Annotated in this window: 99 protein-coding genes, 1 tRNA gene and 6 pseudogenes (2 of these 106 cut by a window edge); 68 read left to right on the top strand and 38 right to left on the bottom strand. The window is 70.8% G+C overall.

Going from position 1 to position 115,343, the window contains the following annotated elements; genetic code table 11:
- Positions 1-689, top strand: partial view of a hypothetical protein gene (locus FDF13_RS12845; protein ID WP_137319988.1) — the 3' portion only. Its footprint begins 664 nt before the window's first position; the window shows 689 of its 1,353 coding nt (coding positions 665-1,353); its start codon lies off the left edge, out of view; it ends in the stop codon at positions 687-689.
- 81 nt (positions 690-770) lie between these two features.
- Here FDF13_RS12845 and FDF13_RS12840 read toward each other — a convergent pair whose 3' ends face one another.
- Positions 771-2,087, bottom strand: coding sequence for a M1 family metallopeptidase (locus FDF13_RS12840; RefSeq protein WP_254668807.1), 1,317 nt, complete (start codon positions 2,085-2,087; stop codon positions 771-773).
- Positions 2,084-6,118, bottom strand: a complete 4,035-nt coding sequence (locus FDF13_RS12835) for a Pls/PosA family non-ribosomal peptide synthetase (protein WP_137319987.1) — start codon at positions 6,116-6,118, stop codon at positions 2,084-2,086. Before FDF13_RS12835 ends, FDF13_RS12840 begins: the two co-directional genes overlap by 4 nt.
- A 188-nt stretch (positions 6,119-6,306) precedes the next feature.
- Between FDF13_RS12835 and FDF13_RS12830 the strand changes: the two genes are divergently transcribed.
- Positions 6,307-6,912: a 4'-phosphopantetheinyl transferase superfamily protein gene (locus FDF13_RS12830; protein ID WP_175406976.1), complete on the top strand. Its 606-nt coding sequence runs from the start codon at positions 6,307-6,309 to the stop codon at positions 6,910-6,912.
- Between the two features lie 686 nt (positions 6,913-7,598).
- Positions 7,599-10,364, top strand: coding sequence for a cation-transporting P-type ATPase (locus FDF13_RS12825; protein WP_137319985.1), 2,766 nt, complete (start codon positions 7,599-7,601; stop codon positions 10,362-10,364).
- A gap of 200 nt (positions 10,365-10,564) precedes the next feature.
- On the opposite strand, the gene FDF13_RS12820 is transcribed toward FDF13_RS12825, so the two are convergent.
- Both FDF13_RS12820 and FDF13_RS12815 read right to left on the bottom strand, forming a co-directional pair.
- Entirely contained in the window at positions 10,565-10,969 is a 405-nt protein-coding gene (locus FDF13_RS12820; RefSeq protein WP_137319984.1) for a hypothetical protein, read from the bottom strand.
- A 233-nt stretch (positions 10,970-11,202) separates the two neighbouring features.
- On the bottom strand, positions 11,203-12,225 hold the full coding sequence (locus FDF13_RS12815) for an Rv2578c family radical SAM protein (RefSeq protein ID WP_137319983.1): 1,023 nt from the start codon (positions 12,223-12,225) through the stop codon (positions 11,203-11,205).
- Between the two features lie 449 nt (positions 12,226-12,674).
- Between FDF13_RS12815 and FDF13_RS12810 the strand changes: the two are divergent.
- Positions 12,675-13,790: pseudogene (locus FDF13_RS12810) on the top strand (IS3 family transposase); the annotation flags it as partial.
- A 33-nt stretch (positions 13,791-13,823) separates the two neighbouring features.
- Here the strand turns inward: FDF13_RS12810 and FDF13_RS12805 are convergent.
- Positions 13,824-14,504: pseudogene (locus FDF13_RS12805) on the bottom strand (transposase family protein); the annotation flags it as partial.
- A gap of 149 nt (positions 14,505-14,653) precedes the next feature.
- Here FDF13_RS12805 and FDF13_RS15025 point away from each other — a divergent pair.
- Both FDF13_RS15025 and FDF13_RS12800 read left to right on the top strand, forming a co-directional pair.
- Positions 14,654-14,806 (top strand): hypothetical protein, encoded by a 153-nt coding sequence (locus FDF13_RS15025; protein WP_217494862.1) that lies wholly within the window; start codon positions 14,654-14,656, stop codon positions 14,804-14,806.
- 28 nt (positions 14,807-14,834) lie between these two features.
- Positions 14,835-15,095 carry an MmcQ/YjbR family DNA-binding protein gene (locus tag FDF13_RS12800; RefSeq protein WP_137319982.1) on the top strand — a complete coding sequence of 87 codons (261 nt, stop codon included), beginning with the start codon at positions 14,835-14,837 and terminating at the stop codon, positions 15,093-15,095.
- 17 nt (positions 15,096-15,112) lie between these two features.
- Here the strand turns inward: FDF13_RS12800 and FDF13_RS12795 are convergent, their stop codons facing one another.
- From FDF13_RS12795 to FDF13_RS12780, 5 genes are all read right to left on the bottom strand, one after another.
- Entirely contained in the window at positions 15,113-16,153 is a 1,041-nt protein-coding gene (locus FDF13_RS12795; RefSeq protein ID WP_137319981.1) for a methionine synthase, read from the bottom strand.
- Positions 16,150-17,154 (bottom strand): putative oxygenase MesX, encoded by a 1,005-nt coding sequence (locus FDF13_RS12790; protein WP_137319980.1) that lies wholly within the window; start codon positions 17,152-17,154, stop codon positions 16,150-16,152. Before FDF13_RS12790 ends, FDF13_RS12795 begins: the two co-directional genes overlap by 4 nt.
- Positions 17,155-18,270: 1,116 nt before the next feature.
- Positions 18,271-19,089, bottom strand: a complete 819-nt coding sequence (locus tag FDF13_RS12785; RefSeq protein ID WP_254668806.1) for an IS3 family transposase — start codon at positions 19,087-19,089, stop codon at positions 18,271-18,273.
- 27 nt (positions 19,090-19,116) lie between these two features.
- On the bottom strand, positions 19,117-19,245 hold the full coding sequence (locus FDF13_RS15490; protein ID WP_302630559.1) for a hypothetical protein: 129 nt from the start codon (positions 19,243-19,245) through the stop codon (positions 19,117-19,119).
- Complete coding sequence (locus tag FDF13_RS12780) at positions 19,242-19,559, bottom strand: helix-turn-helix domain-containing protein (protein ID WP_010080477.1); 318 nt, start codon at positions 19,557-19,559, stop codon at positions 19,242-19,244. The genes FDF13_RS15490 and FDF13_RS12780 overlap by 4 nt, the downstream gene beginning before the upstream one ends.
- A gap of 62 nt (positions 19,560-19,621) precedes the next feature.
- On the opposite strand from FDF13_RS12780, the gene FDF13_RS12775 reads away from it, so the two are divergent.
- On the top strand, positions 19,622-20,371 hold the full coding sequence (locus FDF13_RS12775; protein WP_175406975.1) for a DDE-type integrase/transposase/recombinase: 750 nt from the start codon (positions 19,622-19,624) through the stop codon (positions 20,369-20,371).
- A 56-nt stretch (positions 20,372-20,427) separates the two neighbouring features.
- Here FDF13_RS12775 and FDF13_RS12770 read toward each other — a convergent pair.
- Positions 20,428-20,501: transfer RNA gene (locus FDF13_RS12770), tRNA-Pro, on the bottom strand.
- A gap of 439 nt (positions 20,502-20,940) precedes the next feature.
- Here FDF13_RS12770 and FDF13_RS12760 point away from each other — a divergent pair.
- The 8 genes and pseudogenes from FDF13_RS12760 (at position 20,941) to FDF13_RS12725 (ending at position 27,879) form a co-directional block, all read left to right on the top strand.
- Positions 20,941-21,945 (top strand): DUF881 domain-containing protein, encoded by a 1,005-nt coding sequence (locus tag FDF13_RS12760; RefSeq protein ID WP_137319978.1) that lies wholly within the window; start codon positions 20,941-20,943, stop codon positions 21,943-21,945.
- Positions 21,942-22,274: a small basic family protein gene (locus FDF13_RS12755; RefSeq protein WP_137319977.1), complete on the top strand. Its 333-nt coding sequence runs from the start codon at positions 21,942-21,944 to the stop codon at positions 22,272-22,274. The genes FDF13_RS12760 and FDF13_RS12755 overlap by 4 nt, the downstream gene beginning before the upstream one ends.
- Positions 22,271-23,083, top strand: a complete 813-nt coding sequence (locus tag FDF13_RS12750; protein WP_137319976.1) for a DUF881 domain-containing protein — start codon at positions 22,271-22,273, stop codon at positions 23,081-23,083. The genes FDF13_RS12755 and FDF13_RS12750 overlap by 4 nt, the downstream gene beginning before the upstream one ends.
- 250 nt (positions 23,084-23,333) lie before the next feature.
- A complete protein-coding gene (gcvH, locus tag FDF13_RS12745) occupies positions 23,334-23,738 on the top strand; it encodes a glycine cleavage system protein GcvH (protein WP_137319975.1) in 405 nt (134 codons plus the stop codon).
- Positions 23,739-24,493: 755 nt separating this feature from the next.
- Positions 24,494-24,790 (top strand): annotated as a pseudogene (locus tag FDF13_RS15380) (FHA domain-containing protein); the annotation flags it as partial.
- A 13-nt stretch (positions 24,791-24,803) separates the two neighbouring features.
- Positions 24,804-25,280 carry a bifunctional nuclease family protein gene (locus FDF13_RS12735; protein WP_137319973.1) on the top strand — a complete coding sequence of 159 codons (477 nt, stop codon included), beginning with the start codon at positions 24,804-24,806 and terminating at the stop codon, positions 25,278-25,280.
- A 66-nt stretch (positions 25,281-25,346) separates the two neighbouring features.
- Positions 25,347-26,747, top strand: a complete 1,401-nt coding sequence (locus FDF13_RS12730) for a class II 3-deoxy-7-phosphoheptulonate synthase (RefSeq protein WP_217494943.1) — start codon at positions 25,347-25,349, stop codon at positions 26,745-26,747.
- A 94-nt stretch (positions 26,748-26,841) separates the two neighbouring features.
- Entirely contained in the window at positions 26,842-27,879 is a 1,038-nt protein-coding gene (locus tag FDF13_RS12725) for a low specificity L-threonine aldolase (protein ID WP_137319971.1), read from the top strand.
- A 7-nt stretch (positions 27,880-27,886) separates the two neighbouring features.
- On the opposite strand, the gene FDF13_RS12720 is transcribed toward FDF13_RS12725, so the two are convergent.
- Both FDF13_RS12720 and FDF13_RS12715 read right to left on the bottom strand, forming a co-directional pair.
- Positions 27,887-29,821: a PASTA domain-containing protein gene (locus tag FDF13_RS12720; RefSeq protein ID WP_137319970.1), complete on the bottom strand. Its 1,935-nt coding sequence runs from the start codon at positions 29,819-29,821 to the stop codon at positions 27,887-27,889.
- Positions 29,818-30,984 carry a LysM peptidoglycan-binding domain-containing protein gene (locus FDF13_RS12715; RefSeq protein ID WP_254668805.1) on the bottom strand — a complete coding sequence of 389 codons (1,167 nt, stop codon included), beginning with the start codon at positions 30,982-30,984 and terminating at the stop codon, positions 29,818-29,820. The genes FDF13_RS12720 and FDF13_RS12715 overlap by 4 nt, the downstream gene beginning before the upstream one ends.
- A 124-nt stretch (positions 30,985-31,108) precedes the next feature.
- Here FDF13_RS12715 and FDF13_RS12710 point away from each other — a divergent pair, with 124 nt between their 5' ends.
- Complete coding sequence (locus FDF13_RS12710; RefSeq protein ID WP_137319969.1) at positions 31,109-31,462, top strand: Rv2175c family DNA-binding protein; 354 nt, start codon at positions 31,109-31,111, stop codon at positions 31,460-31,462.
- Between the two features lie 102 nt (positions 31,463-31,564).
- On the opposite strand, the gene FDF13_RS12705 is transcribed toward FDF13_RS12710, so the two are convergent.
- Both FDF13_RS12705 and FDF13_RS12700 read right to left on the bottom strand, forming a co-directional pair.
- Positions 31,565-32,644: a polyprenyl synthetase family protein gene (locus tag FDF13_RS12705; RefSeq protein WP_137319968.1), complete on the bottom strand. Its 1,080-nt coding sequence runs from the start codon at positions 32,642-32,644 to the stop codon at positions 31,565-31,567.
- Positions 32,641-33,213, bottom strand: a complete 573-nt coding sequence (locus tag FDF13_RS12700) for a hypothetical protein (protein ID WP_137319967.1) — start codon at positions 33,211-33,213, stop codon at positions 32,641-32,643. The genes FDF13_RS12705 and FDF13_RS12700 overlap by 4 nt, the downstream gene beginning before the upstream one ends.
- 28 nt (positions 33,214-33,241) lie before the next feature.
- Here FDF13_RS12700 and dinB point away from each other — a divergent pair, with 28 nt between their 5' ends.
- Complete coding sequence (gene dinB / locus FDF13_RS12695; protein ID WP_137319966.1) at positions 33,242-34,483, top strand: DNA polymerase IV; 1,242 nt, start codon at positions 33,242-33,244, stop codon at positions 34,481-34,483.
- 108 nt (positions 34,484-34,591) lie between these two features.
- Complete coding sequence (locus FDF13_RS12690; RefSeq protein WP_137319965.1) at positions 34,592-35,014, top strand: DUF3040 domain-containing protein; 423 nt, start codon at positions 34,592-34,594, stop codon at positions 35,012-35,014.
- Positions 35,015-35,291: 277 nt separating this feature from the next.
- On the opposite strand, the gene FDF13_RS12685 is transcribed toward FDF13_RS12690, so the two are convergent.
- The 3 genes from FDF13_RS12685 to FDF13_RS12675 form a co-directional block, all read right to left on the bottom strand.
- The gene (locus FDF13_RS12685; protein ID WP_137319964.1) at positions 35,292-37,505 is read right to left on the bottom strand and encodes a DUF3488 and transglutaminase-like domain-containing protein; all 2,214 of its coding nucleotides are present in this window, start codon (positions 37,503-37,505) and stop codon (positions 35,292-35,294) included.
- A 203-nt stretch (positions 37,506-37,708) separates the two neighbouring features.
- A complete protein-coding gene (locus FDF13_RS12680; RefSeq protein WP_137319963.1) occupies positions 37,709-38,650 on the bottom strand; it encodes a DUF58 domain-containing protein in 942 nt (313 codons plus the stop codon).
- Positions 38,650-39,618: a MoxR family ATPase gene (locus tag FDF13_RS12675; RefSeq protein ID WP_137320503.1), complete on the bottom strand. Its 969-nt coding sequence runs from the start codon at positions 39,616-39,618 to the stop codon at positions 38,650-38,652. Before FDF13_RS12675 ends, FDF13_RS12680 begins: the two co-directional genes overlap by 1 nt.
- Positions 39,619-40,192: 574 nt before the next feature.
- Between FDF13_RS12675 and mraZ the strand changes: the two genes are divergently transcribed.
- From mraZ to murD, 8 genes and pseudogenes are all read left to right on the top strand, one after another.
- Entirely contained in the window at positions 40,193-40,624 is a 432-nt protein-coding gene (gene mraZ, locus FDF13_RS12670) for a division/cell wall cluster transcriptional repressor MraZ (RefSeq protein ID WP_137319962.1), read from the top strand.
- A gap of 166 nt (positions 40,625-40,790) precedes the next feature.
- Complete coding sequence (rsmH, locus tag FDF13_RS12665) at positions 40,791-41,765, top strand: 16S rRNA (cytosine(1402)-N(4))-methyltransferase RsmH (RefSeq protein WP_137319961.1); 975 nt, start codon at positions 40,791-40,793, stop codon at positions 41,763-41,765.
- The gene (locus FDF13_RS12660; protein ID WP_137319960.1) at positions 41,762-42,316 is read left to right on the top strand and encodes a hypothetical protein; all 555 of its coding nucleotides are present in this window, start codon (positions 41,762-41,764) and stop codon (positions 42,314-42,316) included. The genes rsmH and FDF13_RS12660 overlap by 4 nt, the downstream gene beginning before the upstream one ends.
- 46 nt (positions 42,317-42,362) lie before the next feature.
- On the top strand, positions 42,363-44,240 hold the full coding sequence (locus tag FDF13_RS12655; RefSeq protein WP_254668804.1) for a penicillin-binding protein 2: 1,878 nt from the start codon (positions 42,363-42,365) through the stop codon (positions 44,238-44,240).
- Positions 44,240-45,781, top strand: coding sequence for a UDP-N-acetylmuramoyl-L-alanyl-D-glutamate--2,6-diaminopimelate ligase (locus FDF13_RS12650; protein ID WP_137319959.1), 1,542 nt, complete (start codon positions 44,240-44,242; stop codon positions 45,779-45,781). Before FDF13_RS12655 ends, FDF13_RS12650 begins: the two co-directional genes overlap by 1 nt.
- Position 45,782: 1 nt before the next feature.
- A complete protein-coding gene (murF, locus tag FDF13_RS12645) occupies positions 45,783-47,234 on the top strand; it encodes a UDP-N-acetylmuramoyl-tripeptide--D-alanyl-D-alanine ligase (protein WP_137319958.1) in 1,452 nt (483 codons plus the stop codon).
- Positions 47,231-48,319 carry a phospho-N-acetylmuramoyl-pentapeptide-transferase gene (gene mraY, locus FDF13_RS12640; RefSeq protein WP_137319957.1) on the top strand — a complete coding sequence of 363 codons (1,089 nt, stop codon included), beginning with the start codon at positions 47,231-47,233 and terminating at the stop codon, positions 48,317-48,319. The genes murF and mraY overlap by 4 nt, the downstream gene beginning before the upstream one ends.
- Positions 48,320-48,464: 145 nt before the next feature.
- Positions 48,465-48,671, top strand: a pseudogene (murD, locus tag FDF13_RS15665) (UDP-N-acetylmuramoyl-L-alanine--D-glutamate ligase); the annotation flags it as partial.
- A gap of 11 nt (positions 48,672-48,682) precedes the next feature.
- Here the strand turns inward: murD and FDF13_RS15660 are convergent.
- Positions 48,683-48,877 carry a hypothetical protein gene (locus tag FDF13_RS15660; protein ID WP_368074043.1) on the bottom strand — a complete coding sequence of 65 codons (195 nt, stop codon included), beginning with the start codon at positions 48,875-48,877 and terminating at the stop codon, positions 48,683-48,685.
- Between FDF13_RS15660 and FDF13_RS15655 the strand changes: the two are divergent.
- The 18 genes and pseudogenes from FDF13_RS15655 to nrdR all read left to right on the top strand — a co-directional run.
- A pseudogene (locus FDF13_RS15655) lies at positions 48,822-49,088 on the top strand (Mur ligase family protein); the annotation flags it as partial. The gene FDF13_RS15660 and the pseudogene FDF13_RS15655 sit on opposite strands and share 56 nt — an antisense overlap.
- 374 nt (positions 49,089-49,462) lie before the next feature.
- Complete coding sequence (locus FDF13_RS15650) at positions 49,463-49,903, top strand: glutamate ligase domain-containing protein (protein WP_368074042.1); 441 nt, start codon at positions 49,463-49,465, stop codon at positions 49,901-49,903.
- Positions 49,903-51,207 carry a putative lipid II flippase FtsW gene (ftsW, locus tag FDF13_RS12630; RefSeq protein ID WP_137319956.1) on the top strand — a complete coding sequence of 435 codons (1,305 nt, stop codon included), beginning with the start codon at positions 49,903-49,905 and terminating at the stop codon, positions 51,205-51,207. The genes FDF13_RS15650 and ftsW overlap by 1 nt, the downstream gene beginning before the upstream one ends.
- Positions 51,208-51,214: 7 nt before the next feature.
- Positions 51,215-52,423, top strand: a complete 1,209-nt coding sequence (locus FDF13_RS12625) for a glycosyltransferase (RefSeq protein ID WP_175406974.1) — start codon at positions 51,215-51,217, stop codon at positions 52,421-52,423.
- Positions 52,420-53,817, top strand: coding sequence for a UDP-N-acetylmuramate--L-alanine ligase (gene murC, locus FDF13_RS12620; RefSeq protein WP_137319955.1), 1,398 nt, complete (start codon positions 52,420-52,422; stop codon positions 53,815-53,817). Before FDF13_RS12625 ends, murC begins: the two co-directional genes overlap by 4 nt.
- Positions 53,814-54,536, top strand: a complete 723-nt coding sequence (locus FDF13_RS12615; RefSeq protein ID WP_137319954.1) for a cell division protein FtsQ — start codon at positions 53,814-53,816, stop codon at positions 54,534-54,536. The genes murC and FDF13_RS12615 overlap by 4 nt, the downstream gene beginning before the upstream one ends.
- 156 nt (positions 54,537-54,692) lie before the next feature.
- Entirely contained in the window at positions 54,693-55,880 is a 1,188-nt protein-coding gene (ftsZ, locus tag FDF13_RS12610) for a cell division protein FtsZ (RefSeq protein WP_137319953.1), read from the top strand.
- A gap of 23 nt (positions 55,881-55,903) precedes the next feature.
- Positions 55,904-56,656 carry a peptidoglycan editing factor PgeF gene (gene pgeF / locus FDF13_RS12605; protein ID WP_137319952.1) on the top strand — a complete coding sequence of 251 codons (753 nt, stop codon included), beginning with the start codon at positions 55,904-55,906 and terminating at the stop codon, positions 56,654-56,656.
- A gap of 151 nt (positions 56,657-56,807) precedes the next feature.
- Positions 56,808-57,305 (top strand): cell division protein SepF, encoded by a 498-nt coding sequence (locus FDF13_RS12600; protein WP_137319951.1) that lies wholly within the window; start codon positions 56,808-56,810, stop codon positions 57,303-57,305.
- 126 nt (positions 57,306-57,431) lie between these two features.
- Positions 57,432-57,731 (top strand): YggT family protein, encoded by a 300-nt coding sequence (locus FDF13_RS12595; protein WP_137319950.1) that lies wholly within the window; start codon positions 57,432-57,434, stop codon positions 57,729-57,731.
- Between the two features lie 194 nt (positions 57,732-57,925).
- Positions 57,926-58,774 (top strand): DivIVA domain-containing protein, encoded by an 849-nt coding sequence (locus tag FDF13_RS12590; RefSeq protein WP_137319949.1) that lies wholly within the window; start codon positions 57,926-57,928, stop codon positions 58,772-58,774.
- Positions 58,775-58,897: 123 nt separating this feature from the next.
- Positions 58,898-59,476, top strand: coding sequence for an O-methyltransferase (locus tag FDF13_RS12585; RefSeq protein WP_137319948.1), 579 nt, complete (start codon positions 58,898-58,900; stop codon positions 59,474-59,476).
- Between the two features lie 70 nt (positions 59,477-59,546).
- The gene (locus tag FDF13_RS12580) at positions 59,547-60,095 is read left to right on the top strand and encodes a signal peptidase II (protein ID WP_137319947.1); all 549 of its coding nucleotides are present in this window, start codon (positions 59,547-59,549) and stop codon (positions 60,093-60,095) included.
- Positions 60,092-61,021, top strand: coding sequence for an RluA family pseudouridine synthase (locus FDF13_RS12575; protein ID WP_217494861.1), 930 nt, complete (start codon positions 60,092-60,094; stop codon positions 61,019-61,021). The genes FDF13_RS12580 and FDF13_RS12575 overlap by 4 nt, the downstream gene beginning before the upstream one ends.
- Positions 61,022-61,031: 10 nt before the next feature.
- Complete coding sequence (locus tag FDF13_RS12570) at positions 61,032-61,400, top strand: hypothetical protein (RefSeq protein ID WP_137319946.1); 369 nt, start codon at positions 61,032-61,034, stop codon at positions 61,398-61,400.
- 139 nt (positions 61,401-61,539) lie between these two features.
- Positions 61,540-65,073: a DNA polymerase III subunit alpha gene (gene dnaE, locus FDF13_RS12565; protein ID WP_254668981.1), complete on the top strand. Its 3,534-nt coding sequence runs from the start codon at positions 61,540-61,542 to the stop codon at positions 65,071-65,073.
- A gap of 67 nt (positions 65,074-65,140) precedes the next feature.
- A complete protein-coding gene (gene hisD / locus FDF13_RS12560) occupies positions 65,141-66,469 on the top strand; it encodes a histidinol dehydrogenase (RefSeq protein WP_254668803.1) in 1,329 nt (442 codons plus the stop codon).
- Complete coding sequence (nrdR, locus tag FDF13_RS12555; RefSeq protein ID WP_137319944.1) at positions 66,469-66,978, top strand: transcriptional regulator NrdR; 510 nt, start codon at positions 66,469-66,471, stop codon at positions 66,976-66,978. The genes hisD and nrdR overlap by 1 nt, the downstream gene beginning before the upstream one ends.
- 258 nt (positions 66,979-67,236) lie before the next feature.
- Here nrdR and FDF13_RS12550 read toward each other — a convergent pair whose 3' ends face one another.
- Entirely contained in the window at positions 67,237-69,450 is a 2,214-nt protein-coding gene (locus tag FDF13_RS12550) for an ATP-binding domain-containing protein (protein ID WP_137319943.1), read from the bottom strand.
- A gap of 143 nt (positions 69,451-69,593) precedes the next feature.
- Positions 69,594-70,403 (bottom strand): spermidine synthase, encoded by an 810-nt coding sequence (locus tag FDF13_RS12545; protein WP_137319942.1) that lies wholly within the window; start codon positions 70,401-70,403, stop codon positions 69,594-69,596.
- A gap of 181 nt (positions 70,404-70,584) precedes the next feature.
- Between FDF13_RS12545 and FDF13_RS12540 the strand changes: the two genes are divergently transcribed.
- Together FDF13_RS12540 and FDF13_RS12535 are read left to right on the top strand one after the other, a co-directional pair.
- Positions 70,585-71,733, top strand: a complete 1,149-nt coding sequence (locus tag FDF13_RS12540; RefSeq protein ID WP_175406973.1) for a DUF4192 family protein — start codon at positions 70,585-70,587, stop codon at positions 71,731-71,733.
- 223 nt (positions 71,734-71,956) lie between these two features.
- Complete coding sequence (locus tag FDF13_RS12535) at positions 71,957-73,744, top strand: RNA polymerase sigma factor (RefSeq protein WP_137319940.1); 1,788 nt, start codon at positions 71,957-71,959, stop codon at positions 73,742-73,744.
- A gap of 198 nt (positions 73,745-73,942) precedes the next feature.
- On the opposite strand, the gene FDF13_RS12530 is transcribed toward FDF13_RS12535, so the two are convergent.
- Positions 73,943-74,707, bottom strand: coding sequence for a VOC family protein (locus FDF13_RS12530; RefSeq protein ID WP_137319939.1), 765 nt, complete (start codon positions 74,705-74,707; stop codon positions 73,943-73,945).
- 110 nt (positions 74,708-74,817) lie between these two features.
- On the opposite strand from FDF13_RS12530, the gene FDF13_RS15375 reads away from it, so the two are divergent.
- The 3 genes and pseudogenes from FDF13_RS15375 to FDF13_RS15365 all read left to right on the top strand — a co-directional run bounded on the left by FDF13_RS15375 (position 74,818) and on the right by FDF13_RS15365 (position 76,448).
- Entirely contained in the window at positions 74,818-75,543 is a 726-nt protein-coding gene (locus FDF13_RS15375; protein WP_254668802.1) for an amidohydrolase family protein, read from the top strand.
- Positions 75,544-75,576: 33 nt separating this feature from the next.
- Positions 75,577-75,966 (top strand): annotated as a pseudogene (locus tag FDF13_RS15370) (amidohydrolase family protein); the annotation flags it as partial.
- 74 nt (positions 75,967-76,040) lie between these two features.
- Entirely contained in the window at positions 76,041-76,448 is a 408-nt protein-coding gene (locus FDF13_RS15365; RefSeq protein ID WP_254668801.1) for an amidohydrolase family protein, read from the top strand.
- 16 nt (positions 76,449-76,464) lie between these two features.
- Here the strand turns inward: FDF13_RS15365 and FDF13_RS12520 are convergent, their stop codons facing one another.
- Positions 76,465-77,337, bottom strand: a complete 873-nt coding sequence (locus tag FDF13_RS12520; RefSeq protein ID WP_137319938.1) for an N-acetylmuramoyl-L-alanine amidase — start codon at positions 77,335-77,337, stop codon at positions 76,465-76,467.
- 131 nt (positions 77,338-77,468) lie between these two features.
- Between FDF13_RS12520 and FDF13_RS12515 the strand changes: the two genes are divergently transcribed.
- Complete coding sequence (locus FDF13_RS12515; protein ID WP_137319937.1) at positions 77,469-79,592, top strand: type IIA DNA topoisomerase subunit B; 2,124 nt, start codon at positions 77,469-77,471, stop codon at positions 79,590-79,592.
- Between the two features lie 67 nt (positions 79,593-79,659).
- On the opposite strand, the gene FDF13_RS12510 is transcribed toward FDF13_RS12515, so the two are convergent.
- Positions 79,660-80,553, bottom strand: coding sequence for a M56 family metallopeptidase (locus FDF13_RS12510; RefSeq protein ID WP_137319936.1), 894 nt, complete (start codon positions 80,551-80,553; stop codon positions 79,660-79,662).
- Positions 80,554-80,581: 28 nt separating this feature from the next.
- A complete protein-coding gene (locus tag FDF13_RS12505; protein WP_137319935.1) occupies positions 80,582-80,941 on the bottom strand; it encodes a BlaI/MecI/CopY family transcriptional regulator in 360 nt (119 codons plus the stop codon).
- A gap of 310 nt (positions 80,942-81,251) precedes the next feature.
- Here FDF13_RS12505 and FDF13_RS12500 point away from each other — a divergent pair, with 310 nt between their 5' ends.
- The 3 genes from FDF13_RS12500 to cydC are packed head-to-tail and all read left to right on the top strand — an operon-like array spanning position 81,252 to position 87,269.
- The gene (locus FDF13_RS12500) at positions 81,252-82,763 is read left to right on the top strand and encodes a cytochrome ubiquinol oxidase subunit I (protein ID WP_254668980.1); all 1,512 of its coding nucleotides are present in this window, start codon (positions 81,252-81,254) and stop codon (positions 82,761-82,763) included.
- A 16-nt stretch (positions 82,764-82,779) separates the two neighbouring features.
- A complete protein-coding gene (gene cydB / locus FDF13_RS12495) occupies positions 82,780-83,817 on the top strand; it encodes a cytochrome d ubiquinol oxidase subunit II (protein ID WP_137319933.1) in 1,038 nt (345 codons plus the stop codon).
- Complete coding sequence (gene cydC, locus FDF13_RS12490; RefSeq protein WP_254668800.1) at positions 83,814-87,269, top strand: thiol reductant ABC exporter subunit CydC; 3,456 nt, start codon at positions 83,814-83,816, stop codon at positions 87,267-87,269. Before cydB ends, cydC begins: the two co-directional genes overlap by 4 nt.
- A gap of 110 nt (positions 87,270-87,379) precedes the next feature.
- On the opposite strand, the gene sepH is transcribed toward cydC, so the two are convergent.
- Entirely contained in the window at positions 87,380-88,546 is a 1,167-nt protein-coding gene (gene sepH, locus FDF13_RS12485; protein WP_175406972.1) for a septation protein SepH, read from the bottom strand.
- Positions 88,547-88,731: 185 nt separating this feature from the next.
- On the opposite strand from sepH, the gene FDF13_RS12480 reads away from it, so the two are divergent.
- Positions 88,732-89,853 carry a ferrochelatase gene (locus FDF13_RS12480; protein ID WP_137319931.1) on the top strand — a complete coding sequence of 374 codons (1,122 nt, stop codon included), beginning with the start codon at positions 88,732-88,734 and terminating at the stop codon, positions 89,851-89,853.
- 63 nt (positions 89,854-89,916) lie between these two features.
- On the opposite strand, the gene FDF13_RS12475 is transcribed toward FDF13_RS12480, so the two are convergent.
- Complete coding sequence (locus tag FDF13_RS12475; RefSeq protein ID WP_137319930.1) at positions 89,917-90,147, bottom strand: hypothetical protein; 231 nt, start codon at positions 90,145-90,147, stop codon at positions 89,917-89,919.
- A gap of 266 nt (positions 90,148-90,413) precedes the next feature.
- Here FDF13_RS12475 and FDF13_RS12470 point away from each other — a divergent pair, with 266 nt between their 5' ends.
- A complete protein-coding gene (locus FDF13_RS12470; RefSeq protein ID WP_137319929.1) occupies positions 90,414-90,713 on the top strand; it encodes a DUF4193 domain-containing protein in 300 nt (99 codons plus the stop codon).
- A 138-nt stretch (positions 90,714-90,851) separates the two neighbouring features.
- Here FDF13_RS12470 and FDF13_RS12465 read toward each other — a convergent pair whose 3' ends face one another.
- Positions 90,852-91,313: a DUF3093 domain-containing protein gene (locus FDF13_RS12465; protein ID WP_137319928.1), complete on the bottom strand. Its 462-nt coding sequence runs from the start codon at positions 91,311-91,313 to the stop codon at positions 90,852-90,854.
- A gap of 62 nt (positions 91,314-91,375) precedes the next feature.
- Here FDF13_RS12465 and dut point away from each other — a divergent pair, with 62 nt between their 5' ends.
- From dut to FDF13_RS12450, 3 genes are all read left to right on the top strand, one after another.
- Positions 91,376-91,873, top strand: a complete 498-nt coding sequence (gene dut / locus FDF13_RS12460; protein WP_137319927.1) for a dUTP diphosphatase — start codon at positions 91,376-91,378, stop codon at positions 91,871-91,873.
- Between the two features lie 52 nt (positions 91,874-91,925).
- Positions 91,926-92,780 (top strand): DUF3710 domain-containing protein, encoded by an 855-nt coding sequence (locus tag FDF13_RS12455; protein WP_137319926.1) that lies wholly within the window; start codon positions 91,926-91,928, stop codon positions 92,778-92,780.
- A gap of 123 nt (positions 92,781-92,903) precedes the next feature.
- Entirely contained in the window at positions 92,904-93,188 is a 285-nt protein-coding gene (locus FDF13_RS12450; protein WP_137319925.1) for an OB-fold nucleic acid binding domain-containing protein, read from the top strand.
- Here FDF13_RS12450 and FDF13_RS12445 read toward each other — a convergent pair.
- Positions 93,174-93,926, bottom strand: coding sequence for a TrkA family potassium uptake protein (locus FDF13_RS12445; RefSeq protein ID WP_137319924.1), 753 nt, complete (start codon positions 93,924-93,926; stop codon positions 93,174-93,176). The two genes, FDF13_RS12450 and FDF13_RS12445, sit on opposite strands and share 15 nt — an antisense overlap.
- Positions 93,923-94,594: a TrkA family potassium uptake protein gene (locus tag FDF13_RS12440; protein WP_137319923.1), complete on the bottom strand. Its 672-nt coding sequence runs from the start codon at positions 94,592-94,594 to the stop codon at positions 93,923-93,925. Before FDF13_RS12440 ends, FDF13_RS12445 begins: the two co-directional genes overlap by 4 nt.
- Positions 94,595-94,633: 39 nt before the next feature.
- Here FDF13_RS12440 and FDF13_RS12435 point away from each other — a divergent pair, with 39 nt between their 5' ends.
- Complete coding sequence (locus FDF13_RS12435; RefSeq protein WP_368074041.1) at positions 94,634-96,658, top strand: APC family permease; 2,025 nt, start codon at positions 94,634-94,636, stop codon at positions 96,656-96,658.
- Entirely contained in the window at positions 96,658-97,959 is a 1,302-nt protein-coding gene (locus tag FDF13_RS12430; RefSeq protein WP_137319922.1) for a class I SAM-dependent RNA methyltransferase, read from the top strand. Before FDF13_RS12435 ends, FDF13_RS12430 begins: the two co-directional genes overlap by 1 nt.
- A 122-nt stretch (positions 97,960-98,081) precedes the next feature.
- Here FDF13_RS12430 and FDF13_RS12425 read toward each other — a convergent pair whose 3' ends face one another.
- On the bottom strand, positions 98,082-98,297 hold the full coding sequence (locus FDF13_RS12425; protein ID WP_137319921.1) for a hypothetical protein: 216 nt from the start codon (positions 98,295-98,297) through the stop codon (positions 98,082-98,084).
- A gap of 338 nt (positions 98,298-98,635) precedes the next feature.
- On the opposite strand from FDF13_RS12425, the gene acnA reads away from it, so the two are divergent.
- The 3 genes from acnA to FDF13_RS12410 all read left to right on the top strand — a co-directional run bounded on the left by acnA (position 98,636) and on the right by FDF13_RS12410 (position 102,827).
- Positions 98,636-101,320, top strand: coding sequence for an aconitate hydratase AcnA (gene acnA, locus FDF13_RS12420; protein ID WP_137319920.1), 2,685 nt, complete (start codon positions 98,636-98,638; stop codon positions 101,318-101,320).
- A 155-nt stretch (positions 101,321-101,475) separates the two neighbouring features.
- A complete protein-coding gene (locus FDF13_RS12415) occupies positions 101,476-102,021 on the top strand; it encodes a type IV toxin-antitoxin system AbiEi family antitoxin domain-containing protein (RefSeq protein ID WP_137319919.1) in 546 nt (181 codons plus the stop codon).
- Positions 102,018-102,827, top strand: a complete 810-nt coding sequence (locus FDF13_RS12410) for a hypothetical protein (RefSeq protein ID WP_254668799.1) — start codon at positions 102,018-102,020, stop codon at positions 102,825-102,827. The genes FDF13_RS12415 and FDF13_RS12410 overlap by 4 nt, the downstream gene beginning before the upstream one ends.
- A gap of 72 nt (positions 102,828-102,899) precedes the next feature.
- On the opposite strand, the gene FDF13_RS12405 is transcribed toward FDF13_RS12410, so the two are convergent.
- Positions 102,900-103,448, bottom strand: coding sequence for a dihydrofolate reductase family protein (locus tag FDF13_RS12405; RefSeq protein ID WP_137319918.1), 549 nt, complete (start codon positions 103,446-103,448; stop codon positions 102,900-102,902).
- A 220-nt stretch (positions 103,449-103,668) separates the two neighbouring features.
- Here FDF13_RS12405 and dxs point away from each other — a divergent pair, with 220 nt between their 5' ends.
- On the top strand, positions 103,669-105,609 hold the full coding sequence (gene dxs / locus FDF13_RS12400; protein WP_137319917.1) for a 1-deoxy-D-xylulose-5-phosphate synthase: 1,941 nt from the start codon (positions 103,669-103,671) through the stop codon (positions 105,607-105,609).
- A gap of 22 nt (positions 105,610-105,631) precedes the next feature.
- Here dxs and FDF13_RS12395 read toward each other — a convergent pair whose 3' ends face one another.
- Together FDF13_RS12395 and FDF13_RS12390 are read right to left on the bottom strand one after the other, a co-directional pair.
- The gene (locus FDF13_RS12395) at positions 105,632-106,837 is read right to left on the bottom strand and encodes an HRDC domain-containing protein (RefSeq protein WP_254668798.1); all 1,206 of its coding nucleotides are present in this window, start codon (positions 106,835-106,837) and stop codon (positions 105,632-105,634) included.
- Entirely contained in the window at positions 106,834-107,448 is a 615-nt protein-coding gene (locus FDF13_RS12390) for a DUF3000 domain-containing protein (protein WP_137319916.1), read from the bottom strand. The genes FDF13_RS12395 and FDF13_RS12390 overlap by 4 nt, the downstream gene beginning before the upstream one ends.
- A gap of 148 nt (positions 107,449-107,596) precedes the next feature.
- On the opposite strand from FDF13_RS12390, the gene FDF13_RS12385 reads away from it, so the two are divergent.
- The 4 genes from FDF13_RS12385 to hemQ all read left to right on the top strand — a co-directional run bounded on the left by FDF13_RS12385 (position 107,597) and on the right by hemQ (position 111,643).
- Positions 107,597-108,094, top strand: a complete 498-nt coding sequence (locus tag FDF13_RS12385; protein WP_137319915.1) for a flavin reductase family protein — start codon at positions 107,597-107,599, stop codon at positions 108,092-108,094.
- A 117-nt stretch (positions 108,095-108,211) separates the two neighbouring features.
- A complete protein-coding gene (hemE, locus tag FDF13_RS12380) occupies positions 108,212-109,321 on the top strand; it encodes a uroporphyrinogen decarboxylase (protein WP_137319914.1) in 1,110 nt (369 codons plus the stop codon).
- Entirely contained in the window at positions 109,318-110,754 is a 1,437-nt protein-coding gene (gene hemG / locus FDF13_RS12375) for a protoporphyrinogen oxidase (protein WP_137319913.1), read from the top strand. The genes hemE and hemG overlap by 4 nt, the downstream gene beginning before the upstream one ends.
- Positions 110,755-110,932: 178 nt before the next feature.
- Positions 110,933-111,643, top strand: a complete 711-nt coding sequence (gene hemQ / locus FDF13_RS12370) for a hydrogen peroxide-dependent heme synthase (RefSeq protein ID WP_137319912.1) — start codon at positions 110,933-110,935, stop codon at positions 111,641-111,643.
- A 133-nt stretch (positions 111,644-111,776) separates the two neighbouring features.
- On the opposite strand, the gene FDF13_RS12365 is transcribed toward hemQ, so the two are convergent.
- The 4 genes from FDF13_RS12365 to FDF13_RS12345 all read right to left on the bottom strand — a co-directional run.
- Entirely contained in the window at positions 111,777-112,367 is a 591-nt protein-coding gene (locus FDF13_RS12365) for a PKD domain-containing protein (RefSeq protein ID WP_137319911.1), read from the bottom strand.
- Positions 112,368-112,642: 275 nt separating this feature from the next.
- Complete coding sequence (locus tag FDF13_RS12355) at positions 112,643-113,329, bottom strand: hypothetical protein (RefSeq protein WP_137319910.1); 687 nt, start codon at positions 113,327-113,329, stop codon at positions 112,643-112,645.
- 185 nt (positions 113,330-113,514) lie between these two features.
- Entirely contained in the window at positions 113,515-114,714 is a 1,200-nt protein-coding gene (locus FDF13_RS12350; protein WP_175406971.1) for an FAD-binding oxidoreductase, read from the bottom strand.
- Positions 114,715-114,793: 79 nt separating this feature from the next.
- Positions 114,794-115,343 carry the 3' portion of a GNAT family N-acetyltransferase gene (locus tag FDF13_RS12345; RefSeq protein WP_137319908.1) on the bottom strand. It continues 17 nt past the right edge of the window, so the window shows 550 of its 567 coding nt (coding positions 18-567); the start codon falls outside the window, past its right edge — the gene reads right to left on this strand; its stop codon occupies positions 114,794-114,796.

The following is a 115,343-nucleotide window of genomic DNA, read 5'->3' as shown; positions in this document are numbered from 1 at the left end:
TACCTGGACGTGAGCCATTTATAGTACCTCCGGCCGCTGCAAAGTCTTCCTACTACCGGAATCCTCTAACTCGTCAGTTGTGGAAGGACGCGTCGGATGCCATTGGTTCGGCGGCTAATGTGGCGCTGGTCGGCTACAGCATTCCGGCGACGGACCTGGTTTCATCTGGAATGTTTGAAGAGCGACTGTCAAATACTGGTTCCATAGTGACAATTGTGAATCCGGATATCGACGGCCCTAAATTTGCTGTGCAAGAACTGGGGGTTTCGGAGGATCGAATAGTCTCCTACAGGTCCTGTGAGGAATATGTCAATGCTCTGGAATCAGAGATTCGATTGACGCCGGATGATCTAGCAAAAGCCTCTACCGATGAATCGTTGGACCACTCATTGGTCGTGGGTCGTTGGACGTATCCGGAATACGTCGTTGTAGATGGAGTGCCTAATGGAAATCTGAGCGAGGTGCTGCTAAAGCTTGTTCCTCAGAATCAAAGTATCGAGGGCAATGCGCGTGATTGCATTACCGTAGCGAACCTCTTGTCAAGATTTCCGAACTTTGAGCATCTGCGAGTTGAGTTTCCGGACGGTAAGTCGGCGCTTGTCGCGACTGCCGGGATCTGCAATTCGAATGCCGGCGATCAACGATCAATTCTCCTGAAAACGACAGCGATGCCATCCTTGCTCCGGTAGCGGTCGCACCGCCTCACCGCTGCACGACGCGTCCCCGTGGGGACGTCACAGCGGGGACGTCCCGGCAGGCACCGTTCACGCTCACCACTGCACGGGGAGCGGTGGGAGCGGCTTAGCGTAGAGCCAGTCGTGGATGAGCGGCTCGACCGGGCGGCCGCACACCTGTTCCGCAAGCGCGAGGAACGCCTCGGTGGTGACGTTCGCGCCCCGGTACTGCCCGGTCCAGCGGTGGAGGATCCGGAAGAAGTCTTCGTCCCCGATGTGGAGGCGCAGCGTGTGCAGCGTGAGCGCCCCGCGCTTGTACACCCGGTCGTCGAACATGTCGGCGGCTCCCGGGTCGGCGAGCACGAGGTTCTGCGGCAGGTCCGCCAGCCGCACGTGCTGCTCGCGGGCGCGCTGCTGGGCTGACTTCTGGCCCGACTCCTCGGACCAGATCCACTCCGCGTAGCAGGCGAAGCCCTCGTTGAGCCAGATGTCGGACCAGGACTTCGGCGTCACCGAGTTCCCGAACCACTGGTGAGCCATCTCGTGGGCGATGAGCCGTTCGGCGTTCCACGTCTGCGCCAGGTGGTTGCGCCCGAGGATCGACAGGGGCTGCGATTCGAGCGGGATCTCGAGCACGTCGTCGGTGACGACGATCCCGTAGTGCCCGAACGGGTACTCGCCGAACCGGCGCTCGAACACCGTCATCATCGCGTGCTGCTTGGCGAGGATCCGCTGCGCCTGCTGCCACAGGCCCGCACTGCACGCGAGCGCCATCGGCACCCGCGAGGGCACGTGCGAGCCGCTGTCGACGCTCCCGCGGCGGTACTGACCGATCTGCATCGTCGCGAGGTAGGTGGCGAGCGGTTCGGCGGACTCCCAGGTCCATGCGGTGCGCCCGGCCCGCCGGCGGGTGTCGACGAGCTCGCCGTTGGAGACCGCCGTGTACTCCGAGTCGACGAGGATCGTCACCCGGAACGTCGCCTTGCTGCTCGGGTGGTCGTTGCAGGGGAACCACGTCGCCGCGCCCGTGGGCTGGCCGGCCACGAGCACGCCGTCGGTGAGCTCCTCCCAGCCGACGTCGCCCCATGTGCCCATCGCCGGGCCGGGGGTGCCGGAGTACTGGATCTCGAGCTCGAGCTCCTCGTCGGCGAGGAACTTCTCCTGCGCTCGGATGACGAGCTTGTTCCGCGTCTGCTTGTAGCGGTGCCGACGGCCGTTGACGAGCACCCGACCGGCCGCGAGGCCGACGAGGTCGAGCTCGATCGTCCGGGCATCTGCGAGCATCGAGCCGCGCAGGGTCGCCTGCCCGGCGAGCCGGTTGGGCAGGATCTTGTAGTCGAGGTGCAGATCGTAGTGCACGATCCGCACCGCGGCCGTCCCCGAGTGCGGGGTGCAGCGGTCGAGCACCGTCACGTCGGACTCCCTTCAGCGGTGGTGGCCGGGGCGGGCGCCTCGGCGGCGAACGAGGACTCCGGCAGCGCGGGCGCATCGACCCACGGCACCACCGGGTTGCCCGTGAAGTAGGCGTCGGCGGGGACGAACTCTCCGCGCATGACGAGCGAGGTCGGGCCGACCGTCGACGACCGCCCGAGGGTCGCCGCCGGCAGGATCACGCTGTTGGGTCCCAGCGTCGCTCCGGCCTCGAGCTCCACGGTATCGAGTGCCATCACCCGGTCGTGGAACAGATGGGTCTGCACGACGCAGCCGCGGTTGACCGTCGAATTGTCAGCGAGGTCGACGAGGTCGGCCTCGGGCAGCCAGTAGGTCTCGCACCACACGCCGTGTCCGATCCGCGCCCCGAGCGCCCGCAGGTACCACACGAGCGCCGGCGTGCCGACGGCCGAGCGCGCGAACCACGGGGCGGCGACGAGCTCGACGAAGCAGTCGGCGACCTCGTTGCGCCAGATGAACGACGACCACAGCGGGTGCTCCCCGGCGCTGACCCGCCCGACGAACAGCCACTTGGTGACGACGGCGATCCCGGCGGTGACCGCACCGGCGAGCATCATCACGACACCGGACAGGGCGGTCATGACGATCGCCGGCCACACCCCGGCAGTCACCGGTCCCGTGCCCGAGGCGCCCGCTGCCGGGCCGGCGCCCGTCACCTCGGCAGCGGCGGTGAGCAGACCGGTGAGGGCGAGGAACACTCCGGCGACGACGACCCCGGCGGTGAGCACCGCGAGGATCCGCAGCGTCTCCCAGGTGCCGCGCAGCGCCTTGAGCCGCAGCGGCGGATCGTAGGTCAGGGATTCGTCGGCGGCGACCTCCGCGCGGCGGAGCTCGACGGGCGGAGAGCCGATCCACGAGCTGCCCTTCTTCGCCTTCTGCGGGGCGGCCGACAGCACCGCGACGAGCGAATTCGCGCGCACCCGGCGCCCGGCGGCGGCCATCCCGGAGTTGCCGAGGAAGGCGCGCTTGCCGACCTTGGCCCGGCCGATCCGCATCCACCCGTGGCCGAGCTCGTAGGAGGCGACCATGGTGTCGTCGGCGAGGAACGCCCCGGAGGCGATCTGCGTCATGCTCGGCACGAGCAGCACCGTCGAGGCCTCGACCCCGCGGCCCACGCGGGCGCCGAGGATCCGCAGCCACACGGGGGTCAGCAGGCTCGCGTAGAGGGGGAACAGGAGGTCGCGGGCCATGTCCATGATCCGCTCGGTGGCCCACACCCGGAAGCCCATCGCCGAGCGCACCGGGTAGGTGCCCTCGCGCAGGCCGAGCGCCAGTCCGCGCACGGCGAGGACGATGAGGACCGCGGTGCACACGAACCACACGGCGGCGAGCACCGGCGCCCAGGCGAGCAGCGCGAGCGGAGCCGCGAACACCTCGACCCCGGAGACGGCGACCATGAGCGCGAGCCCGGGCACGGCCGCGGCGTAGGGGATCGCGGCGTGGAAGATCGAGCCGACGGCGTAGAACCAGAACGGGGTGTGGCGGCGGCGCGAGGGCGGGTCCGGGAACGTGTTCTTCGCCTTGCCCACGCGCGCGGCGGGGGAGCCGGAGTACACCTGGTTCTTCCGCACCTTGCCGGTGACTGCGGAGCCCGGTTCGACGTGGGCGCCTGCCCCCACCCGGGCACCGGGCATGAGCGTGGAGCGGGCGCCGACGGTGGCGTTCGCGCCGACGTGGATCGGGCCGATCCGCAACAGGTCCCCATCGACCCACCAGCCCTTGAGGTCGACCTCGGGTTCGATCGCCGCGCCGTCCTCGAGCGTGAGCAGGCCGGTGATCGGCGGGACCGAGTGGAGGTCGGCGTCGCGGCCGATCCGGTTGCCGAGCAGGGTGGCGTAGCGGGTGACCCACGGCGCGGAGGCGACGGACACGGCCGCGGCCTGCTCGGCGATGTGCTCGGCGAGCCACAGCCGCAGGTGCACCCCACCGGAGCGGGGGTAGACGCCCGGGCCGACCCCGCGCAGGAGCAGGCGCGCGGCCGCCGCGGAGATGAGCATGCGGCCCCACGCGGTGACGAACACGAGGTAGAGCGCGATGACGAACCACCACGGGGTGGTGACGAGCGGCGCACCGAGGGCCCCGGCGACGTTGCACACGACGAGCGTGAGGACGACCCAGCGCATGCCGGAGAGGATCTGCACCGGGATCCCGAGGAGCGTCTGCAGGAGCTGCATCGTGCGGGCGGTGCGGCGCACCCGGCGCGGCCGGCGGTGGACGTTCTCCGGGGCGTCGGCGCCGGTGCACAGCTCGACGAGCGCCCCGAAGCGCGGGTGAGCGTAGATGTCGCCGACGGTGACCTGCGCGTGCTCGGTGCGCAGCCGGGACACGAGCTGGGCGGCGGCGAGCGAGCCGCCGCCGGCGTCGAAGAAGTCGGTGTCCATGCCGGGCGTGCCGCCCAGCACCGCCGCCCACTGCTGCCCGATCCACTCCGCGTGCGCGGGCAGGGGGCCGGCCGCCTCGTCCTCGGCGACCGCGGCGAGCGGCCACGGCAGCGCATTGCGGTCGACCTTGCCCGAGGTCTTCGTCGGCAGCTCGTCGACGATCGTCAGGCGGGGGACGAGCGCCGGCGGGAGCACCTGGCGGAGCTGCTCGGCGTAGGCGGCGAGCAGCGCGGGCTCGTCCGCGGCGGCCGGGCGCTGCGAGGGAGCGAGGTAGCCGATGAGCAGCTGGGTGCCGCTGGGCGTCGTCTTCACCGCGGCCGCACCGCCGGCGATCCCGGGCAGCGCCTGGAGAGCCGAGTCGACCTCGCCGAGCTCGATCCGCCGTCCGCCGAGCTTGACCTGTTCGTCGGCGCGGCCGACGAACAGCAGGCCGGCCGGGTCGTTGACGACGAGGTCGCCGGAGCGGTAGGCGCGGTCCCAGCCGAGGGTCGGCATCGGCGCGTACTTCTCCGCGTCCTTGACCGGGTCGAGGTAGCGGGCGAGGCCCACCCCGCCGATGATGAGCTCACCCGTCGCCCCCTCGGGCACGGGGACGCCCTGGGCGTCGACGACGGCGAGGTCCCAGCCGTCGAGCGGCAGCCCGATCCGCACCGGACCGGTGGCGCCGAGCGGGGCGGCGCACGCGACGACGGTCGCCTCGGTCGGGCCGTAGGTGTTCCACACCTCGCGGGTGCCGTCGGACAGGCGGGCGGCGAGCTCCGGCGGGCAGGCCTCGCCGCCGAAGATCAGCAGCCGCACGTTGTCGAGCGTCTCCGCCGGCCACAGCGCGGCGAGCGTGGGCACCGTGGAGACGACGGTGATGCGGCGGCTCGACAGCCACGGGCCGAGGTCCATGCCGGACTTGACGAGGGCGCGCGGGGCGGGCACCAGGCAGGCGCCGTGCCCCCAGGCGAGCCACATCTCCTCGCAGCTCGCGTCGAAGGCCACCGACAGGCCGGCGAGCACCCGGTCGCCGGGGCCCAGCGGTTCCGCGGTGCAGAAGATCCGGGCCTCGGCGTCGACGAACGCGGCGGCCGAGCGGTGGGTCACGGCCACGCCCTTGGGGGTGCCGGTGGACCCGGAGGTGAAGATCACCCAGCAGTCGTCTCCCGGCTCCGGGGCGCGCAGGGCAGGGGTGTCGGCGAGCGGCCGGTCCGTGGTGCGGGTGATCGTCGGGCGGATCTCCTCGCTCGGCGCCGCGGGGTCGGTGACGACCGCGGCGACACCGGCCTCGGAGAACACGGTGCGGGCGCGCTCGTCGGGATCGTCGACGTCGACGGGGACGTAGGCGGCGCCGATCATGAGCACGGAGAGGATCGAGACGTAGAGGTCGAGGGTGCCGCTGGAGACGCGGACGCCGACCTTGTCGCCGGGTCCCACGCCGGCCTCGTGGAGCGCGAAGCCCAGAGCGCGCATCTCGGACACGAGCTCCGTGTAGCTCAGGCTGCGGCGGCCGTCGTCGAGCGCGGGCGCCTCGGGATGGGTCGCGGCGACGGAGAGGATGATGTCGATGAGGGTGCGCGGCAGCGGGGTGCGGTGCGTGCCGGGGAACTGCGGGGGGTGGATGCTCACAGGCCTCGTTCTCGATCTCGTGCGAACGGCGATGTCTCACCCGGAGTCTACGTCGGGCAGGTGACGGGGCCCGGAACCCGCGCCGAGGCGTCGGCCACAGCGAGGAGGGGAGGGCGCCGGGTCGGCGATACTGGACCCGACCGCGCGGAGTCGGACCCCAGGGGCGCGCGGGTGGGAAGGAGGATGTCGTGGAGTGGACCATCGAGCAGGCGCCCGACGGCGTCGACCCCGCGCACGCCCTCCTCACCGGTCTCGTCGCCCGCGTGCACTCGGTGCCGGCCGAGGCGGTGCGCATCGAAGCGACCGTCCGCGGCCGGCGGGCCCGGGCCGGCGCCGCCCCGGTGGCAGTGTCGCTGTCCCGGACGGCCGGCTGGGTCGCCGCGGCGTGCAGCGGGCCGGGAGAGCCCGGCAGCGTGGGCATCGACGCCGAGGCGTGGGCCCCGTTCCGCGATTCCGGCACCCGCGCCGGCTCCTTCGCCGATGTCGCGCTCGCCGCGGAGGAGCGGATCTGGTTCCGCGCCGCCGCGGGTGGCAGCGAAGCCGACCGCCTCGCCGCACTGCTGCGCACCTGGGTGCGGAAGGAGGCGGTGCTCAAGGCGCTCGGCACCGGCTTCGACACCGCCCGCGGCGGTCTCGACCCCGCTGCGATCGTCCTCGGCCCGCCCTGGGACCCGCCGACCTGCACGAGTCATCCGGAGGTCGAACTCGCCGACCACCTCGCCGGCGGTGACGATCCGGTGCTCGTGAGCACCGCGCACCGTGCGAGCGGGCAGGCGAGCAGGCAGGCGGACTGACGGACCCGCGGGCCCGACGGCCACCCCTTCCCTCCCGACGTCCCGGCACCTAGCGTGTGAGGCGAGGGCCGGGACCGGGCCGGCCGGGAGAGGAGTTCCGCCATGACCTACGACGTCGCCGCCCTGCGCCACGCGTTCCCCGCGCAGTCGAGCAGGATCGCCCACTTCGACGGCCCCGGGGAACCCAGACCCCGCGGTCTCCTGCACACGGTCGGCGGCGACCCACGCGGCGACGGTGTCCGGCGGCAGAACGGGGGAGAGCGGAGCGGGATCAGGCGCCGCGTTCGCGGATCCCGTGGCGGGGCCGGGCTCGGTGGTGCGGCTGGTCGGATCGGTCATGGCGGTCCCTCTCTCCGGTATGCGGCCACGGTAGTCCACGGCCCGCCCCGCGTCACCCGCCCGGCGCGAGGTGCGGTGCACCGGGACCGAGGGGTGCTGTGCGACGGGACGGCGCGTCCCATTCCGGGACACCGGCGAGCAGGCGCACCGGAGTCGGGGCGTAGCATGGACGACAGAGCCGATCCGGACGGGGAAACCGCTGGTCACCACCTCGTGAGCGGTAAGGAACCCTGTCGCCGGGGGCGCCGGGTCGGATGCCGTCCGACCGGTCCCCGAACCGCCCGGTCGGACCCGTACCCGACGCATACCCGGAACCGGCCGGCAGGCCGACCGGGGCAGGAGACCTGATGACCGCAAGCCCGCAGCTGTTCTCCGCCGACCGCCCGCCGCACGCGCTGCCCGAGCAGGACGTGCTCTCCGCTCTCGACACCGACGACTCCGGACTCGATTCGACGCGCGCCGCCGAGATCCTCGCCGCGACCGGCCCGAACGCGCTGCCGCCGAGCGAGCAGGAGACGACGCTGCAGCGGCTGCTGCGCCAGTTCCACGACCCGATGATCTACGTGCTGCTCGCCGCCGCGGTCTTCACCGGCATCCTCGGCGAGGTCATCGACACGATCGTCATCCTCGCCGTCGTCCTCATCAACGCGCTCGTCGCTTTCTTCCAGGAGGGCAAGGCCGCCGATGCGCTCGAGAGCATCCGCTCGATGCTGTCCCTCGACAGCGAGGTGCTGCGCGACGGCGACTGGACCGAGGTCGACGCGGAGGAGCTCGTGCCCGGTGACATCGTGCGGCTGCGCGCCGGCGACAAGGTCCCTGCCGACCTCCGGCTGCTCCGCTCCGTGAACCTCCGCATCGAGGAGTCCGCGCTCACCGGGGAATCGGTGCCGGCGGAGAAGGCCGTCGACCCGGTCGCCGCGGACGCCGTGCTCGGGGACCGCTCGTCGATGGCCTACTCCGGCACCGTCGTCGCCGCGGGCTCCGGCACCGGCGTCGTCACCGCCACCGCCACCGGCACGGAGATCGGGCGCATCACCACGATGCTCAGCGAGGTCGAGTCGATGGACACCCCGCTCACCCGCTCGATGACCCGCTTCTCCTCGCTGCTCGCGATCGTCGCCGTGGTGCTCGCCGTCGGCATGGTGCTCCTGTCCTGGCTCCTCTACGACCACCCGTGGCCGCGCCTGCTCATGTCCGCGATCGGCTTCGCCGTCGCCGCAATCCCCGAGGGCCTGCCCGCCGTGCTCGCGATCACCCTGGCCCTCGGCGTGCAGGCGATGGCCTCGCGCAACGCGATCACCCGCCGCATGAACTCGGTGGAGACGCTCGGCTCGGTGACGACGATCTGCTCGGACAAGACCGGCACGCTCACCCGCAACGAGATGACCGTGCGCGAGGTCGTCACCACCGCCGGCCGGTTCGAGGTCACCGGCACCGGGTACGCGCCCGACGGCGAGATCCGCGCCGCGGATCCTGACACCGCGGGCGCCCCGGGTGCCGGCACCGAGGACGCCGCCGCAGGCGGGACGATCGAGCTCGCAGCGCACCCCGGGCTCGCCGCCATCGCCGAGGTGGCCGCGCTCGCCAACGACTCCCGTGTCGTCGAGCGCGACGGGGAATGGGTCCTCAACGGGGAGCCGACCGACGGCGGCATCCGCACCTTCGCCCTCAAGTCCGGCGCCCACCCGCAGGCCGAGCGGCTCGCCGAGGTGCCCTTCGACTCCGAGTACAAGTACATGGCCACCCTCGATGCCGGGGCGGACGGCACCCGGCTGGTCCACCTCAAGGGCGCACCCGACCGGCTCCTCGACCGCTGCGACCGGCAGGGGGACGGCCCCGATGCGGGCACCCCGCTCGACCGGGCCCACTGGGAGGCGGAGATCGACCGGCTCGGCGCCTCGGGCCTGCGCGTGCTGGCCGCCGCCAAACGGCGCGCCGACCCGGGCACCGATGAGCTCACCACGGACGACGTCGATGCGGGCGGCTTCGTGCTCCTCGGCCTGTTCGGGATCATCGATCCGCCGCGCGAGGAGGCGATCGAGGCGATCCGCACCGTGCAGCGCGCCGGCGTCCGGGTGCGGATGATCACCGGTGACCACGCCGGCACCGCGACCGCGATCGCCCGGGAGATGGGGATCGGTGATCGCGCGATCACCGGGGCGGAGCTCGAGGCGAGCACCGACGAGGAACTGCGGGAGATCGTCCGCGAGCACGACGTCTATGCGCGCACGAGCCCGGAGCACAAGCTGCGGCTCGTGCAGGCGCTCCAGGCCGACGGCGAGGTCGTGTCGATGACCGGCGACGGCGTCAACGACGCCCCCTCGCTCAAGCGCGCCGACGTCGGCGTGGCGATGGGCATCAAGGGCACGGAGGCGACCAAGGAGGCCGCCGACATCGTCCTCACCGACGACAACTTCGCCTCGATCGCGGCCGCCGTGGAGATGGGCCGGACGATCTACGACAACCTCCGCAAGGCGATCATCTTCATGCTCCCGACGAACGGCGCGCAGGGTCTCGTCATCCTCGTCGCGATGGTCGCCGGCATGACCCTGCCGATCACCCCGCTCCAGGTGCTGTGGGTCAACCTCATCACCGCGGTGACGCTGTCGCTCGCGCTGTCCTTCGAGCCCTCGGAGCCCGGCATCATGGAGCGGCCGCCCCGGGATCCGCGGGCCTCCCTGCTCGACTCCGAGGCGGTCGTGCGGATCGCCTACGTGTCCCTGCTGCTCGGCGGGGCGACGATCGGGGCGTTCCTGCTCGCGCAGTCCGGTGGGCTCGACCTCGAGACCTCGCGGACGATCGCGGTGCACACGCTCGTCGTCGGGCAGATCTTCTACCTGTTCGCCAGCCGGTTCACCACCGCGTCCAGCATGCGCCGTGAGCTGTTCACGACGAACGGCATCTCGTGGCTGTGCGTCGCGCTGTTGATCGGGTTGCAGCTCGCCTTCGGGTACCTTCCGTTCATGCAGGTCGCGTTCGCCACCACCGCCGTGCCGCTCAGCGGCTGGCTGCTTCCGGTGATCGTCGGGGTCGTCGTGTTCCTCACCGTCGAGGTCGACAAGGCCCTGCGGCGGCGCGCCCGGAAGGCCACGGTCGGGGTGAGCACAGCCTGACCCGCGGTTCCCGCCTCGGGACCGGCTCCGGATCGCAAGTCGGGGGCGGATCGGCCCGAGCCGGGACAGGTTCAGACGACACAGGCGGGGCACCCGGAATCCGGGTGCCCCGCCTGTATCGTGCTCAGGGTGCGCTCGTGAACTCGGGCCCGTCGTGCGGCCGCGCTCAGCGCTGCCGTGTCACGGCCGGAGGAGGCGCGTCACTTGCGGCCGAAGATCAGCGCGATCGCGATCGCGGCGAGCCAGGCGTCCTTGGCCAGCGCGGTGCCGTCCTGGCTGGGACGCACACCGTCCTCCTCGGTCATCGCCGGGTTGCGGAAGTACATCGCGAGCATCCCTGCGGCGAAGGTGCCCAGCGCGGCTCCGGCGATGCGCTTGGGGACCATGGGGGCGAGCAGCGCCGCGCCGACCGCGATCTCCCCGTAGCTCACGAACTTCGCGAACTGTTCCGGGGTGAGCTCGCCGAGCTTCGGCACGCCGGAGGCGGCCATGCCCTGGAGACCCTCGGCCATCTCGCGCGGCATGCCGAGCTTGCCGACGCCGGAGTTGAGGATGAAGGCGCCGGGGATGGCGCGGAGCGCGGTGGTGGCGATGCTGAAGCCCATGGGGGTCCCTTCGTCGAATGCGGTCGGTGTCCGTCGAGGCTGCAGAGGCCTTGGTGCGGCCGTGTCCATCAACCCCAACAGCACGCCCCGGCGGGGTATTCCGGGGTTCGAGCCCGCGTGGTCGCTGGGTGCTGGGGGAGTGCGATGGAAACCGCACCGGCGGGCGCAGCCTGCACAGTCTCCGCCCGCCGGTGCAGTTCCTGCTGCAGTCCGTGTTCCGGGTGCAGGCCTCGTCAGAAGAGCGTCGGTGTGAGCGCGGGGGCGGCGGCCGGAACTGCCTGCCGATCCCGGGAGCGTCCTCGCGCGTAGTCGTCGTCCGCCCGCGAACTGAGCCCGTACCGGTCGAGGAGCGGGCCGATCCGCCGGGACAGCTGGGCGCGGTAGGAACGCGGCGCGTGGGAGGAGTGCGCATAGAGGGCGCGGTAGCGGCGGCTCAGGTGCGGGTGCTCACGGTCGATCCAGGCGAGGAACCACTCGCGCGCACCCGGTCGCAGATGGAGGGCGCCGTGGACGACCCGGGTCGCACCGGATGCGGCGATGGCACGCACCGCGGTCTCGAGCTGTGCGGGGGAGTCGGTGAGGTAGGGGAGGACCGGCATGAGGAACACCGTGACCCGGAACCCGAGGTCTGCCGCGGCGCGCACGGTGGCGAGCCGGGCGGCCGTCGTCGGGGTACCGGGTTCCACCATCTGCTGGAGTGCGTCGTCGAACACCGCGATCGACATCGCGAGGTCGACCGGGACGTCCTCGGCGACACGGGCGAGCAGCGGCAGGTCGCGGCGCAGCAGGGTGCCCTTGGTGAGGATCGAGAACGGGGTGCCGTGCGCGGCGAGCGCGTCGATGATCCCGGGCATGAGCGCGTAGCGGCCCTCCGCCCGCTGATAGGGATCGGTGTTCGTGCCGAGCGCCACGTGCTCACCCACCCAGCGGGGCCGCGCGAGCTCGGCGGCGAGCACCTGAGCGATATTGACCTTGACGACGACCTGCGAATCGAAGTCCTCACCCGCGTCGAGGTCGAGGTAGCGGTGGGTATTGCGCGCGAAGCAGTAGACGCAGGCATGCGAGCAGCCGCGGTAGGGGTTGACCGTCCAGGGGAACGGCATGGCGCTGGCCGGCGGGACCTTGTTGAGCGCGGTCTTGGCGAGGACCTCGTGGAAGGTCATCCCGGCGAACTCCGGCGTGCTCACCGTGCGGAGCAGGCCGCGGACGTTGACCATCGCCATCGGATCGAGGACGCTCTGCTGGTTCCACCTCATGGTCGTCCTCCGTCCACCTGCCGCCGCCCTCCTGCTGCCGGGCGCTGTGCGCACCACCGGCGCCTGCATCGTCGGAGCGCGGGGCGCGCTCTGCGCCCGATACAACGATTCGAACACATGTTCTAACGCCGGTCAAGGGGTGAGGAAGGGGCGAGGAAGGAGGGGGCTGCGGTGACGCGGAGGGCGTCAGGTGCACTGAATGACGGAGGTCCGGAATCCCTGTGGATTCCGGACCTACGGTTCCGACACTGTGTCGGAAAAATCTGTCGGGCTAGCGGTGTTGAGTCTCAGTACATCGTCAACACCTGTCTCAATACATAGGGACTGCTGAGGGTTTAGTTGACTTCACGACTGGATAAGTTCCAGGAAGGATGGAAGTCATGCCAAAGATCTACACCGATGAGTTCAAGCAATCAGCTCTCGAGCTCCTGGGCGAGGGGATGACCCAGAAGCAGGTCTGCGCCGACCTCGGCATCTCGAAGTCAGCTCTCCAGGCCTGGGTGCGTGACTCACGCCTGCGTGAGCACGGACTCGAGCCCTCTCGTGATGTCGAGGAGTCTCGCGCCCAGGCAGCAGCACTGAAGCGGATCAGGGAACTCGAGCGGGAGAACAAGATCCTCCGCGAGGCTGCAGCGTATCTCTCGCAAGCGAACTTGAAGCTCGGTGGTCATCACCCAAAATGATGTACCCGCTGGTCCTCGACCTTGCTGCCGCCGGGGTGCCGGTGGCAGTGGCCTGCCGGGTACTCGGCTTTTACCAAGCAGGGTTTCTACAAGTGGTGCGCGAAACCTGTCTCTGACCGGGAACTCGAGGAGGCGCACTTGATCAATGCCGCCTACGACGTTCATACGGACGATCCTGAGTTCGGGCACCGGTTCATCGCTGATGAGCTCCAGGCGTGCGGATACAGCGCCTCTGAACGTCGTGTGTGGCGGCTGTGCTCGCAGCAGGAGCTGTTCTCCCACACGATCAAACGAGCCCGGAAGCACGGTAAGAAGCCCGGCCCGCCAGTGTGTGATGACCTCGTCGAACGCGACTTCACAGCAAAGGCAGTCAACGAGTTGTGGCTGACCGATATCACCGAGCATCACACCAGTGAGGGCAAGCTGTATATGTGCGCGGTCAAGGATGTGTTCAGCAACAGAATCGTCGGTTATGCCATCGATTCGAGGATGAAATCTCGTCTGGCTGTGGCGGCGATTGATGACGCTGTGGCTCGTCGTGGCGGACCGCGAGCCGTGGCAGGGTGTGTCGTTCACTCGGATCGCGGGTCGCAATTTCGCTCTCGTAAGTTCCAGCAGGTTCTACGGCGTTACGGGCTAGTCGGATCGATGGGTCGGGTCGGCGCTGCTGGTGATAATGCGGCGATGGAATCGTTCTTCGCTGTGTTGCAGAAGAACGTCCTCGACCGGGGCCGTTGGGACACGCGAGCGAGGTTGCGGACATCGATCGTCCACTGGGTCGAGCGGACCTACCACCGGAAGCGTCGGCAACGGCGTTTGGGTAAACTGACTCCGGTTGAATACGAGCTTGTTCACCACAAGGCCGTCGCTCTGGCGGCATAAACCCCGGAGTCAACTAAACCGTCAGCAGTCCCCCTCGATCCCCTCCCTGAACCCCTCGCTCTGAGCATCCAGCCAGGTCTTGAACACCTGCTTGGAACGACCCGGGACCATGTCCAGCAGCCGGGCAGGGCCGCGGCGTTCCTTCACCGGGGTCAGATCGATGACCACGGTGACATAGTGGGAGCCGCGCCCGGTGTGGCGCCAGCAATGCTCATCAACACCTATGACCTTCACCCCGTCGAACCGGTGAGGGTCCTCAATGAGCAGGTCCCGGCCGGCGGCCAACACGGCGTCGTTGACGGTATGCCAAGAGCAGGCCAGTGCGGCGGCGACCCTTGCGATGCTCATCCTGTCGATCACCACCGACTTCAGGGCCCACAGCACCGCATGCCTGCTCAACTTCGCCCGCGGTGCCGCCGCTGTGGTGGTGTCCTGGCGCCAGACGATGCCACAGTCAGCACATCGGTATCGGCGAACCCGAACCCACAGCACCGTGGGTCGCCACCCCAACGGTAGGTGCGCCAGCTTCCGGACTACCGTGCCCCGCGGCAGCCCCTCTGCGCCACAGTTACGGCACCATGGATCGTCTTCGATGACTCTGCATTCCAGGATGGCCCGGTCGCGGCGGATCTGTTGGCCGGTGACCATCAGGCCGAGGGAGTCGAGGAGGCAGAAGCTGTTGAGGTCAGGGGTGGTGAAAGTAGGCTGGGGCATCGTCGAGGTCTTCTGGATGGATTGGTGTAAGAACCTCCATCTTCGGAAGGCCTCGACCTCTATCCACCTATCGCCACGCCGACCCTGATCCTCATCCCCGCCTCTACACCCTCAAACGCGAAGAGCCATCAAATTTCGACTCACTGTGGGTGATCGAGGAGATGGGCATGGATCCGATCTCCTATGCCACGGTGAAGCGGTGGCTGTCGATCTACGCCACCGAGAAGTTCCGCCGCCGGCTGGCCGCAGCCCTAGAAGCTCAGCACCATCCACGACACCATCCAGGGTGCACACTAACCTGATAAAAGTCGGGTCCGGGGCAAGGTGTTCATGCTCCAGACTGAGGTCACCGGTGAACCGCTGGTGGTCCTGAAAGCCTCACCAGAGGATGCGAGCTTCCTGCGCGAGCACCACAGCCACATCACCCCCGGGTATCACATGAAAAAGAAGCACTGGATCACCCTGCATGCCGACGGCGACGTCGACAAACAGATGGTGGACGATCTGGTCACTGAGTCCTACCTTTTGGTTGTGGAGAAGAACCTCCCCCGGCGGGAGTGGCCCGTGAACCCGGAGACCTTCGGCAGCTGACAGGGTGGTGGTCACCCTTAGGCGGCGGGCTCTGTAGAAAGCTCTCTGCGAACGATTTCCGCCCCGGCGCTCAAGGCGCCCAGCTTGGCCCGGGCCACACTACGTGACAGAGGAGCCATCCCACAGTTGGTGGAGGCCCAGAGCTTATCGGCGTCGACAAACTGCAGTGCATTGCGCAGGGTCGCGGCAACCTCTTCAGGTGTCTCCACAGCGGTATTGGCCACATCGATCGCGCCGACCATCAGCTTCTTACCGCGGACCAGCTCGAGAAGGTCAGTGGGCACATGGGAGTTATGGCATTCCAGCGAGACGATATCGAGGCTCGACTTCTGGATCTGAGGGAAGGTCTCCTCGTATTGGCGCCACTCGGAGCCCAGGGTCTTCTTCCAGTTGGTATTGGCCTCAATCCCGTAGCCGTAGCAGATATGCACGGCCGTTTCGCAGCTGAGCCCCTCGGCGGCTCGCTCCAGAGCAGCGATACCCCATTCGTTGACCTCATCGAAGAAGACGTTGAAGGCCGGCTCATCGAATTGGACGATATCTACACCAGCGGCTGCTAGTTCCTTAGCCTCCTGGTTGAGGATCTCGGCGAACTTCCAGGCCAGTTCTGCACGGCTGCCGTAGCGAGCATCGTAGAGGGTGTCGACCATAGTCATCGGCCCGGGCAGAGCCCATTTGATGGGCGCGTCAGTATGTGCTCGTAGGGTCTCAGCATCGGCGACAAAGACCGGACCTTTGCGGGTGACATCATCGACCACCACGGGCACCGAGGCGTCATAGCGGTCTCGGATTCGCACCACCTTGCGGTTCTCGAAGTCCACCCCATTGAGGTTCTCGATGAAGGTTGTGACGAAATGCTGGCGGGTCTGTTCGCCATCGCTGACGATGTCGATTCCCTCGGCCCGCTGGTCTGCCAGGGCCAGGAGCAGGGCGTCCCGTTTGCCCTCGGTAAGGGCTTCGCCCTCGAGTTTCCAAGGTGACCAGAGTGTCTCTGGCTGGGCCAGCCAGGAGGGCTTGGGGAGGCTTCCGGCGGATGTGGTGGGCAGAAGTTTGTTCATGATGTCATTCCCTGAAGTTGGTGGTGGTAGTCCGAGTAGCGAGCAGACCACTGCTCAAGAGTTTTCCCATGCGGGATGATGAGGTTCTCCTGGACGAACCTGCCCTGCTCCGCACCAAGACGAGCACGCTCGTCTCTGTCGTAGACGATCCCGGTTGCCGAGAAGTCCGAGTGCTTCAAGCTGGGCTGATAAGCATCGCCAGCCGGGGTGTTGGCGTTGTAGATCTCAGGCCGGTAGATCTTCTGGAAGGTCTCCATAGTGCTGATCGTGGCGATCAGTTCCAGATTGGTGTAGTCCTCGAGGAGATCACCGAGGAAGTAGAAAGCCAACGGTGCGGCACTCTTGGGCGGCATGAAGTAGCGGACCCGCATGCCCATCTTCCCGAAGTACTGATCAGTCAAGGAGAACTCATCCTGCTGATACTCGACGCCAAGAACGGGGTGCTCATATCCCGTGCGGTGGTAGGTTCTGCTGGTGGAGACGCTGATGCAGATCACCGGCAGCTTGCTGAAGTGTGTGGCGTAGGTGTCTGAGGCGAGGAGGCCCTTGAAGAGATTGCCGTGGAGCTCCCCGAAGTCCTCCGGCAGTGCTGATCCGTTCCTGCTGCATTCGGGAAGCCGGATACTGAAGTCGTAGTCACGCACATAGGAGGAGAAGTTATTGCCCACAATCCCTTCAAAGCGTTCACCTTGTTGAGTGTCCACCACGGTGGTTTGCAGCATTTCGATCACCGGGAATGAGGCGGCACCTTCTTCTGCCTGAAGTTCGATGTTCACCGAGACAATATCGAGCTCAACCCGGTATCGGTCCCCACCTGCGTCCTCCTGCGAGGCCAGCTCATTGCAACGATCATCAATCATCGCCAGGGCCTTGCGCAGGTTCTGCTGCCGGTTCTCACCACGGGCAAGATTGGCGAAATTGGTCGTCAGGCGGGTGCCTTCCAGAGGCTGGTAGGTCACGTCGAAACGAGTCTTCTCAATGGAGAATGCCACCTCTGTCATCGCAGCAACACCGCCGGGGTCAGAGCAGCCTCGCGCTCAATGTGATGTGAAGAAGAGATCAGACGCATGATGCTTCGCCCGAAGCCAGGCGCTGGGCGCGAAGCTCCGGGCTGCTGTCCTTTCATAGGTCACGCCCCTAGGGAGTCCTCGCATCTGCGAAGACGCACTAGGAGCACACGGCTGTGTACAGGTGTTCGCAGCGGTGCCCGGCCGATTCCTGGCCAGACGCGAGGCTTCGCATACGCGCTGCAGATAAGGGCTTCACCGGCGCTGGAGCACCGTTTATGTTCAGCCCATCGCAGTCATACTAACAATATTGTTCAGTCTCGCGGGAAATGTACTAGCCTGTCGCAATCATGTGGATCCTGCCCGTGCCGCGGCCAAGGGGCACGAGGTAAAGGGAACACAGAGTTTGTCTCGCCGAATCCGCTGCCTGGCTAGAACAGCGGAGAGGCGTACGTGGTGAGGAAGACTGCGTGCATAGGAGGGCGAAGAGCAGGAACGTGGCTCCCATAGCGGACCCACCAGCTGGCTTGTCGGCCATCTCTCTGCGCAACCGCGGACGGGACGGGACGGTGAGGTTCATCGCTGAGAACAGCACCAGGAACCGACCCGACCGGATCCCTGGCTCCACCGAGAACGGAGCCACCACAGGCGGAGAGACTTCGGCCTGCCATAGCATCCGCAACCATCACCAGGGCTTCAGCCCGCTGTGACCAGCAAGCACAGCTAGAGTTTGGCCGCCGGAGGCGGCCCGGGGTTTTCGTGGAGAACGTGATCTTTCTCGGCGAAGGAGCTGTGCGAATGTCCTATCTGAACATTCTTTCCTCGGTGCCTCGGGTATGGATCGGGTGTTTGGCCTGTTACAACGAAGGCCGCCTCACCGGTGATTGATTCGAGGCAGCCACCGCCGATGAAGTCACCCTCGAACGGGTGCATGGTCGGCCCACCTCCCATGAGGAGCTCTGGGTCTTTGACCATGAGGGCCTGCCGGTCACCTCCGAGCTGAGCCCCCAGCATGCAGCTAGGCTCATCGGGCGGATCAACGAGGTCGACCTGACTTTTATCAGGGGGTCTGATTCTGGGGGTCGGCAGCTTGCTGACCTGGGGTTTCTATTAGTGGGTGCACATGTCCCGCGTCAAGTAGTTGGCAGGATTTCCTTGGTTTTGAATGTCGGGGTGGTGGGGTCGGCCAGGCCCCGGGTGCACCTCCTTGGGCCGGTTCCATGAGATGGCCTCGTGGGGCCGGAGCTCGTTGTACTCGATCCGGTAGTCCTCGGCCCGCTCGGCGAGCACGATCGCGTCGTCAATCTCGTCCAGGTAGAGCCGTTCGTACTTCAGCGTGCCGAAGCCGCGTTCACGGGACCCGTTCTGCCCCGTGGTCTTCACTCGGGTGCGCACGTGGTGTAGCTCGGGGTGGGCGGCGATGAAGGACTCGAAGCGGAAGGACCGGAACGGCCCGCCGTTGTCCGTCACGATGGTCACCACGGGCAACAGCTCACCGGTCTCGGGATCGACCGGGCAGGCCTCGACCAGCGGGTGACCGAACATGGCCTCGTAGTCGGCCAGGGCCAACTCGATCGCGTCGATCGCGTCGTGCTGGTTCCCGGTGGGCGAAACGTGGAAGGGGTGCTCGTACTTGGACCAGTAGTCCCGGCACCCGGCCAGCCGCCAGGTCCCTCCGGTGGTGGTCTCGAACTCGCTGAAGTCCAGCTGCCAGACTTGGTTCGGGCCTGAGGGCTCGGTGGCGAACGCGGCCTTGCGCCGCTCGGCCAGCTTCCGTCGCTCCCGTTGGTACTGCGCGGGCAGAATCAGCCCCTCGTCGCGCAGGATTCGCAGCACGGTCGCCTCGGAAACAACATGCCCGTCGTGGCGGACCATCGCCCAGATCTTCCGATGCCCCCACGCCGGATGGGCCAGCGCGTGCTTGACCACCAGTTCCCTGGCGGCCTGCCGTGCCGGTTACGGCCACGGTCCCTTCACCGCCGTCCCGGTGCGGGCCTTGGCCTGCCAGCGGCGCCAGGTCCGCTCGGGCATGTCGAAGAGCTGGCAGAACCTCGCGGTCGACATGCCCGCTTCCACGCGGATCACCTCGAGGTCCTCGAAGGGCCCAGCCGGCCCTCCGCGGACTTCTTCCACACCCTGGCTTCCAGGTGTGCCTCGCCCAAGGCCTGGGTCAGCTCGGCGACCTCGGCCTCCAGCTGTTCCTCTCGGGAGGATGGTCCGGACCTGCCGGCCACCAGGGCGGTCTTGCCGGCTTCCAGGAACTCGGCCTTCCACCGTCCGATGGACTGCTCACTGACTTTCTCCTTGCGTGCCGCTTCGGCGATGGACATCTCGCCGGCCAGCACGCTCAGCACTATCCGGGTCTTCTTCTCCGCCGGAATCGAGGGTGGTCTACCCATGTCTGACTCTCCTTCAGGACCTACATAACGGCCCTGCCACTAAGTCTGACGCGCGACACTGCGTGAGCTCAGGCGACGCAACCGGCTGCTGGCAATCAGACTTCACCCACGTCCGACTCGCCGACGACACCGACGTCGAAGTCATCACCTGGCTCGATGACTACTCCCGCTACGCGCTGCACATCTCCGCCCACCCGCGCATCACCGTCAACACCGTGGTATCCACATTCACCCGCACCACCAGCAGCCACGGCCTCCCGGCAGCCACCCTGACCGACAACGGACTCGTCTACACCGCCCGCTACCGCGGCGACATCAACCGCTTCGAGAAACACCTGCGCGCCCACGACATCGAACAGCGCAACGGCACCGGCAACCACCCCCAGACCCAAGGGAAAGTCGAACGCTTCCAACAGACGATGAAGAAATGGCTCGCCGCCACCGAACCGGCCACCACGATCGCAGAGCTCAACACCCGACTCAACGCGTTCGCCACCATCTACAACACCCAGCGCGTTCAGAGCGCGAAGAAGACCACCCCCTACGCCGCCTACATCAGCAAACCCAAGGACACGCCCTCACCACTGCCGGCCGACACTACCCGCTACCGCCACGACCGGATCGACAGAACCGGGAAAGTCAGCCTCCGCTACGACTCCCGCATGTACTCCATCGGCGTCGGCCGAACCCACGCCCGAACCCGCGTCGTCCTCATCATCAAAGACCGCCACATCACGATCGTGGACAAGACCACCGGAGAAGTCATCCGCGACCTCACCCTGGACCCCACACGCCGTTACCAGAAGCAATGAAAAACACCCCGAACCATGGGTTCGGGGTGTTTCCGATGTACTGAGACATCACACTGTCGGGCTAGCGGGATTCGAACCCACGACCTCTTGACCCCCAGTCAAGCGCGCTACCAAGCTGCGCCATAGCCCGATTGGTCCGCCCTGCGGCGAAACGATCCTGGACAACCTTATACCCCGCCCGCCGTGCGGGCAAAAACGGCCGGCACCCCGCGGGCCGGTGACGCGTAGACTGGCCCGATGTTCGTCATCTTCGGTTTCGGCAAGCGGCAGAGACCCCAGGGCCCCGGCGCGCTGCGCGACTGCCCGCGCTGCCACAACACCACCCGGTGGAACCGGATGCGCTAGTTCTCCCAGTTCACCCTCTTTCTTCATCCCCATCGCGCGCTGAGGCCGCCGCGAGTTCGAGACCTGCGGCATCTGCACCGCCTTGATCGAGGTGTGACCCACCCGCAGCGTGATCCGCACGGACCCCGCCGGTCCGCGCTCCTGGACTGAGTGCGACACCGGCCCGGATATGCCACGATGGGGGATCGACGCGGCATCGGGACGGACGAGACGAGGAGGGGCGCGTGGCGGACGAGCACTCCGAGGACCCCCGAGCACGCGCAGAAGGCTGCGACCGGGAGCCGCCGATCTCCGAGAGGCGCGCCGCCCTCGCCGCCTCCGACACCCGCCGCTCCCACAGCCGCCGCTCCGACCCGGCGCGCGCCCGCCGCTTCGCCGAGCGCCGCATCTCCTCGCGCGAATCCGACCGGCCCCGCACCTCGTTCTCCGAATCCCTGCTCGAATCCCTGTGGAACCGCACTCCGGAGCCCGACTACGAGATCGCGGCGAGCAAGAAGGTGCCCCGCACCACCGGATCGCGGATGATGTTCGGCGCTGTCGCCGTCGTGCTCGGGCTGACCTTCACCGTCGCGGTCGTCCAGCTCACCCGCACCGAGGACGGGGAGCGGGGCACCGCCGATTTCCTCGCCGGGCAGATCGAGTCCCGGCAGCAGGACAACGAGCGGCTCGCCTCCGACATCGAGGAGCGCACGGCTGCGCTCGCCTCCGCTCAGCGCTCGGCGCTGACCGAGGAGCAGAGCCGCGAGCTCGACGCGCTCGCCCGCACTGCCGGCGCCGAGGAGCTCACCGGCCCCGGCACGATCATCACCCTGCGTGACCAGGACCGGGCCGAGGCCGAGGACGACCCCCGGCAGACCACCGCCGCGGAGAACCGGGTGCAGGACATCGACCTGCAGATCGTCGTCAACGGGTTGAACGCCGTCGGTGCGCAGGGCATCGCGATCAACGGCCACCGGCTCACCTCGGCCTCGGCCATCCGCTCGGCCGGCAGCGCGATCCTCGTGAATTTCGATCCGCTCGAACCGCCCTACGAGGTCGTCGCGATCGGCGACGAGGAGCTCGGCGACCGGTTCCTCGCCGCACCCGCAGCCGACTACCTCACGACGATCCGGACCGAATACGGGATCGGCTCGCAGATCTCCCGCGAGGAGCGCACCCTGCCCGCGGCCGAGGTCTCCGCCCCGCGCTTCGCCGAACGCACCGACCCCGGACCGGAGGCCATTCTGTGATCGCCATCATCGGACTCGTCATCGGGATCGGGCTCGGGATCATCCTCGACCCGGCCGTCCCCGCCGTCATCCAGCCCTACCTCCCGATCGCCGTGGTCGCCGCGCTCGACGCGCTCGCCGGTGGCCTGCGGGCAGTGCTCAGCGGGAACTTCGACGACCGCGTCTTCGTCATCTCCTTCTTCTCCAACTCCCTCGTCGCCGCGCTCATCGTGTTTATCGGCGACAAGCTCGGAGTCGGCTCGCAGCTATCCACCGGCGTCGTCGTGGTCCTCGGCATCCGCATCTTCACCAACGCCGCGGCCATCCGCAGACAGCTGTTCAAGGCATGAGCACCGGCGACCTCGATCCGCGGGAGCGACCGGAGTCCGGTCCGCCCGGGCCCAACCCGGAGCCGGAGCACGCCGGCACCCGGGAGCAGGCCTGGGAGAGGCTGCGCTCCGCCTTCGGTCTCTCCTCCTGGCGCTCCCAGGCGCTCGCCGGAGTGCTCTGCGCGCTGCTCGGTTTCGCATTCGTCGCCCAGATCCAGCAGACCGAAGAATCCGGCCTCAGTCAGCTCTCGGAGACCGAGCTCGTCCGGGTGCTCGACGACATCGACGACCGCAACGCCCGGCTCGAGTCGGAGGCCTCCCAGCTGAGCCGGGACGAGCAGGAGCTCGAATCCGGTTCCAATCAGCGCGAGGCCGCCCGGCAGCAGGCGCGCGACCGGGTCGAGGCACTGTCGATCCTCGCCGGCACCGTCGCCGTCACCGGGCCGGGCATCGTCGCCACGATCGACGGCTCCGCAGGCGTCGTCACCGCGGCGAACCTCGTCACCTTCGTCCAGGAGCTGCGCGATGCCGGGGCCGAGGCGATCGACATCAACGGCACCCGGGTGGTCGTCGACACCTACTTCACCGAGTCCGAGGACGGCAGGCTGCGCGTCGCCGGCGCGGATCTCAGCCGACCGATCACCATCACCGCGATCGGCGAGCCGGACACCATGGCCACGGCGATGCGGATCCCCGGCGGCGTTGCCGATACGATCGAGCAGCGCGGGGGCACGTTCACCGTGGAGACGCATGATGCGGTGGACATCGACAGCGTGGTCGCCCCGGCCGAGGGTGAGGACGGCGACGATGGCGGCCAGGGCGGCGGCTGAACAGGGGCGGTGCGCGGAGCGATCCGAACCCGGAGGTGCGTGAACCGACGCCCGCATCATGGCTGGTCAGGTGCGCAGCCGGGACCGGCGGGCGAGCGGCCTCCGAGCGGTCTCCGAGCAGGGGTGCGGCGCCCCGCTCGACCGCGGAACAGCACCCGGATAAGGTGTGTGACGAACTCGTCGCCCGAATGTTACCTGAGGTGGGCGAACGGCTATGCTGGTGGCACCACCACACGACGCAGGAGATGACATGGCTCAGTTGGACTTCCCGGCCGACCTCAAGTACTCGCGCGATCACGAATGGGTCGCCGGTACGGGGCAGGACGCCGTCGTCCGAGTCGGGATCAGCGATTTCGCCCAGGACTCCCTGGGAGACGTCGTGTTCGTCGACCTGCCTGCCGTCGGTGACACCATCACCGCAGATGAGACCTGCGGGGAGATCGAGAGCACGAAGAGTGTGTCCAACGTCGTCGCCCCTGTCAGCGGAGAGGTCGTCACGGTCAACGACGAGGTCGTCGAGACCCCGGAGACCGTCAACTCCGATCCCTACGGCGCCGGCTGGCTCTTCGAGGTGAGGATGAGCAGCCCCGCCGAGGCGGACGCGCTCATGGATGCAGACACGTACAGCCAGGAAGTGGAAAGCGAGGGAGCCTGATGTCCCAGCAGCACGACCCCCGGAACGACTCCGGAGTCCCGCAGGCCCCCTGGTACGGCGGCACCGACGAGGAGCGGGCTCCGAAGACCTTCCCGTTCGGGGACCAGGGCGAGCAGCCCGGTCCGCAGGGTGAGGCCGACGGCGGCGCGCAGCCGCCGACGCAGAACCACGCCCCTGTCGCGCCCGATCCGCACGCCCAGGCCGGTTCCGCGCCGCAGCACGGTCAGTGGCAGCAGCCGCAGGACCAGGGACAGTACGGCTCGCAGGGACAGCCCTACGGCCGGCAGCAGGCCCCCGTGCACCAGGAGCAGTGGCAGCAGCCGCAGAACGGCTCCCAGGGCCACGCCTACGGCACCCAGCAGGCGCAGCCGTCCGGCGACCAGGGTCAGTGGCAGCAGCCCCAGGACCAGGGACAGTACGGCGCACAGCAGCCGTACGGCTCCCAGGGGCAGCCCTACGGTCAGCCCATCGGTGCACCGGCGCCGCAGCACGGCCAGTGGCAGCAGCAGGATCAGGGCCAGTACGGTTCGCAGGGCCAGCCCTACGGCGACCAGGGCCAGTGGCAGCAGCCGCAGGACCAGGGTCAGTACGGCTCCCAGGGCCAGCCCTACGGCGCCGCCGGGGGGCCGCAGGACCACCAGACCGACTCCGGCCGGGCCGCGCCCGCGGACTCGCAGCAGTTCCAGGGGTTCCTCGACCCGCACACCGGTGAGATCCACCCGGTCCCGGATCTCGCGCACCTGCAGGATTCCGATGCGCTGCTCGTCGTGGTCTCCGGCCCGGACGCCGGTGCCCAGATCCTCCTCGACACCGATGTCGTCACCGTCGGGCGCAGCCCGAACGCCGACATCTTCCTCGACGACGTCACCGTGTCGCGCAAGCACGCGGAGTTCGTCCGCACCCCTGCCGGATTCACCCTGCGCGACACCGGTTCGCTCAACGGCACCTACGTGGGCCGGCAGCTCATCGACTCCGTGGAGCTGCAGAACGGTGCCGACGTGCAGATCGGCAAGTTCCGGATGATCTTCCAGCAGCGACCGCGGACCGCCTGAGGCGGGGCTGTCCATGGCCGCTGTCGAAGTCGAGGTCGTCGGGGTGCGCATCGAGCTCCCCGCCAACCAGCCCATCCTCCTGCTCAAGGCGGTGAACCTGCCCCGGTTCCTGCCGATCTGGATCGGCGCCGCAGAGGCGAACGCGATCGGGATCGTGCAGCGCGGGCTGACACCGCCGCGGCCGCTGAGCCACCACCTCATGCTCGACATCCTCGAAGCGCACGGCGACAGCCTGAGCCGAGTCGTGATCACCGGTCGGGAGAACCACACCTTCCTCGCCGAGCTCCGCACCGAGGCCGGCAAGACGATCTCGGCGCGCCCCTCGGACGCGATCGCGATGGCGCTCATCGCCGACAGCCCGGTCTATGCGGCCGAGGAGGTCGTCGCGGAGAACGGCATCGACGCCCCGGCGCCCGACGAGGAGGAGGTCGCGCAGTTCCGCGAGTTCCTCGACCACGTGTCGCCCGAGGACTTCGAGGGCCGGTCCTGAGCCGCCGTACGTCCCGCACCCGCCCGCCCCATCACAACGATCGAACCAGGTGAGACATCCGTGAGCTTGAATACCAGCCGACTGTACGAAGCCGCCGGACAGGCCGAGGCCAGCGAGGAGACCATCGCCGGTCTCGACGCCTGGCGTTCTCTCGAGCCGCTGCAGCAGCCGACGTATCAGGACGCCGAGGAGCTCGCAGGGGTCCTCGACCGCCTGCGCGAGGTGCCGCCCCTGATCTTCGCCGGCGAGGCCGACCGGCTGCGCGACCACATCGCGCAGGCGTCCCGCGGTGAGGCCTTCGTGCTCGCCGGGGGAGACTGCGCGGAGTCCTTCGCCAGCGCCTCCGCCGACGCCATCCGGCGCCGTGTGCAGACGGTGCTCCAGATGGCCGTCGTCCTCACCTACGGCGGATCCCTGCCGGTCGTCAAGATCGGCCGGATGGCCGGGCAGTTCGCCAAACCGCGGTCCTCGGACATGGAGACCCGCGACGGTGTGACGCTGCCGTCCTACCGCGGCGACATCGTCAACGACCACGAGTTCACCCCCGAGGCGCGCCGTCACGACCCGAACCGGCTGCTCGACGCCTACCACGTGTCCTCGTCGACGCTCAATCTCATCCGCGCCTTCACCACCGGCGGCTTCGCGGACCTGCGCCTCGTCCACGAGTGGAACCGCGGCTTCCTCGGCTCGAACCCGAACTACCACCGCTACGAGCAGCTCGCCCGCGAGATCGATCGCGCGCTCAAGTTCATGGACGCGTGCGGAGCCGATTTCGACGCGATCGGCTCCGTCCAGTTCTTCTCCGCCCACGAGGCGCTCCTGCTCGAGTACGAGCGCGCTCTCACCCGGATCGACTCCCGCACCGGCGACCCCTACGACGTGTCGGGCCACTTCCTGTGGATCGGCGAGCGGACCCGACAGCTCGACTCCGCCCACGTCGACTTCCTGTCGCGGGTGAAGAACCCGATCGGCGTCAAGCTCGGACCCACCGCCACCGCGGACGACGCGCTCGCGCTGGCCTACAAGCTCGACCCCGAGGGCGAGCCCGGCCGCCTGACCTTCATCACCCGGATGGGCGCCGAGGTCATCCGCGAGCGCCTCCCGAAGCTCCTCGGGGATATCGGCGATCGCCTGCCCCAGGTCACCTGGGTGTGCGATCCCATGCACGGCAACACCATCACCTCGAACACCGGCTACAAGACCCGTCGCTTCGAGGACGTCATGGGCGAGGTCGCCGGCTTCTTCGACGCCCACTACGACGCCGGCACGATCCCCGGCGGCCTCCACATCGAGCTCACCGGCGACGACGTCACCGAGGTGCTCGGCGGGGCCTCCGAGATCGACGAGGAAGGCCTGCGGCGGCGCTACGAGACGCTCGTCGACCCGCGCCTCAACCACGACCAGTCCCTCGAGATGGCCTTCCAGGTCGCGGAGTACCTCACCGACCGCCAGAAGACCCAGCACTGACGAGGCCGGGACCGGAGCACCGCACCGGCGGGGAACCCCCGCGACCGCGACGCCCCGCACCCACGGCATCCGCACACACCCCGGGAGGGCCCCGATGATCGATCTGCGCTCCGACACCGTCACCCGCCCCACGCCGGACATGCGCCGCGCGATGGCCGAGGCCGAGGTGGGCGACGACGTCTACGGCGAGGACCCGACGATCAATGCCCTCGAGGAGCAGGTGGCGGGGCTGCTGTCCCATGAGGCGGGCCTGTTCTGCCCCTCGGGGTCGATGACGAACATGCTCGGCATCGCCGCGCAGGTGCCCCGCGGCTGGGAGGTGCTCGCCGACCACCGCGCGCACATCCTGCGCGCCGAGTGCGGCGGTCATGCTGCGCTGGCCGGCGTCACCTCCCGCACCTGGGTGTCGGCCGACGGCACCTTCGATGCCGCGCAGGCGCTGTCCATGGTGAGCCGCCCGCGCGGCTACAACCAGGTGGGTACCGCGGTGATCTCGGTGGAGAACAGCCACAACTTCGGCGGGGGTCGGGTCGCCGACATCGAGCAGCTGCGCACCCTGCACGCGCGCACCCGCGAGCTCGGGGTCGCAGTCCACGTCGACGGCGCGCGGATCGCGAACGCCGCCGCGGCCACCGGGGTCGGACTGGGGGAGTACGGTGCGCTCGCCGACTCGGTCTCCCTGTGCCTGTCCAAGGGGCTCGGGGCGCCGGTGGGCAGCGTGCTCGTCGGCTCCGCCGAGCTCATCGCCGAGGCGCGCGTGCTCCGCAAGCGCTACGGCGGGGGCATGCGACAGGCGGGGATCCTCGCCGCGGCCGGCCTGTGGGCGCTCGAGCACAACCTCGAGCGACTGGCCGAGGACAACGCGGCCGCGGCCCGGATCGCCCGGGCCATCGCCGAGGTCGACCCGGCCGTCGTCGACCCGGACACCGTGGACACGAACATCGTCTTCATCGATCTCGGCCCCACCGGACTCGACGCGCAGGCCTACGCCGCGGCGACCGAGGCCGCCGGGGTGCGGGTGTCGGTCATGGACGAGGATTCGGTGCGGATCGTCACGCACCTCGACGTGTCCGCCGAGGATGCCCGGCGCGCCGGGGAGATCCTCGCCCGCAGCCTCGCCGAGAACGCCTGACCCGGAGTCAGTCCGTCTTCTCCTCGGACTCCGCCTCGTCCTTCTTCTCGCCGTCGGCGGGCTCCTTGCCCTTCGACACGGTGAGGATGACGAGCTCGCCCGGGCCCACCTCCTTCTCTCCGCGCGGCCACTGCGAGATCACGCGTCCCTTCTCGACGGAGTCGTCGTACTTCTCCTCCTTCGCCACGAGGAAGCCCAGGCGGGTGAGCTTGCCGAACGCGGTGTCGTACTCGAGCCCGGTGACGATCGGCACGGTGACCGGGGCGACGCCCTTCGACACGACGAGGTCGACCGCGGTGCCCGGCGGCACCTGTGCGCCGGCCTCCACCGACTGGGACATGACTTCGCCGTCGGGCACGCTCGACGAGTGCTCGCGCGACACCGTGCCGACGGTGAGGCCGGCCTCCTCGAGCGCGGTGCGCGCCTCCTCCTCGGTGCCGCCGGCGGTGTCCGGGGTGCCGAACAGCTCCTCGCCCTTCGACACGAGCACGGTGACGACGGAGTCCGGGGCGAGCTCGGTGCCCGGCCCCGGTTCGGTGCCGACGACCTTGCCCGCCGGCACCGCGGTGTTGAAGACCTCGTGGGTGCGGACCTCGAGCCCGGCATCGGTGATGGTGCGGGAGGCGTCGCGCTGATCCTGGCCGGCGACCGCGGCGGGCACCGCTGCCATCGGCTCCTCCGTGGGCGTCACGCCCCAGGCCACGAGGCCGAGCGCGACAGCGGCGGCGAGCACTCCGGCGACCCGCTTGCGCGGCCCGCGGCGACCGCCCGGACGGGTGCCCGCGCCGCCGTGGGGCCCGCCGCCGGACCCGGCGAGCATCCGGGTGCGCTTCGTGCGACCGGGACCGGTGGAACCCGCCGCCCCGTGCGCACCGGCGGAAGCACCGGCAGCGGCGACCCGGGAGTCCTGTGCGGCTCCGGTGTCGACGTCCCGCTCCGCGTCGTCGTCCTCCTCGTCGGCGAGGTAGGGGATCTCGTCGGTGCGCGCCCGCGGCTCCTTGGGCTCGGGCTGCTCTGGATCCTCGTCGATGACCATCGTCGCGGTGAGCACGGGGGAGTGGGCGGTGGGGTCGCCGTCGCAGGTGGCGAGGTCGAGCTCGGCCTCGGAGAGCGACATCCGCGCCTCGGTGAGCGCGGTGCGCAGGGCGCTCGCGCCGCCCGGCCGGTCGTCGGGCTCGCGGGAGGTCGCCCACAGCACGATCGCGTCGAGCAGGGGGCTGATCCCGGCGCGCGATTCCGAGGGGGCGGGCACCGAATCGTGGACGTGACGGTAGGCGACCTGGATCGGCACCTCGTCGGTGTACGGCTGGGAGCCGGTGAGCATCTCGTAGAACATGATGCCGAGCGTGTAGAGGTCGGTGCGCGCGTCGGCTCCCGTGCGGGTGACGAGCTCCGGGGCGACGTAGCCGACCGTGCCGATCAGCGTCTTCGTCGTCGTCGCGCTCGTCACCGCCCGGGCGAGGCCGAAATCGGCGAGCTTGATCTGGCCGTCGGTGCCGAGCAGCACATTGTCCGGCTTGAGGTCGCGGTGGATGATGCCGGCGGCGTGGACAGCCTCGAGCGCTGCGAGGATCGAGTCCATGACGACGATCGCCTGGCGCGGGCTGAGCCGGCCGCGGTGCCCCAGCTCCTTGCGCAGCGTCACCGACTCGAGGTACTCCATGACGAGGTAGACGACGTCGCCGTCGCGACCCTGGTCGTGGACGGCGACGAGGTTGGGGTGGCTGAGGCGCGCGGCGTTGATCGCCTCGCGCTTGAAGCGCTCGACGAAGGTGTCGTCGCTGAGCAGGTGGGCGTGCATGACCTTGATCGCGACCTCGCGGTCGAGCCGCAGGTCGGTGCCGCGGTACACCATGGCCATGCCGCCGCGGGCGACGACCGCCTCGATGCGGTACCGCTCGTCGAGCACGATGCCGAGCAGCGGGTCCTGGAGGGCCATCATGATTTCTGCTCCTGTGTCCTGAATCGGTCCTTCTGGACCTGCACTGCGCGCACGTAGCGCCGGGTGTCCGCGTAGGGTCCGTTCTCCTGCACCGAGCTCAGCCCCTGGTAGTAGCCCGCGAGTGCCTGCGACTCGGAGTCCGCGGTGCGGGTGAGCCAGCGCAGGATCGCCGTGCCGGCGGTGATGTTGTCCGCGGCGTCGAGGATGTCGAGATCGCGGCCGGCGAGCTGTCCCGCCCAGGCCCCGGCGGCCGGCGAGACCTGCATGACGCCGATCGCGTTCGCCGGGGACACGACGCGCTGATTGAACCCGGACTCCTGCTGGGCGACGGCGAGCGCGAGGCTCGGGTCGACGCCGAGCTGCCGGGCGATCGAGGCGACGAGCGCGGTGATCTCCGTCCGGTGCGGGGCCGGGCGGGCGGCGAGGGTCTGTTTGTTGATCCGAGCGGCGGTGTGGACCGCGGCGGGGTAGGCGCGGCCCTCGAAGGCGCGCGGCAGATGGGGGAGGTCGATGACGGCGGGCGGCGAGGGCCGCTGGCTCGATGCGCCGGTGCCGGAGAGCGCGAGGAGCTCCCCGGTGCGCAGGACCGTCGAGGTGCCCATCGCGTTCGCCCGCTGGAGCGCCGGGACGGTGGTGCCGTGCCGGTGCGCGATCGCGGCGAGCGTATCACCGGGGCGCACACGGTGCCCGGCCGGCGCCGGGACCGAGGCCTGCTCGGGCAGGGAGAGGACCTGGCCGGGGCGGACGCCCGCCTTCCCGCGCAGGCGGTTGAGCTCGAGCAGGGCGGGGGCGGACACCCCGTGCTTCGCGGCGATGGAGATCACCGTGTCCCCGGTCCGCACCTGGTAGGTGCGCCCGCCGTGGGACACCGGGACCGCGGCGGTCGTGGTGCCCGAGGTGAAGCCGGGTCCGTCGACGACGAAGGGAAGCTGGGGAGCCTCGGTGACGGGTGCCGCGGCCGCCTCGAGCGGTGCAGTGGGACCGGGAGCCGGGGCAGGACGGGAATCCGGCTGCAGCGGGGAGCCGGGGGCATCGGGGTGCGCGGCCTGAGCGGGGGCGGTGCCCGCGAGCAGGGCGGCGACCATGAGGGGCGCGGACGCGGCGGCAGTGCTGTACGCCCGTCGGGCCCGCGGTGAGGCGGGACGCGTCGCTGGAGTGCTCATGCGATGACCTGCAGTTCATAGGGGGAAGACAAGCTGCGGATGGAGTCATGACCAGCCTAGCGAGGAGACGGCGCAGAATCGGGTGAGCGTGCGCGCCCGGCGTGTCGGGCAGTACCCTGGACGGGTGAGCTCAGCAGAGACCCTCGTAGAGGAATGGACGACCCTGCCCGATATCGCCGAGGACACCGGCGTCGGCATCTCGAAGGTGCGGCGCTGGGTCGAGGACCGGGCGATCGCCGGATTCAAGCACGGAGACCCGATGGTGTTCCGGGTGCCGACCCTCTTCATCGACGGCGAGGCACCCGTCCCGGCGCTCAAGGGCACCCTCATCCTCCTCGAGGATGCAGGCTACGACGCCGAGGCGGCGATCGCCTGGCTCTTCAACCCCGACGACACGCTGCCCGGGCGGCCGATCGACCTGCTCCGGGCGAACAACAAGGGCGAGGTGCGCCGCCGCGCCCAGGCCCTGGCCTTCTGATCCGGCTCCCGGCCAGCTGATCCACCCGGCTGACTCGACCCCCGGACTGCTGAGCTGCGCCGCGCTCACCGAGCCGTCGCGATCGGCGTCGCGGAGCCGGCGTCAGGCGGCGCGGCGGGTGAGCCGGAGGATGTACGCCTCGAGCAGCGCGCGGTCCGTCGCGGCGAGCGGGAGCTCGGCGAGCGCGGACTCCGAGCGGGTGGTCTCCGCATCGATCTGCTCCTCGAACGCGGCGAGCGCGCCGGTCGAGATCAGCAGCTCCTCCATCCGGCCGATCTCCGCGTCGGTGAGGTCCGCGGCGCCGAGGCGCTCGGCGAACCAGGCGGCGGTGTCCGGATCGAGGCGGGTGAGGGCGGAGCCGACGAGCACGGTCTTCTTGCCCTGGCGCAGGTCGTCCCCGGCGGGTTTGCCGGTGACCTGCGGGTCCCCGAACACGCCGAGCTCGTCGTCGCGGAGCTGGAAGGCGCGCCCGAGCGGCAGCCCGAACTCTGCGAGCGCGGCGAGCTGGTCCTCGTCCGCGCCGCCGAGCGCGGCACCGAGCAGGAGCGGGTGCTCGACGGAGTACTTCGCGGACTTGTAGGTGAGCACCTCGCGGGCGCGATCGATGAGGTCCGCGGGCTCCACCGGTGCGGCCTGGAGCCGGATGTCGAGGAACTGGCCGACCATGACCTCGCGGCGGAAGTCGTCGTGCCGGCGGACGGCCTCGGGCTCCGCGAGCCGGGAGAGCCCGGCGGAGCTGTAGATCTCCTCGCTCAGCGACAGGCACAGGTCGCCGGCGATGATCCCGGCGCCGGTGCCGTAGAGGGCGGCGTCACCGGCCCAGCCGCGCTCGGCGTGCGCGGTGCGGTGCGCGGCATGGACGGCCGGACGCCCGCGGCGGGTGTCGGAGTCGTCGATGATGTCGTCGTGGATGAGGGCTGCGGCATGGAGCAGCTCGACGGACGCGGCGACCCGGGCGATGCCGGGCTCCGCAGCCGCGTCGCCGCCGCCGAGCTCGAAGCCCCACCAGGTGATGAGCGCGCGGATCCGCTTGCCCTTCGCGGTGAACTCGCGGATCGGGTCGATGAGCTCCGCGGCGCTCGGTGAGATCGCGGCGAAGGAGTCCGCTGCGGCGCTCAGTGACTCGGCGAGCGCGGTGTCGACCCGCTCGATGACGGCGGCCGGTGGGGTGAGCCGGCTCACGGAGCGACCACGCCGCCGACGGTCACGAGGCGCTTCGCCTCGTCGTCGGGGTCGGGGCCGATCGAGACGGACACGGTCTGCGCGTCGCCCTCGGCGTGGAACGCCTGCGTGGTCACGCCGTCCTTCGACCCGGCCTCGCCGACCGCGGCGAAGCCGTGGCCCTCGAGGGACTCGGTGTAGAAGGACAGGATGTCCTCCTCGGACATGTCGGTGCGCATGACGAGCGCCGCGTTGACCTGCTCGGCCGGCGCCTCCTCGCCCTCGGGGGCCTCCTCGCCCTCGGCCGGGGCGGATGCATCTGCGGACTGTCCGGCCTCCCCGGCGTCGACGGTGCCGAGCGAGGAGGAGATGATCTCGCTGTCGGGGAGCTGCTCGATCGCGGCCGGGAAATCGGGCAGCAGGGCACCCTGGGTGGTCATCACACCGGGGGTCCGCTCCTCCTCGGTCGGCTCGGCGGACTCGGCCGCCGCGGGAGAGGACTCCTCCGTGACGGGGTCCGGAGCGGTGCAGGCGGTCAGCGCCGCAGCGGTCGCGAGTCCGGCGCCCATGAGCGCGATGCGATGTATCATGCTCTCGAGTTTACCGGGCAGGGGTGAGATGAGTCGAAAGCAGCTGTCGCGCTCCGGCGGGGACCTCGCCGCCCTCGGCACCGACGACACCGGGTGCACGATCCTCCACCTCGACATGGACGCCTTCTTCGTGTCCGTCGAGCTCCTCGAGCGCCCCGAGCTCATCGGCACCGCAGTCATCGTCGGCGGTCGCAGCGGCCGCGGGGTCGTGGTGTCGGCGAGCTACGAGGCCCGCGAGTACGGCGTCCACGCGGCGATGCCGATGTCCCGGGCGGTCGCTCTGTGCCCGCACGCCACGGTGATCCCGCCCTCCAAGGGCCGCTACGGCGCGTTCTCCCGCCAGGTGTTCGAGGTCGTGTCCACGGTCACCGAGGACTACGCGCAGGTCAGCGTCGACGAGGGCTACCTCGATGTGAGCTCCGCGCTGCGCCGGCTCGGCCGCCCCGCGCGCATCGCCGCGGACCTGCGGGCAGCGATCCGGGAGCGCACCGGACTGGCCGCGTCGATCGGTGCGGCCGACAGCATGGTGGTGGCGAAGCTCGCCTCGGCCCGGGCCAAGCCCGACGGTCTGCTCGTCGTCCCCGTCGCCGAGGTCGCCGACTTCCTCCGCCCGATGCCGGTCGAGGCGCTGCCCGGGGTGGGTGCCCGCACGCAGTCGGTGCTCGCCCGCTACGGCATCCGGCAGATCGCCCAGCTCGCCGATGCCGACCCCGCCTGGCTGCAGCGCATCCTCGGCTCCGCGGGGATCACGCTCCACGGCTACGCCCACGGCCGCGACGGGCGCACGGTCCACAGCTCCGCGCGGGACCACACGATCAGCGGCGAGCACACCTTCCCGCACGACGTCGCGGACCCCGCTGTGCTCGAGCTCGAGCTGCTCCGGCTCGCCGACACCGTGGCCTCCCGCCTGCGCGGCGAGGGCAAGGCGGCGGCGGTCGTCGGGCTCAAGTACCGGCTGGCGGACTTCACCACCTTCTCCCGCTCGGTCACGCTCGCCGCCCCGTCCGACGTCGCCGCCGAGCTTCACGAGGCGCTGCTGCCGGCCCTCCACCGGCTCCGCGAGGCGCACGCGCAGCCGGTGCGGCTGCTCGGGCTGCGGGCCGCCGACCTCGTCGACATCTCCGCCGCCGGGCGCCAGTCCACGCTCGACGAGCCCGAGCACTCCCCGCGCGAGGCCGAACTCGCCCTCGACGCCGTGCGACAGCGGTTCGGGAGCGCGGCGATCAGCCAAGCATCCTTGATGCGGAGGAAGCGCGACCGGGGAGGCTGAGTGGTTCGTCAGAGATTCGGACCAATGGCTGCGGCCGGATGTCCAACTCGGCGTCGGCGGACTATGATGGGGATACTCAGTTTTCCGCGTGTGCACTAGGGGGCCGGCATGCCGCTTTCGGACCATGAACAACAGCTGCTCGATCAGCTCGAGAAGCAGCTGCGCAGCGAGGACCCCCGCTTCGCCCAGAACATCACGCAGCCGCGCAGCGAAGCCGGCTCGCCGATCTCGGCCAAGCGGTTCGTCGGCGGTGCGCTCGCGCTCATCGCCGGGGCGGCCGTGGTCGTCGCCTCGATCTATCTCTTCGAGCTCCCCTTCAACGTCATCGGCGGGGTGATCGGCTTCGCGATCATGGTGCTCGGCGGCTATTGGGCGGTCGCCGGGAACGATGCCCCGTCCGCGGCGCCCACCGGTGCCGCCGATTCCGCCACCCGTGCGCCGGGTAGGGCGAAGAGCGCCGCCGGCGGCGCGAACGGCGGCTTCATGGATCGCCTCGAGGACCGCTGGGACAAGCGCCGCCGCGGCGAATGATCCACTGCGCCCCCTGACCCGAGCACCGTGCAGACACTGATCGGCCCCGGACACCCGTCCGGGGCCGATCCGCGTCGTGCCCTTGGTCGCCTGGCCACTCCGTCGACCTGCCGCCTGTGCTCGAGCGCGCCGAGACCCGTCGACCTGCCGCTTCTGCTCGCTCACGCCGTCGAGCTGTCGCCTCTGCTCGAGATCCGGGCCGGGAATCGAGCACGAACGGCAGTTCGACGGAGGGATCGAGCATGAATGACAGCTCGACGGGAGCGTGGACCTCGGGTCAGCGGAGGCCGAAGACGCTCGCCGGCCACAGGCGCGCGCGCACCCCGGCCGCCGTCCCGGCCTGCTTCCGCAGACCCTCGCGCAGGGTACCGAGCGTCGAGCGCACTCGGGCGCTGTCGAGCTCGGTGCGCACGGCCCCGGCGTACCGTGACTCGTCGACGGCACGGCCGATCTCCGCCAGACCGTCGCGTTCGGGACCCGGGACGAGTTCGCCGAGCCGCTCGAGGTGCTCGTGCACCGTGATCGCCGGCGACAGCGGCATCCCGTGGTCACGGGCGAGTGCCCGGACCTCCTCCCACACCCGCTCGGGGTCGAGCGGCTCGCGCAGGCGGCGGCCGGCGGCGAGCAGCCGCAGCAGCGCCGGGAGCGCGAGGAGGACGAGTGCGAGCGCACCGAGGGTCGCGATGAGCGGCCAGGACGGACCGGAGGATGCGGCGTCGCCGCCGGTCGTGTCCTCGGTGGCCTCGGCCGTCGGCTCACCGGCGTCCTCGGTGCCGGGGTCCGGCTCCTCGGTCGTCGGCTCCTCGGTGGGTTCCGGCGAGGCGGTCTCCTCGGTGTCGTCGGAGCCGCCGGCCTCGGTCCACGGCGGGGGAGTGCCGGCCGGTCCACCCGGGGTGGGCTCGAAGCGCACCCAGCCGGTGCCCTCGAACCACAGCTCGGGCCAGGCGTGGGCCTGGTTGATCCGCACCTCGTAGGCGCCCTCGCCGGTCGGGGTGCCGCCGGTGAATCCGACGCCGATCCGCGCCGGGATGCCGAGCGAGCGGGCCATCGCGGTCATCGCCCCGGAGAACTGGACGCAGTAGCCCTGCTTGTCCTCGAGGAAGTCGGCGAGCACGTCGCCGGAGGCCTCCTCGGGCGCATCGGTGGAGTAGGTGAACTCGTCGGAGCGGAAGTACTCCTGGAGCGCGACGGCCTTCTCCCACTCGTTCTCCGAGCCCGCGGTGACCTGGTCGGCGGTGTCGGCGATGATCTGCGGGGTGTCCTGCGGCAGCGCGAGCAGATCCTCGAACTCCGTCGCGGACACCGGCTGGGCCTCGCGCAGGGCCTCGGCGGTGGGTTCGACGGAGAGGTAGTCGACACCGTACTGCGCACCGGCGGTGATCTCGCCGTTGCCGACGATCGTCAAGGTCTGTGCGTCGTAGATCCAGCGCCGGGAGACGCCGTCGACGGACTGCGGAGCGTAGGGCGCCGGCAGGTGCTGCTGGTCGAGGTCGACGATGCTGATGTCGGTGCGTCGCTCGGCGGTGCGGGTGTCGGCGGACACGCCGGGTGCGCTCGGCATCCCGTCGACCGCGACGGCGAAGGGGTCGAGGTCGAACTCGGCGGGCATCCACGTGGTCCCGTCGAAATTGCTCACCGAGGTCAGCCGGATCGGCGGGGCGAGCGGGTCGTCGGTGGTGTACGTGAACGCCATCGAGTCGTCGTCGGTGCTGAGGTCCTGCTTGAGGTCGAGGAACGGGTTGATCACCGTGAGGTCGCCCTGCGCGTCGACCGGTTGATCGGGGCGCACGGCGATGTCGGGCAGGAGCACCGGAAGGCCGACGCCGAGTGCGAGCGCCAGGGCGCCGGCGGTGATCGCGGTCGCCGGGGAGCGCAGGTGCACGGACCCGACATAGCTCGAGAGCATGAGGAGGAGGAAGGCGGCGGCGATGACCGCGAAGTGCCACCACTTCAGCTCCCGCGGAGCGAGCAGCACCGGGATGATGTAGACGAGGAGCAGGAGGATGCCGGCGACCTTGGGCGCCCGGATGTCGGACACGAGGCCGTCGATGAGCATGGTGATGAGTCCGAAGCCGACGGTGAGGATCGTCCGGAAGCCCGGGGTGCTCTGCGTCGGGGCGGTGGTGCTGTAGATGTCGTCGATGCCGGTGGCGAGCTGGGCGAACAGCTGGCCGAACGAGGAGCCGCTCGGCAGCACGCCGGCGGCGAGCGTGTCCGGGACGCACAGGTAGACGGCGGCGAGCGCGGCGACGACGAACTGCGCGATCACCGTCATGCCGGTGGCGCGCAGCGCGGGGACGGCGCGGAACACGGCGCCGGTGAGCAGGACCACCGCGACCATCGCGAGGACCTGGACGAGCCACACGGTGTCGGAGAACACCGCGGTCATGCTCACCGCCGCGAGCGTCATCGCCAGCAGCACGATGAGTGCGGGCAGGAGGATCGGCGGGGTGCGCGGGGCGGTCGGGGCCGCTGCAGGTGCGGCGGTCATCGGCGGCTCCTTCGGGTGCGGCGCGTCCAGGACTCCGGCAGCGCGAGGCGGTGACTGAACAGCTCGGAGTCGAGCCCTGCGGAGACCGCGACCTCGTCTGCGGTGAGTCGGCGGACGGAGGTCTTGCGCGGCAGGTGGGCGGCGATCTCGTCGGCGCGGGCGGGGAGGGGGCGCAGACGATCGCGGCGACGACTGCGCCGAGCTCAGCCGAGCTCGCCCGGCAGCGCCCGGCCGCCGGCCGAGTAGCGGGCGGTGACGAGCCGCAGCCGGTCCTCGCCCCGACGCCCGGAGAGCACCTCGCGGCGGCCCTCGGCGTAGAGCAGGACGTCGTACCCGGCGCGCAGGTAGGCGGTCGTCAGGGAGGCGGCCCCGGAGATCAGCACCTCGGTCGGGTGGTCGCCGGCGGCGAGGTCCGCGGTGTCGAGGACGACCGCGGCGAAGGGGGTCTCCTCCTCGGCCTCCTGCCGGACCATGAGCTCGCCCACCCGGGCCGTCGAGGCCCAGTGGATGTGGCGGAGGTCGTCGCCGGGCACGTACTCGCGGGTGTGGAAGTCGCGGCTCGTGTCACCGCGCACCACCTGCGGGCTGTCGCTCATCGGCCGTGCGATCCCGGCCGAGACCGGCAGCCCGACCCGCTGGATCGGGGTCGACACGGCCACCGGGTACTCCCGGTGCACCGTCGTCGTCACGCTGCACAGGCCGAACGGCCCGTCGATGACGGACTTCACCGCCTGCAGCCCGGACATCCCGCGGCGGGCCGGGGCGAAATCGGCGTCGATGGTGATCGTGCCGCCGGGCCCCATGCCCGGGATCCGCAGACCGCGCGTCTCGCCGAACCCCTCCTGGGGCACGAACTCGACCTCGAAGGCCCCGAGCGACAGCGGGGTCCGGTTGGTCAGGGTCGCCCGCAGATCGAGCGGCGCGCCGACCTCGGCCACGGGCACGCCGTCGACCCGGCGCGTGCGCGCGTCGAGCGCCGCGGCGAGCCGGGCGCCGGAGAAGAAGGCGAGGACCACGCTGAGCAGCACGAGCCCGAGCAGCAGGATCCCCGCCGGCAGCAGACCGGGCAGGGAGAACCGGTAGGCCGCCACGCACAGCGTGATGCCGGCCAGGGTGAAGACGATCCCCGCAGTGGTCAGGCGCATCAGTGCACGGGGGTGCGCGACACGACCTGGGACACGATCTCCGCCGACGCCTGCGGGTCGTCGTCGTCCTTGGCGATCACACGGTGGGCGAGCACGTCGACGGCGAGCGACTGGACGTCGTCCGGGGTGACAAAGGAGCGGCCGCTGAGCACCGCGAGGGCCTTCGCCGCGCGGAGCAGCTGCACGCCGCCGCGGGGCGAGGCGCCGAGCGCCACCCCGGGATCCCGGCGGGTGGCCTCGAGGAGCGACACGATGTACGTCCGCAGCTCCGGCGTGGCGGTGATCCGGCGCACGGTGTCGCGCGCCTGCATGATCGACTCGAGGCTCGTCACCGCCGCGAGACCGGCGAGCGGGTCGTGGTCGACATGGTGGTCGAGCATGTCGATCTCCGCCTGGGCGCTCGGATAGCCGATCGAGATCCGGGCCATGAAGCGGTCGCGCTGCGCCTCGGGCAGGCTGTACGTGCCCTCCATGTCGATGGGGTTCTGGGTGGCGACGACCATGAACGGGTCGGGCATCCGGTAAGTCGTGCCGTCGATGCTCGCCTGCGACTCGGCCATGCACTCGAGCATCGCCGACTGCGTCTTGGGCGAGGCCCGGTTGATCTCGTCGGCGATGACGATGTTCGCGAACACCGGGCCGGGCCGGAACTCGAAGTGCCGGGACTCCTGGTTGAACAGGTTGACGCCGAGCACGTCGGAGGGCAGCAGGTCGGGAGTGAACTGGACGCGCCGCACCGAGCCGTCGACGACCCGGCCGAGCGACTTCGCCAGCAGCGTCTTGCCCACGCCGGGGACGTCCTCGAGCAGCAGGTGCCCGCCGGCCAGCAGCGTGATGAGGGCGAGCCGGACGGCGTGGTCCTTGCCCTCGAGCACGGAGTTCATCGCCTGCCGGGCCTGCCCGGCGATCTGCTGGACCTGCGACAGGGCGGGATCGGTCGACTGGGAGCCGACCCCGGTGCCCGCCATGAGGCGGGAGTCCCCGCCCGCGGCGGCCGGCTGCTGGGCGGCGACCTGGGGGTAGCCGCCCGTGCGGGCGGCGCGGCGCGAGGTGGGCTGGTCGGATTCGCTCGGATAGCTCATTCGTCCATTGTCGCGCACCCGGCCGCCGCGCTCCACCTCGGGCCGGATCCACTTCCCTCCCCACCGCTCCCGAGGTGCCCGCAGGGTGGTGATCGACACCCTTCCCGGGGCCCTCGCCCCACCCACCTCCACACCCCTCCCGAGGCGCCCGCCCCACCCCGCTCCACCGCCCTCCCCACTTCCCTCCACGGAATCCCCCACTTCACTCCCCGGCCACCCACCGCCCCGGGAATCGGGGCGGGAATCCGGGCTCGCGGGGCCCTCGAGCCCTGCCGGACTGGGCCGCCGCGCCTCGCTCCCGCAGTGTCCAACCACGTTTCCCCCACTTTCCTCCACGCGGTTGACCTGGAGAAACAGGACTTGATAAGCGCATGCAGGGAAAATTGAGGCGAATCGTGGGGGAAAGTGGAGTACAGTGGGCAGCATCGGAGCCGACGGGTTTCGAAAGGGGTGAGACGGCATGTTCTTGGGCACGCATCTGCAGCGGCTCGATGACAAGGGCCGACTCATCCTGCCCGCGAAGTTTCGAGAGGAGCTCGCGAACGGACTGGTGCTGACCCGGGGTCAGGAGCACTGCCTCACCCTGTTCTCCGCCCGGGAGTTCGAGTCCGTCCACGAGCAGATGCGAGCGGCGCCCATGACCAGCAAGGACGCCCGCGACTATCTGCGCATGTTCCTCTCCGGGGCCTCGGCCGAGCAGCCGGACAAGCAGGGGCGGATCACCATTCCGCAGATCCTGCGCCAGTACGCCTCGCTCGACCGCGACCTCGCGGTCATCGGCATGGGCAACCGTGTCGAGATCTGGGACGCCCCCACCTGGGAGCGCTACCTGGCCGAAACGGAGCAGGGATTCGCCGAGCGCACCGACGAGGTGATTCCCGGAGTGATCTGAGCACTCGGTTGAGATCCTCGTCCGCCGCAGGTTTCGGGACACTTCCCCGGTTCCGAAGCCACGGGTCCTGTCACACTTCCCCGGTGCCAGGGCGACGGGCGGGCGAGGTTCTGGATCGAGTGAGAGATCGCAGCAGTGTCCGTGCCGACGCCGAGAGGAGGCGACCGTGGTCGAGAACCGTCACACCCCCGTGCTCCTCGAGCGCTGCGTCGAGCTCCTCGGGATCGGCATCCATGCCGCCCGGGACGCCGGCCGCACCCCGGTCGTCGTCGACGCCACGCTCGGGATGGGCGGCCACAGCGAGGGCGTGCTCGCAGCCTTCGACGACGTCGTGCTCCTCGGTGTCGACCGCGACCCCGAGGCGATCGCGATCGCGAGCGCCCGGCTGGCCCCGTTCGGGGACCGCTTCGTCCCCGTCCACGGCACCGATGACATCATCCCCGCAGCACTGGCCTCCCACGGTCTCGATGCGATCTCCGCAGCCCTGTTCGACCTCGGCGTCTCCTCCCTCCAGCTCGACGAGGACGAGCGCGGCTTCTCCTACTCCCGCCCGGCCCCGCTCGACATGCGGATGGATCCGGACGACGGGCTCACCGCCGCCGACGTCCTCAACACCTACTCCGAGGCCGATCTCGCCCGGATCATCGCCGAGTACGGCGAGGAGCGCTACGCCCGCAGGATCGCCCGGGTGATCGTCGCCGACCGGGAGCACACGCCCTGGGCCACCTCGGAGCAGCTCGCCGGGATGCTCCAGCGGGTGATCCCCGAGCCCAAGGGCGCGCGGAAGCGCTCGCACCCGGCCAAGCGGACCTTCCAGGCGCTGCGCATCGAGGTCAACCGCGAGCTCGCGATCCTCGAGACCGCGCTGCCGGCGGTCCTCGATTCCCTCCACGTCGGGGGAGTGGCCGTGGTCGAGTCCTACCAGTCCCTCGAGGACATCATCGTCAAGCGGATCTTCAGGGCCGGGACGACCTCGGCGGCGCCCCCGGAGCTGCCCGTCGTGCCCGACCACCTGCAGCCCTGGCTGCGGGAGATCACTCGCGGCGCGGAGAAGGCCGACGCCGCGGAGATCGAATCCAACCCGCGTGCGGCGAGCGTGCGCCTGCGGGCCGTGAGCAAGACGAGGGAGCCGGCATCATGAGTCCACTCGCCCAGGCCGTCCACACCGCCCCCGCCCGCAGGCGCGCGGCGACCCCGCTGCGCGACGAGGAGATCTCGCGGCTGCGGCTCGTCGTGCCGCAGGTCGCCCGGCGCCGGATGCCGTTCTCCGTGATCTGCGTCGGCATCATCGTGCTCGGCATCCTCGGCGTGCTCCTCCTCAACATCACGATCTCGCACAGCACCTACCGGGTCGAGCAGCTCACCGCCGAGCAGGCCCGCCTCCACGAGGAGCGCGACCGGCTGACCGAGGACATCTCCTACCGGGAGAGCCCGCAGAACATCGCGGCGGCCGCCGAGGAACTCGGGATGACCCGCGACCTCACCCCGGAGTACATCCGGCTCTCCGACGGCGAGGTGCTCTCCCCGGGCAGTGTGCCGGGGAACACCCTGCGAAATCCCTCAACCGTGCCGGGCCCGCGTGCCGATGCCCGCGGAGACGTCCGTCCGAACCTACGATCGGATGAGACGCTGCCCGCGGTCGGAGGAGGATCGTCCGAGATCTCCGCCCCGAGCCAGCGCAGCCCCCGATGAAGCCCGAGTGACCCGAGAAGTGCGATGAGGAAAGCGAGGAAGGTGGATGCCGACGGTGACCCCGCCCCGCAGCCGCTCCTCGCAGTCCTCCTCCGGCCGGCCCGCTGGGCGGAAGGGCGCCGGTAGATCGGGCGCCGCCCGCCGGCCCGGCCTGTTCCGCCGCCGCGGGTCGAAGCCGCAGGGCCCCCCGGATCCGCGCCGGCGCATGGCCTGGCTCGTCGTCGCCTCACTCGCCGCCCTCCTCCTGCTCGCCGGCCGGCTCGTCGCGATCCAGGGCATGGACACGATGCGGCTCGCGCAGGAGGCGCTCGATTCGCGCCTCGTGTCCAAGCCGCTGCCGGCCGCCCGCGGGGTCATCACCGCTGCCGACGGCACTGTGCTCGCGGACAACGCGATGCGCTACCGCGTCGTCGTCGACCAGCAGAACATCGCCCGCTACGAGAATGCCGAGGGCGAGCTCGTGGGCGCGTGGGGGGCGGCACAGGCGATGGCCGGTCCGCTCGACACCGACCCCGGCCTGCTGCTGCCCGAGCTCGCCGGGGACAAGCTGTGGAACCCCGTCGCCGAGGGGCTGACGAGCGAGGTGTGGAACGAGATCGACGCGCTCGACATCCCCGGGGTGAGCATGGAGGAGTACTCCATCCGCACGTACCCGGCCGGCGCGGTCGGCGGCAACCTCATGGGCTTCACGGGTTCCGACGGCCAGGCGCTCGCCGGCCTCGAGCTCGAGTACGACGAGTCCCTCCAGGGCCGCGACGGCGAGCAGCAGTACGAGCGCGGCCTGGCCGGGGACATGATCCCGCTCGGCGACTCCAACCTCGTGCCCGCCCGCAACGGCACCGGGCTCCAGCTCACCATCGACCCGACCATCCAGTACTACGCGCAGCAGGCGATCGCCGACCAGGCCGCGGAGCACGACGCCGAATGGGCCTCCGTCGTCATCGAGGAGGTCGGCACCGGTCGCATCCTCGCCGCGGCCGAGGCGCCCAGCGTCGACCCCAACGACCCCGGAGCCGTCGACGCCGAGGACCGCGGGTCCCGGATCTTCACCGGGATGTTCGAACCCGGGTCGACGGCGAAGATGATCACCGTCGCCGCGCTCATCGAGGAGGGGCTCGTCACCCCGACCACCGAGTTCACCGTCCCCGATCGCTGGACGGCGCCCAACGACGAGGAGTTCCGCGACTCGAGCGAGCACCCCGATCAGCAGCTGACCTTCGCCGGGATCCTCATGAACTCCTCGAACACCGGCACCATCCTCGCCGGCGACAAGCTCTCCCTCGAGCAGCGCTACGACTACATGCACGACTTCGGCTTCGGCGAGGCCTCGGGCATCGAGTTCCCCGGCGCGACCGGCGGCATCCTCCACCCCTACGAGGAATGGGACGGGCGCACGAAGTACACCGTGATGTTCGGCCAGGGCATGTCCGGCACCGCCCTGCAGACGACCTCGGCGTTCGCGACGATCGCCAACGGGGGAGTGCGGATGCCCCTGCAGCTCGTGTCCGGCATGGTCGACGACTCCGGCACGGTCACCCCGGTCCCGCAGGGCGCCGGCACGCGGGTGGTGTCCGAGGACACCTCCGCGCAGGTGCTCAGCATGCTCGAGGCGACCGTCGTCGACGGCACCGGTGACAACGCCGCGGTGCCCGGCTACCGGGTGGGCGGCAAGACCGGCACCTCGCAGGCGCCCGCGGACTCCGGCGGCGGCTACGACGGCTACACCGCCTCGTTCGTCGGCGTCGCCCCGATCGAGGACCCGCGCATCGCCGTCTCGGTGACCTTGCAGCGGCCGCGCAAGGGCTACTACGGTGGATCGGCTGCGGCACCCGTGTTCTCCGACGTCGCCGGATTCACCCTGCGCCACCTGCGGGTCCCGCCCTCGACCACCGACCCCGAACTCCCCCCGGAGGAATGGAACTGATGCAGATCGCCGACCTCGGCCTGTCCCCGGACGTGCGCGTCCTCGGCGACCCGCAGCGCTCCGTCACCGGGGCCTCGCTCGACTCCCGCGCCGTCGCCCCCGGCGACCTCTACGCCGCGCTGCCGGGAGCGAACGTCCACGGCGCCCGCTTCGTCCCGGAGGTGCTCGCCCGCGGCGTGCGCGCCGTCCTCACCGACGAGGCCGGACTCGAGCTCATCCGCACCGCCCTCGCCGAGGCGGGGGACGAGGATGCGCTCGCCGACACCACGGTGCTCGTCGTCGAGCGGCCGCGCGCCCACCTCGGCGCGCTCGCCGCCCGCATCCACGGTACGGACCCGGCCCACCCGCAGCTGCTCGGCATCACCGGCACGAACGGCAAGACGACGACGACGTACATGCTCGACGGACTGCTCACCGCGCTCGGCCGCACCACCGGCGTCATCGGCACCGTCGCCACACTCATCGCCGGGCAGCGCCAGTCCGCCGTGCGCACCACCCCGGAGGCCCCCGACCTCCACGCCCTGTTCGCCCGCATGCGCGCAGCCGGCGTCGACACCTGCGCGATGGAGGTGTCGTCCCACGCGCTGAGCCAGCACCGGGTCGACGGCGCGCGCTTCCGGGTCGTCGGATTCACCAACCTGTCCCAGGACCACCTCGACTTCCACGGGTCGATGGAGGAGTACTTCCGGGCCAAGGCGCAGCTCTTCACCCCCGGCTTCGCCGACACCGGGGTCGTCGTCCTCGCCGACGACTGGGCGCGCCGGCTCGCGGCGGAGTCCCCGATCCCGGTCGCGACGATCAGCCGCGACCCGTCCGACGCCCCCGACTACCTCGTCGCCGAGGAGTCCGGCGGGGAGTTCACGCTGCGCGGCGACGGGGTCGAGCTGCGCGCCCGCTCCCCGCTGCCCGGCGACTTCAACGTCCTCAACACCGCGCTGGCCCTCGCGATGCTGCTCGCCGCCGGGGTGGACGCGGCCGAGCTCGCCGGCCCCGCCCGCGAGTTCGCCGCGCCCGTGCCCGGCCGGATGGAGGTCGTGCACCCCGCGGACCCGCGCGTCATCGTCGACTACTCCCACACCCCCGACGCGATCGCCCAGGTGCTCGCCGGGCTCGACGACGGCCCCGGCCGGCTCGCGATCGTGCTCGGCGCCGGCGGGGACCGCGACCGCGGCAAGCGCGCGGCGATGGGCCGGGCCGCCGCGCAGGAGGCCGATGTCGTCATCGTCACCGACGACAACCCGCGCAGCGAGGACCCCGCGGCGATCCGCGCCGCCGTGCTCGCCGGCGTCGCGGAGGCCCGGTCCGCCGGCACCGCGCGGGTCGCTGAGGATGCGGTCACGGAGATCGGACCGCGCGCGGACGCGATCGCCGCGGGCATCGAGGCCGCCGGCCCCGGCGGCACCCTGCTCATCGCGGGCAAGGGGCACGAGACGGGACAGGAGATCGCCGGGGTCGTCCACGACTTCGACGATCGTGAGCAGACACGCGCCGCACTCGCATCACGGGGCGGCGACATCGGAACCGGTAGAGTTCGGAAGTGATATGAAGCGATTCTCAGTCCATGAGGTGGCCACAGCCCTCAAAGGCGAACTCTACGGAATCTCCCCCGAGCAGGAGCTCAGCGGAGGAGTCGTCACCGACTCCCGCGAGGTCTCCCCGGGGGACATCTACGTGGCCCGGCGCGGGGAGACCGCCGACGGCCTCGACTACGCGCCTGCCGCCCTCGAGGCGGGCGCCGTGCTCATCATCGCCGAGGCGGTGCCGACCGTCGACGGCGAGCACCTGCCGACGCTCCATGTCGCCGACGCCACCGCCGCGCTCGGCCGGCTCGCCCAGCTCAACGTCGAGGCGCTGCGTGCCGCGGGCGAGCTCACCGTCATCGCGATCACCGGCTCGGCCGGGAAGACGACGGTCAAGGACCTCACCGCCGACCTGCTCGCCGGGCACGCCGAGACCGTGTGGCCGCCGAACTCGTACAACAACGAGGTCGGGGTGCCGCTCACCGCGATCCGCGCCGACGAGTCGACCCGCTTCCTCGTCCTCGAGATGGGAGCCCGGTCGGTCGGCAACCTCGAGTACCTCACCTCGCTCGTGCGCCCCGACATCGCCGTCGAGCTCAACGTCGGCACCGCCCACGGCGGTGTGTTCGGGTCGATCGAGAACACGGCCCGGGCCAAGTCCGAGCTCGTCGAATCGCTGATCTCCGGCGGCCGGGCCGTGCTCAACGCCGACGACCGGCGGGTCGCGGCGATGACCGAGGTGCTCGACCCCGGCGTCGGCGTGCTGTGGTTCAGCGCCGCCGGCAGCGCCGAGCGCACCCCGGCGGTGCGCGCCACCGACATCGAGACGCACGCCTCCGGCCGCACCTCCTTCACCCTCCACCTGCCCGAGGAGGAGCCCGCGGCCGTCGAGCTCGCGCTGCTCGGCGAGCACCACGTCAACAACGCCCTCGCCGCGGCCGCCGTCGCCCACCTGTGCGGCATTCCCGCCCGCTCGATCGTCACCACCCTGGGCACCTCGGGCGCGGCGAGCCGCTGGCGGATGGAGCTCATCGACTCCCCGAGCGGCGTCACCGTGCTCAACGACGCCTACAACGCCAACCCCGACTCCATGCGGGCGAGCCTCAAGACGCTCGCCGCGATGGGCCACGGCGACGACACCACCGGTCCGCGCCGCACCTTCGCCGTGCTCGGCGAGATGCTCGAGCTCGGGGAGGACTCCGTGGCCGAGCACGACGCCATCGGCCGGCTCGTCGTGCGCCTGAACATCCACCGCACGATCGCCGTGGGCGAGGGCGCCAAGCCGATCTACCAGGCCGCGAACCTCGAGGGCTCATGGGGCAACGAGGCGGTGTGGGTGTCGAGCCTCGCGGAGGCCCGCGAGCTCCTCAACGTCGAGCTCCAGCCCGGCGACATCGTCCTGTTCAAGTCCTCGCGCGACGCCGGGCTGCGCTATCTGGGCGACGAGATCGCCGGAGTGTCGGGCCAGCAATGATCGCCGTCATCCTCGCCGCGTGCCTGAGCCTGCTCATCACGCTCATCGGCACCCCGCTGTTCATCCGGGTCCTCGTCAAGCGCGGCTACGGCCAGTTCATCCGCGACGACGGACCGGAGACCCACGCGACCAAGCGCGGCACCCCGACGATGGGCGGCGTCGTCATCATCGGCGCCGCGCTCGTCTCCTACTTCCTCTCCCACCTGCTCACCGGTTCGATGCCGACGCCCTCGGGCGTGCTCGTGCTGTGGCTCGCCGCCGGGCTCGGCGCGGTCGGGTTCCTCGACGACTACATCAAGGTCTCCAAGCAGCGCTCGCTCGGTCTCAAGCCGGTCGGCAAGCTCGTGGGCCAGGGGTTCGTCGGCATCAGCTTCGCCGTCCTCGCCCTCCAGTTCCCCAACGAGTACGGGCAGACCCCGGCGTCGACGGCGATCTCCTTCGTCCGCGACACCGGCCTCGACCTCGCCTTCGCCGGCAGCATCGTCGGCCTCCTCCTCTTCATCCTGTGGGCGAACCTCATCGTCACCGCGGTGTCGAACGCCGTCAACCTCACCGACGGCCTCGACGGGCTCGCCGCTGGGGCCGCCAGCGTCGTGTTCACCGGCTTCGTCATGATCACCACCTGGCAGTCGACCCAGAACTGCCACCTCATGAGCGAGATCCGCGACGGCTGCTACTACATGCGCGACCCGCGCGACCTCACCATCGTGGGCGCGGCGATGGCCGCGGCGTGCATCGGATTCCTGTGGTGGAACGCCTCCCCGGCGAAGATCTTCATGGGCGACACCGGCTCGCTCGCGATCGGCGGCGCGATCGCCGGGCTCGCGATCATGTCGCGCACCGAGCTCCTCCTCATCATCATGGGAGGCCTGTTCGTCCTCATCACGCTCAGCGTCATCATCCAGGTCGCATCCTTCAAGCTCACCGGCAAGCGGGTGTTCCGGATGGCCCCGCTCCAGCACCACTTCGAGCTCATCGGCTGGGCCGAGGTGACGATCGTCGTGCGCTTCTGGATCATCGCGCTGCTCTTCGTCGTGGCCGCGATCGGCCTGTTCTACGCGGAATGGGTGTCCCACCTTGCATGAGGCCCCCACCCCGGCAGAGCTGTCGCCGATCGTCCCGCCCGGGGCGGTCGCCCTCGACTACCCGGACGCCGCGGCGATCCCGGCCGCCCTCCACGGGCCGGAGTCCTCGCTCGCCGGCCTCACCGTCGTCGTCACCGGACTCGGCGTGTCCGGCTACCCGGCGTCCGTCCACCTCGCCGAGCGCGGGGCCGAGGTCATCGTCGTCGACGCCGACACCGTGCGCGACCGCAGCGAGCAGGAGGCGATCCTCGCGGTGTTCGACGTCGACATCCGACGCGGCCCCGAGCACGTCGAGGACCTGCCGCGCCCCCGCAGCGGCCGGACCCCCGACCTCGTCGTCACCTCGCCCGGCTGGCGGCCCGATCAGCCGCTGCTCCGCGCCGCCCGGGCCGCCGGCATCCCCGTCATCGGCGAGGTCGAGCTCGCCTGGCGGGTGCGCGGTGCGAACGCCGCGCCCTGGCTCGTCGTCACCGGCACGAACGGCAAGACCACGACGACGACGATGCTCGAGGCGATGCTCCGGGCGGCCGGGATGAACGTGCGCGCCTGCGGCAACATCGGCGCCCCGCTGCTCGAAGCCGTGCTCGACCCGGAGGCGGAGGTCCTCGCGATCGAGCTGTCGAGCTTTCAGCTCCACTGGCAGTTCTCGATGTGCGCCGACGCCGCCGCGGTGCTCAACATCGCCGCCGACCACCTCGACTGGCACGGCAGCGCCGAGGCGTACGCCGCGGACAAAGGGCGCGCCTACACCAACGTCCGCACCGCCTGCGTGTACAACATCGAGGATCCCGCCACCCGCACCCTCGTCGAGGATGCCGAGGTCATCGCCGGGGCCCGCGCGATCGGCTTCACCTCCGGCATCCCCGCACCCGGCGAGCTCGGGGTGGTGGAGGACGCGCTCGTCGACCGCGCCTTCATCCCGCAGCGGTACTCCGCGGCCGCGGAGCTCGCCTCCCTCGCCGACGTCGCCCGCGCCTCGGGCCAGCCCGACCGCCCCGCCCCGCCCCACCAGATCGCGAACGCGCTCGCCGCCGCGGCGCTCGCGCGCGCCATCGGGGTGCCAGCCGGCTGCGGTGCGCGACGGCCTGCGCGCCCACGCCGTCGAGCGGTCACCGCCTCGCCCTCGTCGCCGAGTCCGGGGACGTGCGCTGGATCGACGACTCGAAGGCCACGAACCCGCATGCCGCCGATGCCGCGCTGCACGCCTTCGACCCGATCGTGTGGATCGCCGGGGGGCTGGCGAAGGGAGCGGACTACGACGCGCTCGTCGCCGCCCACGCCCACCGCCTGCGCGCCGTCGTCCTCATCGGCGCCGACCGCACGCCGCTGCGCACCGCGCTCGCCGCCCGCGCCCCCGAGGTCCCCGTGCTCGAGGTCGACCTCCCCGCCGATCCCGCCGACACCGACCCCGCCGAGCGCGGCACCGCCGTGGCCGAGCGCGCCGTCGCCCTCGCCGCCTCCGCCGCGCAGGCCGGCGACACCGTGCTCCTCGCCCCGGCGGCGGCGAGCATGGACCAGTTCCTCGACTACGCCACCCGCGGCGAGCTGTTCGCGCGCGCGGTGCGCCGCGCCGCGGGGGCCTGATGAGCAGCCCCGGCAGGACCGCCCCGCGGACCGGGTCCGCGCAGGCCCGGAGCACCCGGCCGCAGGACTTCCTGCGCGGGGACACCGGGGTGCTCGCCGTGCTCCGGCGGATCCACGACCTCCCCGTGACGAGCTACTACCTCGTGCTCGCCGCGACCCTCGCGCTCACCGGGATCGGCCTGGTCATGGTGCTCTCGGCCTCCTCGATCACCTCGTACGCCGCCGGCGAGGGGTCCTCGTTCTCCGTCGTCGGCCGCCAGGCGGCTTTCGCCGTCGTCGGCCTGCTCTGCATGCTCGGCCTGTCCTTCGTGCCGCTGCGCGGCTGGCGGATGATCGCCCCGCTCGCGATCATCGTCGGCATCGCGCTCCAGGTGCTGCCGTTCATCCCCGGGCTCGGACGGACCGTCAACGGCTCGACGAGCTGGGTGTCGATCGGCGGCATCCAGGGCCAGCCCGCCGAGTTCGTCAAGGCCGCACTCGCACTGTGGCTCGGCGTGTTCCTCGCGAACAAGGCCCACCGGCTGCGCTCGCTCAAGGAGATGCTGCCCGCGGTGCTCGTCCTCATGGCCGTCCTCGGCTTCATCCTCTACGGCCGCGACCTCGGCACCGGCCTCATCATCATGGGCCTCGCGCTCGGCGCGCTGTTCGTCGGGGGAGTGCCGTGGAGGCACTTCCTCGGTGCGCTCGCCATGATCGGCGCCGTCGTCGCCCTCATGGTCGTGACGAGTGCGAACCGGATGGCCCGCGTGCGCGCGATGCTCACCGGATCCGACTCCGCGGAGATGGATCCGCTGGGCCAGCACTGGCAGTCGAACCACGGCCTCTACGCTCTCGCCTCCGGCGGCTGGTTCGGGGTCGGACTCGGCGCCAGCCGCGAGAAGTGGTCCTGGCTGCCCGAGGCGCACAACGACTTCATCTTCGCGATCATCGGCGAGGAGCTCGGACTGCTCGGCTCCGTCGTCGTGCTCCTCCTCTTCGCCGCGCTCGGCTACGGGCTCGTCCGCATCATCATGCGCTCGCGCGACCGCTTCGTGCAGACCTCCACCGCCGCCGTTTTCATGTGGATCGTCGGCCAGGCGGTCGTCAACATCGGCGTCGTCGCCGGCGTGCTGCCGGTCATCGGCGTCCCCCTGCCGCTCGTGTCCTACGGCGGCTCGGCACTGCTCGCCACCCTCATCGCGATCGGCATGGTGCTGTCCTTCGCCCGTGCCGAGGAGGGCGCCCGCGAGGCGATGCGCGCCCAGTCGAACCGCGTCCGCAGCTCCCTGGCCGTCCTCGCCCGCCGACCTGCCCGACAGAAGTGAGAACCCCATGCCACTGACAGTCCTGTTCGCCGGCGGCGGCACCACCGGCCACATCTCGCCCATGCTCGCGATCGCCGACGACCTCGCCTTCCAGGTCCCCGACGCGCAGATCCTCATGCTCGGCACCGCGGAAGGACTCGAGACCCGGCTCGTGCCCGAGGCCGGCCACGAGCTCCTCACCATCGACAAGGTGCCCGCGCCGCGCCGGATCGACGCCGGCCTCGTCCGCTTCCCCGGCCGCCTCCTCGGCACCGTGTCCGCCGTCACCCGGATCATCCGCGAGCGCGGCGTCGACGTCGTCTGCGGCGTGGGCGGCTACGTGTCGACCCCGGCGTACCTCGCCGCGCGGCGCACCGGCACCCCGATCGTCGTCCACGAGGCCAATGCCCGCCCGGGGCTCGCCAACCGGCTCGGCGCCCGGCTCACCCCCCGGCGGCGCGTCGGCTACACCTTCGCGAGCACCCCGCTCACCGGCGAGCACGTCGGCATGCCGATGCGCTCGGCGATCGAGGCCGTCGACCGCACCGACCCGGCCGCCCGCGCCCGCGCCGCCGTCGCCCTGGGGCTCGACCCGCAGCGGCGCACCCTCGTCGTCACCGGGGGCTCGCTCGGCGCGCAGGCGATGAACGAGGCCTTCCGCGCCGCGATGCCCGAGCTCATGGCCGCCGGCCTCCAGATCCTCCACATCACCGGTGCCGGGAAGGGCGCCGATCTCGCCGCCGCCGCGGAGCGCTACCACGGCTACCACGTCGTCGACTACGTCGACGGGATGGAGAACGTCTACGCCGCCGCCGACCTCCTCATCTGCCGGGCCGGCGCGGGCACCGTCGCCGAGGCGACGACCGCGCAGGTGCCCGCGATCTACGTGCCCCTGCCGATCGGCAACGGCGAGCAGCGCCTCAACGCCGCCGACGCCGCGGCCGCCGGTGCCGCCGAGATCATCGAGAACGCCGACTTCACCGCCGAGAGCATCCGCACCCGGATCATCCCGCTGCTTACCGACGACGCTCGCCTGGAGGCGATGGAGCAGGCCGCCCGGAGCATGGTGTTCCCGCAGACCGCCGCCCGCACCATGGTCGCGATGATCCTCGACGCCGCCGGACTCGACCACCCGCACCGGCCCTACCCGCCCGAGCGGCGCACCCGCGACGAGCGGGCCCGCGGCGGCTCCGACTCCCCGACCACCGAACCACCCGACAGCGAGGGACACCCATGACCGAGGCCATTGTGCCGGCCGCCGAGCTCGGCCGCGTGCACTTCATCGGAATCGGCGGAGCCGGGATGTCCGGCATCGCCCGCATCATGCTCATGCGCGGGATGACCGTGACCGGCTCCGACGCCAAGGACTCGAGCGTCGTCACCACGCTGCGCGCCCAGGGGGCGGAGGTCGAGATCGGTCAGCGCGCGGAGAACGTCACCGGCGCGGACACCGTCGTCGTGTCCTCCGCGATCCGCGAGACCAATCCGGAGCTCGCCGCGGCGCGCGCCGCCGGCCTGCGGATCATCCACCGCTCGCAGGCGCTCGCCTCCCTCATGACCGATCGGCGGACCGTCGCGATCGCCGGCACCCACGGCAAGACGACGACGACCTCGATGACGACCGTCGTCCTCCAGGCCTGCGGGGCGGACCCCTCGTTCGTCATCGGCGGGGTGCTCACCGCGACCGGCACGAACGCCCACGACGGCACGGGCGACGTGTTCGTCGCCGAGGCCGACGAGTCCGACGGCTCCTTCCTCCTCTACGAGCCCGCCGTCGGGGTCATCACCAATGTCGAGGCCGACCACCTCGACCACTACGGCACCTGGGAGGCCGTCCGGCAGGCGTTCGTCGACTTCTGCTCCCGGGTCGCCGAGCGCGGCGGCACCGTCATCGTGTGCGCCGACGACCCCGGCTCCCGCGAGATCGGCGAGCACGCCCGCGCCGAGGGCGCCCGGGTGCTCCTCTACGGGCAGGCCGAGGACGCCGACGCCCGGATCGTCGGGATCCGCCCCGGACGCACCGGCGCGGAGTTCTCGCTCGTGCTCGACGGCACGGAGCACGGCCCGATCCGGCTCCGGCAGCCCGGCGAGTACAACGCGGCGAACGCCGCCGCCGCCCTCTGCGTGGCCGCGGAGCTCGGCTTCCCGCTGTCCGACGCGATCCTCGGCGTCGAATCCTTCGGCGGCACGCGCCGCCGGTTCGAGCTGCGCGGCACCGGGAGCGGGGTGCGGGTGTACGACGACTACGCCCACCACCCGACCGAGGTCGCAGCGGTGCTCACCGCCGCCCGCGAGGTCGTCGACCCCGGCGGGCGCGTCCACGTGATCTTCCAGCCGCACCTGTTCTCCCGCACCCAGAACTTCAAGGCGGAGTTCGGCCGTGCGCTCGGGATCGCCGACGACGTCGTCGTGCTCGACGTGTTCCCCGCCCGCGAGGACCCGATCCCCGGGGTCACCGGGGCGCTCATCGCGGCAGAGGTGCCCCACGAGGACGTCGTGTTCCTCGCCTCCTTCGCCGACGCCGTGCCCTACGTGCGCGAGCGCGTGCGGCCCGGAGACGTCGTCATCACCGCCGGCGCCGGCGACGTGACGCTCCTCGGCCCCGAGCTCGTGGCGGCCCTCGAAGCGTGAGCACCGCGAGCCTCGCCGACCGGCTCGCCGCCCGTCGGCGCGCCCGGATCCGGACCTGGGCGATCGTCGCCGGAGCGGCCCTCGCCGTGATCGGACTCGCCGCCGTCGCCTGGTTCTCACCCGTGCTCGCGCTCGAGTGCGTCGAGGTCACCGGGACCGAGCTCACCGACCCGGACGCCGTCGCGGAGTACGTCACGGACGCGCACGCCGGCACCCCGCTGCCGCAGATCCGGCGTGGCCGGCTCGAGGAGGCGATCGTCGCGGAGTTCCCCAAGGCGGACACCGTGACGGTGAGCTGGGCCGGGCCGCGGGCGCTCGCCGTCGAGGTCAGCGACCGGCAGCCGGTGCTCACCGTGCCCGCCGGGGATGCCTTCGAGCGCTATGACATCACCGGGCGCATCATCGACAGGGTGCCGGAGGCGCCCGACGGCCTGCCCGTGCTCGAGCTCGCCGAGGGCGCGGACGCACCCGCCGCGGTCGGGGCCGCCGTCGCCTTCATCGACGCGGTGCCCGCCGCGCAGCGGGAGCACATCACCTCGATGCGCGCCGGCTCCGACCAGGACCTGCGGATGCTCTACGACCACGAGGGCACCGAGGTCACCGTGCACTTCGGCTCCCCGGAGGACACCGCCCGGAAGTTCGAGGTCGCGCTCGCCCTCATGCGCACCGGGGCAACGGAGATCGACGTGTCCGTGCCGGAGGTGCCCGTCACCCGCTGAGCCGCCCGCCGGCGGGCGGGCGGACATTTCTCGATCCCCGGCGGACACACCGGGGGCAGTGGTTGCACCCGGGCGGCGATCCCCATAGCGTCGGGTCGAAGGCAAAATCGCCGGAGCGCCCGCTCGCGGGCCAGATGCGTCGAAAGAGGAACCGACTTGGCTGAATTCCCACAATCCGGAGCGGACATCAAAGTCGCCGGCACCGGCGGCGGCGGAGTCAACGCTGTCCAGCGGATGATCGACGTCGGTCTGCGCGGTGTCGAATTCATCGCGATCAACACCGACGCCCAGGCGCTCCTCCTGTCGGAGGCCGACCTCAAGCTCGAGATCGGCCGCGACCTCACCCGCGGCCTCGGCGCCGGCGCGGACCCGGAGATCGGCCGGAAGGCGGCGGAGGACTCCGAGGAGGCCATCGAGGAGGCGCTCGAGGGCGCCGACATGGTCTTCGTCACCGCCGGCGAGGGCGGCGGCACCGGCACCGGTGCGGCTCCCGTCGTGGCGCGCATCGCCCGCTCGCTCGGCGCTCTCACCATCGGCGTCGTCACCCGCCCATTCACCTTCGAGGGGCGTCGCCGCTCGGCCCAGGCCGAAGCCGGCATCGCCGCGCTCCGCGAAGAGGTCGACACCCTCATCGTCATCCCGAACGACCGGCTGCTGTCGATCTCGGACCGCAACGTCTCCGTGCTCGAAGCGTTCCAGTCCGCCGACGAGGTGCTGCGCTCCGGCGTGCAGGGCATCACCGACCTGATCTCCACCCCCGGCATGATCAACCTCGACTTCGCCGACGTGAAGTCGGTCATGCAGAACGCCGGCACCGCCCTCATGGGAATCGGCTCCGCGGTCGGCGAGGACCGTGCGGTCCAGGCCGCCGAGGCCGCGATCGCCTCGCCGCTGCTCGAAGCGAGCATCGAGGGTGCGCACGGGGTGCTGCTGAGCATCCAGGGCGGCTCCGACCTCGGCCTGTTCGAGATCAACGAGGCCGCGCGCCTCGTCCAGGAGGCCGCGCACCCGGAGGCGAACATCATCTTCGGCACCGTGATCGACGACAACCTCGGCGACGAGTGCCGGATCACCGTGATCGCCGCGGGCTTCGACTCGCAGGTCGGGGACGCCCCCGAGCCGGCCGGTCGTCCCGCCGTCGTCGAGCCCGAGCCCGAGGCCCCCGCCGCGGAATCCGCGCCCGCCGCCGAGCGCGGCCAGGACCTCCCGCAGCAGGACCGCTTCCAGCAGGACCGGCCCGCCGCAGTCCAGCAGGACTCCGAGGTCCCGTCCTCGCTCCCGGAGGAGCAGCGCCCGTCCCGGTTCGACAACTCGGATCTGGACATCCCGGACTTCCTCAAGTGACCGGGATCGTCTGAGGCCGTCCCGTGCTGCAGAGCCGCTTCGTCCTGTCGGGTGATCGCTTCACCGCGCACGCCGCCTTCACCGACAGGCGGGGCGGCTACAGCGCCGCTCCCTTCGACTCCTTCAACCTCGCCCGCCAGGTCGGCGATGCCGAGGAGCACGTCGCGGCGAACCGGAGCATGCTCGCCACCGTCCTCCAGCTCCAGGCCGACCGCCTGAGCTTCGTCTCCCAGGTCCACGGCACCGCGGTGCACCGCCTGGACCTCCCGGACCCGAGCGCCTCCGTGCCGACCGCACCCGTCGTCGCCGACGCGCAGATCACGACCAGCGCCGACCTCGGGCTCGTCGTCCAGGTCGCCGACTGCACGCCCGTCCTCCTCGCCGACGTCGATGCCGGGGTCGTCGCCGCCGTGCACGCCGGCCGCAAGGGCATGGCCGACGGGGTCGTGCCCGCGACCCTCGAGGCGATGGGGGCCGCCGGCGCCGAACGCATCACCGCCGTCATCGGCCCCTCGATCTGCCCGCGCTGCTACGAGGTGCCCGCGGAGCTGCGTGCCGAGGTCGCGGCCGCCGAACCCGTGACCGCCTCGGTGTCGGCCCACGGAACCCCGGCTCTCGACGTCGCCGCCGGCGTGGCGGAGCAGCTGCGCCGGGCCGGTGCCGCGATCCACCAGTGGGTGCCCATCTGCACCGCGGAGGACCCTGCGCTCTACTCCTACCGGCGCGAGGGCGTGACCGGCCGGTTCGCCGGCGTGGTCTGGCTCCAGGCGCACTGACCCCGGTTCGGCGGTGCACCGGGCGCACTCCCACCCTCGACACACCCGCGCACCCTCCCGCGATCCGGTCGCCGACTGCGCTAGTTTCGGATCGAGGGAGACTCAGCGCAGACGCACCTGCGACACGAACCGCGAACCACGAGGAGACGACATGTCCGCTCTCAAGAAGATCGGCACCTACCTGGGCTTCGTCGAGGACGATATCGACGAGCCGCACACCCGCCACCAGCGCAGCACCGTCGAGACCGACGACCACGCCGACGAGTACGGCGTCGAGGACTACGACGTCGTCGAGTACGAGGAGCCCGCCGCAGTGACCCCCATCCGCGCTTCCGTGCGCCCTGTCGAATCAGCGCCGGCCTCGGCCATGCAGCGCATCCAGACGATCCACCCCCGCAGCTACAACGACGCCAAGGCGATCGGCACCGCGTTCCGCGACGGCATCCCGGTGATCATGAATCTGTCCGCGATGGACGAGGCCAACTCGAAGCGCCTCGTCGACTTCTCCGCCGGCCTGATCTTCGGGCTGCGCGGCTCCATCGAGAAGGTCACGAACAGCGTCTTCCTCCTCACCCCGGAGAACATCGAGGTGTCCACGGAGAACGAGGGCGCCGGCGACATGCAGGCGAGCTTCTTCAACCAGAGCTGAACCCGCACGCCACCCGAGGGCTCGCTGGGAGAAGCGGGTCGCGGTTCCGGTTTCCTCCGACGGCGGTCTACCCTGGTGGGGTAGACCGCCGTCGTCCATCCCATACGAAAGAGGTTCGACTCGCCCGTGGGCATCATCTTCCATCTCCTGGCGACGCTCCTGAGCCTGTACGTGTACGTGCTGCTCGCCCGGGTCGTCATCGACCTCATCCAGGTGTTCTCGCGCGATTGGCGCCCCACCGGTTTCGTGCTCGTGCTGTGCGAGGTCGTCTACACGCTCACCGATCCGCCGGTCAAGCTCATGCGCCGGATCATCCCGCCCGTGCGGCTCGGACAGATCTCGCTCGACCTCGGCTTCATCGTCGTGTTCATCCTCGTCCAGGTGCTCGCCGGCGCGCTGCGGGTGGCCGGCAACTCCTTCCTCTGAGCCGGATGCAGGGCGTCCCCGCTCGGCGGTGCGTCGTAACCGTTCCGTGACCGAAACACGGGTCTTCGCCCACGGCGTTCCGATGCGGAAAGCCGCTGAACACGACAACACTGCGGGGGATGGGATACTGTTGCCCTGTTGCCTGTTGTATAACAGACTTGTAAAGAACATCATTGTCGACCGAAGGTGGCCTCATGGCGCTTACGCCTGAAGACGTAGTAAACAAGCGGTTCCAGCACGTGAAGTTCCGCGACGGGTACGACCAGGACGAGGTCGACGACTTCCTCGACGAGGTCGTCGTCGAGCTCCGCCGTCTCTACCAGGAGAACGACGAGCTCCGTCAGAAGCTGTCGGCCGCCGAGCAGCGCGTCAACGAACTGTCGCAGGGCGGATCCGCGCCGGCCTCGAACTCGAAGCCGGAGCCGGCCGTCGACCCGCAGGCCACCCAGGCGATGCCCGCAGCCGTGCCCGGCAACGAGCCCAAGGCCGAGGAGCGCCCCGAGCCCAAGTCGCAGACGCAGGCCTCGCCGCTCGTCGCGCCGCAGGGACCGGCGCCGCAGGCGTCCGCCCCGGCCCAGCAGCAGCCAGCACCCGTCGAGGAGCCCAAGCCCGCCGCTCCCGCACCGGAGCCGGATTCGTCCGCAGGTGCTGCTCGGCCCGCCGCCGCCGGTGCAGTTGCCACGTCCGGTGGATCCGAGCAGGACGCCCACGGCCTCATCGCGCTGGCGCAGCGCCTCCACGACGAGCACCTCGCCGAGGGCGAGCGCACCCGTGACCGCCTCATCGCCGACGCGGAGAAGAAGGCTCAGGAGATCGTCGGAGACGCGGAGAAGAAGCGCGACGACACCCTGCGTCACCTCGAGACCGAGAAGGCCAACCTCGAGCGCGAGATCGACGGCCTGCAGAACTTCGAGCGCCAGTACCGCACCCGCCTCAAGAGCTACCTCAGCGATCAGCTGCGCGAGCTCGAGAACTCCGGGTCCCTGGCTCCGGAGACGCTGGGCGGCAACAAGCTCGGGAACTCCCCGCAGCACTCGATCTGAGCCGCACCCCGGTTCGGTCAGCAGCGACGGCGTCGGCGAGCACGGCTCGCCGGCGCCGTCCGCTGTTCCCCGGTGCGGTCCGGCACTGTTCCCAAGCCGGGCGCGGGAGCCTAGGGTGGGACCATGGTCGACTTCCACGATTTCAGTGCCGCGGTCCTCGCTCGGTCCCGGGAGCACGATTCCCGGGTCGAAGCGCATGAGAGCCGCTACCGCAACCTCGAGCCGGCCTCGGCCCGCCTGCTCGCCGACCTGGTCTGCGGCCTGCGTGCGGAGAACGTGCTCGAGGTCGGCACCTCGAACGGGTACTCGACGATGTGGATCGCCCAGGCGCTGCCGCCCGGCGGGCGGATCCTCACCATCGACAACCACCCCGGGCGGGCCGCAGAGGCCGCCGGGCACTTCGCCGAGGTCGGCCTCGAGGCGCAGATCGAGCAGCGGGTCGGCGACGCGGGGGAGGAGCTCGCCGCGATCCACGGCTCCTTCGACCTGATCTTCCTCGATTCGGATCGCACCGCCTACCTCGACTACCTGCCGCAGATCCTGCGGCTGCTCGACGGGCTGCTCGTCGTCGACAACGTCATCTCCCACGAGCACGAGACCGCCGACTTCGCAGCCGCCCTGCGCGAGACGCCCGGGTTCGCTGTGCTCACGCTCGCCGTCGGCAAGGGTCTGCTCCTCGCCCAGCGCTCCGCCGAGTACTAGCCAGGGCGGTTCGGCCGCTAGACTGGGGAGCCGAATCGATCGCCGCCCGACCCGAGGAGACCCCACGGCCGTGAGCACCGCACCCCCCACCGGCAGGAGAGGGCTCCTCGTCGGAACGCTGTTCGCGATCGCCGCCGCCGTCATCGTGCTCGACCAGGTCACCAAGCAGATCGCGATCGCGACGCTCGAGGGCCGGCCCTCGATCCCCGTGATCGGCGAGCTCGCCGGCTTCACCTTCTACCGCAACCCGGGAGCGGCGTTCGGGATGGGCGCGAACTCGACGTGGATCTTCGCCGTCATCGCGATCATCGTGCTCGTCGGGATCCTGTTCGCCAGTCGGCGGCTGGGCTCGCGCGCCTGGAGCTGCGGCCTCGGCCTCCTCCTCGGCGGTCTCACCGGCAACCTCCTCGACCGCCTGTTCCGGCCGCCGGGATTCTTCCACGGCGCTGTCGTCGACTTCATCGACCTCTCGCTCTTCATCTGCAACATCGCAGACATCGCGATCTCGGCCGCCGCCGTCGTCATCGTGCTCACCACCCTGCGCGGCATCGGCCTCGACGGCACGCTCGACACCGCCTCCGGTCCGGCCGCCGACGACCAGACGAAGGAGCAGGTGTGACCCAGCGTTCGATGTTCGTGCCCGAGGGCCTCGAGGGGGAGCGGGTCGACACCGCCCTGAGCCGGATGCTCGGGCTGTCGCGCTCCGCCGCCGCGGCGATCGCCGCCGCCGGTGACGTCCACGTCGACGGCACGGTCGTCGGGAAGTCCGAACGGGTGAGCGCCGGGGCCCGCATCGACGTCGTCATGCCGGAGCCGGCGAAACCGCTGGAGATCGTCGCCGAAACCGTCGAGGGGATGCGCGTGATCTACGACGACGATGCCTTCGTCGTCGTCGACAAGCCCGTCGGGGTCGCCGCCCACGCCGCCGCCGGCTGGAAGGGCCCGACGGTGATCGGCGGGCTCGCGGCCGCCGGCTACGACATCGCCACCTCGGGCGCGGCCGAGCGGCAGGGGATCGTCCACCGCCTCGACGTCGGCACCTCGGGCGTCATGGTGGTCGCCAAGGGCGAGCACGCCTACTCGGTGCTCAAGCGGGCGTTCAAGGAGCGCACCGTGGCCAAGACCTACCACGCGCTCGTGCAGGGCCTGCCGGACCCGGTCGTCGGCACGATCGAGGCGCCGATCGGCCGGAACCCGCGCCGCGACGGGCTCTACGCCGTGCTCACCGACGGCAAGCACGCCGTCACCCACTACGAGGTCCTCGAGGCCTACCGCTCGGCGACTCTGCTCGAGGTCCGGCTCGAGACCGGCCGGACCCACCAGATCCGCGTCCACATGGCCGCCACCAAGCACCCCTGCGCCGGGGACCTGCCCTACGGCGCGGACCCCGTGCTCGCCGGCAAGCTCGGACTCGAGCGCCAGTGGCTGCACGCGGTGCGACTCGGCTTCACCCATCCGGAGACCGGGGAGTTCGTCGAGTTCGAGAGCAGCTATCCCGAGGATCTGCAGACCGCGCTCGACCGCCTGCGCCGCGCCCAGGGCTGACGGGGCGCCCGTGGACCCGCTGCTCGCGATCGGCCTCGTCGTCGTCATCGGCGGTCTGTTCCTCGCCGCGGTCGCCGGCCTCGCGGTCCTCGGTGTGATGCTGCGCCGGCACCGCGAGCGGCGCCTCGACCCCGCCTTCGTCGGCGCGCCGGTGGCCCACGGCACCGTGACCGAGCAGACCTTCCGGGGGCGGATCAGCAACGAGGCCTACGAGCACCTCATCGTCTACGACGTCCGGCTCCCCGACGGCCGCACGTTCCACGGCTGGGAGATCAAGCACCTCGCCCGGTGGCAGAGATCACGATTCGCCCCCGGCACCGAGCACCCGGTCGCCTGGCGCCCGGGAACGGGCGACGAGGTGCGCGCGATCGTCCGCTGAACGGACCGCGCAGGGGAGTCGGGAGCACCCCCGTGTCCGTGATCGGCGGTACCCTGGGACGAGCACAATCCGAGGCCGGGAAGAGGGATCCGTGAGCAGCGACAGCTTCGTACATCTGCACGTGCACACCGAGTACTCGATGCTCGACGGAGCGGCCCGCGTGGGCGATCTCATGGCGGCGACCAAGGAGATGGGGATGCCCGCCATCGCCACCACCGACCACGGGTACCTGTTCGGCGCGTTCGACTTCTGGAGCCAGGCGACGAGCGCCGGGGTCAAGCCGATCATCGGCGTCGAGGCCTACGTCACCCCCGGGACGTCACGCGGGGACAAGACCCGCGTCAAGTGGCGGACCGACGAGAGCCAGCGCGGCGACGACGTGTCCGGCGGCGGCGCCTACACCCACATGACGTTGCTGGCGGAGAACAACACCGGCATGCAGAACCTGTTCCGGGCGTCCTCGGTGGCCTCGCTCGACTCCGCGTTCGGCAAGTGGCCCCGCCTCGACCGGGAGCTCATCGAGAACCACGCGAGCGGCCTCATCGCCACCACCGGGTGCCCCTCGAGCGAGGTGCAGACGCGCCTGCGCCTGGGCCAGTACGACGAGGCGCTGCGCGCGGCCTCGGAGTACAAGGACATCTTCGGCGCCGGCAATTACTACTGCGAGATCATGGACCACGGGCTGTCCATCGAGCGCCGGGTCATCAAGGACCTGCTGCGGCTGGCGAAGGAGCTCGATCTCCCGCTCGTCGCGACGAACGACCTCCACTACACGCACGAATCGGATGCGAAGGCGCACGAGGCGCTGCTCGCGATCCAGTCCGGCTCCAAGCTCATCGAGCCGACCTACGACCAGGGCGGCAGCCGCTTCGCGTTCTCCGGATCCGGCTACTACCTCAAGTCGCCGGCGGAGATGCGCGCCCTGTTCAAGGAGATGCCCGAGGCCTGCGACAACACCCTCGAGATCGCCGAGCGCTGCGCGGTGTCCTTTGACACCTCGGCGAACTACATGCCGAAGTTCCCCTGCCCGCCGGGCGAGGACGAGACCTCCTGGCTCATCAAGGAGGTCGACAAGGGCCTCCACTACCGGTATCCCGGCGGGATCCCCGACGAGGTGCGCAAACAGGCGGACTACGAGCTCGAGGTCATCATCTCGATGGGCTTCCCCGGCTACTTCCTCGTCGTCGCCGACTTCATCAACTGGTCGAAGGACAACGGCATCCGGGTGGGCCCGGGCCGCGGCTCCGGCGCCGGCTCGATGGTCGCCTACGCGATGCGCATCACCGACCTCGACCCGCTCGAGCACGGCCTGATCTTCGAGCGCTTCCTCAATCCCGAGCGCGTCTCCATGCCCGACTTCGACGTCGACTTCGATGATCGTCGCCGCGGCGAGGTCATCGAGTACGTCACCCGCAAGTACGGCAGCGAGTACGTCGCGATGATCGTGACCTACGGCACGATCAAGACCAAGCAGGCGCTCAAGGACTCCGCGCGCGTGCTCGGCAAGCCGTTCTCGCTGGGGGAGCGGCTCACCAAGGCGCTGCCGCCGCCGGTCATGGCCAAGGACATCCCGCTGGCCGACATCGAGGACCCGCAGGCCAAGCGCTACGGCGAGGCCGGGGAGTTCCGCGAGTTCGTCGCCTCCGACCCGGACGCGCAGGAGACCTTCGCCACCGCCAAGGGACTCGAGGGGCTCAAGCGGCAGTGGGGCGTGCACGCCGCGGGCGTCATCATGTCCTCGGAGCCGATCATCGACGTGATCCCGATCATGCGCCGCTTCCAGGACGGCCAGGTCATCACCCAGTTCGACTACCCCACGAGCGAGGGCCTGGGGCTCATCAAGATGGACTTCCTGGGCCTGCGCAACCTCACGATCATCTCCGACGCGATCGCGAACATCGAGCTCAACCGCGACTTCCACCTCGACCTCGAGCAGCTCGCGCTCGACGACGCGGAGTCCTACAAGCTGCTGGCCCGCGGCGACACGCTCGGGGTGTTCCAGCTTGACGGCGCCGGCCTGCAGGGGCTGCTGCGCCTCATGCAGCCGGACAACTTCGAGGACATCTCCGCGACCCTCGCGCTCTACCGGCCCGGCCCGATGGGCGCCCAGTCGCACACGAACTACGCACTGCGCAAGAACGACCAGCAGCCGATCACGCCCATCCACCCCGAGCTCGAGGAGCCGCTGCGCGACATCCTCGACACGACCTACGGCCTCATCATCTACCAGGAGCAGGTGATGGCGATCGCGCAGAAGGTCGCGGGATACTCGCTCGGCCAGGCCGACATCCTGCGCCGCGCGATGGGCAAGAAGAAGAAGTCCGAGCTCGACAAGCAGCAGGTCGGCTTCTTCGAGGGGATGAAGGAGCGCGGCTTCTCCGAGGCCGCGGCGCAGGCGCTGTGGGACATCCTGCTGCCGTTCTCCGACTACGCGTTCAACAAGGCCCACTCCGCGGCCTACGGCGTGATCTCCTACTGGACCGCCTACCTCAAGGCGCACTACCCGGCAGAGTACATGGCCGCCCTGCTGACCTCGGTCGGGGACAACAAGGACAAGCTCGCGATCTACCTCGGCGAGTGCCGCCGGATGCGGATCACCGTGCTGCCGCCGGACGTCAACGAATCCGCGCAGAACTTCACCCCGGTCGGCACCGACATCCGGTTCGGGATGGGCGCGGTGCGCAACGTCGGGGCGAACGTGGTCGACGGCATCGTCGAGGCGCGCCAGGACAAGGGCGCCTTCACCTCCTTCACCGACTTCCTCGACAAGGTGCCCAGCCACGTGTGCAACAAGCGCACGATCGAATCGCTCATCAAGTCCGGCGCGTTCGACTCGCTCGGGCACACCCGCCGCTCGCTCGTCGAGGTGCACGAGGAGGCCGTCGACTCCGTCATCGGCGTCAAGCGGCAGGAGGCCGCGGGCCAGTTCGACCTGTTCGCCGGGCTCGGCGGCGACGATGCGAGCGAGACGAGCTTCTCCGTCTCGATCCCCGACCGCCCGGAGTGGGAGAAGAAGGAGAAGCTCGCGTTCGAGCGGGAGATGATCGGCCTCTACGTCTCCGACCACCCGCTCAACGGGCTCGAGGGCGTCCTGCAGAGCGAGGCGGAGGCATCGATCGCGGAGATCGTCGACCCGGAGAACACCCGGCCGGAGGGCTCCTCGGTGAAGGTGTGCGGGATGATCACGCAGGTGCAGCGCCGGGTGTCGAAGAACTCCGGCAAGCCCTACGGCATCGTCACCGTCGAGGACCTCGAGGCGAGCGTCGAGGTGATGTTCTTCGGCGACGTCTACGAGCCCGTGGCGACGCTGCTCGCGACCGACCTCGTCGTCACCGTGACGGGACGGATCCGGCGCTCCGACGACCGCCCGGCCTCCCTCATGGCGCAGTCGATGACGATCCCCGACGTCACCGACCCCGCGGACCGGCCGCTCCACATCACCATGCCGGTGCAGCGGTGCACCCCGGAGCTCGTCGAGCAGCTCGGGGAGATCCTGCGCGCGAACTCCGGGCCCACCGAGGTCCGGCTCAGCCTCACCCAGCCCGGCCGCAGCATCGTCATGAAGCTCGATGCGAGCGTGCGGGTGACCCCGGGGCCGAGCCTGTTCGGCGACCTCAAGGCGCTCCTCGGCGCCCAGTGCCTGCAGGTGTCCTCCCCGTCGATGTTCGGGTGAGCCGATCCAGCGCTGTGGGCTCGAGCGCGAACGGCGACCAGCCGGTAGCGAGTCGTAGACTGGGGTAGTGACCACTTCACCGATCAATCGCCTCGACCTCCGCGACTCCGCACTCGACCGCCGCACCCTGCGCGCCTCTGTCCCGCGCGCCCAGGTCGACCTGTCCGACGCAGTCGCCGCCGTCGGCCCGCTGCTCGCCGCCGTCCGCGAGCACGGCCGCTCCGCCGTCCTCGAGTACACCGAGCGCTTCGACCGGGTGGCGCTCGACACCGTGCGCGTGCCGGCCGCCGAGCTCACCCGCGCCGCCGCCGAGCTCGACCCGCGGATCCGCGCCGCGCTCGAGGAGACTATCCGCCGCACGCGCGCAGTCGCCGCCGCCGATGCCCGGCCCCCGGTGACGACGAGCTTCGACGGCGGCGGCACCGTGACCACCCGCTGGCTCCCGGTCGACCGGGTGGGCCTCTACGTGCCCGGCGGGCTCGCGGTGTACCCGTCCACCGTGGTGATGAACGTCGTGCCGGCGCAGGTCGCCGGTGTCGCCTCGCTCGCGATCGCTTCGCCGCCGCAGTCCACCGGGCTGCCGCACCCCACCGTCATGGCCGCGGCCGCGATGCTCGGGGTCGAGGAGGTGTGGGCGATGGGCGGCGCACAGGCCGTCGCCGCGTTCGCCCACGGGTTCGACGACGGCGAGGTGCTCGAACCGGTCGACCTCATCACCGGCCCGGGCAACGCCTTCGTCGCCGCCGCCAAGGCCAGCGTCCGCTCGGTGGTCGGGATCGACTCGGTGGCCGGTCCGACGGAGATCATCGTCCTCGCCGACGACACCGCCGACCCGCGCTTCGTCGCCGCCGACCTCATCAGCCAGGCCGAGCACGACCCGCAGGCGGCCTCCGTGCTCGTCACCGCCTCGGAGGCGCTGGCCGACGCGGTCGCCGCCGAGCTCGCCGCACAGGTGCCCGCCGCCGCCCACCGGGAGCGGATCGCCGAAGCGCTCGCCGGGCCGCAGTCAGGGATCGTGCTCGTGCGGGACCTCGATGCCGGCATCGCCGTGCTCAACGCCTACGCCGGGGAGCACGTGCAGCTCATGGTCGCCGAGCCCCGCGCCGTCGCGGAGCGTGTGACGAACGGGGGAGCGGTGTTCCTCGGCGACCACTCGCCGGTGGCGCTCGGCGACTACTGCGCCGGCTCCAACCACGTGCTGCCGACGATGGGGAACGCGGCCCACGCCTCCGCGCTCGGCATCCAGTCCTTCCTCAAGGGCAGCCAGGTCATCGACTACCCGGCCCCGGCGCTCGCCGCCGTCGCCGACCACATCGTCGCGCTCGCCGCGGACGAGGACCTGCCCGCCCACGGCGCCGCGGTGAGCCTGCGCTTTGCCGCGGATGAGGAGAACTGATGCACTGCCCGTTCTGCCGCCACCCCGATTCCCGCGTCGTCGACTCCCGCACCTCGGAGGACGGCTCGTCGATCCGACGGCGCCGCCAGTGCCCCAACTGCATGCGGCGCTTCACCACGATGGAGCACACGAGCCTCGCGGTGATCAAGCGCTCCGGGGTCTCCGAGGAGTTCTCCCGGCAGAAGGTCATCTCCGGTGTGCGCAAGGCCTGCCAGGGCCGCCCGGTGGGGGAGGACGACCTCGCGAAGCTCGCCCAGCGGGTCGAGGAAAAGATCCGCAGCCGCGGGATCGCGGAGATCGACGCCGACGAGGTGGGGCTGGCGATCCTCGAGCCGCTGCGCGAGCTCGACCAGGTGGCGTTCCTCCGCTTCGCGAGCGTGTACCAGGGCTTCGAGTCGCTCGAGGATTTCGAGGCCGCGATCGCCTCGCTGCGCGCCGAGCGCGATGCCGAACCCGCCGGGGCCGCTGCGGGGACCGCTCCCTCCGAGGTTCCTGAGCAGAACTCGTGAGATCGAGCTGTCGAATCCGAGTGTTCTCGGTATAGGATGAGTTCTGCGCGCTCAGGCGCGCCCGCCGCCGGCGGCATCGGAGGGGAAGCCGACGCCGTCGGCGGCCTCTATTCACCCACCCCCCAAACCTCAATTTCCGAAGGTTCCTGAGAGCGGATCCGCAATTTCGTGCAATCTCACGCTGCGGACGGGACAGCGATCCGGGTGACCGGGCAGGCCACGTACCCGCTCAGGTGACCCGGCAGGCCCCGTCCGCGGTCAGCGGGTGAGGTACGGGCTGAGCACGGACGGCTCCGCCCCGACGACGCGCAGCCGCGAGGTCGACCGGGTGAGGGCCACGTAGAGCTCGCCGATCCCCGTGGGATCACCGGCAGGGGCTATCGAGGCGGGCTCGACGATGATGACGCTGTCGAACTCGAGCCCCTTCGCCTCGTACGGGGTGAGCACCGCGACGGTGTGGTCGATGCCGGCGGGACCGAGTCCGAAGTCCACCCCGCCGTCCTGGGTCAGCGCGTGCTCGATGAGCTCCCCGTGCCCGGCCGTCGCGATCACCGCGACCCGCCCGCCGCCGAGCAGTGCGAGCTCCTCCCGGATCATGCCCGGCAGTCCCGCGCACACCGCGGCGACATCGCCGAGCACCTCGATCTGCGGCTCCCAGGTGCCCTCGCGGGCAGGCGAGGGCACGGCGAGATCCGGGAAGTAGTCGCGCAGCAGCCGGTTGGCGAGCACCATGATGCGCCCCGGCGTCCGGTACGACACGGTGAGTTGCTCGAGTGCGAAGCGGTCGCCGACGTGCGGCTGGAGCATCGAGGCCCAGGTGCGATCGGGATCGACTGAGCTCGCCTGCGCGAGGTCGCCCACCAGTGTCGCCGACTTGCTCGGCACCCGGCGGAACAGCAGTCGCAGCTGCATCGGGCTGAGTTCCTGCGCCTCGTCGACGACGAGGTGCCCGTAGGTCCATTCGCGGTCCTCGACGGCGCGCTCGGCGACGGTGAGATGCGGGTCGCGGGAGTCGTAGCGCTCGGCCAGATCCGCGGCGGAGACCATGCCCTGGGTGCCGGTCATCTCGATCACCGCCTCGGCGTACTCGGTGTCGGCCCGCGGGGCCGACGCGGACTCCGCCCAGCCGCCGATGAGCTCGGCGATCTCGTCGAGCAGCGGCACGTCGTCGACCGTCGGCGAGGCGCCCTTGAACCGGCGCAGCAGCGCCATCTGCTCGTAGTCGAGCAGGCCGTGGGCGGCCGCGACGAGCTTGTGGGGCTTGGACAGCAGAGCGTCGAGGACGCCGAGCGGGGTGAGCGGCAGCCAGCACAGGTTGATCGCCACCCGCACATCCGCGGCGCCGCGCAGCTCTTCGAGGAGCTCGGGCATGCGCTCCTCGTCGGCGGAGATCCCCATGGAGTCGGCGAGCGCCGGAGCGAGCTGCCGGAGCACCTGGGAGACGAAGGTCGTGCGCGCCCGGTTGTGCGGGTACCCGGTGCGCCGTGCCCGTTCGCGGGCGGTGCGCACCATCTCCGGGGTCAGGGTGAGGGTGTGGCGCCCCACCTGCAATCGGCGCGGCTCCTGCGGGACCCGCTGATAGTTCTTCACCGCCCGGGCGATGACCTGCACCATCCGCAGATCGCCCTTGACGGCGGCCGCGGCGGGACGATCGCGGGCAGTGAGGTCGAATCCGGGCATGAGCTGGCCCGGGGTCTGCAGCACCGCGCCGGTCTCCCCGAGGGACGGCAGCACCTGCTCGATGTACTTGAGGAACACCGGCGAGGGGCCGATGAGGAGGACGCCGGACTTCGCGATCCGCTCCCGGTGCTGGTAGAGGAGGTAGGCGGCGCGGTGCAGGGCGACCGCCGTCTTACCGGTGCCCGGCCCGCCCTGCACCACGACGACACCGGACAGCGGCTTGCGGATGATGGAGTCCTGCTCGGACTGGATGGTCGCGACGATGTCGCTCATCCGGCCCGTGCGATGGGCATCGAGGGCGGCGATGAGCGCGCCCTCGCCGTGGAGCGAGCGGATCTCGGCGTCGTCGAGCGCGTCGAGGTCGAGCACGTCGTCCTCGACGCCGATCACCGTGCGGCGGCGCGTGGCGATGTGCCGGCGGCGCACGATCGAGCCGGGCTCGGCCGCAGTGGCGCGGTAGAACGGCTCGCTCGCGGGGGCGCGCCAGTCCATGAGGAGCTGGCGGCGGTCGCTGTCGGAGATGCCGATCCGGCCGATGTAGGTCGTCTCCCCGGCCGCGGAGTCGATCCGACCGAAGCACAGACCCTCCTCGGCGTTGGTGAGCCGGATGAGCTGGTCCTCGTAGAGCGTGGCGAAGGCGTCGCGCTCCGAGCGGTTCTGGTGGTGCCCGCCCACATGGGAGCGGCGCACCGAGCCGAGCTTCCCCTGCGCCTCGGCCCGCAGCTCGTCGAGGCGCGCATATACCACGTCGAGGTTCTGCTGCTCGTGGTCGATCTCTGTCTGTTCGCTCACCGTCCACCTTTCCAATCGGCAATCAATTATGCCGGGTCGCCGGGGGTCGACGGTGTCGACGCGCTCGCATCGTGAGAAGAGTTCCTCGCCCGGACACCCCGTTGTCATGTCGCGTTCCAGGTGGGAGCCGGTGCCCGCGGGTTTCAGCCGGCCCGCGATCCATGGTCGATGAATGCGTCGAGCGCGTCCCCGCAGCGCACGGACGCCACGGCGGGGCCGCGGCGCATGGCCTTCGCGAGGCCCACGGCGTCGATCGGCTCCTGCGTCCCGGCGACGACGACGTTGCCGTAGCGCCGGCCCCGGAGCTGCCCGGGGTCGGCGACGAGCGCGAGGTGGGTGAAATGGCTGCGCATCTCGCCGAGCTCCGCGCGGAGCGCGGCGTGCGGGGGCCGGTCGGCGATGTTGGCGAGGTAGAGTCCGCCGGGGCCGAGGACCCGGGCGACCTCGGCGAAGAACTCCGGAGCGGCGAGTGCCGCCGGGGTGGTGTCGCCGGCGAAGGCATCGCGCACGACGAGGCCCACCGCGGAGTCGCGGAAGGTGGCGATCTCCTCGGCGCCGTCGCCGCACCGCAGTGCGAGCGCGGGGGAGCGGGGCAGGTCGAACCACTCCCGCACCTGCCGCACGAGCTCGGCGTCGATGTCGATCGCGGTCTGGCGCGAGCCGGGCCGGGAGGCATCGAGCCATCGCGGCAGGGCGCACCCCGCGGCGCCGATGTGCACGGCGCGCAGCGTCGTCCTCGGTGCGAAGACGGTGTCGACAACCCGGGACATCCAGTCGAGGTATTCGAAATCGAGGCGCAACGGGTCGCCGACGGTGATCGAGGAGCTCGGGACCCCGTTGACGAACAGCACCCACGAATCCGGCTCCCCGGGCACCGGCTCGAGACGCGCGATCCCGGTGGAGATCGGCACTTCGCGGGCCGCGGCGGCGTGTGCGGCGCGTTTCCTCCCCATGTCCTCCACCCTACGCGTCGCCCGATGTCACAGGGACGGGCCTCGTCAGGTCACAGGTGAGCGCGTCCGCAGGTCACAGACACGCGCGTCCGCAGGTCACAACCGGCCTGGCACGGCGGCGGATATCCACAGGCGGACACGCGGCATGGTGCCGCCGGCCCGCGCGGAGTGGACTGCACCCATGAGTGCATACACCGTCACCCGGCCCACCGACCTCGTCGGCATCGTCCCCCACATCCTGGGCTACACGCCCACGGACTCCCTCGTCCTCGTCACCGGCAGCCGCAGCGGCGACCGCGGCGAGGTCGGCCTCACCGTCCGCTTCGACTTCGGGTTCTCCGAGGCCGCGCACCTCGACGCCGAGGACCTCGCCGCCATCGTCTCCACGCTCGAGCACGCCGAGGGCGCCGCGGCGGTCTTCCCGATCCTGTTCAGCACCGAGGTGCCCACCGCGCTCGGCCTTCTCGGCGAACCGGAGAGCGAACTCCTCGTCGACCATTTCCGACTCCCCGTGTTCCTCATCTGCGCCGCGCTCGCCGAGGCCGGGTACGAGGTCGCCGACCCGCTGTGGGCAGGCGGCGGCTTCTGCGGCAGCCTCGACGACCCCGAGGTGCTCTACGGCCGGGCGGAGACCACCGACACCGAGGTCGCGGTGCGCCTCATCGCCGACGGGCGCAGCCATGCCGAGGACTTCGCCGCGGCGACCGCCCACCCGGTCCCGCCGCCCGAGCTGCTCACCGGCGCCGCGCGGATCCGGGCGTCCGCCCCATCGGCGGCCGCCCGCTACGACGCTGCGCTCGCGGACCTCCGTGCGCTGCTCGACCTCGCCGAGGATCCGCGTGCGACGGTCGCCCAGGTGCCCGGGGTGCTGAGCCCGGGAGGGGTCGTCGGCATGGAACTCATGTGCGCCGAGCTGTGGAGCAGGGACTGCATCGAGATGATCCTCGGCTTCGACCACCCCGATTTCTCACCCGCCCGCATCGCGGCGCTGGAGCCGGGCACCTTCGCGGCCTGGGCGCGGCCGATCGCACGCTCGGCCGCAGCGGCGGAGTCGATGATCGGACTGTCCCCGGAGCGCCCGGACTTCGCTCGGACCGCGTACTCGGTCGCCTACCTCGACTGTCTGGTCCCGGCTGTGGACGAGGCGAGCCGTCCGGCCGTCCTCGCGATGCTCGCCTGGTTGGAATGGGGCCGAGCGCGCAACTCCTTCGCCGACCACTACGCCTGCCGGTCCCTCGCGCTCGACCCCGACTATACGCTCGCCGGGCTCGTCCACGGCGCGGTGACGCGAGGACTGCCGCCGCGCTGGATGGCCGCTTCGGGCCGCTGAGCGGACACGGGGGTCCGGAGCGGATCCGGGGATCGGCGTGTCCGCCGGCCCGGCGAGCCGCCGGCGAGGATTCGCCCGAGCCGGAATATCGTGCGAGAATGGGGTGTTGACCCAGTCGTACGACTGTGCAGGGCCTGTTCTGCGCCGACGTGCTTGACATGGGTCTTACTGATGCCTCCACGGCATCGGTGGTCCGCCGCCAGACTCCCCGAAAGGTGAACTCGTGCCGACAGACGAGAAGGATTCGAGCACAGCAGCCGAAACCAGCGCACAGACTGCTCCTGCTAAGAAGTCCACTCGGTCGAGTTCCACGACCAAGCGTACTGCGTCCACCACAGCGAATAAGACCGCGGCAGCGAAATCGTCGACCGCCGCGAAGACGGCCACGGCGAAGAAGACGGCCGCAGAGTCCGGCGCGGGGGAGAAGACCACCGCGAAGTCCACGACGGCGAAGAAGCCCTCTGCGAAGACCACCGCTGCGAAGACGACGGCGGCGAAGAAGCCTGCTGCCAGGTCGACTGCGAAGAAGCCCGCTGCGGCAGCGACGGGAGACGAGAAGCCCACTGCTGCGAAGTCGACCCCGGCCAGGAAGTCGACGGCGGCGAAGAAGGCGACGACCGCGAAGTCGACCCCGGCCGAGCACACCGCCGCTGAAGCCACCGAGGCACCGGCCAAGAAGACCACGGCCCGTCGGGCACCTGCGAAGACGACGACGGCTGCGAAGAGCACGACCGCTAAGTCCACCGGCGCGAAGGGCACGACCGCGAAGTCCGCCGCGCAGTCGGAGGCGGACGAGCCGGCCGCAGCCGAGTCGCCCGCCAAGACCACGGCGAAGAAGACGACCGCGAAGAAGACGACCGCGCGCAAGCCTGCGGCGAAGAAGACCACCGCGAAGGCGACCGGTGCCGCAGCGAAGGCGACCGAGGAAGCCGTGCCCGAACCCGGTGCCGCCGAAGAGGTCGAGGCGGTCGTCGCCAAGGAGGAGACGGAGACCAAGAACTCCCAGGAGGAGAAGAAGAACGAGGCCGTCAAGGAGGCCGGAGGATTCGTCGTCTCCGACGCCGACGACGATGCCCCGGCCCAGCAGGTCGTCTCCGCCGGCGCCACCGCCGACCCCGTCAAGGACTACCTCAAGCAGATCGGCAAGGTCGCGCTGCTCAACGCCGCCGAGGAGGTCGACCTCGCCAAGCGGATCGAAGCCGGCATGTACGCCGAGCACCTCCTCGCCGAGGGCACCGTGACCGAGGCCCGCGACACCCGTGACTACAAGTGGATCATCCACGACGGGCGGATCGCCAAGAACCACCTCCTCGAGGCCAACCTGCGCCTCGTCGTATCGCTGGCCAAGCGCTACACGGGCCGCGGCATGCTGTTCCTCGACCTCATCCAGGAGGGCAACCTCGGCCTCATCCGCGCCGTGGAGAAGTTCGACTACACCAAGGGCTTCAAGTTCTCGACCTACGCCACCTGGTGGATCCGCCAGGCGATCACCCGTGCGATGGCCGACCAGGCGCGCACCATCCGCATCCCGGTGCACATGGTCGAGGTCATCAACAAGCTCGCCCGTGTGCAGCGCCAGATGCTCCAGGACCTCGGGCGCGAACCCACCCCGGACGAGCTCGCCAAGGAGCTCGACATGACGCCCGAGCGCGTCGTCGAGGTGCAGAAGTACGGCCGCGAACCGATCTCCCTGCACACCCCGCTCGGCGAGGACGGCGACTCCGAGTTCGGTGACCTCATCGAGGACTCTGAGGCCGTCGTGCCGGCGGACTCCGTGAGCTTCACCCTGCTCCAGGAGCAGCTCCACTCCGTGCTCGACACCCTCTCGGAGCGCGAAGCCGGAGTGGTCTCGATGCGGTTCGGGCTCAACGACGGGCAGCCGAAGACGCTCGACGAGATCGGCAAGGTCTACGGCGTCACGCGCGAGCGGATCCGGCAGATCGAGTCGAAGACGATGGCGAAGCTCCGCCACCCGTCCCGCTCCCAGGTGCTGCGCGACTACCTCGACTGATCCGGGCCGGCGCACGGGCAGGTCAGCCGACCCGTCGACCGCGCTCCCCGAAAGTGCAACGCGAACTGCTGCGGCGGCCGGAGACTGCGAATTCTCCGGCCGCCGCAGCAGTTTCCGTTGTCACCCCAAAGCCGTTGTCATCCCACTGCCATCGCCATCTCACCGGCACGGCTCCGCTCGTCGGCCGAACAGGGGCGACTAGCGCGGCTGGATGACGGTGAACGCGGCGTTCTGCGAGTCGATGAACCGGCCCACCCGGCCGTGGGTGGAATCGTGCGGGGCGGCGAGCCAGTCACCGCCGAGCTCACGCACCCGGCCGGCCACCGCATCGGCGTCCTCGACCTGGATGTAGGACTCCCAGTGCGCGGGGATCCCGACGTTCGAGGTGTCGAGGATCCCGCCGCGCGGGGTCCCCGTGTCGGGCAGTGCGAACGTCGAGTAGCGGAACTCGTCGGTGTCGCTCACCGGGCTGATCTCCCAGTCGAACACCGCGCCGTAGAACTCGTGCACCGCGGGATCCTTCGTGTGGAGCTCGAACCAGCAGGCGGCACCCGTGACGTCGACGCCGGTGAGGCCGCGGTCGTCCTCGTACTCGAGGACGCCGAACGCGGTACCCGCGGGGTCCGCGACGAGAGCGACGCCGGCGGTCCCGTCGAACTCCGGGATCGCCATCATCGCCTGCCCGCCTCCCGTGTCGACGCGGGCGAGGAAATCGGTGAGCTCGGCCACCCGGAAGTACACCGACCAGAACGCCGGCTGTCCGGCGGGGGCCTCGGCCGGCTGCGGGCTGATCCCCGCGACGACCCGGCCGTCGCGGACCGCCTTGACCCCGAAGCCCATCGGACCCGGCTCGGTGAACTCCCATCCGAACAGCGAACCGTAGAAGGTCCGTGCGCTCTCGACGTCGGGGGAGCTGAGCTCGACCCAGCAGGGATGATTCGGGGCGATCGTGGTGTCGGTCATGCCTCCAGTCTTCTGGCCCCGCCGGTGATCACCAAATCCCCGCCTTTGCTACGGCGCAGTGAGGAGGTCGGTCGGCCCCCGGAGAGCACACGGAACGGAGAGGGACGATCATGCATTTCGACGCAGTATTCACCGGCGGGCGGTTCCGGACGATGGACCCCGAACGCCCCGAGGCGCACTCGATCGGCGTCATCGACGGCCGCATCCGTGCGCTCGACGACGACGTCACCCGGCTCCCGGCGCACCGGACCTACGACCTCGGCGGCGCCCCGGCGGTGCCCGCCTTCAATGACGTCCACCACCACCTCTCCATGCGCGGGCAGCGCCTCAACGGCGTCGACCTGCGGGCGAGCACGGTGTCCTCGATGGAGGATCTCTACGACGCGGTCGCCGCCGCGGCCCGCGACGCGCAGCCGGGGGAGTGGATCTACGGCTCCGGCTACGACCAGAACAAGCTCGACGACGCGCATCCCCTGGCCGCCGAGCTCGACCGCCGGGCCCCGGACAACCCGGTGTGGCTCGAGCACGTGTCCGGGCACATGGGGGTGGCGAACTCCCGCGCCTTCGAGGTCGCCGGATTCGCCGAGCTCTCCGAGGTCCCCGACGTCGACGGCGGGCACGTCGCGCGCACGGAGGACGGCCGCACCGCTGCCGGGCTCGTCCAGGAGCGAGCGATGGACCTCATCACCGGGGTGTACAAGCCCCTGCCGGTCGACGACATCGTCCGCCATCTCCGCACCGCCTCCGAGCAGGCGCTGCGTGAGGGGATCGGTTCGATCACCGAGCCGAGCATCGGGAACTCGCCGGTCGACCTCCACGCCTACCTCACGGCGTAGGAGACCGGAGCACTCGGCGTGCGCGCCACGGTCATGCCGTACCTCACGGCCCTGCACCACATCATCGGCCGCGACGACGCCTCCGGTGAGGGCCTCGACCTCGGCCTGCGCACCGGGATGGGCGACGAATGGCTGCGGATCGGCCCGGTCAAGGTGCTCACCGACGGCTCTCTCATCGGCCGCTCCGCGGCGATGACGTGCTGCTACCACGGCGAGGAGTCGAGCGGCTACATGGCCTGGGACGTCGAGGAGCTCACCGAGCTCCTCCGCGGCGCCTACCGTCTGGGTTTCCGGCTCGCCACCCACGCGATCGGCGACGCCGCCGTCGACCACGCCCTCGACATCATCGAGGGCGCCCAGCGGGACTACCCGCGGACCGACCCGCGCAACCGGATCGAGCACTTCGGCGTGGCCTCCGACGAGCAGATCGCCCGTGCCGCACGGCTCGGCGTCATCGGCGTGCCGCAGCCGCGCTCATCACCGAGCTCGGCGACGGCATGGCCCGTGCCCTCGGCCCCGAGCGCACCCAGCTGTGCTACCGCGTCCGCTCCCTCATCGACGCCGGCATCCGCGTCCCCGGCTCCTCCGACGCCCCGATGGTCGACGGCAGCCCGATCCTCGGCATCCACGACTTCGTCAACCGGCGCACCGCGGGCGGCGCGGAGTTCGGTCCGGCGGAGACGATCACCGCTGAGCAGGCGCTGCGGGCCTACACCGTCGACTCCGCCTACGCCTCGCACGAGGACACGCTCAAGGGCGACCTGTCGATCGGCAAGCTCGCGGACTTCACCGTGCTCAGCGACGACCTCCTGCAGGTCCCGGCCGAGGAGCTCAAGGACGTGCAGGTCGGCGCGACGGTGGTCGGCGGCGAGATCCGCTACGACGACGGCGCGATCCGCAGCTGACACGCATCCTTCCGGCTCAGTCCTCGAGGAACTCCTGCACCCCGGCGACGATCGCCGCGGCATAGCGCTCGCGGCCCGCGGCGCTCTCCATGAGCGCCGCCTCGTCCGGGTTGCGCATCTCCCCGCACTCGACGAGCACCGCGGGCACCTTCGCGTGGTTGAGCCCGGCGATGTCCGTCCGGGCGACGATCCCGTCGTCGCCGTAGGCGGGGTTGGGGGCGAGGTCGGCCGCGCCGAAGGCCTCGACCATGTCCTCGGCGAGCGTGCGGGAGGGCTCGGCGACGCCCGCGTGCGGCGAGTCCTCGACGACGATCATGTGGAACCCGGCCGCCGAGGTGTCCTCGGTCCCGTTCGCGTGGATGCTCACGAGCACATCCGCGCCCGCGTCCCCGGCGAACTGCCCGCGCTCGTCGACGCACGGACCCACGCCCTCGTCGTCCTCCCGGGAGAGCACCACCTCGGCGCCGAGGTCCTCGAGGCGCTCGCGCACCGCTGCGGCCACCTCCCAGTTGAATGCGTGCTCGGGATAGTCGGTGGCCGAGGCCGTCCCCGTCGTATTGCACGCCTTGATGCCGCCGCGCCCGTCCGGCACCGGCGCGGTGACCTCCGCCGGGTGCGCGGCGTTGCCGCCGTTGTGACCCGGATCGACGGCGACGACGAACCCGGTGAGGGGCTCCTCGACAGGGGGTCGGCGTCGGGGTCTCGGTGGGCACCGGGGTGGCCGCCGCCGAGGTGCCCTCCGCCGGGCTCCCCACCGTGCCGGTGGACGGATTCTCCGCCGGCCCCGCTCCCGAGCAGCCGGCGAGCAGCATCGTGCTCGCGAGGAGGCCGGTGATCCAGAGGCTGCGTGACATGTGCCCCAGTATCCCACCCGGCACCTCCCCGGCATCCGGGCGCCCTCGCCCGGAGGCCCCCACCCGGCACGCACCCGAAACGTCGCCGGGGCAGCGGCATGGCAACCGGGTGCGGGCGGTGCGGACTCGTAGACTGGGGGCCGTCGATCGAGCGGAAGGAACCTGCGTGGCAGCCAGAGGAGCGAAGACCGAGGACTACGGTGCACGACAGCTGTCCGTCCTGTCCGGACTGGACGCCGTCCGCAAGCGGCCGGGCATGTACATCGGCACCACCGACTCCCGCGGCCTCATGCACTGCCTGTGGGAGATCATCGACAACTCCGTCGACGAGGCGCTCGCCGGCCACGGCGATCACATCGAGATCACGCTGCACGCCGACGGCTCCGTCACCGTCTCCGACACCGGGCGCGGCATCCCCGTCGACATCGAACCCAAGACCGGTCTCACCGGCGTCGAGGTCGTGATGACGAAGCTCCATGCCGGCGGCAAGTTCGGCGGCGGCTCCTACGCCGCGGTCGGCGGTCTCCACGGCGTCGGAGCCTCCGTCGTCAATGCGCTCTCCGCCCGGCTCGACGTCGAGGTCACCCGCGGCTCCAAGGTCCACCGGATGTCCTTCAAGCGCGGTGCCCCCGGCCGCTTCGACGACTCCGGCGGCGTGCTGTCCCCGGACAACCCCTTCACCCTCTTCGAATCCGCTTCCGAGCTCGAGATCATCGGCAAGGCCAAGCGCGGGGTCACCGGCACCCGGATCCGCTACTGGTCGGATCCGCAGATCTTCCTCAAGGACGCCCACTTCACCTACGACACCCTCGTCGACCGCGCCCGCCAGACGGCCTTCCTCGTGCCCGGCCTCGGCATCACCATCCACGACGAGCGCGGGGTCGAACGCGACGAGACCGGGGAGATCATCACCTCGCGGACCGAGGAGTTCCGGTACTCCGGCGGGATCTCGGAGTTCGTCGAGCACCTCGCCCACGACGATGCCGTGACCGACGTGTGGCGGCTGGCCGGCTCCGGCACCTTCACCGAGACGGTGCCGGTGCTCGACGAGGACGGCCACATGGTGTCCACCGCGGTCCCGCGCGAAGTCGGCGTCGACATCGCGGTGCGCTGGGGCAAGGGCTACGACACCCGGGTGAAGAGCTTCGTCAACATCATCGCCACCCCCAAGGGCGGCACGCACATGACCGGCTTCGAGCAGTCCCTGCTCAAGACCGTGCGCAGGTCCGTCGACCAGAACGCCCGCCGCCTCAAGGTCGGCAAGGACAAGCTCGAGAAGGACGACGTGCTCGCCGGCCTCACCGCCGTCGTCACCGTGCGACTCGCCGAACCGCAGTTCGAGGGCCAGACGAAGGAGGTGCTCGGCACCTCCGCGGTCCGCCAGATCGTTGCCCGCACCGTCGAGCAGGAGCTCGGTGCGCTGCTGAACTCCTCGAAGCGGCAGGAGAAGCAGCAGGTCAACCTCCTGCTCGAGAAGGTCGTGGCGGAGATGAAGTCGCGGATCTCGGCGCGCACCCACAAGGAGAACCAGCGGCGCAAGACCGCGCTCGAATCCTCGTCGCTGCCCGCCAAGCTCTACGATTGCCGCAAGACCGATCTCGACCGCTCCGAGCTGTTCATCGTCGAGGGCGATTCCGCGATGGGCACCGCGAAGGCCGCCCGTGACTCCGAGCACCAGGCGCTGTTCCCGATCCGCGGCAAGATCCTCAACGTGCAGAAGGCATCGGTGGGCGACATGCTCGCCAACGCCGAGTGCTCCGCGCTGATCCAGGTCATCGGCGCCGGCGCCGGGCGCAGCTTCGATCTCGAGTCCGCACGCTACGGCAAGGTCATCATCATGACCGACGCCGACGTCGACGGCGCCCACATCCGCACCCTGCTGCTCACGCTGTTCTTCCGGTACATGCGTCCGCTCGTCGAGGCCGGCCGGGTGTTCGCGGCGGTGCCGCCGCTGCACCGGGTGGAGATCGTCCACCGCGGCAAGGCCAACGAGGTCGTCTACACCTACTCCGAAGCGGAGCTCTACACCCTCCTCAAGCGGCTCGACCGCACGAAGAAGGCCTACAAGGAGCCCATCCAGCGCTACAAGGGGCTCGGCGAGATGGATGCCGACCAGCTCGCGGAGACGACGATGGAACCGGGCATGCGCTCGCTGCGCCGGGTGACCATGGGCGACGCCGAGGCCGCTGAGCGCACCTTCGGACTCCTCATGGGGTCCGAGGTCGCACCGCGCAAGCAATTCATCGTGTCCGGTGCAGCGATGCTCGACGCCGAGCGCATCGACGCCTGAGCCGTCACGCTCCTGGCCGGGGCCGCTGCGGCCCGTCCGCTCCGGAGCCGCCTCGCGTCGACCCGGATCAGGCCAGCGTGGGTGCGGCGAGGATGAGCGTCGGGACGAGCACGAGGCACGCGGCCGCGACGAGCTTGACCGTCCGCACGCGGGTGCGCGCCGCGGGGAGCTCACGGTCGAGGCGGGCGAGCCGTGCCCGGGTGAGATCCGTGCTGTGCGCCCCGGGATGGACGCGTGCTCCGGTCTCGACGGCCTCCGCCAGCGGTGCGGCGCCCAGGCTCGCACGCGCCCGGTCGTCGGCCATGAACTCGATGAGCGCGGACACCGCGGCGAGCGCGGTCGAGGTCGCCGGGACGAACGGCAGCGCCCGGTTCCATGCCGCGAACGGCAGCACGAGCAGATCGTGGTGGAGGTCGAGGTGCGCCTGCTCGTGCGCGACGACGGCCCTCCGCTGCTCATCGGTGAGCACCGCGAGCAGACCGGTCGTCACCACCGTCGTGCCCGAGCCGCGGCCCGGCAGGCAGTAGGCGACCGGGCTGTCGCTGGTGAGCACCCGTGTGTTCGGCAGCTCGGCCGAAGGCTCGGTGAGGAGGTCGACGAGCGCGGAGTGCCTGCGCCGGTGCCTGAGGACGAGCACGGACTGCACGAGGAGCGAGCCGATGAGGCGGACGGTGAGGAGCACCGCGACGAGGAGCAGCAGCCACTGCCACCACGCGAGCACGGACAGCGCCTGCAGGTCGGCGAGGCCGATCAGTCCGTCACCGAGTGAGCCGGCCATCGGAGCGGTCGCGAACACGACGGCGGTGCCGATGAGCGAGAGTCCGCCGGCGAGGCCCACCGCCTGCCACAGCACGAGCCGGGAGAGCGGGTCGATGAGCGGGGAGCGGCGCGCGAGCGCGACCGGCACCGGCCACGCGAGCACGAGGGCCAGCACGGCGAGGAGGGTTCCGGTGATGAGCATCGCGGGCCGCCCGGTCGGGCGTCGGTCCTCAGCGCTGGACGAGCGGGCGCTGGAGCAGCGAGGACAGGAAGGCCGTGTCGGAATCCGACACGGAGCCGAGGAAGCGGGCGAGCACGGCGTGGCGGTCCGGGGCCTGGTCGAGGACCTCGGTCATGAGTTCGGCCACGTGGTCCTCGCGGCTCGACACGGTGAGGTAGCGGTGGGGGCGCTCGGCGCGGACCCGGGTCACCAGGCCCTTCTTCTCGAGCCGGGTGAGCACGGTGTGGACCGTCGTGAGTGCGGGATCGCGGTCGCTGAGCGCATCGCGGAGGCCGGCCGCGGTGAGGCCGGCGGGGTGATTCCACAAGGCGTTCATCACGCTGCGCTCCAGTTCACCCAGTGTTCCCACGCTCGTCGCCCCGATCAGTCAGAATGCTTGCAGTCGCGGTCTGCGGATGGCCGCGCCCACCACGCAGTGTAGTCCGGTCCACCGCCGACGCGCCACCATACGAGACGGTTGAGTGTCATTTCCGAGAACATTCGTGGTTGCCGTGGAGTCGGAGTATTCTACGGACAGTAGAAACCGCAGCAGAATCACGAGACGTCGCCGGGCCCCGGTGCGCCCCGATACGACGGAGAACAGGGAGGCGTTCGTGGATCTCGATCCAGTCCTCATCGGCCGGTGGCAGTTCGGCATCACCACGGTCTACCACTTCTGGATGGTGCCGCTGACGCTCGGGCTCGGCCTGCTCGTCGCCATCCTGCAGACGATGTACCACCGCACCGGCAACGAGATGTGGCTGCGGGCCACGAAGTTCTGGGGCAAGCTCTACCTCATCAACTTCATCATGGGCGTCGCCACCGGCATCGTCCAGGAGTTCCAGTTCGGGATGGCGTGGTCGGAGTACTCCCGCTTCGTCGGCGACGTGTTCGGCGCCCCGCTCGCCATGGAGGCGCTCATCGCCTTCTTCCTCGAATCGGTGTTCCTCGGCCTGTGGATCTTCGGCTGGGGTCGACTGAGCCGAAAGCTCCACCTCGGCGTCCTGTGGGCGGCCGTCATCGGATCCTGGCTGTCGGCCTACTTCATCATCGTCGCGAACTCGTGGATGCAGCACCCGGTGGGCGTCGAGCTCATCGACGGGCGCCCGGTCATGACCGATGTGTTCGCGGTGATGACGAACAGCACCGCGCTCGCCGCCTACACCCACACGCTCGCCGGTGCCACCGCGGTCGGCGGCGCGTTCCTCCTCGGCATCGCCTGGTACCACCTGTGGCGTCGCCGCAAGGACGGCATCGACACCGTCGGCCCCGACGGCCGCGTGGTCGTCGGCTCCGCCCCCGAGGTGCCCGGCCGCGACGAGACCGACTACTCCGTGTGGTGGCGCTCGCTGCGGATCGGCGGCTGGACGGCCGTCATCGCCTTCGTGCTCGTCGCGATCACCGGCGACATCCAGGCCAAGCTCATGTACGAGCAGCAGCCGATGAAGATGGCCTCGGCCGAGGCGTCCTGCCACGACGGCACCGAATTCTCCGTGCTCACCATCGGCGACCTCAGCTCGAACAGCTGCGACGACGTCGTGCCGGTCATCGAGATCCCGGGCATCCTGTCCTTCCTCGCCAACGGCGACTTCAGCACCGAGGTGCCCGGCGTCTCCACCCTCATCCCGGAGTACGAGGAGGCCTACGGCACCCATATGCCCTCCGACGACATGTACGGGGACTACTCCGGACAGGAGATCGACTACCAGCCCTCGATGTTCATCACCTACTGGGGCTTCCGTCTGATGATCGGCTTCGGCGTGCTCGCCGCCGCCGCCGGCGCCCTCGCGCTCTGGGTCACCCGCAAGGGCACCGTGCCGTCGTCGACATTCCTCACCCACCTGGCGCTGTGGGGCATCACCGCCCCGTTCATCGCGAACTCCGCCGGCTGGATCTTCACCGAGATGGGCCGCCAGCCCTTCGTCGTCGCGCCCAATCCGGACCCCTCGGGGATCGACGGGGTGTTCCTCTACACCGCCGCCGCGATCTCCCCGTCCGTGACGCCCGGCGAGCTGCTGTTCTCCCTCGTGTCGCTCACCCTCGTCTACGGCGTGCTCATGGTGTTCGAGCTCGGCCTCATCATCAAGTACGTGCGCGGCGGGGTGGTGTCCGCGATGCCGGAGATCGATACGACCAACTACAAGCCGGTGGTCGACCGGAGCGACGACGACGTCCTGTCGTTCGCGTACTGAGGAAGGGGATCGAACGATGGAACTCATGCCGACGATCTGGTTCGTGCTCATCGCCGTCCTGTGGCTGGGCTATCTCTTCCTCGAGGGCTTCGACCTCGGCGTCGGGATGCTCCTCAAGGGCTTCGCCAAGGACGAGCGGGAGCGCCGCCTCCTGCTCAACACCATCGGCCCCGTGTGGGACGGCAACGAGGTGTGGCTCATCACCGCGGGCGGGGCGACCTTCGCCGCGTTCCCCATGTGGTACGCCTCGCTGTTCTCCGCGCTCTACCTGCCGCTCACGCTCGCGCTGCTCGCCCTGATCTTCCGGGCGGTGGCGATCGAGTACCGCGGCAAGGGCTACTCGGACCGGTGGCGCAGCGGCTGGACCTGGTGCCTGTCCGCCGGATCCCTCGTCGCCGCGTTCTGCGTCGGCGCGATGCTCGCGCTCACCACCACCGGCATGCCGCTCAACGCCAACGGCGACAACACCGGCGGGCCCTTCGCCTGGCTCAGCCTGCCGGCGATCGTCGGCGGCCTCGGAGTGGTCGGGTTCTGCCTCCTCCACGGCCTGCTCTACCTCTCCCTCAAGACCGACGGCCCGGTGCGCGAGCGCGCCCGCCGGACAGCCGCGCTCGGCGCCCCGTTCCTCCTGCTGCCGATCGTCGTGTGGGTGATCTGGGTGCAGCTGCTCAACGCGAAGCTCCTCGGCTGGGTGCTCATCGTCCTCGCCGCCGCCTGCGCGGTCGCGATGTGGGTGCTCATCCGACGCGGTGCGGAGAAGCCCGCGTTCATCGCCCAGGCGCTGTTCCTCGTCCTCGGCGTGGCCTCGATCTTCTCGAACGTCTACCCGAACGTCATGCCCTCGACGCTCGATCCCGCGTTCTCGCTCACCGTCGCGAACGCCTCGTCCTCGACGTACACGCTCACCGTCATGCTCGTCGTCGCCGCGATCTTCGTGCCGATCGTGCTCGTCTACCAGATCTGGGTCTACCGGATCTTCGCGAGCCGCCTGCGGGTCGAGCACATCCCGCCCGCCCATCAGGTCCCGGTGGCGATCCGCAGCCACCACCAGTGAGCGACCGGCAGTCCCCGGCGTCCATCGCGCTCGCCTCCCGCCAGGGGAGGCGAGCGCTGTGGCAGCTGGGACTCATCGCCTGCATCAAGGCGCTCGGCCTCGTCCTCGTCGCCGAGGGGATCGCCCGCGGGGTCGTGGGACTCATCGAGGGCCGGCCGGTCACCGCCGCGGTGCTCACCGGCGTGCTCGGAGCAGTCCTGCGCGCCGCGGCGGTGTGGGCCTCGCGGACCGCCGGGGCACGTGCGGCGATCGGGGTCAAGACCGACCTGCGCGCCGCACTCGTGCACCGCACCTTCGCCGGCTCGACCCGCGACGTGCCCGTGTCCGACGGGGCGCTGACGCTCGCCGCCACCCGTGCCCTCGACGATCTCGACGACTACTTCACCGCGGTGCTCCCCGCACTCACCGGCTCCGCGGCGATCCCGCTGCTCATCGTCGCCCGGATCGCGTTCTCCGACTGGGTCAGCGCCCTCATCATCGTGCTCACCCTGCCGCTCGTCCCCGTCTTCATGGTGCTCATCGGTCGCTACTCCGCGGACCGGATCGCGGATGCGACGACTGCCCTCGACCGTCTGTCCACCGCGCTCGTCGAGCTCGCCCGGGGCCTGCCGGTGCTCGTCGGGCTCGGGCGCGTGCTCGCCCAGACCCGCGCCCTGCGGGACACGAGCGAGACCTATCGGGACACGACGATGCAGACCCTGCGGGTGGCGTTCCTCTCCGCGCTCGCGCTCGAATTCATCTCCACGATCTCCGTCGCACTCGTCGCGGTGTTCATCGGCGTGCGGCTCGTGTACGGGACGATGGAGCTCTCCGACGGCCTCTTCGCGCTCATCCTCGCGCCCGAGTGCTACCTGCCGCTGCGTCAGCTCGGCGCCGCCTTCCACTCGACGGAGAATGGGATGGCCGCGTTCGCCCGCGTCCGTGCGCTCATCGGCCGCCCCGTCGCCGCCCCAGTGGCCGCCCGGACGGATGACGCAGGTGAGGGCATCGACATCCGCGGCCTGAGCGTCCACTACGCGGGGCGCTCCCGGGCCGCGCTGCGCGCCCTCGATGCGCACATCCCGGATCCCGGTCTCACCGTCCTCCACGGGCCCTCGGGTGCGGGGAAGTCGACCCTGCTCGGCGTGCTCGCCGGACTCGTCCGGGAGGATGCGGGATGCCGCATCGGCGGCACGGTGAGGGGGGTGCCGGAGCGCCTCGCCCACGCGGGGCAGAGCCCCCGCACGAGCGCCCCCACCGTCGCCGAGGAGCTCGCCCTCCACGCCTCGGCCGGCGGGCCGCGGCTCGATGACGCCGTGCTCGCCCGCTGTCTGGCGATGGCGGCGCTCGCGGTCGACCCGCAGACCCCGTGCGCCGCGCTCAGCCCCGGTGAGCTGCGCCGCCTCGCGCTCGCCCGCGCCTTCGCCCGGGTGGAGGCCGGAGCCCGGCTGCTGCTCGTCGACGAGCCCACCGCGCACCTCGACGCGGACTCCGCCTCCACGGTGCGCAGCAGTCTCACCGCCGTCTCCCGGGCGGTCCCGGTGATCGCCGCGACCCACGACCTCGACCTGCTCGCCGCGGGGGGCACCCGGATCGAGGTCCGCCCGGGCCTCGACCCCGCGGACCCGGCCGTTGTGCGCGCCGGAACAGCACCGCACACGGGTGCGGCGGAGCCCGCGGGTTTCGACACGGCTCGACCGCCCGCCGTCGGCCCGGCAGACGCGACCGACGCCGCCGGCGCGCCGCGCGCACCGGAGACCGGCCCCCGCCCGGACGTCGCTCCCGCCGCACCGTCCGATGACTACCCCACCGCACCCGAGGTGCCCGCGCTGCCGGCCGCGACGATCCGCCGCAGGCTCTCCCGAGCCGTCGACATGCGCTCGCCGCGCTTCCTCCTCGCCGTCCTCTGCGGGGTGGGCGCCGTCGCCGCCGGCGCCGCACTCACCGGGGTCTCCGCGTGGCTCATCGTCCATGCCTCGTTCCAGCCGCCGATCATGTACCTGCTCGTCGCGATCGTCGGCGTCCGGTTCTTCGGGCTCGCCCGCACCGTGCTCAAGTACGCCGAGCGGCTCGTCCTCCACCGCGCGATCCTCGATTCGCTCACCCGGCTGCGGGAGCGGATCTGGCTGTCCTTCGCCGCGACCGGCACCGCCAACCGGACGCTGCTGCGCGGCGAGGTCGCCCTCAGCCGGCTCATCGCCGATGTCGACGACGTGCGCGATCTCGCCCCGCGGGTCGTGCTGCCGCCGGTGGTCGCGGTCGTCGTGGCGCTCGCCGCCGTCGTGACCCTCGCACTCATCCATCCCGCGGCCGGCCTCGTCATGGGTCTCGGCGCGCTGCTGAGCCTGGGCTTGGCACCGCTGCTCACCCGGCTCGCCGACCGGCGGGCGACGAGCGCAGCGCGCCGCACGCGCACCACCGTGCTCACCGCGCTCGCCGGGCTCCTCTGGGCGCGCGAGGACCTCCAGGTCAACGGAGCTGCTCCACAGGTCGTCGAGCGCTTCCTCGCCACCGATGCGCGGGCCGGGGCGCACGAGGCCCGCGCTGTCCGCGCCACCGGGATCGGCGAGGCCGTGATCACCGTCGTCGGCGTGCTCACCGGCGTGCTCATGCTCCCCGTCCTCGCCGGCGCCGTGACCTCCGGAACGCTGAGCGGGGAGCTGCTCGCCGTGGCCGTGCTCCTGCCGCTCGCCCTCATCGACTGCTTCACCGATGCGCTCGCCTCCGTCCAGCAGTGGCCCGCGCTCGTGGCCGTCCTCGGCCGGGTCGACGCCCTCGACGACGCGGATCCCGCAGCCCGGCTGGGCTCCGGCGACGGGCCCGAGGTGATCACGGACATCGAGCTCGACGATCTCGCCGCGACCTGGCCGGGTACCGACTCCCCGGTGTTCTCCGGCGTCAGCGCCCGGATCGATGCCCGGGAGTGGACCACGGTCACCGGGCCTTCGGGATCGGGCAAGACGACGCTCGTGAGCATCCTCCTGCTCTTCCTCGACCCGAGCGCGGGGGAGTACCGGATCAACGGACGACCGACGCGGGGACTGGGCCCGATGGACCTCGCCGGCCAGGTGTCGTGGTGCCCGCAGGAGGCGCACGTGTTCGACTCGAGCCTGCGGGCGAACCTGCTCATCGGGCGGCCGAAGGACGATGCGCCGACCGATGCGGAGCTGCGCGCCGTGCTCACCCGGGTCGGATTGCGCGATCTCGCCGCCGACGCCGGCCTCGATGCGCGGATCGGCGCCTCGGGGGCTTTCCTGTCCGGCGGACAGCGGCAGCGTCTGGCCGTGGCGCGCACCCTGCTCGCGCATTCCGAGGTCATCGTCCTCGACGAGCCCACCGCCCACCTCGACGCCCAGATGAGCGCGGACCTCATGGGGGACCTGCGGGCCGGGCTCGACGGGGTGGCTGTCGTCCTCGTGAGCCACGATCCGGGACTCGTGGGCGCCCACGACGAGCGGATCGTCCTCGTCTGAGGAGCCGTACGGCTCCGCCCGGATCAGTCGTCTCCTGGATCAGCCGCCTCCCGGATCAGCGATCGTCCGGACAGGTCGCTGCCCGGACCGGTGACTTGTCCGGGTGTGCGTCAGTCGCGCTTGGAGCCGAACATGATCTCGTCCCAGCGGGGGACGGAGGACCGGCCCTTCTTCCGCGGGGCCTCGGCTTCGCCGGGCCGCGGGATCGGCTGGGTTTCGTGATGATGGTCCGACACGCCCGGTTCGTCGAGTAGCGAGGGATGGTCCTCGGCCGGTGATCCGGGGCCCGGCTCCTCCCGGTGCGGGTCGGCGGAGACGTCGTCCTGCGGCGCCCCGGAGTGCCCTGCGGGCTCATCGGCCGGGAGCGGGAAGATCCCGGCGTCGTCGGCCTCCTCGGGGGCGCTGAGCGCCGTGTGGGCGCCGTCGGGGTGACGGGCGGGCTCGTCGGAGACGGCGCGAAGGGACCGGCGCGAGCCCGGCGGCGGGGTGTCGCGCGGTGCGCGGGCGAGGTCGCCGAGGCCGTCGGGCTCCGCGGCGGCGGCCGACTGGCGGCCGCGACGGCGTCGCAGGCTCTCGAGGATCCGTCCGGTCTCGGCCATGTGGCTGCCGCGCGGGGAATCCTCATGGATCCGGGTGCTGCCGTCCTCGGCCTCGATGTTGAAGACCCGCTCGGAGCCGCTGCCGAAGTTCGGGATCGGGCCGGAATCGCTCGGACCGGCGTCGGAGAGCCAGCGGGCCTCGTCGTCGAGCGGCGAGATCGAGCCGCGGGCGTACTCCCAGCCGGCCGAGCGCTCCTTGTCCGCTGCGACGAAGCTCAGCTCGACGTACCAGGTGCCCGAGGTCTGCTTCCAGGCGTCCCAGCGCATCGACCCGAGGTCGACATCACGCATCTGCAGCCGCTCGCGGCACAGTGCGAGGAGCCGCTTCGGGGTGCCGTCGGGGTTGTTCTCGGGGTAGACGAGGCACTGCCCGGCACGGTCGGCGATGTGTCGCCGCTCGGCGAGCACGGGGCCCTCGTACACGCGGACGTGGTCCGCGGTCGCGCCGGTCGCCTCGACGACCTCCTCGGTCGTCATGCCCGACCGGATCATCGCCTGGATCTCGCGGGGCCGCACGGGCTCGCCGGCGGCGCGGATCCGGGCCAGACGATTGCGGTCGCGGCGCACGGCGGCGTACAGGCTCTCGTCGATCGGGAGCAGGTAGTGGTGGCCGGCACCGTCCGACAGCACGAGGTGCTCCTCGTCGTCGTGCACTCCGCGCAGCGTCAGCTCCGTCATATGCGTCAACCTCCAGTCATGACTGTGTGCCGATCGTTTCACGAAGTCCGCACCCGGTGCGGGAAGCGCTCGGGCGAGTCGCGAGAAGGGACGTCGGCGTGCGCGCCTGCCCATCCTCCGAGACCGGGACTCTCAGCAGGGTGATCGGCGAGGAGTGGGAGCGGGGGAACGTTAGACTGGGGCGCGTGACTACTTCCAGCCTCGCGCCCTTCGATGCCCTTGTCCTCATGTCCTTCGGCGGACCCGAGTCCGAGGAGGAGGTGCTCCCGTTCCTCCAGAACGTCACCCGCGGCCGCGGGATCCCGGACGAGCGGCTCGTCGAGGTCGGTGAGCACTACTACGGGTTCGGCGGGAAGTCGCCGATCAACGACCAGAACCGGGCCCTCCTCGCCGCACTGCAGGCGGAGCTCGCCACCCGCGGGATCGACACCCCGGTGGTGTGGGGCAACCGGAACTGGGACCCCTACCTCACCGATGTGGTGCGTGATCAGCATCGGGAGCACGGCTTCACCCGCTTCCTCGCGATCGACACCTCCGCCTACTCGAGCTACTCCTCCTGCCGGCAGTACCGGGAGGACTTCGCGCAGACGACGACGGCGCTCGCAGAGGAGGGCATCGCCGTCGAGTTCGACAAGATCCGGCAGTACTACAACCACCCCGGGTTCGCCGCGGCCGAGCTCGCGTGCGTGCGCCGCGGGATCGCCGACCTCACCGCGCAGGTGGGGGAGCTCGACCCGGCCCGACACCGGGTCCTCTATGTCACCCACTCGATCCCCGACACCATGCAGGACGCCTCGGCGGTGATGACGCGCGGTTACCGGGCCCAGCACGAGGAGCTCATCGAGTGGATCGCCGGTGAGCTCGGCGCGGAGCTGCCGCTCGCGTCCGAGCTCGTCTACTGCTCCCGGTCGGGGGCTCCTCACATCCCGTGGCTCGAGCCCGACGTCAACGACCGGATGGCCGAGCTCAAGGAGGAGGGCATCGAGGGCGTCATCGCGGTGCCGATCGGATTCGTGTCCGATCACATGGAGGTCAAGTACGACCTCGACACCGAGGCCGCGGAGACCGCCGCCGAGCTCGGGCTCGCCTACGTGCGGGCCGCGACGGTGGGTCTCAAGGAGGAGTTCGTGTCCGGGCTCGTCGACCTCGCGCTCGAGCGCGCCGCACAGCGTCGTGGGGAGGACGTCGAGACGCCGGCTGTGACTCCGCAGGGAGCGCTCGGGCCCGGCAGCGGCGCCTGCTCGATCGAATGCTGCCGTGGGAAGCTCGACAAGCCGGTGCTGCCGCAGTGGGAGCCCGTGGGCTGATCCCGCGCTCTGATCCGGCCGGTGCGGCACCTGCCCCCGGCCGGACCTCGCCGCGGTGTCGGCTCAGCTCGGTTCGTCGGCCGGCGCGACGATCGGGATGGCGCCGGTCTCCGCGGCCAGCACCTGCTGCAGCTGCGCGGTGTCGACGTCGTTGCGCTCGGCCAGGCCGATGAGCCCTTCGAGCTCCCCGACGAGCGAATCGACGGCGAGGTCGTTGCCCTCGGTGCGGGCACTCGCGATGAGCTTCCGCAATGCGGACACGTGTCGGTGGAGCTCGGCCTCGAATTCGCTCATGGATCATCCTTCCGCAGCGTGCGGTCCGTGGCGGCTGGGTCCCGCGGACAGCAGGTCGATTCACCGCCATTCTTCCAGATCAGGAGAGTCCCTGTCAGGCCGCGGCGAGCGGCGGCTCACCGCCGGGGAGTGAGACTGCACACTTCGGGGCAAACCTGCCTTGCCAAATCGCAGGTCACAGTGCAAAATGCTTGAGACATCGCACCCCGGCGGCACGCGAGACGCGCTTCCACCCATCACCCATTCGCGGAGAGTGATCAGTCCACATGGCGACAGACTACGACGCCCCTCGTAAGCAGGACGAGGACCTCAGCAACGATTCCATCGAGGAGCTCAAGGCCCAGCGGACGCAGCAGCAGGCGAGCCAGGTCGATGAGGATGAGGCTGTCGCGGCGGAAGGGTTCGAACTCCCCGGCGCCGATCTGTCGAACGAAGAGCTCTCCGTGCGCGTGCTGCCCAAGCAGAACGACGAATTCACCTGCATGGAGTGCTTCCTCGTCCGCCACCGCTCGCAGATGGCGAGCGAGGACGGCGGCATGCCGATCTGCACCGACTGCGCCGGCTGAGCCTCCGCTCCCACCGCACCTGCATGAAGGCCGTCTCCCTGTCGGGAGGCGGCCTCATCCGTGCTGCGGCGGTCGGCGGCGCGACGGCGGACCCGGGGCAGGGGACCGTCCGCTCCCGCCTGCGGCGGCCGGCGGCGCTCAGCCCCGGTTGAGGGCGGCGGCGAGCTTGTGCGGGTGCTTGGTCGAGACCAGCCAGTACGGCGTCGGGTCCGCCGGGTCGTCGAGGGCGACCCGCACCACGGTCTTCACCCACGGGCGGGTCATGAGGAAGGCGCGTGCATCGAGGTGCACCCCGCGGGCGGCGAACGAGCCGCGCTCGTCGAAAGGGGTCGCCTCGGCGATGAATCGCCGCTCGATGTGCGCCGGGCCGGCCCGGAACCCCGCGTCGCTGACGACGATCGGAGCCGACAGCGAACGCAGCCACAGGGCGGCGAGCACGAGGACCACCACGGGCACGATGAACGCGCCGAGTTCCCACACCGGGTACACCATCAATGAGGTCATCGCCGACAGCAGCACGGTCACCACCCACCACGTGACCGGCGGCCACAGGCGCTCGGAATAGTGCACGACGGTGTCCGATCCGGAGGAGATGCTCATGCCCCCGATTCTCCCACACCGGGCTTGGGCGAGCACCCGTCGCACCGATAGAGTGCGGCACTGTGACCATCGAACAGCAGACCATCGCACTGCGGCGCCTCGACCCCGCGCTCCCGGTGCCCGCCTACGAGCACCCCTCCGACGCCGGCGCGGACCTCTGCGCCCGGGAGGACGTCACGCTCGCCCCCTTCGAGCGGGCACTCGTGCCCACCGGCATCGCCATCGCCCTGCCCGAGGGATTCGCCGCGTTCGTCCACCCGCGCTCCGGTCTGGCAGTCCGCACCGGCCTGTCGATCGTCAACGCGCCGGGCACCATCGACGCCGGCTACCGCGGGGAGATCAAGGTCCCCCTCATCAATCTCGACCCCCGCACGCCGATCGAGCTCTCCCGCGGGGACCGGATCGCCCAGCTCGTCGTGCAGCGCGTCGTGCACGCGGACTTCGTTCCCACCGACACCCTCGAGGGCTCCGCCCGCGGGGAAGGCGGTTTCGGCTCCACCGGCGGCTTCGCGGCATCCGTCGGCCCCGCGCCCACCGGCCCGCAGGCGAACCCCGCCTGACCCGCACGCACCGCACTATCATGTGAAGTTCACAGCCCGAAGGAAGGACAGCATGGGACTCTTCGACCGCTTCCGCAAGTCCGCACCGGCGACCGACGAGGTCGAGGAGCGCGACGACCTCGACGCCGAGCGCGACGAGGACACCGGGCTCGACGCCTCGGACGACGCCGGGGCCGACGACGACGCGCGCGAGCCGTCCGACCTCACCGACGAGGATGCCGACGACGGCTCCCTCGACGACCCCGCCGAGGAGGACGAGGAGGACCTCGCGAAGGCCGCCCCGCTCGACCGGGTCGACAACGGCCCCTGGGACTCCGAGGAGGAGTTCGGGGAGGAGAACAGGATCGACCTCGGCGCCCTGCAGATCCCGGTGCGCGACGGCATGCAGGTCCGGCTCGACGCCGAGGAGGGCACCAACCGCATCCTCGCCGTCACCCTCGTCCACCAGGGCGGGGCCGTGCAGCTCCAGGCCTTCGCAGCCCCCCGTTCGGAGGGGCTGTGGAAGTCCGTGCGCACCCAGATCCGCGACAACGTCGTGCAGAAGGGCGGTGCGGTCGACGAGCTCTACACCGCGCTCGGCACCGAGCTGCTCACCCGCATCCCCGTCCGCACCAAGGACGGGAAGGCCGCCGCCCGGGTCGCCCGCTTCGCCGGCGTCGACGGCCCCCGCTGGTTCGTGCGCGCAGTGTTCACCGGCAAGGCCATCACCGACGAGGACGTCCGTGCCGAGCTCGTGAAGATCTTCCGCGGCACCGTGGTGCACCGCGGCACCGAGGCGATGCCGCCGCGCGACCTGCTCGTGCTGTCCCAGCCGACCGCGGTCAAGGCGCCCGCCGCACCCGAATCCGCGGTCAGGGACGACATCGATCCCTTCGAGCGCGGCCCGGAGATCACCGAGGTCCGCTGACCTGGTGCCCGCACTCATGGACGGAGACACCCACTGAACGCGCTGACCCGCCTGCTCGAACGCTGGGGGACGAGCGCGGACAAGGACGCCGAGGCGGACGCGGACATCCACGCCGCCAGCGCGGTGCCCGGCGCGACCCCGCTGTGCGAGCTCGAGCTGCGCGCCGAGACCCGGGTGGCCGGCGTCATCGTCGCGGTGACCCGTTCGCTGCCCCACGAGGCGCCGCGCCTCGACATCGTCATCAGCGACGGCACGGGGTCGGCCGCAGCCCGGTTCCTCGGCCGTCGGGAGATCCCCGGGGTGGCCGCCGGTCGGGCGATCGTGCTCGACGGGCGGTTCTGCCGGCAGCAGGGCGAGGTGCGCACCGTCAACCCCGGCTACCGGCTCATCGCCTCAGCCGCCGACTGACGGACCCGGATCTGCCGGCGGTGCGACGCCGGACTCCGCAGGCGATCCGGCATCCCGCTGTCCGGACACGGGTGTGCGCGCGGCGGCGCCGAGGAGCTCCCTCAGCCCCTCGACTCGGTCGGGTGCGACGATGAAGAACATCTCGTCGCCGGCCTCGATGACGTCGTCGGCGCTCGGTGCGATGACCTTGGCGTTGCGGAGGATCGCGGCGAGCACCGTGTCGGCGGGCCACGACACCGAACCGACCCGCCTGCCGCTCACCTCGGCCTTCTCGCCGACGGTGAACTCCATGAGCGAGGCCTGCCCGCGCCCCAGGTCGAGCAGGTGGATGAGCCCGCCGACCTCGACGGCCTCCTCGACGAGCGAGGTCATGAGCCGCGGCGTCGACACCGCGACGTCCACGCCCCAGTTGTCGTCGAACAGCCATTCGTTGCGCGCGTTGTTCACCCGTGCCACGGTGCGCGGCACGCTGAACTCCGTCTTGGCGAGCAGGCTGAGCACGAGGTTGGTCTTGTCGTCACCGGTGGCGGCGACGACGACATCGGCGCGCCCGAGCCCGGCCTCGTTCAGGCCGCCGAGCTCGCAGGCGTCGGCGAGCACCCAGCTCGCGCCGGGCACGCGGTCGCGGCGGACCGCCGCGGAGCTGCGGTCGATGAGGACGACCTCGTGATCGCGGCCGAGCAGCTCGCGGGCGACCGAGCGGCCCACGGAGCCGGCTCCGGCGATGACGACCTTCATTCCACGTCCTCCTGGGTCAGCGGCTGGTCGAGCGTGCGGATGATCGCATCGAGGTCGTCCCGGGCACACATGAGGTGCGCGAGGTCGCCGTCCTGGACGAGCATGGACGGTGGGGCGAGGACACCCTCGCCGTTGCGGGTGATGTAGGCGACCCGGGCCGGGACCGCGGCCTCGATGTCCGACACCGGCCGGGCGATCCAATCGGGGTGGAGGTGCACCTCGGCGAGCACGAGCCGACCGGAGGCCTCCCGGTACTCAGTGACCGCTCCCTGCGGGATCAGCCGGCGCATCATCTGGTCGGCGGTCCACCGCACCGTCGCCACCGTCGGGATGCCCAGCCGCTCGAAGATCTGCGCGCGCCGGGGGTCGTAGATCCGGGCGGCGACGTTCGTCACGCCGAAGGTCTCGCGGGCGACCCGGGCGGCGAGGATGTTCGAGTTGTCGCCCGAGGACACCGCGGCGAACGCATAGGCCTCCCCGGTGCGGGCCCGGGCGAGGGCGTCGCGGTCGAACCCGATGCCGGTGACGGTGTCCCCGGAGAAGTCGGGGCCGAGCGCGCGGAACGCCTCGGGGTCCTGGTCGACGACCGCGACGGTGTGCCCGGCCGCGTCGAGCGCGGTGGCGAGGGAGGCCCCGACCCGCCCGCAGCCCATGATGACGAAGTGCATCCGCCGGTCCCCTTCCTTCGTGCCCTACCATTGGTGCTCGTGGCACGCAGTTTCTCCGATGCCGTCAAAAGACTACTCGTCGGACGGCCCTTCCGCAGTGATCACTTCCGCCGGGAAGCGCTGCCGAGGCGACTCGCCATGCCGGTGTTCGCCTCCGACATGATCTCCTCGGTGGCCTATGCCCCGGACGAGATCCTCCTCGCGCTGTCCCTCTCGGGACTCGTCGCCCTCACCGTGTCGCCGTGGATCGGCCTCGCCGTCGGGATCGTCATCCTCGTCATCGTGGCGTGCTACCGGCTCAACCTCCAGGCCTACCCGTCCGGCGGCGGGGACTACGCGGTGGCGAGGACCAACCTCGGCACCCGGGCGGGCCTCGTCGTCGCCGCCTCACTGCTCGTCGACTTCGTCCTCACGCTCGCAGTGTCGATGACGGTGTTCGCCGGGTACATCGGTGCGATGATCCCCGAGGTCAAGCCGTACAAGGTGGCGATCGCCGTCGCGGGCATCCTCGTCGTCACCCTCGCCGGGCTGCGCGGCAGCGCGAGCATCCGCCGCATGCTCGCCGTCCCCACCTACCTGTTCGTCCTCGCGGTGCTCACCACCGTCGCCGTCGGCACCTACCGGGTGGCCACCGGCGACACCCCGGTCGCCGCGACGAGCGGATACGCGGTGCTGCCGGTCGACGAGGAGGACACCGCCCTCATGGGGCTCACGGCGGTGTTCATCGTGCTGCGGGCGTTCTCCTCGGGCTCGGTCGCGCTCGCCGGTGTGCAGACCGTCGCGACCGCGGTGCCCGGATTCCGGTCCCCGCGCGGGCGCAACGCCGGGATCACCCTGCTCATCACCGGTGCGCTCTCGGCCTGCATGCTCATCGGGCTGACCTGGCTGTCGGCGAGGATCGGCATCAAGTACGTCGCCGCCCCGACGGAGCAGCTCGTCGCCGAGGCCGGCCGGCCGATCGCCGCTGACTTCGAGCAGGATCCCGTCCTCGGCCAGCTCGCACAGGCGGTGTTCTCCGGCTTCCCCTTCATGTTCTACGTCGTCGCCGGGGTCGCCGCACTCGTCCTCCTCGTCGCCGCGAACACCTCGACCGAGGGCTTCCCAGGCCTGTCCTCCCGGCTCGCCCGCGACGGCTTCCTGCCGCGCCAGCTCGCCACCCGCGGCGACCGGCTGACGTTCTCCAACGGCATCCTCCTGCTCGCCGGAGCGGCGACCGTCCTCGTCATCGTGTTCGGCGCCTCGGTCCCGGATCTCATCGAGCTCTACCTCGTCGGCGTGTTCACGGCGTTCGTGCTCGGACAGCTCGGAATGATCCGGCACTGGACGCTGCGGATCCGGCGCATGGTGTCCTCCCCGGTGCGCCGTCGCATGCAGCTCAACCGCGTCGTCAACGGGATCGGGCTCGTCCTCACCGCCGGCGTCCTCACCGTCGTGCTCGTGACGAAGTTCACCGGCGGGGCGTGGATCGCGATCGCCGCGATCGCCGTGCTCTACGTCCTCATGGGTCTCATCCACCGCCACTACCGGCGGGTGGACTCCGAGCTCGCCCCCGACGAGGACGACGTCTCCGCCCGCACGCTGCCGTCGAACACCCGTGCGGTCGTCGTCGTCACCGACATCCACAAGCCGATGCTCCGGGCGCTGGCGTACGCCCGAGCGAGCCGGCCGACGTTCCTCGACGCGATCACCGTCGCCGTCGACGAGGAGGCCGCCGAGGCGCTCCAGGACCGCTGGGACCGGATGGACCTGCCCGTCCCGCTCACCATCCTCGACTCGCCCTACCGCGAGCTCGTCCGCCCGGTGATGAACCACGTCGCCGAGCTCCGTCGGCGCTCGCCGCGGGACCTCATCATTGTCTACCTCCCGCAGTACATCGTGGGACGCTGGTGGGAGAACGTGCTCCACAACCAGACCTCGCTGCGGCTCAAGTCGCGACTGCTGTTCGTGCCGAACGTCGTCGTCGCGACGGTGCCGTGGCGGCTCAGGTCCTTCACCCGGGCCCGGGAGCAGCTCCTGCGCCGGGCCGGGGACGTCGACGCCGAATCATTCAGGGAGCTGCATTGATGACCGACACCGGGGCCGAGGTGCCCGCCGAGCTCGTCCTCGAGATCACCGGGCAGGCCGCCGGCGGGGAGTCGATCGCCCGGCACGACGGTCGCGTCGTGTTCGTCACCGGGGGGATCCCCGGGGAGACGGTGCGCGTGCGCATCACCGAGGAGCGCACGCGGCTGCTGCGGGCCGAGGTCACGGCCGTGCTCGAGGCCTCCCCGCACCGGGTGGCCGACCGCCGGGCGGCGCTCGGTGCGGCCGGGGTGGGCGGCATCGAGTTCGCCCACGTCGCGCTCGCGCACTCGCGCGCGCTCAAGCAGCAGGCGGCCGCGGACCAGTTCACGCGCCTCGGGCGCCTCGACCGGGTGCCGGAGATCGCCGCGGCGCCCCGGGAGGCCGCCGGCGGGACCGGGCTCGACTGGCGCACCCGGGTGCAGCTCGCCGTCGACGAGCGCGGCCGGCCGGGGATGCTCGCCGCGCGCTCGCGCCGCGTCGTCCCGGTGGACACGCTGCCGCTCGCGGTGCCGGAGCTCGATGCGCTCGACCTGCACCGGCTGACGCTGCCCGGGATCTCCCGGCTCGAGCTCGCCGCCGGCAGCGGCGGGGGAGCGGTGGTCGCCCACGGACGACCGACCGGGGAGGCCGAGGACGCGCTGCAGGGCGCGCTCGCCGGCGCTGCGGGGGAGTGGAGCCTCCTCGTCCGCAGCCGGGGCGCCCGGCGGAACCGGGGCGGCCGCGCCCGGACGGAGCTGCGCCAGCTGACCGGCGACGGCCGGGTGCGGCACCGGGTCGCCGGGATCGACCGCGGGTTCGAGATCGCCGCGGACGGCTTCTGGCAGGTGCACGTCGACGCCGCGGCGGTGCTCGCGGAGCGGGTCGTCGCGGAGACCGCGGGCGCGCGCCGGGTGCTCGACCTCTACTGCGGGGCCGGTCTGTTCTCCGTCGCCGTCGCCGAGACCCACGGGATCCCCGTGACCGGGATCGAGGGGTCGGCGACGGCGATCGCGAGCGCCCGGGACGCCGCGGCGGGTCTGCCGGTGGAGTTCGGGGTCGCCCGCGTCGAGGAGCTGTCCGCGCTGCCGGAGGCCGACACCGTGGTGCTCGACCCGCCGCGCGCCGGTGTGGGGCCGGAGGTCGTGCGGCTGCTCCTCGACTCCTCGGCCCAGCGGATCGTCTACGTGTCGTGCGACGGGGCGACCTTCGCCCGGGACGCCCGCGCGCTCGTCGAGGGCGGATTCCGGCTCGTGCGCACCCGGGGCTTCGATCTGTTCCCGCTCACCGCCCACGCGGAGTTCCTCAGCGTGCTCGAGCGGTAGCGCTGCGCGGCCCGCGAGGGGCAGTGCTGCGCGGCGGGACACGACGGCACCCCGCCCGAGAGGCTCGGATGGGGCGCTGTGCTCGCGGCCCCGGCGGCAGGGCCCGGCCGGGCGGCGCGGCCTCAGCTGTAGGAGACGGCGGACCCGCGCTCGGGGGCCTTGGAGTCGAGCACCGCGACGACGATGAGGGCGACCCAGGTGAAAAGGAAGCCCCAGATGCCCCACCAGAAGGTCGAGCGGTTCTTGCCGCGGGCCACCTTGCGGCAGATCCACGCGAAGAGCAGGCCGAGCAGAAGCGCGCCGAACCCGAAGCCGGCGCCGAGAGTGATGGGATCCATGGGTTCCTCCTGTGGTCGGTCATGGGCGCGGGGTGCGCCGGCCGGCCCGGTCGGGGACGGCGTGTTCACTGCGTACAACGATTCTCGCCCCCCGGAAGATTCCGCCCCGGGGGTTTTCCCACCGATCGCACAGGGCCAGGCGGTCCCGCCGGACGAGGGGGAACCCGCTTCCGGACACCCCCGGGGCGGTGGATACCGAGGACCGAATGCGATACGATTTATCTTGACGTCAAGATATCTTCGGAAACATTTGTGTCACCTAATTCGGCGCAAAGGCCCCATCGGCCAGGTTTCCGAGCGAAACGGGTATCGCGTGCCAATGAACTTAAGGAGTCACGATGAGCAACGTCGACAGTTTCAGCTCGAAGGGCACCCTGGAGGTCGGCAGCAAGTCCTATGAGATCTACCGTCTCTCGGCGGTCGAAGGATCGGAGAAGCTGCCGTTCAGCCTCAAGGTGCTGCTGGAGAACCTGCTGCGCACCGAGGACGGTGCCAACATCACCGCAGACCACATCACCGCGCTGGCCCAGTGGGATCCCGAGGCGGAGCCCGACACCGAGATCCAGTTCACCCCCGCCCGCGTCGTCATGCAGGACTTCACCGGCGTGCCGTGCATCGTCGACCTCGCCACGATGCGCGAGGCCGTCAAGGACCTCGGCGGCGACCCGGCGAAGATCAACCCGCTGGCTCCGGCCGAGCTCGTCATCGACCACTCGGTGCAGATCGACGCCTTCGGGTCCGAGGACGCCATCGAGCGCAACATGGACATCGAGTACCAGCGCAACGGTGAGCGCTACCAGTTCCTCCGCTGGGGCCAGACCGCGTTCGACGACTTCAAGGTCGTGCCCCCGGGCATGGGCATCGTCCACCAGGTCAACATCGAGTACCTCGCCCGCGTCGTCATGGCCCGCGAGGTCGGCGGCGTCACGCGCGCCTACCCGGACACCCTCGTCGGCACCGACTCGCACACGACGATGGTCAACGGCCTCGGCGTGCTCGGCTGGGGCGTCGGCGGCATCGAGGCCGAGGCCGCGATGCTCGGTCAGCCGGTCTCGATGCTCATCCCGCGCGTCGTCGGCTTCAAGCTCACCGGTGAGATCCCCTCGGGCGTGACCGCGACCGACGTCGTGCTCACGATCACCGACATGCTCCGCCAGCACGGCGTGGTGGGCAAGTTCGTCGAGTTCTACGGCCAGGGCGTGGGCTCCGTGCCGCTCGCCAACCGTGCGACGATCGGCAACATGAGCCCCGAGTTCGGCTCGACCGCCGCGATGTTCCCGATCGACGACGTCACCGTCGAGTACCTCAAGCTCACCGGCCGCTCCGAGGAGCAGATCGCGCTCGTCGAGGCCTACGCCAAGGAGCAGGGCCTGTGGCACGATCCGAACGCCGAGATCGCGTACTCGGAGTACCTCGAGCTCGACCTGTCCACCGTGGTGCCCTCCATCTCCGGGCCCAAGCGTCCGCAGGACCGCATCGAGCTCACCGACGCCAAGTCGCAGTTCGCCAAGGACATCCACAACTACGTGGGTCCCGGCGACGAGGCCAAGTCGGCCGCGGTGTCGATGCCCGACGGCCGCAGCTTCGACCTGGCCAACGGTGCGGTGGCGATCGCCTCGATCACCTCGTGCACGAACACCTCGAACCCCTCGGTGATGATGGCCGCCGGTCTGCTCGCGCGCAACGCGCGGGAGAAGGGCCTCAACTCGAAGCCGTGGGTCAAGACCTCGATCGCCCCGGGCTCGAAGGTCGTCACCGACTACTACACGAAGGCCGGCCTCATCGACGACCTCGAGGCGCTGAACTTCTTCGTCGTCGGCTACGGCTGCACCACGTGCATCGGCAACTCCGGCCCGCTCGAGAACGAGATCTCCGAAGCGATCCAGGACAACGACCTCTCCGTCACCGCGGTGCTCTCCGGCAACCGCAACTTCGAGGGTCGCATCAGCCCGGACGTCAAGATGAACTACCTGGCCTCGCCGCCGCTCGTCATCGCCTACGCGCTGGCCGGCACCATGGACTTCGACTTCGAGAACCAGCCGCTGGGCCAGGACTCCGAGGGCGCGGACGTCTACCTCAAGGACATCTGGCCGAGCCCGGAGGAGATCCAGTCGGTCATCGACTCCTCGATCGACACCGAGATGTTCGACACCGAGTACGGCACGATCTTCGAGGGCGACGCCCGCTGGCAGCAGCTCGACACGCCCGAGGGCAACACCTTCGAGTGGGACCCGAACTCGACGTACGTGCGCAAGCCCACGTACTTCGACGGGATGACCAAGGAGACCTCGCCGGTCGAGGACATCTCCGGGGCGCGCGTGCTCGCGCTGCTCGGGGACTCGGTCACCACCGACCACATCTCCCCGGCGGGCTCCTTCAAGGCCGACACCCCGGCCGGCAAGTACCTGGTGGAGCACGGTGTGGAGCGCAAGGACTTCAACTCCTACGGCTCGCGCCGCGGCAACCACGAGGTCATGATCCGCGGCACCTTCGCCAACATCCGTCTGCAGAACCGGCTGCTCGACGGTGTGCAGGGCGGGTTCACCCGTGACTTCACGCAGGAGGGCGGTCCGCAGACCACGATTTACGACGCCTCGGTGAACTACCAGGAGCAGGGCATCCCGCTCGTCGTGCTCGGCGGCAAGGAGTACGGCACCGGCTCCTCGCGCGACTGGGCGGCGAAGGGCACCAAGCTGCTCGGCGTCTCCGCGGTCATCGCGCAGAGCTTCGAGCGGATCCACCGCTCGAACCTCATCGGCATGGGCGTGCTGCCGCTGCAGTTCCCCGCCGGCGAGTCCGCCGAGACCCTGGGCCTCGAGGGCACCGAGACCTTCGACATCTCCGGGGTCACGGCGCTCAACGAGGGCTCCACCCCGAAGACGGTCAAGGTCACCGCGAAGAAGGGCGGCGGCGACACCGTCGAGTTCGACGCGGTGGTCCGGATCGACACCCCGGGTGAGGCCGACTACTACCGCAACGGCGGCATCCTGCAGTACGTGCTGCGCTCGCTCGTCGAGAACTGATCGCCTGCGCTGAGGCGCAGATGGCCGCGGGCCGGGGATCCTTCGGGATCCCCGGCCCGCGGTCTATTCACGGGTGGGCGGGGGAGGTGAAAGCGAGCCCCTGCCGAAACCGTACCGGTAACGGTGCACTATTGACATTGCGAGGGGGTGTGTCCATGAGCTACCGACATGATCTGTGGGAAATCGCCGCAGAGCGGCACGGCATCGTCACCGTGGTCGAGGCCGAGGCCGAGGACGCGGGCGTGCCTGCGGTCGAGGTGCGCAAGCTCGCGCATCGCGGCGCGCTGCGGCCCTACGGCAAGGGCGTGTACGCGCACCGAGACATTCCGATCACCGTGTTCACCGAACCGGCGGCAGCAGTCGCGCTGGCCGGCCGGGGCGCGTTCCTCCACCGCGAAGCCGTGCTCGACCTCGTGGGGTTGGGACACTTCAACCCGCGCCGTATCCGGGTGGGCACCCGCCGTCGGGTGCGCCGGTCGCTGCCGGACTGGATGGAGCTCGAGGCGCGCACGGAGATCCCAGACGACGATCTCACAGAGCACGAGGGCATCCCGGGCACCACTGTCCGGCGCGCACTGGAGGACATGCGGTACCGGATGCCGCCGGACCGCTGGACGGCGCTCGTCGCCGAGGCCCGTCGTCGCGAGCTCATCGCGGAACGGGACTTCACCGACCCGTCGAGCAGGAGCGTCGGCGCATGAGAGCCGTGACCCCGCCGCTGAACATCGCACAGCTCAACCGCCGACTCGCGGACATCGCGCGCGAGCAGCGAGTTACCATCGCCCGCGTCCGCCTTATGCTCTGCACTCTCGTCGTGTCGCAGATGTTGCCCGACGCCGTGGCGATCAAAGGAGGAATGGGGATCAAACTGAGGATGGGAGAGCGCGGCACTCGGGCCACCGCCGATCTGGATGTCTCCACCCGGGACCGGGGTGCGAGCTTCGAGGAGGAGTTCCGTGCGCGGCTGGCCCACGGCTGGGGCGCGGTGCCCGCCTCGACGAGAGCTCTGCGCGCGAACCCCGAAGCGCCGGACCGCGTGGCGTTCACCGGCGCGCTGCGGCTCGGACGGGTGCACGATCCCGGGCTCGCCCGACCTCAGTACGTCATGCATCCCCACCGGGTCACACTGTCGTTCCTCGGCCGGGAATGGGCCGGACTGGACGTCGAGGTGTCCGACCCAGAGATCGAACCCCGTGCTCACTCCCGACGGAGTATCGACGGCGAGCTGCGGCCGGTCGAACTCATCGACCTGGAGCACCAGATCGCACAGAAGATCCACGCAGTGACGGACCCCGACTTCGTCCGAGCGCACGACCTGGAGTTCCGTCGCGCACAGCAGTGGCCGCCGCTTCCGCTGCGGCCGATGGACGACTGGGGAGTCGCCTACGACGAAGCGCGTCAGGAGACGGAGGTCGACGGCAGCACACCGGTACTGGTCGACATCGCCGCTGCGCGGGAGTGGCTCGAGCGGGTGATCACGGAGATCGAGTCCCGCGCTTCGACGTGAACGCCACCCGATTGCAGGCGGACGAGCAGGCCACCATGCGCCGCCGCGACCGCCGCGATTCCGGGTCCGCCCTCACCCGATCCGGTAGGAGCGGTAGGGCATGATGCCGTCGAGGAGCCGGGATTCGAGGAGCGTGAGCCTGCCGGGGGCGCAGTCGGCGGGGAACAGGCGCCGGCCGCGCCCCTGCGCCCAGGGGTACTCGTAGAACCGGATCTCATCGACCAGCCCGGCGCGCAGCAGCGCGTGGCACACGGAGATGCTCCCGGTGATGACGATCTCGCCGCCGTCGCGCTCCCGCAGCTCGCGGACCGCGGTGAGCGGGTCGCGCACGACCGTCGTGTTCTGCCACCCGGGCTCGGTGAGCGTGCGGGAGACGACGACCTTGTCGACGGACTCGAGGTAGTCCGAGATCCCCGCCGCATCGTCGGCGCCCGGCCAATACCCGCGGAAGTCCTCGAAGGTGCACCGGCCGAGCAGCACGAGGTCGCAGGCGCCGTCCTGCTCCTGGTTGAGCTCGAACAGCTCCCCGGTCTCCGGCATCCCGGACGGGTCGAACCAGTCGTCGAGCATCTCGATCGAGCCGTCCGCGGTGATGTTCTGGGTGATGACGACCGAGCGCATGGGGTCCTCCAGTGGTCGGGGTGCGTCGCTGCTCCTCCCAGTGTGCGCCTCGGCCGCGGTCCGCCGTGATCCGATCCTGCGCACATCGCGCATCGCACACCCCGCCATGCCCCGCGGCCTGGGCGTCCACCCAGGAAGCGGGCAGTAGGATTGCTACGCTTGGACGAACATTTCGACAGTCGTGCCCCTACCCGGCGCACCCGAAGGAGCGAACCCGCGAATGACTTTCCTGGAGACCATCACCTCCCCGGCAGACCTCAAGGCGCTGTCGGACGCCGAGTGCCAGGTGCTCACCAAGGAGATCCGCGACACGCTCATCACCACGGTTGCCGGCACCGGCGGGCACCTGGGGCCGAACCTCGGGGTCGTCGAGCTCACCACCGCGATCCACCGCGTCTTCGACTCACCGTGCGACACGATCCTCTTCGACGTCGGCCACCAGACCTACGTCCACAAGCTCCTCACCGGTCGCTACGCGCAGTTCGACACGCTGCGCCAGCGCGACGGGCTCTCCGGCTACCCCTCGCGGGCCGAGAGCGAGCACGACATCATCGAGAACTCCCACGCCTCGGCGGCCCTGTCCTGGGGCGACGGCATCGCCAAGGCCCACCAGCTCAAGGGCGAGTCCGAGCGCAGCGTCGTCGTCGTCATCGGCGACGGGGCGCTGACCGGCGGCATGGCCTGGGAGGCGCTCAACAACATCGCCGCCGACAGCTCCCAGCCGCCGCGCCGCCTCATCATCGTCGTCAACGACAACGGGCGCTCCTACGCACCCACCGTCGGCGGGTTCGCCGCGCACCTCGACTCGCTGCGCGCGAGCTCGAACTACGAGAAGCTGCTGAGCTGGGGGCGCGACCGCCTGCAGCAGTCCGGTCCTCCCGGGCGCGCCGCCTACACTGCGATGCACGGGATGAAGAAGGGCCTCAAGGACATGGTCGCGGCACCGGCGACCGGGATGTTCGACGAGCTCGGGATCAAGTACCTCGGCCCCGTCGACGGTCACGACCTCGAGAGCATGGAGAAGACGCTCACCCGGGCGAAGAACTTCGACCAGGGCCCGATCATCGTCCACGCGATCACCCAGAAGGGCCACGGCTACGCCCCGGCGATCGAGGACGAGGCCGACCAGTTCCACGCCGTCGGCGTCATCGACCCGCTGACCGGCCGCTCCCAGCCCTCGACGGGCACCTCGTGGACCTCGGTGTTCGGCTCCGAGATCGTCGAGATCGCCCGCACCCGCACCGACCTCGTCGCGATCACCGCCGCCATGCTCATGCCCGTGGGCCTGGAGAAGTTCGCCGCCGAGTTCCCCGACCGGGTGTTCGACGTCGGCATCGCCGAGCAGCACGCCGTGGCCTCGGCCGCCGGTCTGTCCTACGGCGGGCTCCACCCCGTCGTGTGCCTCTACGCGACCTTCCTCAACCGGGCGTTCGACCAGCTCCTCATGGATGTCGCCCTCCACCGGCAGGGGGTGACCTTCGTCCTCGACCGGGCCGGGGTCACCGGTCCCGACGGCGCGAGCCACCACGGCATCTGGGACATGGCGATGCTCCAGATCGTCCCCGGGCTCCGGCTCGCCGCCCCGCGCGACGCGACCCGCCTGGCCGAGGAGTTCCGCGAGGCCGTCGAGGTGTCCGACGCCCCGACCGTCGTGCGGTTCTCCCGCGGCACCGTCGGCACCGAGATCGCTGCCCTGCGCCGCACCGCCGACGGGGTCGACGTGCTCGCCGAGACGCCCGCGAGCCTGCCCGCCGACGTCCTCATCGTGTCCGTCGGCGCGCTCGCCGATCGCGCGCTCGCCGTGTCGGAGGCACTCCGCGCCCAGGGCATCGGCACCACCGTGGTCGACCCCCGCTGGGTGCTGCCCGTGCCGGAGTCGGTGCTCGACATGGGCAAGGAGCACGCGCTCGTCGCCGTCATCGAGGACGGGGTGAAGATCGGGGGCATCGGCTCGCAGATCCGCCAGGACCTGCGCGACGACGACTCGCGCACCGGGGTGCTCGAGCTCGGGGTGCCCGACGAGTTCCTGCCCCACGGCACCCGGGACGAGATCCTCGAGTACGCCGGCCTCGCGGTGCCGGACATGGTCGACAAGATCCTGAGGATCCTCCCGGCCGACATCGTCGACCGCGTCGAGCGCACCGCGACCCGCACCGGCTGACCCGCCGGAGACGTCGACCCGATCAGTCCCGGTCGGCCTCGGCGGCGGCCCGGGCGAGCACTCCGGCCGTCGCCTCGATCTGCCAGGGCCGGGCGCCGCGCTCGGCGAGGAACGCTGCGACGGCCTGTTCGTCCCCGATGGTGCGCCGGCCGGCGAGAGTCTTGACGTGGCGCGGGGTGAGGACGACCTCGTGCGGCATCTGCAGGTCCCGCGCGACCTCCTGGACGGCGGGCTTCATGAGATCGAGGCGCGCCTTGACGCGGTTCCGGTCGACCTCGGCGGGTGCCTCGGCGTCCGCGGAGCGGTGATCGGGGAGCTCGGCCTCGGGCAGGGCGTCGGCATCGCTCAGGGCCTTGTGCCAGCGCAGGCGCGCCGAGCGGTCCATCCCGGGTACGCCCGGGACGCGCCGCAGGTCGTCGGGAGTGCGGGCATCGATGCCGACGAGTGCGATGAGGTGGCGGTCGCGCAGGATCTGGCTCGGTGCGAGGTCCTGCGCGGCGGCGACCCGGTCCCGGGCTGTCCACAGGGACCGGACGCGCGCCAGGCCGCGGCGGGATTTCACCGAGCCCAGGCCCTGCACGCGGCGCCACGGCTCCGCGTAGACGTTGGGGGTGAAGTCGAGGAGGTGGTCGAACTCCTGCTGTGCGAACTCGGCCTTGCCGGTCTCTTGGAGCTGCGCCTGGAGGATGTCGCTGACCTCGATGAGGAGCTCGACGTCGAGCGCGGCGTAGGTCAGCCAGTCGCGCGGCAGCGGACGGCCCGACCAGTCGACGTTCGAGTGCTCCTTCGCCAGGCGGACGCCGAGCGTCTCGCCGACGACCGCGGCGAGTCCGAAGCGTTCGAAGTCGAGCATGCGCGCGGCGAGCTCGGTGTCGAACAGGGCGTCGGGGCGCATCCCGCGCTCGGCGAGGCAGGGGAGGTCCTGGGTCGAGGCGTGGAGCACCCATTCGGCGCCGCGCAGGGCGTCGTCGACCGTGGACAGGTCCGGCAGCGCCTCGGGGTCGATGAGGATCGTCCCGGCGCCCGCGCGGCGCAGCTGGATGAGGAAGGCGCGCCCGCCGTAGCGGATGCCCGAGGCGCGCTCGGCGTCGACGGCCACCGCACCGGTGCCGGCGGCCAGGTCGCGGACCGCCGCGGCGAGGGCGTCCGGGGTGTCGACGATGTCGGGCACCCCGTCCGCGGGGGCGGACAGCAGCGGCAGGGATTCGTCGGTGTGGTGGGAGCTCACCGGCGGCGCCCCGGTAGGGGAGTGACGCCCTCGGGCAGCGGTGGGAGGCCGGCGACGGTGCACAGGAGGTCGATCCACGCGGTCAGGTGGTCGGCGATCTCCTCCGGCTCCTCCATCACCGGGGTCCACGAGCCCCGGAACTCGAGGTCGATCGTCGAGGGCCGCCCGGCGAGCGTGCCGAAGCTCTCCGAGAGCACGCGGGTGGTGGTGCCGCCGATGCTGCGCACCTCGCAGCCGTTCGTCTCGAGGGCCTCGGTGAGCCAGGACCAGGCGACGGAGCCGAGCATGGCCTCGTGGCCGAGCTCGTGCTCGAGCTCCGCGCGGATGTAGCTCACCACTCGGAACTCCCCGTCCCACTCGCTCGGACGGTCGGGGTCGTAGAGGACGACGACGCGTCCGGTGGCGAGCTCGTCGACGTCGTCGTCGGCGGGCACGACCGGGTGGTCCTCGGCGCGGACCTCGGCCCCGAGGGCGAGGGCGTAGGGGGCGAGCTTGCCCGGGGCCGGGATCTCGGAGATCGACACGTGGGGGCGGCCGGTCACCTCGCGGAGCACGGTCGAGGCGCGCGCGAACGGTTCGGGCGTGCGATTGAGCGGAGACGGGATGACCACGAGTCCAGAGTAGGCAACGACGCGGACATGTCCTAGCATCCACGCCGAGGCGCCGGGCGGCGGGAATGCCGGACCCGGTGCGCGGCGTTGGGGGAGCGAGGGCACCCCTCGAACCATCCGTCCAGCCGCTGCGAAGGAGACCGCACCCGTGAACCAGCTCGACCCCGAGGCGTTCAAGCACGCGTTCCGTCATCACCCCGCCGGGGTGGCGGTGATCAGCGCGGCCTCACCGGACGGGCCGGTCGGTCTCACGGTGTCGAGCGTGGCCAGCGTGTCCGCGGCGCCCCCGGCGCTGCTGTTCTCCGTGACCTCGCGGCGCGGCTCGGCCTCCCGCGTGCTCGCGGCTCCGTCCTTCGTCGTCAACCTGCTCAGCGCCGACCAGGTCGAGATCGCCCGGTCCTTCGCCGTGCCCGGTGCTCCGCGCTTCACCCCCGAGCAGGGCTGGCGCACCCTGCCGGGCGGCGAGCCGGTGCTGCCCGGGGTGCACGCCGCCCTCCTGTGCGAGCACCTCGAGCACGTCGAGGTGGGGGAGTCGATCGTGGTCGTCGCCGCGGTCCGCGAGATCCTCGCCGACGCGCCGCGTCCTCCGCTCGTCTATGTCGACCGCACCTTCCACGCCCTCACCGCCGACACCCCGTTGCCCTGAGCGGCGCCTCGGCGCCCGATCCCGGAACCGGCGGTGCGGGCGGCTCCGCTCTGAGACGGGCGGTCCTGCGGTACGACACGGTTTCTTCCGGCCGCGCGCAGATGAGACCATGGAGCAATGGCTTCGACTCTCGTACGCGCTGCCCTCTCGCAGCCGGTTGATCACACCCCCGTCTGGTTCATGCGGCAGGCCGGTCGCTCCCTCCCCGAGTACCGGGAGCTCCGGAAGGGCAACGCGATGCTCGAGGCGTGCCGCACCCCGGACCTCGTCACCGAGATCACCCTGCAGCCGGTCCGTCGGCACGGCGTGGACGCCGCGATCTTCTTCTCCGACATCGTCGTCCCGCTCCAGGCCGCCGGTGTCGACGTCGTCATCGAGCCCGGGGTCGGACCCGTCATCAGCACCCCCGTGCGCACCCGCGCCGACCTCGACCGGCTGCCCGAGCTCGACGCCGAGGCGCTGTCCGACATCACCGAATCCGTCACCCGGATCGTCGCGGAGCTCGGCGACACCCCGCTCATCGGGTTCGCCGGCGCGCCGTTCACGGTGGCGAGCTACCTCATCGAGGGCGGGCCGAGCCGCAACCACGAGAAGACCAAGGCGATGATGCTCGGGGATCCGGAGCTGTTCTCCGCGATCCTCGCCAAGCTCGGCCGGATGTCGGCGACCTTCATCGACGTGCAGCTGTCCGCCGGCGCCCGCGCCTTCCAGCTCTTCGATTCCTGGGCCGGTTACCTCGGCCCGCAGGACTACCGCGCCGCCGTGCTCCCGCACTCGCAGGAGGTGTTCGCAGCGCTGAGCCGCCACGACGTCCCGAGCTTCCACTTCGGTGTGCAGACCGGGGAGCTGCTGGCCCCGATGTCCGAGGCCGGCTCCACCGTCATGGGTGTGGACTTCCGCGTCGACCTCGCCGCCGCCTCGGCCCGGGTGCAGCCCGGCCAGGCGCTCCAGGGCAACCTCGACCCGGCGATGCTGTTCGCCCCGTGGGAGGTGCTGCGGCCGCGCGTGGAGCAGATCGTGCGCGCCGGTCTCGACCATCCGGGCGGCCACGTCTTCAACCTCGGCCACGGGGTGCTGCCGGCCACCGACCCCGCCGTCCCCGGCCTCGTCGTCGAGGAGGTCCACCGGGTGTCCCGTGAGGTCCTCGCCGAGCGCCGGGACGCCTCGGGAGCCGGGGACAGCATGGACCCGGTCGACCCGGCCGCGGAGGCGGGCGACCGCCGGTGAGCACCGCCGCTGTCGTCGGGGGCGGGATCTCCGGCCTCGTCGCCGCCCACCGGCTCATCAGCACCCGGCCCGGCACCGCGGTCACCGTGTACGAGGCCTCGGACCGGCTGGGCGGGTGCCTGCGCGGCTCCGACCTGAACGGCCATGCGCCCGCCGGTGCCGACGTCGGTGCCGAGGCGAGCCTGTACGTCCGCCCGGAGACCGTGGGCCTGTGCCGCGAGCTCGGCCTCGAACTCGAGTTCCCGTCCCGCGCGCACTCCTCCCGCATCCACGCCCACGGCGCCATGCACGCGATCCCGGCCGGCACCCTCATGGGCGTGCCCGCCGACCCGCAGGCACTCGCAGGCCTGCTCACCGAGTCCGAGATCGTCCGGGTGAGCGAGGAGCAGCTCACCGCGCCGGCCGCCGGCGACGTGTCGGTGGGCGGTTTCCTCGCAGCCCGGCTCGGCGACGCGCTCGTCGACACCGTGGTCGACCCGCTGCTCGGCGGCGTGTACGCCGGACGCTGCCGCGACCTCTCCCTCGCCGCGACGATCCCCGCGCTCCTGCCCGCGGCCCGGGCCGGCACCCCGGTCCTCGACGCCGTCGCCGAGGTGCTCCGCGCGCGGGCCGCCGGGCGCGCGGCGACGCCGGGGGCGAACGTCCCCGGCTCCCAGCCCGCCGAGGCGCCGCCCGTGTTCATGTCGCTGCGCGGTGGGATGAACCGCCTCGTCACCGCGCTCGCCGAGCACCTCGCGCAGTCCGGGGTCGAGTTCCGGCTCGGGGCTCCGGTGCGCGCCGTGCGACAGGCCGGCGGCGGCACCTGGGCCGTCGAGAGCGTGAGCGGCGGAGTCGAGGAGTTCGACGCTCTCGTCCTCGCCGTGCCCGCGCACGCCGCGACCGGTCTGCTCGCCGGGGTCGACGCGGAGATCGCGGGGATCATCGGGGGAGTGGACCATGCGAGCTCCGCCGTGGTCACCGCCGTCATCGACGTCGCCGAGGCCCCGCTCGAGGGCTCCGGCTTCCTCGTCCCTCCCACGGAGACCGCGTTCATCAAGGCCTCGACCTACGCCTCGAACAAGTGGCCGTGGCTCGCGGCGCTGCTGCCCGCGGACACCGCCGTGGTGCGGATGAGCGTCGGCCGGTTCGGCGACGACCCGGACGCGTGGGAGCCGCTGCCCGACGAGGAGCTCGCCGCCCGGGCGATCGCGGACTGGCGGCGCATCACCGGCCGGGCCGCGCCCGTCCTCCACTCCGAGGTGCAGCGGTGGACCGCGGCGCTGCCCCAGTACACGCCCGGCCACCTCGAGCGCACCGCACGCATCGACGCGGTGCTCGCCGGCATCCCGGGCCTCGCGCTCGTCGGTTCCGCCTACGACGGGGTCGGGATCCCCGCCTGCATCGCGCGGGCGGAGAAGGAGATCGCCCGGCTCACCGGCGGCCCGCCGCCGTGATCGTGCCGAGCCGGCTGCGCCCGCCGGCACTGCGCTCACCCGCACTGCGCTCACCCGCACGGAGCTCACCGGCACTGAGCGTGTGCACACTGCGCACGTGCCGGCTGAGCACGGAGACACCGCCCCCGCACCATCAGCAGACCTGAGCGACGGACACCACCACGAGGAAGAAGGAACCATGTCGAACTACCGCCAGCCCACCCCGGAAGAGATCGAGAAGTTCAACCAGGAGATCCGCTACGCCGGTTACAGCGTGTTCTCCGTCGCCGGGGAGATCGGTGAGGAGGACCGCGCCGCGCTCGCCGAGGAGGTCAACTCCCGGCTCGCCGCGCTCAGCGACCAGGGCCTCGTGGTGCGCGGCGTCTACGACGTGTCCGCGTTCCGTCCCGATGCCGACGTCATGTTCTGGTGGCACGCCCCCACCACCGAGGTGATCCAGGCCGCCTACGCCGCCGTGCGCCACTCGGTCCTCGGCTCGATCCTCGAGCCCGTGTGGTCGGTCATCGGCATGCACCGCCCGGCTGAGTTCAACAAGTCCCACCTGCCGGCGTTCCTCACCGACAGCACGCCCGGCGACTACATCTGCGTGTACCCGTTCGTGCGGTCCTACGAATGGTACGTGCTGCCGGCAGAGGAGCGCTCGCAGATGCTGCGCGAGCACGGCATGGCGGCTGCGGACTACAAGGACATCAAGGCGAACACGATCTCCGCGTTCGCGCTCGGCGACTACGAGTGGCTGCTGTCCTTCGAGGCCTCGCGGGTCGACCGGATCGTCGACCTCATGCGCGAGCTGCGCGCCACCCAGGCGCGCCTCCACGTGCGTGAGGAGCTCCCGTTCTTCACCGGCCCGCGCCGCGAGCTCGTCGACATCATCGCCGCCTGGCGCTGAACCGTCGCCTGGTGCCGAGGCGCGCGCCACCGGGCGGTCGAACCGCCGCCGGACGTCGAACCGGCACCGCGCGGCTCCGGGGGGCACCCCGGAGCCGCGCGGCGTCGGATCGGTGCTGCAGCGACTGCTCCCGTCAGTTCTCCGGAGCCTCGCAGTCGGGGCTCGAAGGGTCGTCGAGGCAGTCCTCGTCGACGAGGAACCGGTGGTAGCGGTACACCTCGAGCTCGAGCGGGTCGCTCGGCACCGCTGCCTGGCCCGGGATCGTCAGCCAGGGGCCGCCGGCCACGGAGTACATTCCCGCGTAGTACGTGGTCAGGGTGACCGAGACGGTGCCGGGCGCCGAGTACGTGTGGTGGATCTGCGCGTTCTGGACGGACCGCGGGCGGCTGCCCGGGGAGGTCGTGCGGTCCGTGGTGCCGTCGCCAAAGTCCCAGACATAGGCCACGGGCGTGGCCCGCACCTGCACCGGGATGTCGAAGAGGACGAGGTCGATATAGCGGACCGCGGAGTCGGCCCAGAACGCCGTCCGCCGATTCGTCACCGCCCAGGCATCGGGCCAGGAGTGGAGCGTCGAGGGCGGGATCTCGAAGGACTGGAAGTCCTCCTCCGTGACCACCGGGGTCGGTGCGGCCTCCCCGCCGCCACCCCCGGCGCCGCCGCCCCCGCCCCCGGGATCGAGCTCCGCACAGACCTCGACGGTCTCACCCGCGGACGGGAGGTTCACCCGCTCGCAGCCGCCGGGCGGACCGGCCGGACCGCCTCCGCCGCCACCGCCGGAACCGCCCGATCCACCTCCGCGCCCACCGCGGTCGGAGCCGCCGCCGCCCGGGTTCGATCCACCGCGATCCGAGCCTCCACCGCCTGGGCGATCGGGGCCCGGTTGTGTCACACGACAATCATTGTTCTTTGCGGATCGAATCTTGCAGTTTGGGTTGAATGCAACTGCGGGATCTGCAGCAGTGAAAGTTATCGCAAATAACGCGATCAAGATTCCGATTGTTATATGTCGCATTCTTCTGCCCAAAGGTATTGTTCTGAGACGAACCATTCCCCATCGTAATCAGCGACTATCACTTCAAAGGTATTGAGTTCGGGGTTGCCTGTTTCAGTTGACATGGGTGATTGGTCGGTATACGAGTACCGATCTACCGGAACGCATGCGTGGAAATTGACCAGCGGGATAGCGGTTGAGTCTGACTTATCTAAATCGACTTCGAAAACTTGGACCTGGTCGAATCCGAATTCGCCGACCATTTGCACTTTGTCGTCTCGCAGGCCTTTTGCTTCTTCTTTTAAGCTAAGTAAGATGCTATCTTTAGCTACTTCGTCAAACTTCTCTGCGCCTGCGCCCCCTGCGGTGAATACCTCGGTAGAAACTTCTGCGTAGCGATTGAGAACTTTCAGTGCTTCCTCAACCGCCTTCTTCTCCTCTTCGCTGAGCTGCAGATCGGTGGTGTATTCCGGGCCGGCACCTTCGGTCTCCGTGGGCGTCGCCGCTGTCGGTGTGGCGAGCGTGTGCTCCTCGGGTTCGGAGGTGCAGCCGGAGAGGACGAGCGCCGCGACTCCCGCGAGGGCGCCGATCCGTGCGGCCGGGCGCACGGAGTGCGGCAGGCGGGAGGAACTCGAGGCCGGGCGGCCGTCGCGCGCTCGGGAACGGTGGGGCGGGGGAGAGAACACGAGGGGCATCGGGTGTCCTTGGGGGAGGAGTGCTGCGGGTGCTGTCTACGGTAATGCAGCCCACCCCGGAGCGCACGGAATTGTTCGAACCTGTGGATAAGTGCTCGGAGCCGCACTGTTCCCGCGCACGGCTGTTCGGCTGCGCAGCTCCCCGGCCGCTCTGGTCTCGGACTGCTCGATCGCCCGGGCCGCGCTCACTGCCGACCGATGAACTCCTCGCGCGTCCCGGCGGTCGCCTCCCCGTCACCGGCCCCATCCGCCTGCGCACGGCGCCGCGCGAACCGGCCGGGCCGGAACAGCTTGAGACCCGGATCCGGGGTGCCGGTGACCTCGGCGGCGGCGACCTCCCCGAGGTGCGGGGCCAGGGTCATTCCGCTGTGCGTGACGAGGGCGTAGACGCGCTGCTGCTCGTCGAGGAAGCCGGCGATGGTGAGCTCGTCGTCGGGCAGGCTGCGCCCGCTCAGCGTCACCGATTCGAGCCGCGCGCGGTCTCCGAAGAACTCCGCGAGCACCGCGTCCATCTCCGCGCGCACCTCGGCGAGCTGCTCTGCGGTGGACTGCTCGGCGGTCCGGTGCTCGACGGAGGGCACCTGCACGAGCAGCCGGCCGTCGTGCTGCGGGCGCACATTCATCCGGTCGGACACGATGACCCGGTGCAGCTCGATGTCGAGTGGGGGAGTGTCGACCGGTTCGGTGATGCCGAGGAAGCTGTGCGTCCGTGCGCTGCGTTCCCGCAGGTCCGCTACGGACACCAGCGCGCCGGACCGTGCGGCGATCTCCCTTGATGCGGCCCCGGCGGCGAGCACCGCACGATCGACCGAGAGCACCTCGCCCCCGGCCAGGTGGAGGTCGAGGCCGTCGCCTGCGGCCTGCCAGGACTCGACGGTGATGATGCGCGGTGCGATCCCGCGATCCGCCAGCGCGGAGAGCAGCGTGTCTCTGAAGAACGCGGCATCTGCGTAGCCCTCGGCCTCGAAGAGCAGACCGCCGTCCGCGCTGTCCGGCCAGTCGACCGCCGGCTCGAGCGCTTCGAGCTCCGCCCGGTCGATCTCCCGGCACGGGTAGCCGTAGGCCCGCGCCTCGGCGCTGCGCTCCTCATAGGTGCGGATCCGGTCCGGCCCCGTGTCGACGAGGATCCCGCCGCTCGGATGGAACCAGCGGCCGTGCGCGGCCAGCCGCTCCTGCAGCCGGTGGTGGGCCGCGATGCCCGCGGCGTTGAGGTCGTAGTAGGCGCGCGGCTCCTTGTGATTCGCATTGATCCACGCGAACGACCGCCCGCTGGCCCCTGCGAAGGGGTGCGCCGCCTCGAGGAGCACGACGTCCTCCCCGCGCTCGGCGAGGTGGAGGGCGGTGCACAGACCGAGCACCCCGGCGCCGATGACTGCGATGTGCACGGGACTCTCCTCCGGGTCGGTCGTCGGAACGGTGCGGGCCGGGATGCGGGACTCGGGAGCGGCCCCGCCGGGGAACGGCTCAGCCGCGGGCCGGGCGGGCCGCCCGGCGCATCGGGATGTGGACGATCCCGTCCTCGAGAAAGTCCTCCCCGCTGCGCTCGAAGCCGAACCCCGCGTAGAAGCGCTCGAGGTAGGACTGGGCGTTGAGGGTGAGCAGGCTACCTGCGAAGTCCTCGACGAGCCGGCCGACGACCGCACGCCCGGCGCCGGTGGAGCGCGCCGCGGGATCGGTGACGACCCGGCCGATGCTCCGGCCGTCCGGGTGCCCGGCCGGTCCGTCGACGAGACCGTGGGGGAGCAGCCGGGCGTAGGCGGCGGGCATGACGGACAGGCCGGTCTGCTCGCCGTGGGAGTCGCGGAACGGGGTGGGTGCACCGGCATGCGGGATGAATGCGTGGAGCGTGTCCGGGTAGAGGTCGACCCCGTCGAGGTCGAGGAACACGCAGTCCTGCTCGACGACGAACACCTCGCTGCGCAGCTGCAGGATCCCGTAGAGCTCCTCGCTCGTCAGCTCGGAGAAGTGCTTGACCACCGCGTCCGCCGGAGCGGCCCGCCGGACCGCGGATTCG

Origin of the sequence: Brevibacterium sp. CS2 (assembly GCF_005280295.1) — a bacterium.
Classification (GTDB): Bacteria; Actinomycetota; Actinomycetes; order Actinomycetales; family Brevibacteriaceae; genus Brevibacterium; species Brevibacterium pityocampae.
This window is presented reverse-complemented; position numbering and strand designations above follow the sequence as displayed.

Excerpts from the sequence above, each read along its gene's own strand:
- gcvH (WP_137319975.1), top strand. The coding sequence starts at position 23,334 with ATGGCTCAGTTGGACTTCCCGGCCGACCTCAAGTACTCGCGCGATCAC.
- FDF13_RS12530 (WP_137319939.1), bottom strand. The coding sequence starts at position 74,707 with ATGACCGACACCACGATCGCCCCGAATCATCCCTGCTGGGTCGAGCTC.
- FDF13_RS12715 (WP_254668805.1), bottom strand. The coding sequence starts at position 30,984 with ATGAGCACTCCAGCGACGCGTCCCGCCTCACCGCGGGCCCGACGGGCG.
- FDF13_RS12455 (WP_137319926.1), top strand. The coding sequence starts at position 91,926 with ATGGGACTCTTCGACCGCTTCCGCAAGTCCGCACCGGCGACCGACGAG.
- FDF13_RS12430 (WP_137319922.1), top strand. The coding sequence starts at position 96,658 with ATGACCGACACCGGGGCCGAGGTGCCCGCCGAGCTCGTCCTCGAGATC.
- murC (WP_137319955.1), top strand. The coding sequence starts at position 52,420 with ATGACCGAGGCCATTGTGCCGGCCGCCGAGCTCGGCCGCGTGCACTTC.
- FDF13_RS12720 (WP_137319970.1), bottom strand. The coding sequence starts at position 29,821 with ATGATGGCCCTCCAGGACCCGCTGCTCGGCATCGTGCTCGACGAGCGG.
- FDF13_RS12800 (WP_137319982.1), top strand. The coding sequence starts at position 14,835 with ATGCTCCAGACTGAGGTCACCGGTGAACCGCTGGTGGTCCTGAAAGCC.
- FDF13_RS12750 (WP_137319976.1), top strand. The coding sequence starts at position 22,271 with ATGAGCACCGGCGACCTCGATCCGCGGGAGCGACCGGAGTCCGGTCCG.
- FDF13_RS12825 (WP_137319985.1), top strand. The coding sequence starts at position 7,599 with ATGACCGCAAGCCCGCAGCTGTTCTCCGCCGACCGCCCGCCGCACGCG.
- FDF13_RS12465 (WP_137319928.1), bottom strand. The coding sequence starts at position 91,313 with ATGAGCATCTCCTCCGGATCGGACACCGTCGTGCACTATTCCGAGCGC.
- nrdR (WP_137319944.1), top strand. The coding sequence starts at position 66,469 with ATGCACTGCCCGTTCTGCCGCCACCCCGATTCCCGCGTCGTCGACTCC.
- FDF13_RS12625 (WP_175406974.1), top strand. The coding sequence starts at position 51,215 with ATGCCACTGACAGTCCTGTTCGCCGGCGGCGGCACCACCGGCCACATC.
- FDF13_RS12545 (WP_137319942.1), bottom strand. The coding sequence starts at position 70,403 with ATGGGGAGGAAACGCGCCGCACACGCCGCCGCGGCCCGCGAAGTGCCG.
- FDF13_RS12795 (WP_137319981.1), bottom strand. The coding sequence starts at position 16,153 with ATGAACAAACTTCTGCCCACCACATCCGCCGGAAGCCTCCCCAAGCCC.
- FDF13_RS12790 (WP_137319980.1), bottom strand. The coding sequence starts at position 17,154 with ATGACAGAGGTGGCATTCTCCATTGAGAAGACTCGTTTCGACGTGACC.
- dnaE (WP_254668981.1), top strand. The coding sequence starts at position 61,540 with ATGCTCGACGGAGCGGCCCGCGTGGGCGATCTCATGGCGGCGACCAAG.
- FDF13_RS12590 (WP_137319949.1), top strand. The coding sequence starts at position 57,926 with ATGGCGCTTACGCCTGAAGACGTAGTAAACAAGCGGTTCCAGCACGTG.
- FDF13_RS15660 (WP_368074043.1), bottom strand. The coding sequence starts at position 48,877 with ATGTTGCCGCAGGCGCGCACGTTCATCCCGGCCGCCCGGAGCATCGCC.
- FDF13_RS12820 (WP_137319984.1), bottom strand. The coding sequence starts at position 10,969 with ATGGGCTTCAGCATCGCCACCACCGCGCTCCGCGCCATCCCCGGCGCC.
- hemQ (WP_137319912.1), top strand. The coding sequence starts at position 110,933 with ATGTCGAACTACCGCCAGCCCACCCCGGAAGAGATCGAGAAGTTCAAC.
- FDF13_RS12680 (WP_137319963.1), bottom strand. The coding sequence starts at position 38,650 with ATGCGCCTGACCACTGCGGGGATCGTCTTCACCCTGGCCGGCATCACG.
- FDF13_RS12540 (WP_175406973.1), top strand. The coding sequence starts at position 70,585 with ATGAGTGCATACACCGTCACCCGGCCCACCGACCTCGTCGGCATCGTC.
- FDF13_RS12355 (WP_137319910.1), bottom strand. The coding sequence starts at position 113,329 with ATGCCCCTCGTGTTCTCTCCCCCGCCCCACCGTTCCCGAGCGCGCGAC.
- FDF13_RS15375 (WP_254668802.1), top strand. The coding sequence starts at position 74,818 with ATGCATTTCGACGCAGTATTCACCGGCGGGCGGTTCCGGACGATGGAC.
- sepH (WP_175406972.1), bottom strand. The coding sequence starts at position 88,546 with ATGACGGAGCTGACGCTGCGCGGAGTGCACGACGACGAGGAGCACCTC.
- mraZ (WP_137319962.1), top strand. The coding sequence starts at position 40,193 with ATGTTCTTGGGCACGCATCTGCAGCGGCTCGATGACAAGGGCCGACTC.
- hemE (WP_137319914.1), top strand. The coding sequence starts at position 108,212 with ATGGCTTCGACTCTCGTACGCGCTGCCCTCTCGCAGCCGGTTGATCAC.
- cydB (WP_137319933.1), top strand. The coding sequence starts at position 82,780 with ATGGAACTCATGCCGACGATCTGGTTCGTGCTCATCGCCGTCCTGTGG.
- FDF13_RS12405 (WP_137319918.1), bottom strand. The coding sequence starts at position 103,448 with ATGCGCTCGGTCGTCATCACCCAGAACATCACCGCGGACGGCTCGATC.
- FDF13_RS12815 (WP_137319983.1), bottom strand. The coding sequence starts at position 12,225 with ATGAGGTGGAACCAGCAGAGCGTCCTCGATCCGATGGCGATGGTCAAC.
- dinB (WP_137319966.1), top strand. The coding sequence starts at position 33,242 with ATGAGTCGAAAGCAGCTGTCGCGCTCCGGCGGGGACCTCGCCGCCCTC.
- FDF13_RS15365 (WP_254668801.1), top strand. The coding sequence starts at position 76,041 with ATGGCCCGTGCCCTCGGCCCCGAGCGCACCCAGCTGTGCTACCGCGTC.
- FDF13_RS12675 (WP_137320503.1), bottom strand. The coding sequence starts at position 39,618 with ATGGCGGGCACCGGGGTCGGCTCCCAGTCGACCGATCCCGCCCTGTCG.
- FDF13_RS12410 (WP_254668799.1), top strand. The coding sequence starts at position 102,018 with ATGAGAGCCGTGACCCCGCCGCTGAACATCGCACAGCTCAACCGCCGA.
- FDF13_RS12415 (WP_137319919.1), top strand. The coding sequence starts at position 101,476 with ATGAGCTACCGACATGATCTGTGGGAAATCGCCGCAGAGCGGCACGGC.
- acnA (WP_137319920.1), top strand. The coding sequence starts at position 98,636 with ATGAGCAACGTCGACAGTTTCAGCTCGAAGGGCACCCTGGAGGTCGGC.
- FDF13_RS12440 (WP_137319923.1), bottom strand. The coding sequence starts at position 94,594 with ATGCACTTCGTCATCATGGGCTGCGGGCGGGTCGGGGCCTCCCTCGCC.
- FDF13_RS12700 (WP_137319967.1), bottom strand. The coding sequence starts at position 33,213 with ATGATACATCGCATCGCGCTCATGGGCGCCGGACTCGCGACCGCTGCG.
- FDF13_RS12780 (WP_010080477.1), bottom strand. The coding sequence starts at position 19,559 with ATGGGTAGACCACCCTCGATTCCGGCGGAGAAGAAGACCCGGATAGTG.
- FDF13_RS12510 (WP_137319936.1), bottom strand. The coding sequence starts at position 80,553 with ATGCTCATCACCGGAACCCTCCTCGCCGTGCTGGCCCTCGTGCTCGCG.
- FDF13_RS12425 (WP_137319921.1), bottom strand. The coding sequence starts at position 98,297 with ATGGATCCCATCACTCTCGGCGCCGGCTTCGGGTTCGGCGCGCTTCTG.
- FDF13_RS12735 (WP_137319973.1), top strand. The coding sequence starts at position 24,804 with ATGGCCGCTGTCGAAGTCGAGGTCGTCGGGGTGCGCATCGAGCTCCCC.
- FDF13_RS12685 (WP_137319964.1), bottom strand. The coding sequence starts at position 37,505 with ATGACCGCCGCACCTGCAGCGGCCCCGACCGCCCCGCGCACCCCGCCG.
- FDF13_RS12585 (WP_137319948.1), top strand. The coding sequence starts at position 58,898 with ATGGTCGACTTCCACGATTTCAGTGCCGCGGTCCTCGCTCGGTCCCGG.
- FDF13_RS12650 (WP_137319959.1), top strand. The coding sequence starts at position 44,240 with ATGCAGATCGCCGACCTCGGCCTGTCCCCGGACGTGCGCGTCCTCGGC.
- dxs (WP_137319917.1), top strand. The coding sequence starts at position 103,669 with ATGACTTTCCTGGAGACCATCACCTCCCCGGCAGACCTCAAGGCGCTG.
- FDF13_RS12500 (WP_254668980.1), top strand. The coding sequence starts at position 81,252 with ATGGTGCCGCTGACGCTCGGGCTCGGCCTGCTCGTCGCCATCCTGCAG.
- FDF13_RS12445 (WP_137319924.1), bottom strand. The coding sequence starts at position 93,926 with ATGAAGGTCGTCATCGCCGGAGCCGGCTCCGTGGGCCGCTCGGTCGCC.
- ftsW (WP_137319956.1), top strand. The coding sequence starts at position 49,903 with ATGAGCAGCCCCGGCAGGACCGCCCCGCGGACCGGGTCCGCGCAGGCC.
- murF (WP_137319958.1), top strand. The coding sequence starts at position 45,783 with ATGAAGCGATTCTCAGTCCATGAGGTGGCCACAGCCCTCAAAGGCGAA.
- FDF13_RS12475 (WP_137319930.1), bottom strand. The coding sequence starts at position 90,147 with ATGAGCGAATTCGAGGCCGAGCTCCACCGACACGTGTCCGCATTGCGG.
- FDF13_RS12660 (WP_137319960.1), top strand. The coding sequence starts at position 41,762 with ATGAGTCCACTCGCCCAGGCCGTCCACACCGCCCCCGCCCGCAGGCGC.
- FDF13_RS12690 (WP_137319965.1), top strand. The coding sequence starts at position 34,592 with ATGCCGCTTTCGGACCATGAACAACAGCTGCTCGATCAGCTCGAGAAG.
- FDF13_RS12655 (WP_254668804.1), top strand. The coding sequence starts at position 42,363 with ATGCCGACGGTGACCCCGCCCCGCAGCCGCTCCTCGCAGTCCTCCTCC.
- FDF13_RS12470 (WP_137319929.1), top strand. The coding sequence starts at position 90,414 with ATGGCGACAGACTACGACGCCCCTCGTAAGCAGGACGAGGACCTCAGC.
- FDF13_RS12725 (WP_137319971.1), top strand. The coding sequence starts at position 26,842 with ATGATCGATCTGCGCTCCGACACCGTCACCCGCCCCACGCCGGACATG.
- FDF13_RS12520 (WP_137319938.1), bottom strand. The coding sequence starts at position 77,337 with ATGCCGGGGAGGTGCCGGGTGGGATACTGGGGCACATGTCACGCAGCC.
- mraY (WP_137319957.1), top strand. The coding sequence starts at position 47,231 with ATGATCGCCGTCATCCTCGCCGCGTGCCTGAGCCTGCTCATCACGCTC.
- FDF13_RS12600 (WP_137319951.1), top strand. The coding sequence starts at position 56,808 with ATGTCCGCTCTCAAGAAGATCGGCACCTACCTGGGCTTCGTCGAGGAC.